The 115343-nt window shown below is 68.6% G+C and carries 79 protein-coding genes, 2 pseudogenes and 2 CRISPR repeat arrays (1 of these 83 only partly in view); of the genes and pseudogenes, 33 read left to right on the top strand and 48 right to left on the bottom strand.

Features of this window, described 5'->3' with window-relative positions; all coding sequences use genetic code 11:
- The 7 genes from ABZX02_RS25550 to ABZX02_RS25520 all read right to left on the bottom strand — a co-directional run.
- Positions 1–24914, bottom strand: the 5' portion of a protein-coding gene (locus tag ABZX02_RS25550; protein WP_355301343.1) for a hypothetical protein. 4396 nt of this gene lie to the left of the window's left edge; only the first 24914 of its 29310 coding nucleotides appear in the window; its start codon is at positions 24912–24914; the stop codon falls past the left edge of the window.
- Between the two features lie 69 nt (positions 24915–24983).
- Positions 24984–26798 carry a hypothetical protein gene (locus ABZX02_RS25545; RefSeq protein ID WP_355301341.1) on the bottom strand — a complete coding sequence of 605 codons (1815 nt, stop codon included), beginning with the start codon at positions 26796–26798 and terminating at the stop codon, positions 24984–24986.
- Positions 26799–26846: 48 nt separating this feature from the next.
- Positions 26847–27359: a YbaB/EbfC family nucleoid-associated protein gene (locus ABZX02_RS25540; RefSeq protein ID WP_355301339.1), complete on the bottom strand. Its 513-nt coding sequence runs from the start codon at positions 27357–27359 to the stop codon at positions 26847–26849.
- Positions 27360–27411: 52 nt separating this feature from the next.
- On the bottom strand, positions 27412–28167 hold the full coding sequence (locus tag ABZX02_RS25535; RefSeq protein WP_355301337.1) for an ESX secretion-associated protein EspG: 756 nt from the start codon (positions 28165–28167) through the stop codon (positions 27412–27414).
- A complete protein-coding gene (locus tag ABZX02_RS25530) occupies positions 28164–29852 on the bottom strand; it encodes a PPE domain-containing protein (RefSeq protein ID WP_355301335.1) in 1689 nt (562 codons plus the stop codon). Before ABZX02_RS25530 ends, ABZX02_RS25535 begins: the two co-directional genes overlap by 4 nt.
- A gap of 43 nt (positions 29853–29895) precedes the next feature.
- On the bottom strand, positions 29896–30276 hold the full coding sequence (locus ABZX02_RS25525; protein ID WP_355301333.1) for a hypothetical protein: 381 nt from the start codon (positions 30274–30276) through the stop codon (positions 29896–29898).
- Between the two features lie 424 nt (positions 30277–30700).
- Positions 30701–31462, bottom strand: a complete 762-nt coding sequence (locus tag ABZX02_RS25520; RefSeq protein ID WP_355301331.1) for an ESX secretion-associated protein EspG — start codon at positions 31460–31462, stop codon at positions 30701–30703.
- 384 nt (positions 31463–31846) lie between these two features.
- On the opposite strand from ABZX02_RS25520, the gene ABZX02_RS25515 reads away from it, so the two are divergent.
- Both ABZX02_RS25515 and ABZX02_RS25510 read left to right on the top strand, forming a co-directional pair.
- Positions 31847–33424, top strand: coding sequence for an MFS transporter (locus ABZX02_RS25515; protein ID WP_355301329.1), 1578 nt, complete (start codon positions 31847–31849; stop codon positions 33422–33424).
- 167 nt (positions 33425–33591) lie between these two features.
- Positions 33592–34935: a collagenase gene (locus ABZX02_RS25510; protein ID WP_355301327.1), complete on the top strand. Its 1344-nt coding sequence runs from the start codon at positions 33592–33594 to the stop codon at positions 34933–34935.
- Positions 34936–34966: 31 nt separating this feature from the next.
- Here the strand turns inward: ABZX02_RS25510 and ABZX02_RS25505 are convergent, their stop codons facing one another.
- The 3 genes from ABZX02_RS25505 to ABZX02_RS25495 are packed head-to-tail and all read right to left on the bottom strand — an operon-like array spanning position 34967 to position 37348.
- Complete coding sequence (locus tag ABZX02_RS25505) at positions 34967–35911, bottom strand: LysR family transcriptional regulator (RefSeq protein ID WP_355301325.1); 945 nt, start codon at positions 35909–35911, stop codon at positions 34967–34969.
- 21 nt (positions 35912–35932) lie between these two features.
- Complete coding sequence (locus ABZX02_RS25500; RefSeq protein ID WP_355301323.1) at positions 35933–36826, bottom strand: hypothetical protein; 894 nt, start codon at positions 36824–36826, stop codon at positions 35933–35935.
- Positions 36827–36829: 3 nt separating this feature from the next.
- Positions 36830–37348, bottom strand: a complete 519-nt coding sequence (locus tag ABZX02_RS25495) for a hypothetical protein (RefSeq protein WP_355301321.1) — start codon at positions 37346–37348, stop codon at positions 36830–36832.
- Between the two features lie 153 nt (positions 37349–37501).
- Here ABZX02_RS25495 and ABZX02_RS25490 point away from each other — a divergent pair, with 153 nt between their 5' ends.
- Complete coding sequence (locus ABZX02_RS25490; protein ID WP_355301320.1) at positions 37502–38899, top strand: aminopeptidase P family protein; 1398 nt, start codon at positions 37502–37504, stop codon at positions 38897–38899.
- Here ABZX02_RS25490 and glpK (ABZX02_RS25485) read toward each other — a convergent pair.
- Positions 38896–40389 (bottom strand): glycerol kinase GlpK, encoded by a 1494-nt coding sequence (gene glpK, locus ABZX02_RS25485; protein WP_355301594.1) that lies wholly within the window; start codon positions 40387–40389, stop codon positions 38896–38898. The two genes, ABZX02_RS25490 and glpK (ABZX02_RS25485), sit on opposite strands and share 4 nt — an antisense overlap.
- Before the next feature lie 25 nt (positions 40390–40414).
- Positions 40415–41179 (bottom strand): IclR family transcriptional regulator, encoded by a 765-nt coding sequence (locus ABZX02_RS25480; protein ID WP_355301318.1) that lies wholly within the window; start codon positions 41177–41179, stop codon positions 40415–40417.
- A 243-nt stretch (positions 41180–41422) separates the two neighbouring features.
- On the opposite strand from ABZX02_RS25480, the gene ABZX02_RS25475 reads away from it, so the two are divergent.
- The 5 genes from ABZX02_RS25475 (at position 41423) to ABZX02_RS25455 (ending at position 46784) form a co-directional block, all read left to right on the top strand.
- On the top strand, positions 41423–42178 hold the full coding sequence (locus ABZX02_RS25475; RefSeq protein WP_355301316.1) for an MIP/aquaporin family protein: 756 nt from the start codon (positions 41423–41425) through the stop codon (positions 42176–42178).
- Between the two features lie 28 nt (positions 42179–42206).
- Positions 42207–43724, top strand: a complete 1518-nt coding sequence (gene glpK / locus ABZX02_RS25470; RefSeq protein WP_355301314.1) for a glycerol kinase GlpK — start codon at positions 42207–42209, stop codon at positions 43722–43724.
- 28 nt (positions 43725–43752) lie between these two features.
- Complete coding sequence (locus ABZX02_RS25465) at positions 43753–45351, top strand: glycerol-3-phosphate dehydrogenase/oxidase (RefSeq protein WP_355301592.1); 1599 nt, start codon at positions 43753–43755, stop codon at positions 45349–45351.
- A gap of 1 nt (position 45352) precedes the next feature.
- Positions 45353–45649: a hypothetical protein gene (locus tag ABZX02_RS25460; RefSeq protein WP_355301312.1), complete on the top strand. Its 297-nt coding sequence runs from the start codon at positions 45353–45355 to the stop codon at positions 45647–45649.
- Positions 45650–45851: 202 nt separating this feature from the next.
- Positions 45852–46784, top strand: a complete 933-nt coding sequence (locus ABZX02_RS25455) for a glycoside hydrolase family 6 protein (protein WP_355301310.1) — start codon at positions 45852–45854, stop codon at positions 46782–46784.
- On the opposite strand, the gene ABZX02_RS25450 is transcribed toward ABZX02_RS25455, so the two are convergent.
- The 4 genes from ABZX02_RS25450 to ABZX02_RS25435 all read right to left on the bottom strand — a co-directional run bounded on the left by ABZX02_RS25450 (position 46778) and on the right by ABZX02_RS25435 (position 49730).
- Positions 46778–47587, bottom strand: coding sequence for a helix-turn-helix transcriptional regulator (locus ABZX02_RS25450; RefSeq protein ID WP_355301308.1), 810 nt, complete (start codon positions 47585–47587; stop codon positions 46778–46780). The two genes, ABZX02_RS25455 and ABZX02_RS25450, sit on opposite strands and share 7 nt — an antisense overlap.
- A gap of 61 nt (positions 47588–47648) precedes the next feature.
- Complete coding sequence (locus ABZX02_RS25445; protein ID WP_355301306.1) at positions 47649–48050, bottom strand: SsgA family sporulation/cell division regulator; 402 nt, start codon at positions 48048–48050, stop codon at positions 47649–47651.
- A 264-nt stretch (positions 48051–48314) separates the two neighbouring features.
- Positions 48315–48677, bottom strand: a complete 363-nt coding sequence (locus ABZX02_RS25440; protein ID WP_355301305.1) for a hypothetical protein — start codon at positions 48675–48677, stop codon at positions 48315–48317.
- 111 nt (positions 48678–48788) lie between these two features.
- A complete protein-coding gene (locus tag ABZX02_RS25435; protein WP_355301303.1) occupies positions 48789–49730 on the bottom strand; it encodes a pirin family protein in 942 nt (313 codons plus the stop codon).
- Positions 49731–49762: 32 nt separating this feature from the next.
- Here ABZX02_RS25435 and zapE point away from each other — a divergent pair, with 32 nt between their 5' ends.
- A complete protein-coding gene (zapE, locus tag ABZX02_RS25430; protein ID WP_355301301.1) occupies positions 49763–50701 on the top strand; it encodes a cell division protein ZapE in 939 nt (312 codons plus the stop codon).
- Between the two features lie 64 nt (positions 50702–50765).
- On the top strand, positions 50766–51539 hold the full coding sequence (locus tag ABZX02_RS25425; protein WP_355301591.1) for an ion transporter: 774 nt from the start codon (positions 50766–50768) through the stop codon (positions 51537–51539).
- Positions 51540–51652: 113 nt separating this feature from the next.
- On the opposite strand, the gene ABZX02_RS25420 is transcribed toward ABZX02_RS25425, so the two are convergent.
- Positions 51653–54490 carry a hypothetical protein gene (locus ABZX02_RS25420; RefSeq protein WP_355301299.1) on the bottom strand — a complete coding sequence of 946 codons (2838 nt, stop codon included), beginning with the start codon at positions 54488–54490 and terminating at the stop codon, positions 51653–51655.
- A 548-nt stretch (positions 54491–55038) separates the two neighbouring features.
- Here ABZX02_RS25420 and ABZX02_RS25415 point away from each other — a divergent pair.
- Both ABZX02_RS25415 and ABZX02_RS25410 read left to right on the top strand, forming a co-directional pair.
- On the top strand, positions 55039–55893 hold the full coding sequence (locus ABZX02_RS25415) for a geranyl diphosphate 2-C-methyltransferase (protein ID WP_355301297.1): 855 nt from the start codon (positions 55039–55041) through the stop codon (positions 55891–55893).
- Between the two features lie 7 nt (positions 55894–55900).
- Entirely contained in the window at positions 55901–56974 is a 1074-nt protein-coding gene (locus ABZX02_RS25410; protein WP_355301295.1) for a family 2 encapsulin nanocompartment cargo protein terpene cyclase, read from the top strand.
- Between the two features lie 90 nt (positions 56975–57064).
- On the opposite strand, the gene ABZX02_RS25405 is transcribed toward ABZX02_RS25410, so the two are convergent.
- From ABZX02_RS25405 to ABZX02_RS25380, 6 genes are read right to left on the bottom strand one after another with little or no spacing between them, the layout of a single operon-like run.
- Complete coding sequence (locus tag ABZX02_RS25405) at positions 57065–57952, bottom strand: alpha/beta hydrolase (RefSeq protein WP_355301293.1); 888 nt, start codon at positions 57950–57952, stop codon at positions 57065–57067.
- Complete coding sequence (locus ABZX02_RS25400; protein WP_355301291.1) at positions 57949–58767, bottom strand: carbohydrate ABC transporter permease; 819 nt, start codon at positions 58765–58767, stop codon at positions 57949–57951. The genes ABZX02_RS25405 and ABZX02_RS25400 overlap by 4 nt, the downstream gene beginning before the upstream one ends.
- Positions 58757–59644, bottom strand: coding sequence for a sugar ABC transporter permease (locus tag ABZX02_RS25395; RefSeq protein ID WP_355301289.1), 888 nt, complete (start codon positions 59642–59644; stop codon positions 58757–58759). Before ABZX02_RS25395 ends, ABZX02_RS25400 begins: the two co-directional genes overlap by 11 nt.
- Positions 59641–60834 carry a sugar ABC transporter substrate-binding protein gene (locus tag ABZX02_RS25390; RefSeq protein WP_355301287.1) on the bottom strand — a complete coding sequence of 398 codons (1194 nt, stop codon included), beginning with the start codon at positions 60832–60834 and terminating at the stop codon, positions 59641–59643. Before ABZX02_RS25390 ends, ABZX02_RS25395 begins: the two co-directional genes overlap by 4 nt.
- Positions 60835–60850: 16 nt before the next feature.
- On the bottom strand, positions 60851–62446 hold the full coding sequence (locus ABZX02_RS25385; protein ID WP_355301285.1) for an FAD-dependent oxidoreductase: 1596 nt from the start codon (positions 62444–62446) through the stop codon (positions 60851–60853).
- 15 nt (positions 62447–62461) lie between these two features.
- A complete protein-coding gene (locus ABZX02_RS25380) occupies positions 62462–63451 on the bottom strand; it encodes a LacI family DNA-binding transcriptional regulator (protein WP_355301283.1) in 990 nt (329 codons plus the stop codon).
- A 135-nt stretch (positions 63452–63586) separates the two neighbouring features.
- Between ABZX02_RS25380 and ABZX02_RS25375 the strand changes: the two genes are divergently transcribed.
- From ABZX02_RS25375 to ABZX02_RS25365, 3 genes are all read left to right on the top strand, one after another.
- Positions 63587–65365, top strand: a complete 1779-nt coding sequence (locus ABZX02_RS25375) for a hypothetical protein (protein WP_355301282.1) — start codon at positions 63587–63589, stop codon at positions 65363–65365.
- A gap of 127 nt (positions 65366–65492) precedes the next feature.
- Complete coding sequence (locus ABZX02_RS25370; RefSeq protein WP_355301280.1) at positions 65493–65669, top strand: hypothetical protein; 177 nt, start codon at positions 65493–65495, stop codon at positions 65667–65669.
- An 80-nt stretch (positions 65670–65749) separates the two neighbouring features.
- Entirely contained in the window at positions 65750–66583 is an 834-nt protein-coding gene (locus ABZX02_RS25365) for a hypothetical protein (protein WP_355301278.1), read from the top strand.
- A gap of 48 nt (positions 66584–66631) precedes the next feature.
- On the opposite strand, the gene ABZX02_RS25360 is transcribed toward ABZX02_RS25365, so the two are convergent.
- A complete protein-coding gene (locus ABZX02_RS25360; protein ID WP_355301276.1) occupies positions 66632–66988 on the bottom strand; it encodes a DUF6401 family natural product biosynthesis protein in 357 nt (118 codons plus the stop codon).
- A gap of 121 nt (positions 66989–67109) precedes the next feature.
- Here ABZX02_RS25360 and ABZX02_RS25355 point away from each other — a divergent pair, with 121 nt between their 5' ends.
- From ABZX02_RS25355 to ABZX02_RS25340, 4 genes are all read left to right on the top strand, one after another.
- Positions 67110–67445 (top strand): hypothetical protein, encoded by a 336-nt coding sequence (locus ABZX02_RS25355; protein WP_355301274.1) that lies wholly within the window; start codon positions 67110–67112, stop codon positions 67443–67445.
- Positions 67446–67502: 57 nt separating this feature from the next.
- Positions 67503–67691 (top strand): DUF3072 domain-containing protein, encoded by a 189-nt coding sequence (locus ABZX02_RS25350; RefSeq protein ID WP_355301272.1) that lies wholly within the window; start codon positions 67503–67505, stop codon positions 67689–67691.
- Between the two features lie 64 nt (positions 67692–67755).
- On the top strand, positions 67756–68199 hold the full coding sequence (locus tag ABZX02_RS25345; RefSeq protein ID WP_355301270.1) for a general stress protein: 444 nt from the start codon (positions 67756–67758) through the stop codon (positions 68197–68199).
- Positions 68199–68699 carry an MSMEG_6728 family protein gene (locus ABZX02_RS25340; protein ID WP_355301268.1) on the top strand — a complete coding sequence of 167 codons (501 nt, stop codon included), beginning with the start codon at positions 68199–68201 and terminating at the stop codon, positions 68697–68699. The genes ABZX02_RS25345 and ABZX02_RS25340 overlap by 1 nt, the downstream gene beginning before the upstream one ends.
- On the opposite strand, the gene ABZX02_RS25335 is transcribed toward ABZX02_RS25340, so the two are convergent.
- Complete coding sequence (locus tag ABZX02_RS25335; RefSeq protein ID WP_355301266.1) at positions 68633–69550, bottom strand: sensor histidine kinase; 918 nt, start codon at positions 69548–69550, stop codon at positions 68633–68635. The two genes, ABZX02_RS25340 and ABZX02_RS25335, sit on opposite strands and share 67 nt — an antisense overlap.
- 174 nt (positions 69551–69724) lie before the next feature.
- Between ABZX02_RS25335 and ABZX02_RS25330 the strand changes: the two genes are divergently transcribed.
- Positions 69725–70099 (top strand): anti-sigma factor antagonist, encoded by a 375-nt coding sequence (locus ABZX02_RS25330; RefSeq protein WP_355301264.1) that lies wholly within the window; start codon positions 69725–69727, stop codon positions 70097–70099.
- On the opposite strand, the gene ABZX02_RS25325 is transcribed toward ABZX02_RS25330, so the two are convergent.
- The 3 genes from ABZX02_RS25325 to ABZX02_RS25315 all read right to left on the bottom strand — a co-directional run bounded on the left by ABZX02_RS25325 (position 70096) and on the right by ABZX02_RS25315 (position 72204).
- The gene (locus tag ABZX02_RS25325) at positions 70096–70467 is read right to left on the bottom strand and encodes a VOC family protein (RefSeq protein ID WP_355301262.1); all 372 of its coding nucleotides are present in this window, start codon (positions 70465–70467) and stop codon (positions 70096–70098) included. The genes ABZX02_RS25330 and ABZX02_RS25325 overlap by 4 nt on opposite strands.
- 211 nt (positions 70468–70678) lie before the next feature.
- Positions 70679–71818, bottom strand: a complete 1140-nt coding sequence (locus tag ABZX02_RS25320; RefSeq protein ID WP_355301260.1) for a site-specific integrase — start codon at positions 71816–71818, stop codon at positions 70679–70681.
- A gap of 80 nt (positions 71819–71898) precedes the next feature.
- Complete coding sequence (locus ABZX02_RS25315) at positions 71899–72204, bottom strand: helix-turn-helix domain-containing protein (protein WP_355301258.1); 306 nt, start codon at positions 72202–72204, stop codon at positions 71899–71901.
- 582 nt (positions 72205–72786) lie between these two features.
- Between ABZX02_RS25315 and ABZX02_RS25310 the strand changes: the two genes are divergently transcribed.
- A complete protein-coding gene (locus ABZX02_RS25310; protein WP_355301256.1) occupies positions 72787–73200 on the top strand; it encodes a hypothetical protein in 414 nt (137 codons plus the stop codon).
- On the opposite strand, the pseudogene ABZX02_RS25305 reads toward ABZX02_RS25310, so the two are convergent.
- Together ABZX02_RS25305 and ABZX02_RS25300 are read right to left on the bottom strand one after the other, a co-directional pair.
- Positions 73193–73908 (bottom strand): annotated as a pseudogene (locus ABZX02_RS25305) (IS5 family transposase). The gene ABZX02_RS25310 and the pseudogene ABZX02_RS25305 overlap by 8 nt on opposite strands.
- A 74-nt stretch (positions 73909–73982) precedes the next feature.
- A complete protein-coding gene (locus ABZX02_RS25300; protein ID WP_355301254.1) occupies positions 73983–75596 on the bottom strand; it encodes a hypothetical protein in 1614 nt (537 codons plus the stop codon).
- A 378-nt stretch (positions 75597–75974) separates the two neighbouring features.
- Between ABZX02_RS25300 and ABZX02_RS25295 the strand changes: the two genes are divergently transcribed.
- Positions 75975–76982 (top strand): hypothetical protein, encoded by a 1008-nt coding sequence (locus tag ABZX02_RS25295; protein ID WP_355301252.1) that lies wholly within the window; start codon positions 75975–75977, stop codon positions 76980–76982.
- Between the two features lie 240 nt (positions 76983–77222).
- Here the strand turns inward: ABZX02_RS25295 and ABZX02_RS25290 are convergent, their stop codons facing one another.
- Positions 77223–78926 carry an ATP-binding protein gene (locus tag ABZX02_RS25290; RefSeq protein WP_355301250.1) on the bottom strand — a complete coding sequence of 568 codons (1704 nt, stop codon included), beginning with the start codon at positions 78924–78926 and terminating at the stop codon, positions 77223–77225.
- A gap of 253 nt (positions 78927–79179) precedes the next feature.
- Here ABZX02_RS25290 and ABZX02_RS25285 point away from each other — a divergent pair, with 253 nt between their 5' ends.
- On the top strand, positions 79180–79323 hold the full coding sequence (locus tag ABZX02_RS25285; protein WP_355301248.1) for a hypothetical protein: 144 nt from the start codon (positions 79180–79182) through the stop codon (positions 79321–79323).
- A 569-nt stretch (positions 79324–79892) separates the two neighbouring features.
- Here the strand turns inward: ABZX02_RS25285 and ABZX02_RS25280 are convergent.
- From ABZX02_RS25280 to ABZX02_RS25270, 3 genes are read right to left on the bottom strand one after another with little or no spacing between them, the layout of a single operon-like run.
- A complete protein-coding gene (locus ABZX02_RS25280) occupies positions 79893–81767 on the bottom strand; it encodes an AAA family ATPase (protein WP_355301247.1) in 1875 nt (624 codons plus the stop codon).
- Complete coding sequence (locus tag ABZX02_RS25275; RefSeq protein WP_355301245.1) at positions 81755–82243, bottom strand: ABC-three component system middle component 2; 489 nt, start codon at positions 82241–82243, stop codon at positions 81755–81757. The genes ABZX02_RS25280 and ABZX02_RS25275 overlap by 13 nt, the downstream gene beginning before the upstream one ends.
- On the bottom strand, positions 82240–83340 hold the full coding sequence (locus ABZX02_RS25270; protein ID WP_355301243.1) for an ABC-three component system protein: 1101 nt from the start codon (positions 83338–83340) through the stop codon (positions 82240–82242). The genes ABZX02_RS25275 and ABZX02_RS25270 overlap by 4 nt, the downstream gene beginning before the upstream one ends.
- A 124-nt stretch (positions 83341–83464) precedes the next feature.
- On the opposite strand from ABZX02_RS25270, the gene ABZX02_RS25265 reads away from it, so the two are divergent.
- From ABZX02_RS25265 to ABZX02_RS25250, 4 genes are all read left to right on the top strand, one after another.
- The gene (locus tag ABZX02_RS25265) at positions 83465–84142 is read left to right on the top strand and encodes an SPASM domain-containing protein (protein ID WP_355301241.1); all 678 of its coding nucleotides are present in this window, start codon (positions 83465–83467) and stop codon (positions 84140–84142) included.
- Between the two features lie 18 nt (positions 84143–84160).
- Positions 84161–84904: an AAA family ATPase gene (locus tag ABZX02_RS25260; RefSeq protein WP_355301240.1), complete on the top strand. Its 744-nt coding sequence runs from the start codon at positions 84161–84163 to the stop codon at positions 84902–84904.
- Between the two features lie 2 nt (positions 84905–84906).
- On the top strand, positions 84907–85731 hold the full coding sequence (locus ABZX02_RS25255; protein WP_355301238.1) for an aminoglycoside phosphotransferase: 825 nt from the start codon (positions 84907–84909) through the stop codon (positions 85729–85731).
- 192 nt (positions 85732–85923) lie between these two features.
- Positions 85924–86847, top strand: a complete 924-nt coding sequence (locus tag ABZX02_RS25250; RefSeq protein ID WP_355301236.1) for a helix-turn-helix transcriptional regulator — start codon at positions 85924–85926, stop codon at positions 86845–86847.
- 148 nt (positions 86848–86995) lie between these two features.
- Positions 86996–89270: direct repeats of the CRISPR family, unit length 21 nt; unit sequence CCCCGCACGCGCGGGGAGAAC.
- Between the two features lie 56 nt (positions 89271–89326).
- On the opposite strand, the gene cas2e is transcribed toward ABZX02_RS25250, so the two are convergent.
- The 10 genes from cas2e to ABZX02_RS25200 form a co-directional block, all read right to left on the bottom strand.
- Complete coding sequence (gene cas2e / locus ABZX02_RS25245) at positions 89327–89686, bottom strand: type I-E CRISPR-associated endoribonuclease Cas2e (protein WP_355301234.1); 360 nt, start codon at positions 89684–89686, stop codon at positions 89327–89329.
- Entirely contained in the window at positions 89683–90645 is a 963-nt protein-coding gene (gene cas1e, locus ABZX02_RS25240; RefSeq protein WP_355301232.1) for a type I-E CRISPR-associated endonuclease Cas1e, read from the bottom strand. Before cas1e ends, cas2e begins: the two co-directional genes overlap by 4 nt.
- The gene (cas6e, locus tag ABZX02_RS25235; protein WP_355301230.1) at positions 90638–91306 is read right to left on the bottom strand and encodes a type I-E CRISPR-associated protein Cas6/Cse3/CasE; all 669 of its coding nucleotides are present in this window, start codon (positions 91304–91306) and stop codon (positions 90638–90640) included. The genes cas1e and cas6e overlap by 8 nt, the downstream gene beginning before the upstream one ends.
- A complete protein-coding gene (cas5e, locus tag ABZX02_RS25230) occupies positions 91306–92028 on the bottom strand; it encodes a type I-E CRISPR-associated protein Cas5/CasD (protein ID WP_355301228.1) in 723 nt (240 codons plus the stop codon). The genes cas6e and cas5e overlap by 1 nt, the downstream gene beginning before the upstream one ends.
- Complete coding sequence (gene cas7e, locus ABZX02_RS25225; RefSeq protein ID WP_355301226.1) at positions 92025–93158, bottom strand: type I-E CRISPR-associated protein Cas7/Cse4/CasC; 1134 nt, start codon at positions 93156–93158, stop codon at positions 92025–92027. The genes cas5e and cas7e overlap by 4 nt, the downstream gene beginning before the upstream one ends.
- 26 nt (positions 93159–93184) lie before the next feature.
- On the bottom strand, positions 93185–93796 hold the full coding sequence (gene casB / locus ABZX02_RS25220; protein ID WP_355301225.1) for a type I-E CRISPR-associated protein Cse2/CasB: 612 nt from the start codon (positions 93794–93796) through the stop codon (positions 93185–93187).
- A 20-nt stretch (positions 93797–93816) separates the two neighbouring features.
- Complete coding sequence (casA, locus tag ABZX02_RS25215; protein ID WP_355301223.1) at positions 93817–95454, bottom strand: type I-E CRISPR-associated protein Cse1/CasA; 1638 nt, start codon at positions 95452–95454, stop codon at positions 93817–93819.
- On the bottom strand, positions 95441–98224 hold the full coding sequence (cas3, locus tag ABZX02_RS25210) for a CRISPR-associated helicase Cas3' (protein ID WP_355301221.1): 2784 nt from the start codon (positions 98222–98224) through the stop codon (positions 95441–95443). Before cas3 ends, casA begins: the two co-directional genes overlap by 14 nt.
- 165 nt (positions 98225–98389) lie before the next feature.
- Complete coding sequence (locus tag ABZX02_RS25205; protein WP_355301219.1) at positions 98390–98668, bottom strand: hypothetical protein; 279 nt, start codon at positions 98666–98668, stop codon at positions 98390–98392.
- Between the two features lie 935 nt (positions 98669–99603).
- Positions 99604–99937: a CRISPR direct-repeat array (repeat unit 28 nt; unit sequence GGACCACCCCCGCGTGCGCGGGGAGAAC).
- A gap of 79 nt (positions 99938–100016) precedes the next feature.
- A complete protein-coding gene (locus ABZX02_RS25200) occupies positions 100017–101246 on the bottom strand; it encodes a hypothetical protein (RefSeq protein WP_355301217.1) in 1230 nt (409 codons plus the stop codon).
- Positions 101247–101818: 572 nt separating this feature from the next.
- Here ABZX02_RS25200 and ABZX02_RS25195 point away from each other — a divergent pair.
- On the top strand, positions 101819–102283 hold the full coding sequence (locus ABZX02_RS25195; RefSeq protein WP_355301215.1) for a hypothetical protein: 465 nt from the start codon (positions 101819–101821) through the stop codon (positions 102281–102283).
- A gap of 3 nt (positions 102284–102286) precedes the next feature.
- Here ABZX02_RS25195 and ABZX02_RS25190 read toward each other — a convergent pair whose 3' ends face one another.
- Complete coding sequence (locus ABZX02_RS25190) at positions 102287–105499, bottom strand: DUF4434 domain-containing protein (RefSeq protein ID WP_355301213.1); 3213 nt, start codon at positions 105497–105499, stop codon at positions 102287–102289.
- A gap of 645 nt (positions 105500–106144) precedes the next feature.
- On the opposite strand from ABZX02_RS25190, the pseudogene ABZX02_RS25185 reads away from it, so the two are divergent.
- A pseudogene (locus tag ABZX02_RS25185) lies at positions 106145–106693 on the top strand (hypothetical protein); the annotation flags it as partial.
- Here ABZX02_RS25185 and ABZX02_RS25180 read toward each other — a convergent pair.
- Positions 106609–110238, bottom strand: a complete 3630-nt coding sequence (locus tag ABZX02_RS25180; RefSeq protein ID WP_355301211.1) for a hypothetical protein — start codon at positions 110236–110238, stop codon at positions 106609–106611. The pseudogene ABZX02_RS25185 and the gene ABZX02_RS25180 sit on opposite strands and share 85 nt — an antisense overlap.
- Before the next feature lie 154 nt (positions 110239–110392).
- Here ABZX02_RS25180 and ABZX02_RS25175 point away from each other — a divergent pair, with 154 nt between their 5' ends.
- Positions 110393–111196 carry a hypothetical protein gene (locus ABZX02_RS25175; protein ID WP_355301209.1) on the top strand — a complete coding sequence of 268 codons (804 nt, stop codon included), beginning with the start codon at positions 110393–110395 and terminating at the stop codon, positions 111194–111196.
- Between the two features lie 31 nt (positions 111197–111227).
- Here ABZX02_RS25175 and ABZX02_RS25170 read toward each other — a convergent pair whose 3' ends face one another.
- Positions 111228–111866: a hypothetical protein gene (locus ABZX02_RS25170; protein ID WP_355301207.1), complete on the bottom strand. Its 639-nt coding sequence runs from the start codon at positions 111864–111866 to the stop codon at positions 111228–111230.
- 684 nt (positions 111867–112550) lie between these two features.
- Here ABZX02_RS25170 and ABZX02_RS25165 point away from each other — a divergent pair.
- Genes ABZX02_RS25165 through ABZX02_RS25155 form a run of 3 tightly spaced genes read left to right on the top strand, consistent with a single transcriptional unit; the run spans position 112551 to position 114447 of the window.
- On the top strand, positions 112551–112823 hold the full coding sequence (locus tag ABZX02_RS25165; protein WP_355301205.1) for a hypothetical protein: 273 nt from the start codon (positions 112551–112553) through the stop codon (positions 112821–112823).
- Positions 112820–113413: a sigma-70 family RNA polymerase sigma factor gene (locus ABZX02_RS25160; RefSeq protein WP_355301203.1), complete on the top strand. Its 594-nt coding sequence runs from the start codon at positions 112820–112822 to the stop codon at positions 113411–113413. The genes ABZX02_RS25165 and ABZX02_RS25160 overlap by 4 nt, the downstream gene beginning before the upstream one ends.
- Entirely contained in the window at positions 113410–114447 is a 1038-nt protein-coding gene (locus ABZX02_RS25155) for a sigma-70 family RNA polymerase sigma factor (protein ID WP_355301202.1), read from the top strand. Before ABZX02_RS25160 ends, ABZX02_RS25155 begins: the two co-directional genes overlap by 4 nt.
- A gap of 439 nt (positions 114448–114886) precedes the next feature.
- On the opposite strand, the gene ABZX02_RS25150 is transcribed toward ABZX02_RS25155, so the two are convergent.
- Positions 114887–115114 (bottom strand): hypothetical protein, encoded by a 228-nt coding sequence (locus ABZX02_RS25150; RefSeq protein ID WP_355301200.1) that lies wholly within the window; start codon positions 115112–115114, stop codon positions 114887–114889.
- Positions 115115–115343 lie beyond the last annotated feature (229 nt).

Here is a 115343-nt window from a genome sequence, read left to right as displayed (position 1 = left end):
GCCGCGACCTCGTCCACGCCGTGCTGCTGGATCAGCGCGGCGACCTCGTCGGTCCTGGTGTCGAGCACGACCGAGGCCTGCAGCAGCTGCAGACCGGCCTTGGACTGCACGAACCTGCCGGGGTCCGCCTTCAGCATCGCCTCGACCGACTTGGCGTGGCCGGAGGCGTTCGCCACGGCGTCCGCGGTGAGGGCTTCGAGCTGCACGTCGGCCTCGGTCCGGACGGCCGGCGTCGTCTCGTCCACAGTGGACGAGACCTCCGAGGTGGACGGCGGGGGCGGCGGCGCCGGACGCGTCCGGACCTCCGACTCCCCGCGCGAGGTCGAGGCGAACGCGGGTGCCGGTCGAGACCTGCTCGACTCGCCGTGCGCGCTCTTCCCGTTGGTCGACGTCTCGACGGGCGGCACGAAGGCCGGTGCCGGCGGCAGCGGCGGCGGGGGAGGCGGCTGGGGCGCGACGACGCGCGTCCCACCTCCCGAGTCGCCGTCCGTGTCGTCGCCGGACGTCGTCGTGGTCGTGGCCGGCGGGGTGTTGAAGTCGGCGATCCGCTGGTCGACGACCGCCTTCTTGTCCCACCACTTCTGCTGCAGGTCGTCGGCCGCGCGCCGGGCGTTGTCGAGCTCGACCTCGGCGGCCAGGACGAGAGCCTCCTGCGCCGCGCGGCCGGCGGCGAGGTCGTCGACGGCCTGGTCGTGCGCCGTCTTCGCGGCCAGGCGGTCGGCCTGGGCCTGCGAGACGACCTGCTGCTGCGCGTCGACCGCGTCCCGGCGGGCGGTGGCCTCCGTGCGGAGACCGCCGATCGCGGCGTTGGCGGCGTCCAGCTCGCGCTGGGCCTGCTGCATCGCGGCCTTCGTGCCCGCGACCTTCTCCTCCGCCTTCACCAGCGCGGCCTCGGCGTCGGCGTGCGCCTGCCGGGCCGTGTCGACCTGGCCCTGCACGCTCGCGTCGCCCGCGGCGAGCTGGCTCTCCAGCCGCTGCAGGGTCCGCGCCTTGGTCTCGACGTCGGACTTCGCGTCGTCCACCTCGAACTGCGCGGTCATCGCCAGCGCGCCGAACCCGCCGACCCGCGGCGACAGCTCGTTGATCGCGTCGAGCGTGCGCGCGGCCTCCAGGCGGGCGTTCTCGGCCCTGGTCTCGAGCTCCGGCAGCTTCGCCTGCTGGTCGAGGTGTGCCTGGATCGCGTCGTTGTACCTGATCTGGACCGGCGTGAACCCGAAGTCGTTCTTCGCGAGCGCCGCGGCCGTCGTGTTGATGACCTGCTGCGCGTCGTGACGACGGGCGTCGACCTCGACCTCGGCGGCGCGCCAGGCGTCCGCCGCGGCCTTGACCTCGGCCTGGGCCGCGGCGAGCTCCGGGCTGAGCGGACGGCCCAGCACGGTCTGCGCGTCCGCGACCGGCATGCGGACCGAGGCCGAGTTCGGCACGGACAGGTCGACGACGGCGGTCTTGCCGCCGATCGTCGCGACCACGCGGTACTCGACCCCGAACTGCACGAGGCCGGTGGTGGCCTTCGGCTTGAGGTTGTTGACCTTGTTGTCGGTCTGGCCGCCCGCGTTGGCCGTCGAGTCCTCGGCGGCGTGCCGCAGCTCGACGCCGCTCACCGCGACCGCGACGTTGTCACCGGGGTCGGTGTTCTGCTTGATGCCCGCGCCACCGGTCGCGAGACCCACCGCCAGGTCACCGGTCTCGGTGACCTTCGAGTCGGTGCTGGTTGCCGTGACCTGCGACTTCGGGTTCTCCAGCGCCACGCCGTCGCTGAGCGCGCCCAGGGTCGGGTCGACCAGCTTCGCGTAGACCTTGACGTCCGCGTCCTGCCCGAACGTCAGCGCGGCCTCGTGCAGGCCCGGCACCGTCAGCGGGCCGGACAGCATGTTCGGCAGGTGCGGCTGCAGGTTCTCCGGGCTGAGCGTGGACAGCAGGCTGTTGAGCGCGCCCGTGCCCTTGCCCGTCAGACCCTTGCCCGCACCGGCTTCCTTCAACGCGTCCAGCGCCGCCGTGCGCAGGTCCTGGGCGCCGCGCAGGTTCTCCACCGACGCACCCGGCGCCAGCGTGGAGGGGCTGCCCGCCGCCTGCCACGTGCTGATGGCGTCCGGCGTGCCCTGGGTGGCTCCGCGCGAGTGCTGCTGCGACGAGTACGGCGCGGCAGCCGGCCCGCTGACCTTCTGGTTGTCCGCGTGCAGGCGGACCACCATCTCCTGCGGCCCGCTCGGCTGGCGGGCGACGACCTTGTCGCCCTTCTCCACCACGAGCTCGAACTCGATCGGCACGGTGTAGCGCGCCGCCGGTCCGCTGCCCGCGCGGAAGTTCGCGAACTGGTCGGTCGTCGAGGTGCTGACCGAGCTGCTCTTGGACTGCCCGATGTTCGCCGCTGCGGCGACACCCGCGGTGCCCGAGACGTTCGGGTTCGCGCTGCCCGGCGCGGCGAGGCCGGGGGCCTTGAGCCCGAGACCCCAGCCGGTGCCGCGGCCCTGGCCGTCGGTCACCTTGTGGGAGCCCGCGATCGTCGACTCCATCTCGACGCCGTCGTTGACGACGTCCTCGAACCGCGGCGTGTCCGCCTTGGCGCGCAGGGTGACCTGGTAGCTGTCCTTGCCGAACGTGCCGGGCTGGTGCACCAGCAGCGGCACGCCGCCGTCCAGCGCGCTGTCGATCATCGCCTTCACGCTCGCGGGCGAGCTGAAGTCGACCAGGCGCTGCAGGTTGCTCATCGAGTCCTTGAGCACCGAGTCCGGCAGCAGCGGGTCGCCGAAGCGTTTCGCCGTCTTCCGGTTGACCTCCGCGGAGAGGTCCGCGACCACGGTCGACAGGTCCGGCACCGACTCCACTGTGGACAGACCGAGCGCGCTGGGCGCGTCCTTCGCCACCGTCGCGGGCGGCGCCATCTTCGGGAAGTCCGGCTTCGGGACGTTCGGCTGCACGTCGGGCAGCAGGCCCATGTCCCGGGCGACGTCCTCGGTCACCCGCACGAACACGGAGTTCGGCAGGTTGATCGTCGCGCCCTCGGCGTGCGGCTTGCCGCCGGACAGAAAGTTCCCCGCCCGGCTCTCGCCGACCACCGTGACGTCCGCGTCGAGCTGCACCAGCACGGTGCGGCCACCCGCGGGCGTCACGCGGTTGCGGTCGTGGCTGCCGCCGACCTCCTTGCCCGTCGACTTCGTGTCCGACCACGGCGTGACCTTGCCGGCCGCCGCGACGCCACCGGCACCGCTGGCGGGCGTGGGCTCACCGGCGGGCGGAGCCGGGTCGTTCGGCTTGATCGGGACGTTGACGCCGGCCGTGACGTCGACCGACCTCGTGGTCGACGACGACTGACCCGCCTTGTAACCACCGGTGCTGGCGTTCTCGGTCGCGGTGTTGTCCGAGATGGACACGATCCGCGGGTTGTTCAGCCCGAACTTCACACCGATCGCGCCGGTGCGGTCGGTGACGCGGCGGTCGTACTTCAGGCCGTGCTCGCCGATGCCGGTCTCGGTCAGCGTGCGCAGGTTCGCCTTGATGTTCTCCGGGGAGAACATCTTGTCGATCTGGGCCCGCGACGCGGTGCCGGGCACGGTCAGCGCCGAGTCACCGCCCGCCGCGCGGTTGAGCGCGTCGATCGCCTGGTCGCGCAGCGCCGTCGTGTTCGCGACGGCCTCCACGTGCAGGAAGTCCGGTGCCTTCTCCTTGGACTTCGTGCTGAGGAGCTCCTTGACCGTCGGCGTGTCCTTGAGCTTGCGGAACTCCGGCGTGCCCGGCTCGAAGCCCTTGCCGGGGTCGCTGTCCAAAGTGGAGCTGTCGGACACCCAGAGGTTGACCTCGCCCTTGATGGGCTCGAGCTTGCCGTCGCCGGTCTTCGCGACCGTCGTCTGCACCGGCGGGTGGTAGCCGGGAGCGCCGGGCACGACCCGCCGCACCCAGGCCCGCGGCCGGGTGAACGTGGTGATCTCGACCTCGAACTCCACGTCGCCGCGGAACACCTGGGCGTTCGGGCTGCCGACGTTGAGCGAGGTGCTGTTCACCGTCGGACCGGCGGTGGTCTTGTCGGTCCAGGCGTGGTTGTACTTGACGCCGACCTGCGGGGTCGGCGTCAGCTTCGCGACCGAGGTCTCGCCCGGGATGATGACCTTGCCCTCGACACCGCCGCTCCAGCCCTTCGTGGTGCTGGACGAGCTGTCGAGCTTCGGCCCCGTGGACGACGCGTCGCGGACGTTGCGCGCGTCGGCCTGCCCGAGGTGCTCGGGGTTGGTGACCTTGGCCTTCACCGTGATGTTGACGTAGGTGTTGGTGGTCTTGCTGCTGTTCTTCAGCTGCACCTGGACGCCGGGACCCATGAGGCTGTCCATGTTGGTCCGCAACGCCGCGGGGGAGAGCTGCGAGGTGATCTTGCGCTGGTTCGCGAGCTGCTCGGCGACGTCGGCGAAGCCCTTGCCCTTGCCGCTGCGCGGGTTCGCGCCGGCCTCGTTCCACTTCGGCAGGAACTTCTCCAGGCCCGGAACGGTCCGCAGCGCGTCCTCGACCTGGGTCTGGACCTCGGAGGCGACCTCGAACTCGCCGACCTTCGCGTTGCCCGCCGCGAGCGCGTCGCTCATGTACGGCGGCGGGAACTTGGTGCCCTTGTTCGACGCGTCGACGATCGAGTTCCGCGTGCCGTCCGGCGTGGGCAGGCCGATCTGGCCCGCCTCGGGCAGACCGACGCGCAGGTACGTCGTGACGGGGACCTTGACGCTGTCCCCGGCGGGCGTGCGGACCTCGACCTCGGCCGTCACCTTGTACAGACCGGTGTCGCCCTTGAGCTGGATGCCGCTCTTGTGCGCGGTGTTGGTGCCCGCGTTGGTGTTCTCCGCGGTGCGCGCGGAGTAGCCGGCGGTCACGCCGACCGCGCCGCCGACGGCGTTCGGCACCGCGACGTTGCCGCCGAACCCGGCCGTGACGTCGCCACCGGACTTGGTCGTCGACGACACACCGCTGCTCTGCGCCGACGACTCGTGCAGCCGGAGCTGGCCCGTGCCGAGCGTGCCGACGAGTTCGGCGGTCTTGAGCTTCGCCGTCATCTGCACCGCCGCGCCCTTGCTGGCGTGCGGGCTGATGAGGTCCGGCGACGTCACGTACGCGCCGCCGAGCATCGCGCCGAGGTTGTTGCGGATCTCGGTGCCGCTCAGGAAGTTCTGCAGCGCCTCGCGGCCGGGCGCGCCGACCTTGACGATCGACGGGTGCAGCTTGCGCGCCACCTCGTCGAACGCCCGGTGCGGGTTGTCGACCGTGACGGCCTCGGGAGCGGGGTGCTCGAGCTTGGTGCCCCACTTCGGGTCCGCCGGGGTGACCTTCGCGGAGGTGTTGCCCGAACCGGTGATCGCCGTCAGGTCGTTCGGGATCTGCAACGTGACGTCGGTGCCGGTGTCGACCGTGCCGACGGGCCGCAGCCCGCCCTTCGGGTCGGTCAGCGTGATGTCGTACGACACCTTGACCACGGCCTGCGTCGAGCCCTCGCCCGCGCGGATGATCCGCTGGTCGGTGAGCGACGTCGACAGGCTCTGCGACTGGGCCGGCGTGGCGAGCTGCGCCTTGCCGCCCAGCGAGCCGTACGGGCCCATCGCGACGCCGGCCGTGACCGAACCGCCGACGTCGTTGGCCGTGGCGACCGCGTGCGTGGCGGACGACGTGTTGCCCGACTGGGCGGTCGCGTCGACCTTCACGCCCGGCGCGTCCACCGGCGCGACGTCGGTCTGCGCCTGCATGGTGGCGCGGACGTTCGCCTCGTACCAGGTGTTGCCGATCTTGACCTGGAAGTTGCGGCCCTTGTCCAGGAACGACTCGAAGTCACCGGTGATCGCCTGCTGGATGCGGGCGGCGTCGGCGGGCTTGAGGTTCTCGATCGCGGCGGTGACGTTCTCGGCACCGCGCACGTTCGTCGGCGCGATGGTGCCCAGCGCCTTGTTGTCCTGGAAGAAGTCCGGCAGCGTCCGCGTGCCCGGCAGGACCGGGCCGACGCCCTGCGGCGCGAGCGTGGTCAGCGGGATGACCGGGTTCGGCGTGGGCGGTGCCGGACGGGTCTGCGCGTCGGACTCGGGTTCCGTCCACGACGGGGTGTCCCGCGGGGACGGCGGCGCGGGCCGCGAGTCGTCGTCGACGTCCATCGCGTCCGGGTCGTGCGGCGCGAAGGTCGACTTGTTGTTGTCGTTCGGCTCGGCCTTCAGGTGCAGCGGGTCCGCGTCCGACTCGCCGGTGAACGGCTGCAGCGTCGTCGGCGCATCGCCGGGGCGGTGGATGACCACCGGCCGGTCGAGCTGGGTGGCGAGCAGGTGACCGGCGAGGTCCTCCGCCGCCCGCGCCTTGACCTTCTCGTCCGCCTTCCAGTCGGCCTGGGCCTGGTCGAACCTGGCCTGCTCCTGCTGGGTCAGGTTCTCGCCGGGCGTCTCGGTGTGGTCGACCCGGACGTCGGACTGCGGAGTCGGCTGGGGGGAGGTGGGTTCGACGAACGCGTTGACCAGGTGGCCGGTCTCCAGGCCGTGCCGCTGCCGGTACTGGGCGATCTTCGTGGTGACCTCGGCCGACGCGGCCGAGCCCTCCTCGATCGTCTGGCGCCGCAGCTCGGCGGACGTCCGGACGTCGCCGTCCGAGGCGAGCGCGCGCTGCGCCGCGTCGAACAGGCCGTTCGGGCGCGGATCCACCGCGTACGGCAGGACGTTGTGCTGCAACGAGCCGAACGTGCGGGTGACGTTGCTGTTGTTGTCCGACAGCGCCAGGCCGACCATCGCGGCCATCTTCTGCTGCTTGGTCGTGGCGTCGATCGGCGGCAGGGCGGCTTCCTTGGCCGCCTTCTCCGCCTTCTTGAGCGCCGCCTGGGCCTTCTTGTCGAGTGTGGGGTCGACGGGCGCCTTGGCCCTGCCCTTGCCCTTCTTGTCGGTCGAGGTGGACGCCTCGCCGTCGGCCTTGGGCTGCTTGGGAGGCAGGCCCGAGTCGATGCCCGCGTGGCCGATGTCCCACTTCATGTCGGTGGAGACGGCCTGGTTGAGGGTGTTCTTGTCCTGCCAGCCGAGCTTGCGCGCGTCCGCGTCGGTCGGCCGCCAGCCGCCGGTCGTGGACTGGAGCTTCTTCCGGCCCGTCTCCGGGTTGTCGACGTAGGTGTGGTGCTTGACCTGGCCGGGCTCGCGCTGGGCGTGCGGCTTGCCCTGGAACTCCTTGCGGATCGTCGCGGGCGAGGTGCCTTCCTTGGCCGCCTTCGCCTCGACGGCGGTGTCACCGCCGAAGAACCGGTTCGGGATGTTGGAGACGTCGACGTGCGACTGCTGCCACCAGGTGCCCTGCGACTTCGCGAAGCTGAGGGCGAGGCGGGACAGGTCGGTGCCGACCGCGCCGGCGACGAAGTCGGTCGAGAAGTTCTCGCCGCGCAGCGGGTTGCCGTTGTTCGCGGCGTCGATCGCGGCACCGGACTTGATGTCCTCGATGCGCGTGCCCGCGTCCTCCTGCACCAGGGACTTCGCGGCGTGGATGTCGAAGATCTCACCGGCCGCGAACTCGTTCATCGACTTGCCGAGCCCGTTGAACTCCGAGTCGTCCTTGCTGAACTTCACGGACGGGTCGACCAGCGGGACCACCGCGTCGACGAACAGGTTCGGCTCGGGGGAGTACGGCAGCAGCGGGTGCACCTCGGCCAGCCGGACCCGCGCGTCCATGTCGTCGCGCATGGCCTGCTCGAAGTTCGCGACGAAGTCGGGGTTCTCCAGCTCGGCCTTCGCCGTCTCGAGGTCGGCGCGCCCGTTGTCGATGTCCTTCTGCCGCTTGTCCAGCGACTTCTTCTTGTCGTCGTACTTCTTCTCGTCGAGCTTGTCCTTGCCCGCCTCGAGCTTCGCGCGGTCGCCGTTCAGCTTCTTCTGGTCGGCCGCGAGCTGTTTCGTCTCCTTGTCGATCCGCGTCTGGACGTCCGGGATGAGGGCGGTGGTGTCGCCGACCCGGTACCCGCCCGCGTACATCAGCGGGCGGATCGGACCGATCTCCGGGTCCTGCATGGACTCGGTGAAGTGGGTGAAGACGTCCTTCTGGTTGCCCGTCACCAGGCGCGAGCCGGTGTCGAAGTCCTGGATCGAGAGGTACGGGTGCGTGCCCTTGCCCAGCATGGCGCCGACGGCGAACTTGTTGGCGTTGCTGTTCATGGTGTCGTTGCGCATGTCCCCGTACGGGAACTTCGCCGACGCGGCCGACGGCGCGTGCGGCAGCTTCACCAGCGCGATCGGCTCGGCACGGCCGGAGATCGCGACGTTGGCGTCCGCGAGCGCCATGTCGAGCGCGGCGTCGTCGGCCTTCTTGCCGTTGACGCCGATCACGAACACCATGTTCTGCTTCAGGTCGCCCGCGTCCCTGGTGATGGACTCGATGACCTTGTCGATGCCGTTGACCGGGTCGTTCAGCTGGCCGTGCCCGACGATCATGTTGACCACGAACGACGGCTGCTTGTTGTCCTTGATGCTCTGGTAGAGGTGCCGGACGTGCTCCTCGCGGGTGGGGATCCGCACGGCGTCGTTCGCGAGCTGCGCGAACGCCTGGTTGTACTGGAAGTCGACCTCGCCGAGCGACAGGGAGTCGAACCGGGAGGCCAGGGCCTCGACGTCGGCGTCGGGGACCGGGCTCGTGTCCCGTACCTTCTTGCCGGCGGACGGTCCGGTCTGCTCGGCGTCGCTGTCGTTGTCGAAGTCCCGCTCGGTGCGCTTGTTGGTCGCCACCGGCCGCGTGTCGCCGTCGACCGGAGCGGGGCCCGAACCCCGTGCCGGAGTGGTGGCGGGGCCAGGGGTGTCGAGCCTGGTGTCGGGCACCATGACCTGGCTGTTGGCGGTGCGTTCGACGAGCCACAGGTGCCGCGGCCGCAGGCCGGGCTCCTTGCCGTGGACGTCGGCGCCCATCATGCCGCCGTCGTTCTGGTGCACGCCCGAGTTGGTGGCGTGCTGCTGGAAGACGCGGCTCGTGTCCTTGTACTCGTCCGGGATGCCCAGGTAGTGCAGCGTCTCGTGGGCGAGGACCTCGGGGCTCGTGGTCGCGTTCCAGTGCGTCTGGTCGACGTTGGGGTTCTTCGGGTCGACCTTGATGCTGGTGTGCGCGTCGGCCTTGTTGTCGACGAACTCCAGGTTGAGGTGGAACTGGTCCCCGCTCGGGAGCCGGTAACCCTGGTTCAGCAACGAGTTCACGCCCTGTGCGGCGTTCGCCTTGACCTCGGCGACGACCTCCGGGTGGACCTTCGCGGCGGGGTCGAGGTGCACCTTGACGGTGTACTCCTGCACGAAGTTGCCCGGCGAGGTCTCGATGCGGCGCAGGTCGTAGTTGATGAGTCCCTTGTAGGACTTCAGGTTCGTCGGCGTGCTGTCCGTGCGGATGTCGTGCACGACCACGTCGACGGTCCGGACGTGCGCGCCGGCCCTGCGGTCGGCCCACGTGCTCGGGTCGGTGGGCTTGTTCGGCGCGAACCAGTCCGCGGTCTTCGCGGGGTCGTGCCGCCACGACTCGTCGGTGAGGACGTCCTTGCCCTGGTGCGACTCCGGCGTCGGCGGCGTCATCTTGGGCGGCGCGCCACCGGCGCGGACGTTCTTCTGCTGCGCGTCGGTGGTCGAGGGAGCGGGACGCGACGAGCTCGGCTCGGCCCCGCTCCTGCTCGACTCCGCCACCGTGGAGTCCTGCGGCGGCAGGGACGGCAGCGGCTTCTGGTTCGCGTCCGGCGTGGTGTTCGTGGCCGCCGACGTGTCGTTCGTCGTCCCGTCGGTCCCGTTGTCCTTGGGCGGCACGGGCGGCGGCGGGTTGTTGAACGAGTCGATCTCGCCGTCGACCTTGGCCTTGGCGTCCCACCACTTCTGCTGCTTGCCGTCCGCCTCGCGGCGGGCGTCGTCGAGCTTCGTCTCCGCGTCCTTGATCGCCTTCTCGGCGGCGGACTGCTCGTCGACGAGCTGCTGCCGCGCGTTCTCGGCGGAGGTGCGGGCGGCGTCGGCCTCGGCGGCGATGTTCTGCTGCGCCTGGAGCTCGGCGCGGGCGTCCGCGGCGGCCTGGCGCTGGGCGTCGAGCTCCGCGCGTGCGTCGGCGACCTGCTGCTGGGCGTCGGTCAGCGCGGTGTGCGCCGCGTCGGCCTCCTGCTCCAGCCGCGCGATCTCGGCCTCGGGCGCGCCCTCGGCCCGTGCGTCGGCGACCGCGTTGTCGGCGGCGATCGCGTCCTCGTTCAGCGACACGACCTGGGCGTTGAGGTCCTGGATCGTGCCGCGGGTGTTCGCCGCGTCCTTGATCGCGCCGTCGAAGGTCGCCTGCAGCGGCACGACCTTGGCCTCGGCGTCGAGGTGCGTGTCGATCGCCGTGTTCGCCTTGACCGACGCGTCACCGAGCGGCTGGTCGGTCCGCGCCATCACGGCGGCGGCCTCGTTGATCTTGTCCTGGGCCGTGTGCCGGGCGTCCTCGACGGCCTTCTCCGCGGTCCGCCAGTCGTCGGCCGCCTTCTTGACCTCGGTCTGGGCGTCCTTCAGCGAGTCGCTGAGCGGCTGGTTCAGCACGGCCTCGACCTCGGCGGCGGGCATCCGCACGCCGGCCGAGCCGGGCACCGTCAGGTCGACGACACCGGTCTTGCCGCCGATCGTCGCCACCACGCGGTACTCGACGTCGAACTGCACGAGACCGCTGCGGGACGCGTCCTTCGGCTTCACGGCGCCGGTCGCGGACTGCGTCGGGTTGCCGGACACCGCGGACGAGACCTCGCCGCCGTGCCGCGCCTCGACACCGCCGGTGCCGAAGTTGACGGTGTCCTTCGGGTCGGTGCCCTGCTTGACCGCCGCGCTGCCCTGCGCGAGACCGACCGACACGTCGGCGGTCGTCGCGGACTTGGCCTCGTTGGAGGTCTCGGTCGACTTGGAGTCGAGCGGCTTCTCGAGCTTCACGTCGTCGCTGAGCGACCCGAGCTGCGGGTTCACCAGCTTCGCGTAGACCTTGACGTCGGCGTCCTGGCCGAACGTCAGCGCCGCCTCCTTGAGGCCCGGTACGTCGAGCGGGCCGGACAGCATGGACGGCAGGTGCGGCTGCAGGTTCTCCGGGCTGAGCGTGGAGAACAGGGCGTTGAGCGAGCCCGTGCCCTTGCCGGTCAGACCCTTGCCCGCACCCGCCTCCGTCATCGCGCGCACCGCGGCGTCGCGCAGGTCCTTGGCACCGCGCAGGTTCTCGACCGACGCGGCGGGCGGCAGCTGCGTGGCACGCGTGTCCTGCTGGAACTGCGCCGTCGCCTCGGGGGTGCCGAAGTCGCTGCTGCGCTTGCTGGCCGCCGACATGTACGGCTGCGGGGCCGCGCCACCGGCGACCTTCTGGTTGTCCGCGTGCGTGCGGACCTTCATCTCCTGCGGGCCGCTCTCGGCCCGCGCGATCTCCTTGGAGCCCTTCTCGACGACGAGCTCGAACTCGACCGGCACGGTGTACTGCGCGGCCGGGCCGCTCGCCGTGCGGTTGTGGCCGAAGCCCTCGGTGGTCGAGTTCGTGACCGAGGTGCCCTTGGTGCCACCGATGTTCACGCCCGCGCTGACGCCGGCGGTGCCGGAGACCTTCGGGTTCGCGCTGCCCGGCGAGGCGAGGCCCGGTGCGCGAAGCCCGGCACCCCAGCCCGTGCCGCGGCCCGAGCCGTCGCTGGTCTTGCTGGAGCCGGCGACGTTGTGCGACATGTCGACGCCGTCGTTCACGACCTGGTCGAACTGCGGCGTGCCGGCCTTGGCGCGCAACGTGACCTGGTAGCTGTCCTTGCCGAACGTGCCCGGCTGGTGCACCAGCAGCGGCACACCGCCGTCCAGCGCGCTGTCGATCATCGCCTTCACGCTGGCCGGCGAGTTGAGGTCGACGATGCGCTGCAGGTTGCTCATCGAGTCCTTGAGGACCGAGTCCGGGATCAGCGGGTCGCTGCCGAACTTCTTGGTCTTCGAGGACAGCTCGGTGGTGAGCTGGTTGACCGCCGCGGAGAGGTCCGGGACCGACTCCACGTTGGACAGACCGAGCGCGCCCGGCTCGTTCGTCGCGACCGTCGCGGGCGGTGCCATCTTCGGGAAGTCGGGCTTCGGCACGCTCGACTCGACCTTGGGCAGCGCGCCGAGCTCGCGTGCGACGTCCTCGGACACCCGCACGAACACCGACTTCGGCATGTCCACCGTGACGCCCTCGGCGTTCGGCGTGCCGCCGTGCAGGAAGTTCCCGGCGCGGCTCTCGCCGACGATGGTGAACTGGGCGTCGATCTGGACCAGCACGGTCCGCGCCTCGCCGGAGGTGGACCTGCCGCGGTCGACGTTGCCGCCGACCTCGTTCGACTGGGTCTTGCTGTCCGACCACGGCGTGAACTTCGCGGTCGCGGCGACACCGCCGGACCCGCTCGGGTTCGTCGGCGTGCCCGCGGGCGGCGGGGTGACGTTCGGGCGCACCGGCACGTTGATGCCGGCGGTGAGGTCGACGGACCGGCTGGTCGTGGACGACTCACCGGCCTTGTAGCCGCCGCTGACCGAGTTGTCCGTGCCGGTGGTGTCCGAGATGGCCACCAGCTTCGCCTCGCCCAGCTTCACGGACATGCCGATGGCGCCGGAGCGGTCGGTGACGCGGCGGTCGTACTTGAGGCCCTGCTCCTGCACACCGGTCTCGATGAGCCGCTGCAGGTTCGCCTTGATGTTCTCCGGGGCGAACATCTTGTCGATCTGCGCGCGGGCCGCGGTGCCCGGCACGGTCAGCGCCGAGTCGCCCTTCGCCGCGCGGTTCAGCGCGTCGATCGCCTGGTCGCGCAACGCGGTCGTGTTCGCGACCGCCTCGACGTTGAGGAACTCCGGCGACTTCGGCCGGGCCTCCTTCGGGTTCAGCAGGTCCTTGATGGACGGTGAGTCGTCGAGCTTGGTGGGCTTCGGGTCACCCGGCTTGAAGCCGTCGCCGGGGTTGTCCTTCAGCGTCGCGCCGTCGGACACCCACAGGTTGACCTTGCCGTCGATCTTGTCGAGGCCGGCGCCGGTCTTGGCGACCGTGGTCACCTCGGGCGACTGGAAGCCGGGGGCACCGGGCGTCAGCGTGCGCACCCACGTGCGCGGCCGTTCGAACGTCGTGATCTCGATCTCGAACTCGACGTCGTTCGAGAACACCTGCGAGTCCGGGCTGCCCGACTGCGACTGCGTGGCCGAGACCGCCGGTCCGGCCGACGTCTTGTCCGTCCACGAGTGGCTGTAGGACACACCGGCCTGCGGCGACGGGTTGAGCGCGGCGACCCCGGTCTTCACCGGGATGTTCGCGCGGCCCTGCACGCCGCCGGTCCAGCCCTTGGTGGTGCTGGTGTTGGCGTCGAGCTTCGGGCCGGTCGTCGTCGAGTCGCTGACCGCGTGCGCGTCGGCCTGGCCGAGGTGCTGCGGGTTGCTGAGCTTCGCCTTGACCGTGACGTTCACGTAGGTGTTCGTCGTGGTGCCGGAGTTCTTCAGCTGCACCGAGACACCGGGGCCGAGCAGGCTGTCCATGTTCGCCTTGAGCGCGGCGGGGGACAGGTTCGCCGTGATCTTGCGCTGGTTCGCCAGCTGCTCGGCGACGTTCGAGTAGCTCTGGCCCTTGCGCGGCTGCGCGTCCGGGTTGTTCCACTGCGGCAGGAACTTGGCGAAGCCGGGGAGGTCCTTGAGCGCGCCCTCGACCTGGCCCTGCACCTTGTTCGCGGGCGTGAACTCGCCGACCTTGGCGTTGCCGGCCGCGAGCGTGTCGGCCACGAACGGCGGCAGGAACTTCGTGCCCGCCGTCGCCGGGTCGGTGACCGTGTTGCGGGTGTCGGGCGGGGTGGGCAGCCCCACGGCGCCGGCCTCGTTGAGGCCCATGCGCATGTGGGTCGTGACCTCCATCTTCACGCTCTCACCGGAGGGCGTGCGGACCTCGACCTCGGCCGTGACCTCGTACATGCCGGTCTCGGACTTCACGCCGATGCCGGACTTGTGGCTGCTGCTCGACCCCGCGTTCACGCCCTCGGCGGTGCGCGAGGAGTAGGTCACGGTCCCACCGACCGTGCCGCCCACCTGGCCGGGCACGCCGATGTTGACGCCCGCACCGGCGGTGACGTCGAACCCGGTCTTGGTGGACGCGGACACGCTGCTGCCCCAGGAAGAGCTGTCCTTCAGGTCGAGCGAGGCGCTGTCGTGCGTGCCGACCAGCTTCGCGTCCTTGAGCGTCGCGGTCATCTGCACCGCGCTGCCCTTGCTCGCGTGCGGGCTCGTCAGGTCGGGCGACATGACGAAGCCGCCGAGCATCGCGGGCAGGTTGTTGCGGATCGAGGTCGGGCTCAGGAAGCTCTGCAGCGCCTCACGACCGGGCGAGCCGATCTTCGTGATCGACGGGTGCAGCTTCGAGGCGACGTCGGTGAACACCTTGCCGGAGTCCTTGACCACCACGGCTTCCGGCACCGCGTGCTCGACCTTGGCGCCCCACTGGGCGTCGGCCGGCGTGACCACGGGGGAGGTCTTGCCGGAGTCGACCATCGTGCTGAGGTCCGCCGGGACCTGCAGCGTGACGGTCGTGCCGGTGTTCACGGTCGTGGACGGCTTCGGGTTTCCGCTCGCGTCCTTGAGCGTGATCTCGTACGAGACCGGGGTCGTGACCTTCTTGGAGCCGTCGTCGGACCCCTTGATCGCCCGCGCCTCGGTGACGGAGTTGCTGGTCGACTGCGACACCGCGGGCGTCGCGAGCGCGGCCTTGCCGCCCAGCGAGCCGTACGGACCGGCCGCGACACCGGCCGTGGCCGACGCGCCGACGTCGTTCGACGTGGAGATGGTGTTCGTGGTGCCCGTCGCCGCACCGGCCTGGTAGCTCTTGTCGACCTTGGTGTCGGCGTCGGCCGTCACCTCGGTCGTGGCGTCCGCGTGCATCTCGGCGCGGATGTTCGCCTCGAACCACTTGCCGCCGATCTGCACCTGGAAGTTGCGACCGGTGTCGAGGAACGTCTCGAAGTCGTTCTCCAGGGCGTTCTTGATGCGCGCCTGGTCGTCCGGCTTGAGGTTCTCGATCTCGGCGACGACGGCGTCGGCGCCCTTGACGTCGGTCGGCGTGATCGAGCCGAGCGCCTTGTTGTCCTGGAAGAAGCTCGGCAGGTTCGTGTCCGGGACCGGGCCGACGGGCTGGGGTGCCGTCGTGGTCATCGGGATGGCCGGGCTCGGCTTCGGCGGCGCCGGACGGGTCTCGACGTCCGCGTCCATGTCGACGTCGGTGTCGGCCGGTGGGGTCTGGTTGCCGGCGTCGCGGCCCGTCGGGCCGTCGCTCATCTCGTTGGGCCGCGGCGTGTTCGCCGGGTCGTGCGGCGTGAACGTCGTCTTGCCGTTGTCGTTGGGCTGCGCGTCGACGTGGACCGCGGTCGCCGGGTCGAACGTCGGCGCCTGCCAGTTCTCGATCTCCAGCAGCTTCTTCTTCGACATGCCCGGCTTGATCTCGGGCTTGGGCTCGAAGAACGGGTCGACGGTCGTGGTCACGCCGTTGGGGCCGTGGATCGTGATCGGGCGGCCGATGTCGGTCGCGAGGAGCTTGGCGGCCAGCACCTCGGCCTGACCCAGCTTGGCGTTCTCGGCCTTCTGCTCGGCCTTGTTCTCGGCGTCGTACTGGGCCTGCTCGGCTTCCGACGGGGGCTGGTGGTTCGGGTCCTCGATGCTGTTGTCGACCTCGACGTCACCGCTGTTCGGGTGCGGCGTCGCGGGGGCGGGCTCGATCAGCGAGCTGACCAGGTGGCCGAACTCGAGGCCGTGCTGCTGGTTGAAGTCCGCGACCTGCTTGACGATCGACGGCTTGGAGGTCCAGCCGGTCTCGACGGCACCGGCGCGCAGGTCGTTCGCCGACTTGACGTCGGCGGCATCGATGTTCGGGTCGGCGTCCATCGCGCCGTGCACAGCGTTGTAGAGGCCGCCCGGCCGCGGGTCAGCCGCGAGCGGCAGCGCGCCGTGCTGCAACATGCCGAACTGGCGCATGGCGTTGCTGGGGTTCGTCGACAGCGCCAGGTTCAGCAGCGCGGCCATCTTCTCCTGCTTGACCGCGGGATCGATGCCGATGTGCCCGTGTCCGGGGACGGGCGTCGAGACGGCAGTGCTCAGCTTGTTCTTGGCGGGTGCCCCGAGCCGTGCCTCGTCCTTCTTCGCCGGGTTCCAGCCGCCGGTGGGCTCGGCGTTCTCCGTGCTGACGCCGGTGTCCGCGTCGTAGTCGTAGCTGTGCGTCGTGACCTGCTGGGCCTCGGCCTTGTCGAACGGCTTCAGCTTCTTGTTCGGCTTGCCGTCCTTGTCGTGCACGCCGAACTCGTCGCGGATGTCGGCGACGGAGACGCCGTCCTTGGCCTTGCGGTCCTCGAACATGCGCGACGTCACCGAGGTGAGCACGTCGTGCGACTGCGGGAGCTTCGCGCCGTTGGAGGTGGCGAAGGTGTGCGCGAGCCGGGACAGGTCGGTGCTGACGGCGCCGTTGACGAAGTCGCTGGTGAAGTTCTCGCCGCGGTAGGGGTTGCGGTTGTTCTGCAGGTCGACCTCGATGCCGGAGTCGACCGTGCTCTGGTTGATGATCTTGTTGACCGCGGCGTCGACCGCGGCCGGGGGCGCCTTGGGGAACTTCGCCTCGAACTCGGCCCGGATCTCGGCGGCCACCTGGTTGACGTGGGCGATCGAGCTGTCGATCGACTCGAGCGTCTTCAGCTGGGCGTCGCTCGCCCCGTTCTCCTGCTTCGCGATGTCCGCTTCCAGCTTCGCCTTGGCGTCCTCGAGCGCCTTGGTCGGGCTCTCCGGGGAGGGCAGCTGGTTCTGGTGGATGTCGACGACCTCGGCGCCCGCGAACTCGTTGATCGTCTCGCTGAGCCCGCCGAACTCGTTGCCGTCCGGGCCGAACTTCACGCCGTGGTCGACGACCGCGACGTTGCCGTCCATGAACAGGTTGGGCTCCGGCGAGTACGGCAGCATCGGAGCGGAGTCCTTCTGCCGCTCGCGCGCGTCCATGTCGTCGCTGATCGCCTTCTGGAACCTGTCGACGAAATCAGGACTGTTGAGGAAGTCCTCGGCCGCCTTGATCGGCTCGAGCTTCTCGGCTTTCTGCTCGTCGGTGAGGAACCCGTTGTCCTCGATCGCCGCGCGGTCCTTGTCGAGGCGCTTCTGGGTGTCCGACTTGAGCTGCGCGGGGTCGCCGACGCGGTAGCCGCCCGAGTACAGCAGCGGGCGGGTCGAGCCCTGCGGCGAGTTCATCGACTCGGCGACGTGGTTGAAGATGTCCTTCGGCGGCGCGCCCTCCGGCGTCTTCACCAGGCGCGAGCCGTTGTCGAAGTCCTGGAACGAGATGTACGGGTGCGCTCCGTTGCCGTTCATCGAGCCGATCGCGAACTCGTTGGCGGAGCTGTGCATCGTCTCGTTGCGCATGGTGCCGAACGGGAAGTCGCCGTCGAACGTCGTCAACGGGACCAGGGCGATCGGCTCGGTGCGGCCCGCGTTCGTGATCGAGTCGTTCGCGGTGTTGATGCTGTTCGTGATGTCGGCTTCGGTGCCCGCAGGACCGTTGACGCCGATGACGAACACGATGTCCTTGGCGCGCGGGCCGGCGTCCTTGGTGATGGCCTCGATGACCGTGTTGACGTTGGTGTTCGGGTCGTTCAGCTGCGCGTGGCTGACGATCATGTTGACCACGAAGGCCGGACGCTTGTCGCCCTCGACGCTCTCCTTGAGCTTGGCGAGGTAGTTGTCCTTGGTGGGGACGTCGAAGCCGCCGTTCGCGAGGTCCCGGAACGCCTGGTTGTAGACGACGTTCTGGTCCGCCATGGCGTTGACCGCGTTGTCGACGGCGGCCTGGGTCTCCGCGTCGGCCGTCGGCTGGTCGACCTCCATCGCGGTGTCCGCGTTGCCGTCCACAGTGGATGGTCCAGCGTCGTTGGGGCCCGCGACGTTGTTCGGGTCGAACTCCGGCCCGTCGTGCTTCGTCCGCTTCGCACCGGGTTCGGCGTCGGCGTTGTTGTCGGCGTTGAGGTCGATGCCGCCGACGTCGCCGAGGTCGCTGTCCTCCGAGTGGGCGCGCTTCATCGGACGGGTGTCGGCGTCGGCGTTCGCCTCGATGTCCGGGTTCGGCGAGGACTTGGCGCCGGTCTCGGGCGCCGGAGTGCCCGTCTTCGGCGTCCAGTCCGCGGGCGGCGGCACGGTCGCCGGCCCGGCCGGGTTGATCGTGGTGTCGGGCACCATGACCTGGCTGTTGGCGGTGCGCTCGATCAGCCACAGGTGGCGCGGCCGGATGCCGGGGTTGTCCAGGTGGACGTCGGCGCCCATCATGCCGCCGTCGTTCTGGTGCACGCCCGAGTTCGTGTCGTGCTGCTGGAAGACGCGGCTCGAGTCCTTGTACTCGTCCGGGATTCCGAGGTAGTGCAGCGTCTCGTGCGCCAGGACCTCGGGGCTCGTGTCGGTGCCCCAGTGCGTCTGGTCCGGGTTGGTGGTGTTCGGGTCGACCTTGACGCTGGTGTGCGCGTCGGCCTTGTTGTCCGTGAACTCGAGGTTCAGGTGGAACTGGTCACCGCTGGGCAGCCGGTGACCCTGGTTGAGGAGGTTGTTGACGCCGTTGGTGGCGTTCTCCTTGACCTGCGCGATCTGCTCGGGCGTCATGTTCGCGGCAGGGTCGATGTGCACCTTGACGGTGTACTCCTGCACGAAGTTGCCGGGGCTCGTCTCGATGCGGCGCAGGTCGTAGTTGATCAGGCCCTGGTAGGACTTGATGTTCGACGGCGTGCTGTCCGTGCGGACGTCGTGCACGACCTGGTCGACCGTGCGGACGTCGGTGTCGTTGCGGCGGTCCGCCCACGTGCTGCGGTCGGCGGGGTTGCTCGGGTTCGACCAGTCCGCGGTCCTGGCGGGGTCGTGGCGCCACGACTCGTCGGTGAGGACGTCCTTGCCCTGGTGCGACTCCGGGGTGGGCGGCGTCGCGGCGGGCGGCGCGCCGACCTTCGGCACGTCCTTGCGGGTGCCGTCGGGGTTCAGGTTCGACTGCGGAGCGGGCGGAGCCGGGGGAGCGGGAGGTGCCGGCGGGGCCGCAGGCGGCGGGGTCGCCGTGGTCGGCGCCGGGCCGTTGTTCTGCGGGCTGGTCTGCGAGGTGGTCTGGGGAGCGTTCCGGGACGGCGTGTCGGTGTCCGCGGACGTGGTCGTTTCGGTGTTCGGCCTGACCTCGGTGCCGGGCGCAGGGGGCGCGCCACGGGTGCCGGGGTTGGACTCGGCGTCGAAGAAGGCGTCGTTGTCGGACTCGACGTCGCTGATGGTGCCGGGATTCGACTCGGCGTCCACGAAAACGTCGCTGTCGGACTCGCTGTCGCTGTCGGAGCGGGCGTTGGCGCCGGTGTTGGTCTCGACGTCGCTGTCGAATCCGAAGAGGCCGCCGCTCATGTCGGGGCCTTCGGACTCGGTGTCGGACTCGACGTCGCTTTCGACGTTGGTTTCGGCGTTGGTGTTGGTGCCGGTGTTGGTTTCGACTTCGCTGTCGAATCCGAAGAGGCCGCCGCTCATGTCGGGGCCTTCGGACTCGGTGTCGGACTCGACGTCGCTCTCGACGTCGCTCTCGGCGTTGGCGCCAGTGTTGGTTTCGACGTCGCTGTCGAACCCGAACAGGCCGCCGCTCATGTCGGGGCCGTCAGACTCGGCATCGCTCTCGACGTCGCTGCCGGTGTTGGTCTCGACGGTGGTGCTGGGGGTCGTGACGACGGGAGGCGCGACCGAAGCAGGGGCCTGCTGGGCCGGGACCTGCTGGGCCGGGGGCGTCGACTCCACCGGCGTCTGCGGACTCGGCACCTCGGCGCCCGGCGGCTGCTGTGCCGGGGCGGGCGGCGGCGGGGTCGGCGGGTCCAGCCGCAGGGTCAGCGCCTGGAGAACCTGGTTGTTCTGCGGTGCGCGAGCGTCCTCGAACACCTGGGCGAAGTACTGGCTCTCGGGACTGTCCTTCTGCGAGAGGTTCTTCAGCAGGTCAGCAAGCTGGGCGACGTCGTTCTGAGCCGAGTTCGGGTCGGCGGGATCGACCGGATCGCCCGGCTTGTTGCTCGGGAAGTCGTTGGCCAGCTGTTGCTGGAGCTCGGGCTTGCGCGACTCGAGCAGGTCGATGATCTGGTCGACCTGCTCCTTGGTGAGGTCGACCGCGTACTCGGTGTCGTCGAGGAACTTGTTCGACGGCTGGCCGCCGTTGATGACGTTCTTGATCTCCTGGGCCGCGTCGTCGGGGAGCCCGGAGAGGATGTTCGTGACCTCCTCGCCCTTGCCGTAGAGCGCGGGCGAGAGCATGGAGGAGATCTGGGAGACGGAGCTGGCTGCCTCGTTGGGGTCGCGGTCCGGCGACACCACGTAGTCCCCGAGCGCCGAGAAGGTCTCGATGGCGGTGGTCACCTTGAACGCCTGCTTCGCAGCCGACGGGCCCGTCTTGGGGTCGGTGCCCGCTTGCAGGTCCGCGTTGACGGCCGCGGTCCACGCGGTGTCCGCGCGCAGACCGTTGCTCGCGTTGTTCAGGTTCGTGGCGGCGGCGTCGGCGCCGGGGACGTTCGGATAAGGGGTCTTGCTGGTGAGAACGGAGATGTTCGGTCGTTCGACGAGGTGCGCGAGGTTCGTGGAGTTCGCGCCCTCGTTGATCGCGGGCAGGGTGCCGAGCTGGAAGACCTGCTGGAACACCGCCTGGGGCATGGACCCGGTGTTCACCACCAGGACGTCGCCCTGCTTCAGGTTGTCGATCTTCTCCTGCAGGTCGGGTGAGGTGATGTCCGTGCGCTGGACCCCGTCCACCTCGGGCTGCGGCACGAACCAGACCGACGAGGGGGTGATCTCCATCATGATCGCGGGCTTCTGGTCCAGCGAGTGCAGAGCCATCGCGAGGTGGTTGGACACACCGGGACGGCTGACGGGGTCGACAGCCACGAGGCCGTAGACCGGCATCAGGTCGGCCTTGCCGCCCAGCACCGCGTCGGCGACCGTCTTGATGCCGTCCGCCTTCGGGTTGCCGGGCATCTCCTGGTCGATGAGGTTGGCCAGCGCCTGCGGATCGGTGATCTTCGGAACGTCGTAGACGTACCTGGCGTCCGGGCTGATGTGCGGGTCCAGATCGGTGATCTTGACCTCGCCGCCGGGGGCGTCGCGCTTGATGAGAAGCCGCTTGCTGCTGTCCCAGGCGTAAGGCTTGAGGACGACAGCTTCGTTCACGTTGTTCTTGTCGAGGTAGTTGGCGGCGGCTTTCGTGTCGTGCGCGTTGAGCGAGTCGTCGCCTGCCGACATCAGCAACGTGTTGCTGTCGGCGGGGTGGTTCGGCGTGCTGCTGACCTCGACCTCGCCCAGCTCCGGCGTGATCAGGAGCTCCATCTTCGGCACGGACTCCGGATCCGTGACAAAGGTGATCTTGTCCTGGTAGCCGCCGTCGCGCAGCGCCTTCACCAGCGTCGTCGCGGCGGCCTGGTGGCCGAGCCCCGCCGCGTTGTCCACCGCGACGATGACGTTGTCGACGTCCGCCAGCAGGTCCTTCACCGTCGGAGCGGCACCGGGGGTCGTGGTCTCCTGCTGGGCATCGGTGGACGAGTCGGAGTCGGACGAACGTCCCGTCTCCGCGTTGGCATTGGGATTCGATCCGGCGGCTGCGGGCGGCAGCACGACGAGATCGGGCGTGGGGTTGGCCGTCGTGCTCGGGTTCGCCGTGGTGTTCGTCGCCGCGCCGGTGGGGGGCGGGGGCGCCGGCCGCGTCTGGACGGCAGGCGCGTCGGTGTTGGGGCTGTTGACCGGCGCGTCGACCTGCGGCGCCGGCCGCGTCTGCGGGGTGGCCGGCGGGACGGTGGTGTTCGGCGCCGGGTTCGGCGTCTGGGCGGGCGGAGCCGAGGTCTCGGACCTCGGTGCGGGGGCCGGGTTCGGGTTCGGCGAGGTGTTCGGCGCCGGGACGTTCGTCTCGGCGCGCGGCGAAGGCACGCCGGCGGGCGGCGGCGTCGCCGTGTTCGGCGGCGGGGTGTTGGCCGGCGGGGTGTTCGGGGTCGGCGTGTTGACGGGCGGCGCGCTCGGCACGTTCGCCGGCGGCGTGTTGGTGTTCGGCGACTGCGTGCTGGGCGGCGGCACGTTCGGTGCGGGAGCCGGGTTCGGCGCAGGCGCGGGTGCGGGCGCCGGGTTGGGCGCGGGTGCCGGGGTCGGCGTGTTGACCGGCGGTGCGGGGGGTGCCGGGCGCGTTTGCGCCGGAGGCGGGGTGTCGGCCTTGGGCTGCGGGGCCGGCGTCGTGTCGGGCCGCGGCGCGGGCGCGGGCGGGGGCGTGTTGACGTTCGCCGCGGGCGCCGGGTTCGGCGGGGGCGTGTTGACGTTGGGCGCAGGCGCCGGGTTTGGCGCGGGTGCCGGGGTCGGCGTGTTGACCGGCGGTGCGGCGGGTGCCGGGCGCGTCTGCGCCGGAGGCGGCGTGTCGGCCCTGGGCGGTGGGGACGACGGCGTCGTCTCCGGCCTGGGCTGCGGGGTGGTGGCCGGCGGCGTGTTCGTCGACGGCGCGTTGCTCGGCGGAACGTTGGCCGCGGGCGTGTTCGCCGGCGGGACGTTCGTCGAGGGCGCGTTGACGGGCGGCGGGGCCGGGCGCGACGACGCCGGGGGCGGCGTGTTCGTGTTCGGCGCGGGCGTGTTGGCCGGAGGCGTGTTGGCTGGCGGTGCTGCGGGTGCGGGGCGCGTCTGCGCCGGAGGCGTGGTCGTGTTCGGGGCCGGGGTACCGGGGGCGTTGACCGGCGGTGCCGCGGGGGCGGGGCGCGTCTGCGCGGGCGGTGCGGTCGACGCGTTGGGCGACGTCGCGCTCGGCGGAGGCGTGTTCGGCGACGACGTGTTCGGCAGCGGGACGTTGGCGTTCGGCTTGGGGGCCGGAGGGGGCGTCGAGGACGACGTTCCGGGGGCCCTGGTGATCGTGTTGTCGGGCGTGGGCGCCTTGGGCGCGTCGAACACGCCCTTCGAGCCGCCGGTGGACGGCACGTACTTGCTGCCGCCTCGTTCGCCGCCGGTCGCGCCGGGGGTTGCTCCCGGTGCCATCGGCGGGGCCATGCCGCCGGGAGCGGCGGAGGCGGGCGGGGTCACGGACGGGGCCGCGCCGCCGCGCGGGCCCGCGCTCTGCGGTGGGGTGCTGACGGCGCTCTGCGAGCCGGGAGTGCTGCTGGGGTCCTTGTAGCCGGGCGCCGTGGGCGTGTACGCCGCGGGCGACTTCGCACCGCCACCGGGGTTCGCGCCGCCACCGGGGTTCGCGCCGCCACCGGGGTTCGCGCCGCCACCGGGGTTCGCGCCGCCACCAGGGTTCGCGCCGCCACCAGGGTTCGAGCCGCCGGGCGTCGAACCACCGGGCGTCGAGCCGCCAGGGGTCGAACCACCGGGGTTCGCGCCGCCGAGGCTGGGATCCTTGTAGCCGGGTGCGGACGGCGTGTACGCCGCCGGGGTCTTCGCACCACCGCCCGGAGTTGCGCCGCCGGGCGTCGAGGTGGGCGGCAGCGGCACGTTGGCGTTGGGCTTGGGGGCCGGAGGAGGCGTCGAGGACGACGTTCCGGGGGCCTTGGTGATGGTGTTGTCGGGCGTGGGTGCCTTGGGCGCGTCGAACACGCCCTTCGAGCCACCGATCGGGACCTTGCTGCCGCCGCGTTCGCCGCCGGCCGCGCCGGGGGTGCCGCCGGCCATCGGCGGGGCCATGGGCGGAGCCATGCCGGGAGGCGTCGCACCGCCGCCGCGCGACGGCGACGTCAGCGGGCTCTGCGGGCCGGGAGTCGTCGACGGCTTGGTGCCGGCCGCGCCACCGGACGTGCTCGGGTCCTTGTAGCCAGGCGCCGACGGGGTGAAGGCGGCAGGGGCCTTGGGGCCACCACCGGCACCCGGCGTCGCGCCGGCACCGGGGGTCGCGCCGCCGCCCTTGCCGCCGGCGTTGGCGGGCGGGGTGTAGCCGGGAGCGGTGGGCGTGAAGGCGGCGGGGGCCTTGGGGCCGCCACCGGGGGTGACTCCGGCGCCGCCCTTGATGTTGGGCGTGGCACCGGCCGCGGGGCCGCCAGGCGTCTTGACGCCGCCGGACGTGCCGCCCTTGCCACCCGCGTTGGCGGGCGGAACGTAACCGGGAGCGGTCGGGGTGAAGGCGGCGGGAGCCTTGGGGCCACCGCCCGGAGTCGCGCCGGTGCCGCCCTTGATGTTCGGCGCGGCACCTGCCGCCGGACCGCCCTGCGTGTTCACGCCGCCGGAGGTGCCGCCCTTGCCGCCCGCGTTGGTGGGGGCGTTGTAGCCGGGAGCGGTCGGGGTGAAGGCAGCGGGGGCCTTGGGGCCACCGCCGGGGTTGGCACCCGCGCCACCCTTGATGTTCGGCCCGGTGCTCACCTGGCCGCCTGTCGAGCCCTTGGGGCCGCCGCTGCCGGAGTTCACGGTGCCCTTGTTGGTGCCCTGGTTGCTCACGGCGCCGCCCTGAGCGCCGGGAGGGGGTGCCGTCCTGCTGTCGACGGTGCCCTTGTTCGTGCCCTGGTTGCTGACCGCGCCGCCCTGGGCGCCGGGAGGGGGCGCCGTCCTGGTGTCGACGTTGCCGCCGGCCAGGTTCTTGGCGTTGTTCTGCGGGTCGAACGACTTGAAGTTGTTCTGGTTCATCGTGTCGACCTGCGTGGCGGTCTGGTGTGTCGCCTTCAGGTTCGACTGGACGTCCGTGAACGCCTTCGCGCCCTTGTCCGCCTGGGACACCGCGTTGTCGTTCGACGCGTTGAGCGCCGGCACGGCGAACAGGCCGATCGGGCCGAGCGCGTTGCCGCTGAAGTTCAGGCCGCGCAGGCCGGACGAGATGCCCGACAGCCGGGACCCCAGGTCACCCGCCTTGTTCTGCAACCCCTGCATGGAGGAGTCGTTCATGGAGAAACCGGTGTTGCCGGTGGGGCCGCCTCCGCCCGTTCCGCTCGTGGGCGGCGCCGAAGGGGGCGGGTTGGCCCCGGGGTTCGACGACGGGTTCGGGTTGACGTTCCCCTTGGCCATGAGCGGCGATTCTCCAGAACTGCGTCAGAACGAGGCGGGATCACGAGGATCCCGGCTGTTGGCTGGGACTTACTCTGTCGGCCGGACGGAACGCTCGTGCGCGATGGTCGGCCGCAGAGGCTCGGCCGCCGCACCGCCGACCGCCTCGTACCCGACGGACGACTCGGTCGCCATGAGCGGGTTGACGGCGTCGTAGGTGGGCTCCGCGGCACGCACGTACGCCTCACGCGGCTGCGACGGCTCCATCGCGTCGTAGGCGTGCGACATCTGCGTGCGCGCGAGAGGCTCGTAACCACCCGAGGCCTGCAACGGCTCGGACGGCGTCTCCGGGCTGATGTACATCTCGCGCGCCTGCATCGGCTGCGCCGCCTCGAAGGACGACCCGCCACCCGACGTCATGCTCACGCCCGACGCCATCGTGGAGTCGGACGCCTCTCCGCGCGAGAACGCCACCGGAGCCTGGAGCGCTTCGGCCCGTTGGAACGCCATCGGGGCCTGGACCGCCTCGGCCCGCTGCATCGGCTGCAGCGGCTCCGCGGCCTCGGCGCGCGAGAACGCCACGGGGGCCTGCAGGGCCTCGGCCCGCTGGAACGCCATGGGGGCCTGGACCGCTTCGGCGCGCTGCATCGGCTGCAGCGGCTCCGCGGCCACCATCGCCGTGCGCTGCAACGGCTGCATGGGCTCGGTCGCGTGCACGGCCATCCGTGCCTGCATGGGCTCGCCGGCGTCCATCGCCTTCAAAGCGTGCATCGGCTGGGCCTGCACGGGCGCGTCCATCGCCTTCAGCGCGTGCATCGGCTCCGCCTGCACCGGCGCGTCCATCGCCCTGACCGCCTGCATCCGCGTGGCCTGCACCGGCTCTGCGTCCATCAGGCGTGCCGCGTTCGGCAGGGTCGCCTGCGCGGTGCCCTCTGCCTGGACGGTGCCCACGCGGGCGTTCGCGAGCGTCGCGGTCGCGGTCGCCGTGCCGGTCGTGTCCGCCGCGGTCTTGCCGTCGGTCGCACCGGGAGGCGTGTTGCCGGTACCGCCGCCACCGCCGCGGTTGGCCATGGCCTCGTCGATCTTGTCGTTGACGCCGTCCTGGGCCTTGTAGCCCTCGTAGGTGATCTCGGCGACGTCCGCGGAGTTCTCGAAGCGCTCCCAGCCCTTCGAGACCTTCTTCATGATGTCGTCGAGGTCGCCGATGCGCTTCATCTGACGGCCGAGGGCCGCGACGACGCGGGCCACGCGGGACGCGATGTTCACGCCCAGCGCGACCGCCTTGCCGACGGCGAAGCCGCAGAAGATCGGGATCGAGGCGCCGAACGTCGGGATCATCATCGCGGCGGCGATGAGGGCGCCACCGATCAGCGAACCGATCAGCTGCGCGATCAGGTCGCGGACGATGTCACGCAGCACCGTGACCAGCATGCCCATGATCGCGACGATCTTGGCCTTGGACTCGACGGCGTTCGCGAGGTCCTCGAGCTCGGAGGTCATGCCCTCCATGGACTTCTGGAACATCTCCGAGGACTGGCCCGTCCAGCCGTCGAACTTGGCGAGGCCGCTCTTGTGGTCCTCGGCCAGCACGCGCAGCTCGGCCGCGCGCGCCTTGTTCGCCTCGACGTTGGCCTGGATCTCCTCCGGGTTGCCCATCACCTGGTTCAGGGCGTCCCGCAGGAAGGAGACGTGCTCGATCAGCCAGCCGACACCGGCGCCGATGATGCTGCCGAGCGGGTCGATCGCGAGCATCACGGTCGCCGACGCGGCACCGATCGCGTTGAACGTGATGTCCAGCGCTTTCTCGGTCTCGCTCTCGGCGTCCTTGCTGATGCCGTCGATCAAGCTGCCGTAGGCCTCGATGAACAGCGAGCCCTTGAGCTTGTTCTCCTCGGTGATGTTCATCCCGGGAGGAGACGGGAGTGGGGTTTCCGGCGCGGTCATCGCTGTTCCTTACCAGGGCTGGTTGTCGTCGTCATCGTCGTCGGCCGCACGGGCTCTGCCGCGCACGGGCGGCGGCTGCGGTGCCGCGGCAGGGCGGCTGACCGGCGGCGGCGCCGGAGCGGGCTCCGGCTCTTCGTCGATCTCGTCGTACGCGTCGCTGGCGTCCTCTTCGACCTCGTCGTCCGGGATCGAGTCCGACACCATCTGGTAGGTCTCGGTGCCCTCGCCGAGAGGCTTGAAGAGCTCCAGGACCTGGGTCGCGGCCTGCTTCTGGGCAGCCCGCGCGGTCTCCAGGATCAGTGCGGTGAGCCGGGGGCCGCCCAGCTCGAGCGCGCGGTGTCCCAGCTGCAGGTTCTGCAGGCCGCCGTTGGGACCGACGGTGACCGTCACCGCGCCGTCCTTGGACACCACCGTGGCGCCCGCCGACGCGAAGCTCTCGGTGAGGTTCTCCGACTTCTGCTTCAGGTCGGCCAGCTTGGCCTCGTACTCCTCGACCCACTGGTACGGGTTCGCTGATGTCACACGTTCCTCCGGCGGCGGCGGTTCAACTGCGGTACTGCGGCAACGCGTCAGTTCACGCGAGCACAGCGTCGATGCGGGTGGCGATGCGGTCGTTGTCGGTCGGCGAGACGCTCATCCAGCCGTCCGAGTTGACCATCAGGTAACGGCCCTGGTGGGTGTCGAACCAGTTGATCACGACACCGGACCGCTGCCGGTCCTGCGTGACGCCGAACTGGCCACCCGCGACGCGGTTAGACGCGAGCTCCTCGAACTGCTTCGCGTCCTGCGCGGACAGACCGGCCTGCTCCAGGGCCTCCCGGTCGTCCACGCCGCCCTCGCCGAACAGGTCGCTCGGGTCGGCGGCGCCTTCGGCCTCCTGGATCGCCACGGCGTCCTGGAGGGACTGGACCCGCACGTTCACCGCCGTGCCCGGTCCGGGCACGGCGTCGGGCAGGACCTTCACGATCTCGCGGGCGATCCCGGTCTCCCGGATGCCCAGCAGGCCGACCCGGTCGCCGTCGATGATCGCCAGCGCGGCGCGCTCGCCGTTCGAGACGGCGAGCGCGCGCACGGTGCGGTCGAGACCGGCCACGGCGTCCACGGAGACCTTGTGGTCGTCGAGCAGCCGCAGGTAGTCCTCGAGACGCTGGTTGTCGACGAGCCCGCGCGAGCGCAGGTCGTCCATCGTCTCGGTGACCAGCACGCGGCGTTCCTGCTCCGTCGCGCCCTCGCTCGGCACGTCCAGCGGGTACGGCACGCTGCCGAGCCGCAGGTCGTTCCACAGCACGTCGAACTCGCGCGGCGAGAGCAGGAACTCGGGCGTGATCACGACGACTCGGTCCCCTTCTGCTTCTTGACCTTCGCGGCGCCGATCACCGACGGGGGCAGGTTCTCACCGGGGACCTCGAACAGGTCGCCGCCCATGATGTAGCTGGCGGAACGGTGTTCCTTGTCCTCCTCGCCGCGGCCACCGGCACCGGGAGCGCCACCCATCGGCGCGCCCGCGCCCATGCCGGCGGCACCGGCCGCGGCCGCGCCACCGGGACCCATGGCCATCGGCATGCCGCCGCGACCCTGGACGCCCGCCGCGCCACCGGCCTGCATGTTCGCGCCACCGGCACCCGCGGTACCACCCGCGCCGCCGCCGAAGGCACCACCGCCACCACCGCCGCCGCCACCGGCACCCATCTGCGGGGTGTACGGCATGGGGCCGCCCTTCATGCCCGCGCCGCCACCGGCACCGCCACCACCGGCGCCACCACCGGCACCGCCGCCCGCGCCGCCGGGACCGTTGTAACCGGGCGCCGTCGGCGAGTAGGGCGCGGGACCGCCCTTGATGTTCTGCGGGGTGTAGCCGGGGTTCTGCGGGTTGTAGTTCGGGTTCGCGACGTCGCGGCCGACGACCGGGACCTTCGGGATGTTCTGGTTCTGCCCGGTGGTGTTCTTGCCGCCGGTGCCCATCTGCGGCGTGTAGCCGCCGGGACCCATCTGCGGGGTGTAGCTGCTGCCGCCACCACCGCTGCCCGAGGTGTAGGTGCTGCCCGTGTTGGCCGCCGGGTTGTAGCCCGGCGCGGTCGGCGTGTAGGCCGCCGCGGTGTTCGTGCTGGTGTTGCCGGTCATCTGCGGGGTGTAGGAGCCACCCGCGCCACCACCGGCACCGCCCGCGGCGGGGTTGTAGCCGGGTGCGGAGGGGGAGTAGGCCGCCGCGGCGGGCTGACCCGCACCGCCGCCCGCGTTGGTGCCCACCCCGGCGACGGCGGCGCCACCCGCGCCGGCCGCACCGGCTCCGGTACCCGTCTGCTGGGTGCCGGGAGGGGCCGCCACCGTGCCCGCGCTCGCCGCCTGCGTGGACATGAGGCCGTCCACCCCGTTGTTGAGCGCGACAGCACCGTCGCGCGCCATCGCCATCACCGGCTCCTCGACCTTGCCGGTGTTCGGGTTGAACGGCGGCTTGAAGGCGGGAGTCGTCGAGTCGATCTGCCGGGAGTTGTTCTCCATGTCGGTCATCACGGTGACCGCCTGGTCGTGCGCGGCGCGCGACGCGGCGTTGGCGATCGCGATGTCGGCGGAGGCCAGCACGAAGGCGGGCGTGCCCGGCTGGGACAGCGCGGCGGCCGCCTTGTTCCAGTCGAACTGGATCGGCTGGGGCATCTGGGCCCGGGCGGTCTCCATGACGCGGCCCTGGTCGGCGACCTTGCCGCCGACCTCGACGGCCGTCTTCGCGGTCTCGTCGACCCAGTCCCCGAGCTTCTTCATCGCGGCACGGGCGGCCTCGGCGGCGTCACCGGTCCACTTCGACTCGGACGAGGTGATGACCGAGTTGATGGTCTTCGACGCCTCGGTGAGCTCGGTGCCGTACTTGCTCCAGTCGGAGCTGATCTGGCCGGCTGCACCGGGGTCGTTGTTGTTGTGCACCGAGGCGTAGAGCTCTTGGTGCGATCGCGAAGCCCAGTTCTGCGGGTCCGTGAGGACCGGCACGTTCTCGACTTCGCTCGGGTCGGTCTCGGGGGGCATGACCGGCTCGCCTCTCACGTCGTTGGATCAGCTGGCCACAAGATCAGCTGTTACCCATGTGCTTCTTCAGTTCGGCCTGCTGGTCCTCGTCGAGCCGCTGGAAGTTCCCGATCGCCTCGACGATCGAGTTCTTCGTCTGCTCGAGGACGGTGCGATACGCGGTCATGACGCTGACGAACGAGTACTGCTCACCCTCGGCGCGATGGGTGAACTTGTCGCGCATCTTGTCGCCGACGGGGTTCGCACCGAGCGGCGCCGGGCGGGCGATGCTCGAAGTGGCGCGTTCGATCCAGGAGTCGACCTGGTCGATCTGGGCCTGGAACTGCTTGCGGAGTTCCTCGCCCGCGTCCGGGTCGATCTGCACCTGACCCGACTTGACGGTGTCGCCGAGTGGGACAGCGTCTTTGTCACCGACGATGTACATGCGGGCAGTATCGGGGGTCTTTTCGCGCATCGCGCGCTTTGAGACGCGCGAGTTACCAATTGAGACCTGTGTTCACAATGCGTTGGCACTGACCGAAACGGGCCACTACCAGGTGAACGTGATGTAACGACGTGATCGTTTGCCCAGGTTGTGGGAGCGCTCTCGGGGTACTGCCCGCTCGGGCTCCCGATCTCTGTTCACATCCCTGGAACAGCCCTTGACTACGGGTCACTGTGACCCAAATCACAGGCAGTCTTATCCGGGATTTAGGGCTCTCTTGAGGTCCGTCACCGACTGGTTCGGCGTTCACCGGATCGGCTGAATCGGTCGACGGTCCGACGAGAACACGGGCGCACTCCGGAGAGTACGCCCGTGTTGCCCGATTTGGATCATTGTTGTGCTGTGCGCCGCACCGCGTTCACCTTCAGGCGAGCACCGAGGCGATGCGCGTGGCGATGCGGTCGTTGTCGGTCGGCGACAGGCTGAGCCAGCCGTCGGAGCGCACCATGAGGTACCGGCCCTGGTGGGTGTCGAACCAGTTGATCACCACGTCGGCGCGGTGCCGTCCGTGCGTGACGCCGAACTGGCCGCCCGCGACCCGGTTCTGCGCCAGCTCGTCCATCTGCCGCGCGTCCTGCGCGGACAGGCCGGCCTTCAGCAGCGCCTCGCGGTCGTCGAGCTCCTCGTCGGCCGCGCCCCACGGGTCCTCGGACTCCTCCTCCTGCTCGGCCTCCTGCAGCGCGACGGCCTGCTGCAGCGTCTCCAGGCGCACGGACAGCGCGCTGCCGGGGCCTGCCACGCCCTCGGGCAACACCCGCACGATCTCGCGGGCGAGCGCGGTGGCCCTGATCTGCGACAGGCCGACCTGCTCGCCGTCGATCACGGCGAGCACGGCCTCGTCCCCGGAGGCCGCGGCGAGTGCCCGCACGGTCCGGTCGAGGCCGGCGACGGCGTCCACAGAGACCTCGTGGTCGCCGAGCACGCGGAACAGGTCCTCCAGGCGCAGGTCGTCGGCGAGGCCGCGGCGCCGCAGCTCGGCGATCGTCTTGTCCTGCAAGGCTTTGACGTCTCGCTCGGTCGCTCCTTCGCTGGGCACGTCGAGCGGGTACGGCATTCTGCCGAGCCGCAGCGTCTGCCACAGCACCTCGAACTCGCGGGTCGACAGCAAGTACTCGGGCGTGATCACGAGTGCTCGGAACCTTTCTGCTGGGCCTGCCTTTGCGCGCAGTATCGAGCAGAATTCGGGCAACCGTTCACCATTGAGCGAATACGTACCCGGTTGAGACGAATGTTCACAATCTGTCGCGTACCCCGGAATCGGGCAGCATCCGGGCACGCCCCGATGGGGAGAACGCTTGTTTCCGCAGGAACCGGGAACGCTTTGAAGACGTGAACAGGGCGAACGCGCCGCGCCCGTTCACACGCCGCCAGGTGGGCGGTCCTCGCGCTGAGTGTGACTCAAATCACTCACGGCTAGATTGGGTGGTGTGATCGATAGCTTCAGTGTCGATCGAAATGAGCTGCTCCGCCGTGCTCGGCGCACGGCACCCGCAGGTGTGAGGATCAGGCGGTGACCGTCTCCCCGTGGGCGCCCCTGCGCCGCAGCGCGTTCCGCGCGTTGTGGCTCGCCCAGTTCGTCTCCAACATCGGTACGTGGGCGCAGACCGTCGGTGCGCAGTGGCTCATGGGCGACCTCGGCGGCAGCGCGCTGCAGGTGGCGCTCGTCCAGACCGCCACGACGCTGCCGGTGTTCCTGCTGGTGGTGCCCTCGGGGGCGTTGGGTGACATCCTCGACCGCCGCCAGGTGCTGATCGCCGGCCAGGCGCTGATGCTCGCGGGCGCGGGCGGTCTCATGCTGCTCGCGGGCACGGACAGGGCGACGCCCGCGAGCCTGCTCGGCCTGCTCGCGCTGATGGCGATCGGCCAGGCGCTGTCGATGCCGTCGTTCCAGGCCGTCCAGCCGGAGCTCGTGACGCGCGAGGAGATCCCGCAGGCCGCGCTGCTCAACGGCGTCAACATGAACGTCGGCCGCGCCATCGGCCCGGCGCTCGGCGGCCTGCTGATCGCGCTGGCGGGCCCCGAGGCGACGTTCGCGTTCAACACGGTGAGCTTCGTCGGCGTGCTGGTCGTGCTCGCGCGCTGGCGCCGCCCGTCCGACCACCGTCCACTCGGGACGGAGCACATCACGACCGCGATGCGCACCGGCGCCCGGTACGTGGCCAGCTCGCCGCTGTTCCGGCGGGTGCTCACCCGGCTCACGCTGTTCATCGTCTTCGGCAGCGGCCTGTGGGCACTCCTGCCGGCGATCGCCCGCGGCCCGCTGGAGCTCGACGCGAGCGGCTACGGCGTGTTGCTCGGCAGCGTCGGCACGGGAGCGATCGGCGGCGCGTTCGTGGTGCCGAAGCTGTTGCAGCGCATGAGCAAGAACCGGATGGTCCTGCTCGCCACGATCGTCTACGCGGCGGCCACCAGCACCGCCGTGCTGACGCGGAGCTTCCCGCTGGTGATCGTCGCCATGCTGCTCACCGGAGCCTGCTGGATCGCGACGCTGTCGACGTTCAACGCCACCGCCCAGGTCCTGCTGCCGGCGTGGACGCGGGCCCGAGCCCTGGCCTACTACCAGCTGATCCTGATGGGCGGCCAGGCGCTCGGCGCGGTCGTGTGGGGCGCGATCGCCGACGCCTACGACCTGAGGGTCGCCATGATCGCGCCCGCCGCGGCGATGGTCGTGCTGGCCCTGGCCGCGACCAGGTGGCTGCCGCTCAACGACCGCCCGCTCGACGTCAGCCCGGCCACGTACTGGCAGGAACCGCCGGAGATCACCGACACGGACGCGGGCCCCGTCCTGGTGACGGTGGAGTGGTCGGTCGCGCCGGAGAACGAGGACGCGTTCATCGAGGCCATGCAACGGGTCGGCAGGGCCCGGCGGCGCACCGGCGCCACGATGTGGGGCCTCTTCCGCGACACCGAGCAGGTCGAGACGTTCCTGGAGACCTTCACCGTGGCGACCTGGCAGGAGCACCTGCGCCAGCACGTGGAGCGCGGCACCGTGGTGGACCAGCAGAACCAGGAGGCCGCGCGGGCGCTGGCCAAGGGGCCGGCGCAGGTGCGGCACCTGCTGTTCGCGGAGCCGCCGAAACCGGAGTAGCCGGGAAGGCGGTGCCCGGACAGCGGTCACGGGCGGTGGAAAGGCGCGCGGCCCAGCGGGTTCGGGGCCGACGGCGCCCATAGCAGCGCGCTATGGGCGGAAGGGATGATCGCGGAGCAACGGGTGGTGTGACGCTCAGGGCACCTCGACCCTGCGGAGGACACCCGATGAGATCACTCGCCCTGGTGCTCGCGCTGTTAGCCGGGCTGCTCGCACCTCTGACGGCTCAGGCCGAGCCCCGCCCAGGCGCTCCCACGAGCCCGTTGCTGCCACCCGAGATCGCCCGCGAGCTGCACCCCGGCACCCCCGACGCGGCCATCCAGACCGCGGCCGCCGCCGACTACCCGGCCGAACTGCGTGCCCTGACCCGCACCCTGGACACCTACACCAGCGCCGACGACGCTGCCGTGCACGCCGGCATGCTCCTGCTCTACCACGGTCACGCCCACCCGGAGTTCGTCGCGGCCGTGCGCGCCGACACCGAGGTGCTGCGGGCGCTGCGCCGGTTCGTCCTGGCACACCTGGACTTCTTCGGCACCGACCGCCAGTACCTCGTCCACAACGCGACCCGCGAACTCGGCCGTTTCCTGCAGTACGACGACATCGCGCTGTACGCCCGCCCGTACCTCGCGGACCTGGCTTCGCGCGGGGACGTCGTCGGCCGCCTCGCGCCGCTGTGGGTGGGCGTCGCGGAAATGGTCGACTGGTACGACAAGGCGAACTGCCGCCGCTACGGCACGTGCGACTTCCGCGCGAAGATCGACCGCCGCGTGCTCACCGTCCGGCACACCTGCAGCGCGACCCTGAAGATCCGCGCCCAGCAGCTCACCCGGACCCAGCTCCGCCAGACCTGCGCCTCGCTCGCCGGGCAGGACGCGGCATTCCACGCGGTCGTGCGCGACCCCGGACCCGTCGCGGGCGACAACAACACCTCGCTCGAAGTCGTCATCTTCAACACCAGCAACGACTACCGGACGTACGCCGGGGTGCTGTTCGACATCTCCACCAACAACGGCGGCATGTACCTCGAGGGCGATCCGGCGCTGAACCAGGCGCGGTTCGTCGCGCACGAGGCCGACTGGCTGCCCACGTTCGCGATCTGGAACCTCAACCACGAGTACACGCACTACCTCGACGGCCGCTTCGACATGTTCGGGGACTTCGAGGAGAACATGACCACGCCGACCGTGTGGTGGATCGAGGGCTTCGCCGAGCACCTGTCCTACAGCTACCGCAACGAGGTCTACGCCGACGCGATCGCCGAGGCGAGGAGGCAGACCTACGCGCTGAGCACGGTGTTCGACACGACCTACGACCACGACGCCAAGCGGGTCTACAACTGGGGGTACCTGGCGGTCCGGTACCTCGTGGAGAAGCACCCGCAGGACGTGGCGGCGGTGCTGGCGGACTACCGGACCGGCGACTGGGCCGGTGCGCGCGACCACCTCACGCGGGTGATCGGCACCCGCTACGACGCGGACTGGTACGCCTGGCTCGGCACGGTGAACTGACGTCAGCCAGCTGAAGGCGGCGCGCCTCGGCTCACTCCGCCGAGGCGAGGGCCGCGCCCCGTTCTTCCCACCAGGGCCGGAACACCGGGCTTGCCACCGCCTGGTCCGCGTAGGCCCCCAGCACCTCGGTGAACACGCGGCTGGCCTGGGTCCAGGTCAGCCGCTCCCGCCGCCACGCGAACACCAGCCTCATCCGCATCGGCGCCCCCGCGAGCGGCCGCACCGCCACCCCCGGCCCGCCCTGCGACGTCGGCTCCACCAGCTGCACGGCCTTGCCCGCCGCGATCAGCTGGCGGCCGGCGCCGCTCGGCATCTCGAACCGGATCCGCGGCACGAACCCGACCGCGCGGCACGCGGCCCGCAGCGCCGTCAGCGACCCGTCCTCGGCGCCCGGCGGGCCCACCCACGACTCCCCGGCGAGGTCGGCGAGGTCGATCTCCGGTCGTGCCGCGAGCCGGTGACCCGCGGGGACGGCGATGTAGACCGGGACCCACGGCACCACGACCCGTTGTGCGACGCCGCGCGGCAGGCCCAGGTCGCCCTCCTCGTCGACGGCGATCACCGCCGCGTCCAGGTGCCCGTTCGCCAGCGCCAGGGCGAGGCCCGTCGAGGAGGGGTCGACCACCAGCGTGATGTCGTCGAGCACCTCCTCCAGGCGCGTGAACAGCGCCGCGACGCACTCCATGTGCACGGACCCGAACCGGACGGTGCCGCCGCGCCCCGCCGCGTCTGAGCCGAACGCCTCCAGCTCCACCAGCAGCAACCGGGCCCGCTGCAGCATCTGCGCGCCCAGTGGCGTGGGGGCGGCTCCGGAGCGGCCGCGGTCGAAGAGGGTGCCGCCGACCATGCGCTCGACCCGCTGCAGCAGGGTGGTGAGCGAGGGCTGGGAGATGCCGAGCTGCGTGGCCGCCCTGGACAGGCTGCCCGCGTCGCCGATGGCGCAGATCGCCCTCAGGTGCCGGATCTCCAGTTCCATAGGGCGAGGCTATACGGAGTCTCAGCACGTCCGGTCGCGGACGGCGCCGACCGGTGAGAACTCCAGCCGCACGTCCGCCGACCGGGGCAGCACCAGGGCGACGCCGTCCCGGGCGTTCCAGCCCTTCGGCAGCAGGAAGCTCTGGCCGCCCGACTGCAGCACGAGGACCAGGCCGTCGTAGCGGAACCGGTAGGCCGAGTCGGGCGCGGCGCACGGTGTCGCGGTGACGTCCGGCGCCCGGATGCCGAGGTCCTTGGTGCTGAACACGACGGTCTCCGGCATCGTGCGGAGCTTGGTCTCGTACTCGTAGCCCCTGGCCTCGCCGACCGCCGCGGAGTAGTCGTTGACCGCCCAGAACAGCCCGATGCTCGCGAGCACGAACGTCAGCGTCCACTGGACCACCGGCACGACGCCGGTGGCCTGCCTGCCCGACAGCGAGGCGTGCAGGTGTTCCGCCACGGGGAACAGGACCACGCCCAGCGCCACGCACAGCCCCGGCAACCCCGCCACCGCGCGGAACACACCGGGCGCCGCCAGGCCGGTGAGTCCGGTCAGCACGAGCACCAGACCGAGTGCCACCAGCAGCGGCACCGCCCGCCGGGCCACCACACGCCACGTCCTCGGCGCCAGCGCTGCGTGCAGGAAGCGGTAGCCCCACAGCACCGCGAGGCCCGCCACGGCCAGCACCGTCAGCGGCACGAACATGCCGTCCGCGCTGCGGATCAGGTAGTCCGCCGCGGTCAGGCCCAGCACCGAGTAGTGCACGCCGAACCACTCGCAGAAGAAGTACGCGTGCCGGGTGCCGAAGAAGAACAGCAGCGCGGTCAGCACGGTGGTCGGCGCGAGGATGGAACCGAAGACCCGCAACGCCTTCGACGGTGCCTCGTCCTTCGGCCTCGCGGCGGGCGCGCGCACGGCTCAGCCCGCGGAGCAGCGGTCGTTGGTGACCCGGAACGTGATCCTGCCGCCCTCGTGCAGCGGGTCGGGCACCGAGATCCCGCCCGGGACCACGAAGCAGTCGTCGGTGAGGCCACTGGTCGGGTCGACGACCAGCACGTGGCCCACGCACAGCACCTGACCGGGGCACACCTCGGCGATCTGCCCCTGGATCTGACCCCAGCTCTCCGGGAAGAACCGCTCGTCCTGCTGCTCGATCGACCCGCGCAGACTCGCCGGCAGCACCCAGCGGTCCGGGGGTTTCGGCGGGGGCGGGGGAGCGGTGGTCGTGGTGGTGCGCTTCGGCTGCGGCCTCGGCGGCACGGACGTCGTGGTCGTGACCACGGGTGCGACGACGACGGTGCTGGTCGTGGTGCGGACCGCCGTGACAGGGGTGGCCGACGTGGAGGTGTCCACCGGCTGCGGAGCGCGGGGCGGTGGCGGCTGACCGCAGGCAGCGAGTGCGGCGGCCAGGAGACAGGTGAGGGTTCGAGGGTTCATGGCGGTGCCTCCTCACGTAGGAAGAGCGCTGCCGCCGTCTGGTGGATACATCCTCCCCGCTTCCATAGCCTGGAGCTATGGCCAGCTGGGATTGGCGGGACCCGCACGAGTGCGGGAAGGGTGGGACGAAGGACCACTCTGAGAGGACGCGAATTGGCTCGGACACGCCGCGACATGGCGAAACTGGTGGACGCGGACGGATTCCGCACCTACATCCGCGACAACTGGGGTGAGTGGGACAGCGCGATCGACCTGCCGCGCGGCACCGCCGAGGCGGCCGCCGCCCACCGCGCCCGGCTCACCGCCGCCCTGCCGGGCAAGCGGATCGCGCTCGCCGCCGGGCGGGCGCACGTCCGGTCCAACGACACCTTCCACGAGTTCCGAGCCGACAGCGACTTCGTGTGGCTGACCGGCTGCCAGGTCGAGGGCGCCGTGCTGGTGCTCACCGACGCCGACGCGACGCTGTTCGTGCCGGTCCCGAGCGAGGTCCACAGCGTCGACTTCTTCGGCGACGCCGACCGCAGCCCGTTCTGGATCGGCGCCGCCGCCGGCCCGAAGGAGTGGGGCGCGGCGCTCGGCATCACCGCCCGGCCGCTCGAGGACCTGGCGAACGCGCTGCGCGGCCGCCATCCCGAGACGCTCGTCGCCAAGGGCGTCGACCCGCTGCTCGACGCGCTCACCGGCAGCCACAGCGACGAGCTGCGCACCACGCTCGCCGAGCTGCGCCGCATCAAGGACGACTGGGAGATCGACCAGCTCCGCCAGGCCGTCGACGCGTCCGTGAAGGGCTTCGCCGACGTCGCCATGGAGCTCGGCCAGGCCGTGCGCGGCGGGGGAGAGCGCTGGCTGCAGGGCACGTTCGACCGCCGCGCCCGCACCGAGGGCAAGGGGCCCGGCTACACGTCGATCGTCGCCGCCGGGCCGCACGCCCCGGTGCTGCACTGGACCCGCTGCGACGGCCGCGTGAACGACGCCGACCTGCTGCTGCTCGACGCGGGCGTGGAGATGAACTCCCTCTACACCGCAGACGTCACCCGCACGTTCCCGGTGAGCGGTGAGTTCAGCGAGCCGCAGCGCCAGGTGTACGACCTCGTGCTGAAGTCGCACGTCGCCGCGCTCGCCGAAGTCCGGCCGGGCAACGACTACAGCGCCTTCCACCACACCGCCATGCGCGTGCTCGCCGAGGGCCTGCACGACTGGGGCCTGCTGCCGGTCAGCGTCGACAAGGCGCTCGACCCGTCCGGCCAGCACCACCGCCGCTACATCGTCTGCGGCACCGGCCACTTCCTCGGTCTCGACGTGCACGACTGCGCCGACGCCCGCCAGGAGACCTACCAGCAGGGCATCCTCGAACGGGGCATGGCGCTCACCGTCGAACCGGGCCTGTACTTCCACCCGAACGACGAGACGCTGCCGCCCGAGCTGCGCGGCATCGGCGTGCGCATCGAGGACGACCTCGTCGTCACGTCGACCGGCGCCGACGTGCTGTCCGACGCGCTGCCGATCGAGACCGACGACGTCGCCGCCTGGGTGCGCAAGCAGCGTTCCTAAGTGGACGGACTGGAGCGGGCCCACGCGAACGTGAGCTCCACGGCCCGCTTCCAGTTCGCGTACTCGGCCTCGCGGTACCCGGCGTCCATCGCCGGGTTCCACCGCGCGGCCAGGTGCCAGTTCCGGCGCAACCCCTCCAGGTCCGGCCAGTACCCGGCGGCCAGGCCCGCGGCGTACGCGGCTCCCAGCGACACGGTCTCCGCCACCAGCGGCCGTTGCACCGGGATGTCGAGCACGTCGGCGAGGAACTGCATCAGGAGGTGGTCGGCGGTCATCCCGCCGTCCACCTTCAGCACCGGCGTCGGCGCGCCCAGGTCGGCGTTCATCGCGTCGACCACCTCGCGCGTCTGCCAGCCCGTGGCCTCCAGCACGGCCCGCGCCAGGTGGCCCTTGTTGATGTACGACGTCAGCCCGACGACCAGCCCGCGCGCCTGCGCGAGCCAGTGCGGCGCGAAGAGCCCGGAGAACGCGGGCACGATGTAGCAGCCGCCGTTGTCCTTCACGGTGCGCGCCAGCGTCTCGATCTCCGGCGCGCTGTGGATCAGCCCGAGGTTGTCGCGGAACCACTGCACGAGCGACCCGGCCACCGCGATCGAGCCCTCCAGCGCGTACGCCGGTTCGCCGCCGATCTGGTAGCCGATCGTCGTCAGCAGCCCGTGCTTCGACCGCACCAGCTCGGTGCCGGTGTTCATCAGCAGGAAGCCGCCGGTGCCGTACGTGCCCTTGATCGACCCCTTCTCGAAGCAGGTCTGCCCGAACAGCGCCGCGTGCTGGTCGCCCAGCGCCGCCGTGATCGAGATGCCCGGCACCACGCGCGTCGTCACGCCGCTGATCTCCGTGGACGGGCGGATCTCCGGCAGCATCGACGACGGCACGCCGAAGAACTCCAGCAGCATCGGATCCCATTGCCGCGTCGAGAGGTTCATCAGCATGGTCCGCGACGCGTTGGTCACGTCGGTGACGTGCAGGCCGCCGTTGACGCCGCCGGTGAGGTTCCAGATCAGCCAGGTGTCCATGGTGCCGAACAGCACGTCGCCGCGGTCGGCCTTGGCGCGCAGCCCGGGGGTGTGGTCGAGCATCCAGCGCAGCGACGGCGCCGAGAAGTAGGTCGCGAGCGGCAGGCCGCAGCGGTCGCGGACCTCCTCGAGGCCGGGCTTCTTCCCCAGCTCCGCAACGAGTTCCTCGGTCCGGATGTCCTCCCAGACGATCGCCCGCGCGATCGGGACACCCGTGTGCCGGTCCCACAGCACGAACGTCTCGCGCTGGTTCGTGATGCCCATCGCGACGACCTGCTCGGCCGTGATCCCCGCCTGCCGCAACGCCTGCGGCACGATCCGGTCGACGTTGCGCCAGATCTCCACGGCGTCCTGCTCCACCCAGCCCGGCCGCGGGTGGTACTGCCGGTGCTCGCGCTGCGCGACCGCGACGAGGCGGGCGTTCTGGTCGAACACGATGCAGCGCGTCGACGTCGTGCCCTGGTCGATCGCCATTACGAACCGTTGCACGGCGAGCCCTTCAGTTCTCGTCGACAAGCGAGGTGGTGACGGATTCCGCGGCCTGCACGACCTGGCGCACCAGCGTCTGGCGCGGCCGTCCGGCGGAGTCGCACAACCGGTCCGCCGAGCCGGAGATGCCGATCGCGCCCACGACGAGCCCACCGGGGATGCGGATCGGCGCGGCGATGCTGGCCTCGCCCGGCATGTACTCCTCGGCCTCGCCCGCCCAGCCCTGCCCGCGCACCTCGGTCAGCACCCGCTCGAGCATCTGGGTGCGCGTGATCGTTCGGCGCGTCAACGACGTCAGCTCGCGCCGGCGTGCGGCCGCCGACAGGTCCGGGTCGTAGGCGAGCAGCACCTTGCCGAGCGCGGTGGCGTGCAGCGGCAGCATCGCGCCGATGCCGAGGGTCTGCACCGAGTCGTCGGGCCGGAACACGTGGTGCACGACGAGCACGGCACCGTCGTGGTGCATGCCGATGCGGACCTCCTGACCGCTGCGCGCGGCCAGCGTGTCCGCCCAGTTGATCGATCTAGAACGCAGTTCGTTCGCGTCCAGGTAGGACGTTCCGAGGTGCAGCAGCGCGGCGCCGAGCCGGTAGCGGCCCGTCGTCTGGTCCTGCTCGACGAACTCGACCCGTTGCAGCGTGCGGAGAATCCCATGCGCGGTGCCGCGCGCGAGACCGAGCGAGTCGGCTATCTCCGTGAGACCGTGGTGGCCGGAGCCACGCGCCAGCAGCCGCAGCACGGCGGCAGCGCGTTCGATCGACTGGATGGGTCCCGGCACGCGAGAAACGTAATTGAGACGACCCGTGTCGGCAATGTCGAACAGCTACGACGCCCGTCACCCCTGGAAACGGGCCTGAAACGCCTTGTCTGCGCGCAGCGTGACCGGTCGGTCACACCTTCGGGGGTGGCGGGTGTCGACATTGTCGAAACGTGCCTGTTGAGCAGGCGTGACGCGGGTCATTACGTTCCGCGGCAGTCACCACGGGGTGATCAGCCGTTCAGAGTCGAATGGGAGGCCAGCGTGGGTCTCGGGTCAGTGTTCCTCAGCGAGGTGCTCGGTACGGCCATCTTGCTGTTGATGGGTGCGGGCGTGGTGGCCAACGTGCTGCTCGCCAAGTCGAAGGGCTTCGACGGCGGTTGGCTGTTGATCAACTTCGGCTGGGGTCTCGGTGTCTTCGCCGGTGTGTACGTCGCCTTCAAGTCGGGCGCGCACCTGAACCCCGCCGTCACGATCGGCATCCTCACCAGCGGCGCGGACGAGTACGCCCCCGGTGTGCCGGTCGGCTTCGGATCGACGCTCGTCTACTTCGCCGGTGAGTTCCTCGGCGCCTTCCTCGGTGCCGTCGTCGCGTGGCTCGCCTACAAGCCGCACTTCGAGGAGACCAACGACCACGGTCTCAAGCTCGCCGTCTTCTCCACCGGTCCGGCGATCCGCAGCTACGCCTGGAACCTGGTGTGCGAGATCATCGGCACGTTCGTCCTCGTCTTCGTGGTCCTCGCGTTCGCCAAGACCCCGTCGCAGCTCGGCCCGCTGGCCGTGGCGATGCTCGTCGTCGGCATCGGCGCCTCCCTCGGCGGCCCGACCGGCTACGCGATCAACCCGGCCCGCGACCTCGGCCCGCGCATCGCCCACGCCCTGCTCCCCATGTCCTACAAGGGCACCGAGGGCGAGGAGATCGGCAAGAAGGACTCCGACTGGGGTTACTCCTGGGTGCCGGTCGTCGGCCCGATCATCGGTGGCGCGCTCGCCGGTGTGATCGCCTCGCTCGCCTTCTGACGCTGACCATCCGGAAAGGACTTCTTCGATGTCGCAGTACGTTCTCGCCGTCGACCAGGGCACGACCAGCACGCGGGCGATCATCTTCGACCACAGCGGCTCCATCGTCGCCGTGGGCCAGAAGGAGCACGAGCAGATCTTCCCGCGCGCCGGCTGGGTCGAGCACAACCCGGTGGAGATCTCCGAGAACACCCGGTTCGTGATCGGCCAGGCGCTCGCCAAGGCCGACCTCAACACCGGTGACCTCGCCGCCGTGGGCATCACCAACCAGCGCGAGACCGCGGTGGTGTGGGACAAGAACACCGGCGAGCCCGTCTACAACGCGATCGTCTGGCAGGACACCCGCACCCAGGCGATCGTCGACGAGCTCGGCGCGCTCGGCGGCGGAGCCGACCGCTATAAGCAGAAGGTCGGCCTGCCGCTCGCGACCTACTTCTCCGGCCCCAAGATCCGCTGGATCCTCGACAACGTCGAGGGCGCCCGCGAGCGCGCCGAGGCCGGCGACCTGCTGTTCGGCAACACCGACACGTGGACGCTGTGGAACCTCACCGGCGGCCCCAACGGCGGTGTGCACGCCACGGACGTCACCAACGCGTCGCGGACCATGCTGATGGACCTCGACACGCTGCAGTGGGACGCCGAGATCGCCGGTGAGATGGGCATCCCGGTGTCCATGCTGCCGGAGATCCGCTCCTCGTCGGAGGTCTACGGCACCGGTGGTCCCGGCGGTGTGCTCAAGGGCGTGCCGATCGCGGGCATCCTCGGCGACCAGCAGGCCGCGACGTTCGGCCAGGCCTGCTACGAGCCCGGCACCGCCAAGAACACCTACGGCACCGGCAACTTCATGTTGCTCAACACCGGCACCGAGAAGGTCGCCTCGAAGAACGGTCTGCTCACGACCGTCTGCTACAAGATCGGCGACGAGGCCCCCGTCTACGCGCTGGAAGGCTCCATCGCCGTCACGGGTTCGCTGGTGCAGTGGCTGCGCGACAACCTCGGCATCATCGGTTCCGCGCCGGAGATCGAGACGCTCGCCCGGTCCGTGGAGGACAACGGCGGCGCGTACTTCGTGCCCGCGTTCTCCGGTCTGTTCGCGCCGTACTGGCGGGCGGACGCGCGCGGCGCGGTCGTCGGCCTCACCCGGTTCGTGAACAAGGGCCACCTGGCGCGCGCCGTGCTGGAGGCGACCGCGTTCCAGACCCGCGAGGTGCTGGACGCGATGAACGCCGACTCCGGCGTGCCGCTGACCGAGCTCAAGGTCGACGGCGGCATGGTCCAGAACGAGCTGCTGATGCAGTTCCAGGCGGACGTGCTCGACGTACCGGTCGTGCGCCCGGTCGTCGCCGAGACCACCGCGCTCGGTGCCGCGTACGCCGCCGGTCTGGCCGTCGGCTACTGGTCCTCGCTCGACGAGCTGCGCGCCAACTGGGCCGAGGACAAGCGCTGGACGCCGGAGCTCGACGGCGACGAGCGCGAGCGCGAGTACCGCAACTGGAAGAAGGCCGTCACCAAGTCGTTCGACTGGGTCGACGCCGACGTTCGCTAGTCCTGAGGAGCTGAAGTTGTTCGCAAGGCTGGATCCGGCTCGGCGCGCCCGCTCTCTGGAAGCGTTGGGCGGCACGGAGTTCGACGTCCTCGTCGTCGGTGGTGGTGTGGTCGGCGCGGGGGCTGCTCTCGACGCGGCGTCGCGCGGCCTGTCCGTCGCCCTGGTCGAGGCCGACGACTGGGCGGCGGGCACGTCGAGCCGGTCCAGCAAGCTCGTCCACGGCGGGCTGCGGTACCTGGAGCAGCTGGAGTTCAAGCTGGTCCGGGAAGCGCTGAAGGAACGCGGCCTGCTGCTGCGCCGGCTCGCACCGCACCTGGTGCGGCCGGTGCCGTTCCTCTTCCCGCTGAAGAAGCAGTGGGAACGCGCGTACGTCGGCGCGGGCGTGCTGTTGTACGACTCGATCGGCGGCGCCGGTGCCGTGCCGATGCACCGGCACCTCTCCCGCCGCAAGATGGCTTCCGTCGGCCCGTCCGTCGACTCCTCGGCGTTCGCCGGCGCGATCCGCTACTACGACGCGCAGATGGACGACGCCCGGCTCGTGTCGACGCTGGTCCGCACCGCCGCGCAGCACGGCGCGACGGTGGTGTCGCGGGCTCGCGTCACCTCGTTGCTGCGAGTGGACGGCCGCGTCGCCGGCGCGTCGGTGCGCGACGAGCTCTCCGGCGTGACGCACGTGGTGCGCGCCCGCCGGGTGATCAGCGCGACCGGCGTGTGGACCGACTCGCTGAACGCGATGTCGCCCGGCGCACCGCCGTTCGAGGTGCGCATGTCCAAGGGCGTGCACGTGCTCGTGGAGCGGTCGAAGATCCAGCTGGACGGCGGCCTGATCACCCAGACCGAGAAGTCGGTGCTGTTCGTGATCCCGTGGGGCGCCTACTGGATCATCGGCACCACGGACACGCCGTACTCCGGCGCCCCGGAGGAGGTCTCGGCGTCCGCGCAGGACGTCGCGTACATCCTCGACCACGTGAACGCCGTGCTGCGGATACCGCTGACCGCCGACGACGTGGTCGGCACGTACGCGGGCCTGCGCCCGCTCCTGGCCGGCGCCTCCAGCGACACCTCGAAGCTGTCGCGCGAACACGCCGTCGCCGAGCGGGAACCCGGCTTCTTCGTGATCGCGGGCGGCAAGTACACGACCTACCGCGTGATGGCCGCGGACGTCGTGAACGCCGCGGTGGCAGGCCTCGGCCGCGCCGTCGCACCTTCCCTGACCGCGCGCCTGCCGTTGTGCGGCGCCGTCGGTTTCCAAGAGCTGTGGGCGGACCGGACTCGCGTCGCTGCGGAGTCCGGCCTGCCCACGTCCACAGTGGAGCGTCTGCTGCGCCGCTACGGCTCGGCCGTGTCGGACGTGCTGGCGCTCGTGGCGCAGGACGCCGCGCTGGCCGCCCCCGTGGCCGGCTACCTGGCGGCGGAGATCGTGTACGCGGTGACCCACGAGGGCGCGCTGGGCCTGGAGGACGTCCTGGCCCGCCGCACCCGGATCGCCATGGAGCACCTGGACTTCGGCGCGTCGGTGGCCGACGAGGTCGCCTCGCTGATCGCCGGCCCGCTGGGGTGGTCGCCGGCCGAACGCGACGCCGCGGTGCAGGCCTACCGGGCCGAGGTGGAGTTGGCGGCGAGATGAGATGGACGGCGCGGAGCTGATCGAGAGGTTGCGGCGGGAGGGCGGCTTCCGGCTGCTCCCGCTGCTGGGGAACACCGGGCAGGTCGCAGGGGTGCACCTGGCCCGGTTCCTCCCCGGCGGGCACCTCGAGGTGATCCAGGCGTGGGACGAGCGGTGGGCGGTGTGGGCGCGGATGCCCGACGCGGTGGACCCGGCCGACCCGTTCGCGGGGCCTGGTGGGGGAGTGGTGCGTGCCGGGTCGTTGGGGAGGGTGGCGGCGCCGTTGCTGCCGTTGCAGGCGGGGGAGTTGAGGCCGTGACGGGGTGGCTGTTGGCGGTGGTGGCGCTGCAGGCGGGAGGGCTCGGGCTCTGACGGTGGGTCCAGCCTGCGGTGGCTGGTGGTGGCCGGTGTTCGGACGTGCGGCGGCTGGTGGTGCCCGCTGTCGCCTGCCGGCGCGGCCGTTCCTCCGCCTTTCCGCCCGACTTACCACCCCTTAAGCGGCCCGCGCGAGCCTCGACGCCATGATCAGAGCACTCGCGCTGGCCCTGCTGGCCGCCCTGGCGACGGCCCCGGCCGCCCACGCCGCCAGCCCCGTCGGCCTGACCGACGGCTTCTACGTCGACCCCGACTCCAACCCCGCCGTCTGGGTGCGCGACCACCCGACCGACGGCCGGCAGGCCGCGATCAAGGCGAACATCTCGACCAAGCCCATCGCCCGCTGGTTCGGGGCGTGGAGCGGCGACATCAGGACCGCCGTGTCGGGCTACGTCGCGAAGACCGGCACCAAGCTGCCGGTGCTGGTGGCCTACAACATCCCCGGCCGCGACGCGTGCGGTGGCCACTCCGGGGGCGGCGCGGGGACTCCCGAGGCCTACCGGGCGTGGATCTCCTCGTTCGCCTCGGCGATCGGCACGCGGCCGGCCGTCGTGGTGATCGAGCCGGACTCGTTGGCGGACTTCAACTGCATGGACGCCGGCAAGGTCGCCGAGCGCACGGCGATGATCAAGTACGCCACCGAGCAGTTCAAGGCCAAGGCGCCCAACACGTGGGCGTACCTCGACGCCGGGAACGCGCAGTGGGTGCCGGCCGCGACCATGGCGGCGCGGCTGGACTCGGCCGGGGTGCGCACTGTGCGCGGGTTCTCGATCAACGTGTCCAACTACCACACCACCACCGCCTCGACGGCGTACGGCGACGCGGTCAGCGGGGCGCTGCCCGGGTACACGAAGCCGTACGTGATCGACACCAGCCGCAACGGCAACGGCCACAACGGCGAGTGGTGCAACCCGGGCGGGCGCAAGCTCGGTGCGCCCGCCCGGACCGGTGGTGGTGCGGAGATGCTGTTGTGGGTCAAGGTGCCCGGCGACTCCGACGGACGGTGCGGCAAGGCGCCCGGCGTGGACGCGGGGACGTTCGACCCGCAGCTCGCGTTCGACCTCGTGTACGGCTACTGAGCCAGGGCGCGCAGCGGTGCGGGCCCGCGGTACTCCGCGAGCTTGCGCCGCGTGCCGGCCTCGTCCAGGGCGATCTCGTCGAGCAACGCGAAGAGCGTCCGGCCGTGCGCGACGGCGGCCTCGCTCTGGACGAACACCCTGGCGAGGCCCGACTCCGCGTGCACCAGCGGTGCCGCCCGCTCGAACTCGAACAGCGCGCACGCCGACCGGAACGCCGCCGAGGTCGCCTCCTCCGGCACGACGCGGACGATCGAGGAGTTCGCCAGCAGCCACACGAGCTGCTCCTGCATCACCTGCGCGCTGCCGAGCCGCATCCGCAGTGCCAGCTCGTGGAGGTAGAAGACGCACTTCGGGCCGTTGGGCCGGCGGATCACCGCCTGCCTGTCCAGGTCTTCGACCGGCTGGCCGGTGGCGGCTTGCAGAGCGCGCGCGTAGCCCGGTGTCTGCAGCAGGCTGTTCACGGACAGGACGTCGTAGGCCGTGATGGAGGTGGCCGCCGCCTCCGTCAGCGCGAGGGTGCGCGTGGTGTCCGGCGTCTGCGCGAGGTACGGGTCGAAGGCGTTGTGGTAGCGGCGGAGGAAGTCCTCGAAGAAGTCGACGTCCTTGCCGCAGACGGTGAGGTACTGCGCCAGGTCGATGTCGGTACCGCGGATCTTGCCGGTCTCGAGGTTGGACACCTTGCTCGGATCCCAGCCGAGCTGCAGCGCCATCGCGCGGCCCCTCAGTCCGGTGAACCTCTGCCTGAGGCGGCGCAGCTCGTCGCCCAGGTCCCTGCTGTACGCGGTGGAAGTCGTCACGGTCACGACTTCGAACGTATGGGTTGGAATTACTCCATGATACGGGCTCGTTCGGGTGAAAACGTGCCTAGTCGAGCAGCTTGCGCAGCTCGGCCTCGAAGTCGACGTGGTCGCTCTCGCACCCCGGCGCCACGACGTCGTAGGTGGAGTTCAGGAACTCCTGCAGCTCGGACGACTGCACGTGGAACACGGCGTGCGACACGTCGGAGCGCAGCTCGAGCACGGCGGTGGTGGAGTTGTGGGGCCGCAGCCGCACGTCACCCGCGCCACTCGTGGTGATCAACCCGTCGGCGAGCAGGTCGCGGCTCACGAGCCACACGGTCTCCTGACGTCCCATGCGGAACGTCATGGTCACGGCGTGCGGGTCGTCGGCGCGGTAGCCGAGTTCGACGTCGACCGGAAGGGGGCGCCCGGACGGGGCGATGAAGGCGAAGGTGGAGTCGGCGCCCACTCGTGTCACGTTCCTCATGCCCCCTTAGACGTCCGGCAGCCTCCGTGGATGCCTCGATCAGGAAAAGCGATCGGAACGTGATTTTCAATGGTCCTCGAGTATGACTTTTGACAAGTGGCTGCGACCATCTGCTGGGATTGATCAGCGCACCTGTGCCGACCAGCGGTTTTCCGATGTTCTCGCTGGTGGTGTTCGGTCATCTGTGGATGGGTTCACCAGCTGAGACGTTGCGCTCGCGATCCGCATCATGGGATGTCGGGACGGCCTTACCTTAAATTCCACTTAAATGTGGAAGCGCCTTCCGTAGCTATTTCGGCACGGAAAGTGATGGCTGCAGGCCGGTGAGCGCGGCCACGAGAGCGGCACCGCCGGAGTGCACCTCTGCCGGCTGCGCGGGGTCGTCCACGAGGCCCCGCACACGGTCGGCGCCTCGTCGCGATCGCGCTGGAACACGCCGACGGTCGCGTCGAGCGCGGCGTGCAGGTGGTCGGACTGGTCGGTGTCGGCGGACGCGAAGGCGGCGCAGACGAGCGAGAGCCCCTCCGCGTAACCGCGGCGCAACAGCGCCTCGGCCGTCTCCTGCACGACGAACGTGTCCCCGTTGTCCAGCACCAGTCCCAGCAACACCGGCCGGGCCGCCGGCACGTCGGCGAAGGAGGGCGCGCCCCGCGTCCGCCCGGTCCCGGAAGTGGGGACCGGCCGCGAGACGGGCCAGCGCCGTCACGGCGGCCGGCCGCGCGTCGTGGTCCGCGGCGCTCACGCCGGGTTCCCGCGCGGCCGCAACCGCCCACCCGGCAGCGGCGGCGCCGGCAGGCGGGCACCGGGATAGCCCTCCACCCGCCCGAACCGGTCGGCCTCCGCCTGCCACTCCTCCCGGAACGCGGCGATCTCGTCGTGCGTGCGCCCCACGAAGTTCCACCACATCACGATCTCCTCGCCGAACGGCACCCCGCCGAGCAGCACGACCCGCGCGCCCCCGGTGGACGACAGGGTCAGCGTCGAGCGGCCAGGGCCGACGTAGCCGAGGGACGCGGGGTCGAGCACGGTCTCGTCGACCGCCACGTCACCGGTGTCGAGCAGGACGCCGTGCTCGAACGACGGCGCCACGTCGAGGGTCAGCGACGCGCCCGCGGGCAGCACGACCTCGGCGCCGAGCAGTTCGGTGAACGTCCGCACCGGGGACGTGGAGCCCGCCAGCGAGCCGAGGAACACGCGGATCGCGCTGCCGTCCACCTCCACGGCCGGCGGGACGTGGTGCTGGAAGTCGCGCGGCGCGTCGCGGTGGGCGTCGGGCAGGGCGAGCCAGAGCTGGACGCCGTGCAGGGTGGTGGACGCGGCGGTGGACTGCTCGGAGTGGCAGATGCCGCTGCCGCCGGTCATCAGGTTCAGCTCGCCGGGGCGGACGAACGCGTGCACGCCGAGGCTGTCGCGGTGCTCGATCTCGCCGGTGAAGAGCCAGCTGACGGTCTGCAGGCCGGTGTGCGGGTGTGGGGCCACGTCCATGCTGACGTCGTCGGGGCCGTAGTGGTCGCAGAAGCACCAGGCCCCGATCAGGGAGCGCTGCTTCTGCGGGAGCGTCCGGCGCACGGACATGGCGCGCGGGCCGCCGAGCGGGACGTCGCGCGGCGTCAGGACTTCCACGCCGCCGGGGGAGGAGGTGCACGTCACTTCTGCGGGCTCGGCCTCGACATTGCTCACGGGGTTGATCGTAAGCTGGCGCGGGGGGAACAGTGGATCTTCGCGCACACGTGTCGAGCAGCGGGTACGTGCTCGACGACGCACAGCTGGACGCCGTGGCGAGGCTCGAGGAGCTCGCCGCCCGGCGCCGGGGCGTCTACCTGCACGGTCCGGTCGGGCGCGGCAAGAGCTTCCTCGCGGACGCGCTGTTCGACGTGCTGCCCGAGCCCAAGAAGCGGGTGCACTTCCACGCGTTCTTCCAGGAGCTGCACCGCCTGATCTCCGCGCGGCTGCGGCAGCGCGGCGCTGTGGCGAAGGCGGTGAAGGAGCTCGTCGGACGGGCGGAGGTGCTGGCGTTCGACGAGCTGCACGTGCACGACGTCGGTGACGCGATGCTGCTGACCAGGCTCTTGGAGGAGCTCCAAGACCGCGCGGTGATGATCATCGCGACCTCGAACTTCCCGCCGGACGGCCTGCTGCCCGACCCGCTGTACCACGACCACTTCCTGCCGGGCATCGCTCTGGTCAAGAAGCTCATGGACCCCGTGGAGCTGAACGGCGCCCAGGACTACCGGCACCTGCACGGCGCGCCCCGGTCGCGGTTCGAGACCGGCCGCATCGTCACCAGGACCGACCTGCCGCGGACCCCGGTGACCCTCGACGTCAACGGCCGCGCGATCACCGCGCTCGGCACCGAGGGCACGACGGTCTGGTTCGGCTTCGGCGACCTCTGCGAGCGGCCGACCTCCACGCAGGACTACCTGGTGCTCGCGCGGCGGTTCGACGACTGGGTGATCACCGGCGTACCGCGGCTCGGCACCTGCCACCGCGAGACTCGGCAGCGGTTCGCGAACGTCGTGGACGTGCTGGTCGACGCCGACGTCAGGCTGACACTCGTGAGTGACCACCCGCTCAGCGACGTCCTCGACGGCGAGGTCCGCGACCTGGTCCGCACCGCCAGCCGGTTGGAGCTGATCAACACGACCGGGTGAACAGTTGGGCCGCCCGCACCGCCGATAGGTAGCACAACCCCTGTCGTAGGAGCAGCAAGTGAAGATGGTGCGCGCCCGCGTCGCCGAGCTCATGGAGAGCAACCGGTTCCAGATGTTCATCGTCGGGGTGATCGTGCTGAACGCGATCACCTTGGGCGCCGAGACGTCGACCGTCCTGCAGGCGAGGTTCGGCCCGGCGCTGACGGTGATCGACCACACCGCGCTGGCGATCTTCACGCTGGAACTGGCCGCGCGGCTCTACGCGTTCGGCTGGAAGTTCTTCAAGGACCCGTGGAACGTCTTCGACTTCGTCATCGTGGCGATCGCGTTGATCCCGACGGCCGGTCCGCTGTCGGTGCTGCGCAGCCTGAGGATCCTGCGCGCGCTGCGGCTCGTCGCGATGGTGCCGAGCATGCGCCGCGTCGTCACGGCGCTCGTGCGGTCGATCCCCGGTCTCGTGTCGCTGTCCGGATTGCTCGTGCTGCTCGTCTACGTCGGCGGCGTGATCGCGAGCAACCTGTTCGGCGACACCGGTGATCCGCGGTTCACCGGCCTCGGGCCGACGTTGCTGACGCTGTTCCAGATCACGACCGGCGACGGGTGGTCGGACGTGATGCGCGACCTGATGGAGCAGAAGCCGTTCGCCTGGATCTTCTTCCTCATCTACCTGATGGTCGGCTCGTTCACGATGCTGAACCTGTTCATCGCCGTCGTGTGCAGTGCGATGCAGGAGGAGATCACGCTGCCGGCACCGAGGTCCGCGAGCCACGACGACCTGCTGCTGCGGGAGGTCCGGGCGCTGCGGGAGGAAGTGCGCGCGATCCGGCAGGACGCGTAGCGAACAGCGAGGCCCGCGCCCGGAACCGGGAAGCGGGCCTCGCCGCCTGCAACCAGGGTTCCCGGCCGGCGACGCCGCCGTACACCGGCCGGGAACCCTGCGACCCCCGCCTTCTACGGGGTGACCGGGATGTTCGAGACGCCCTTCTTGGCCTTGGTGACCGTGTTCGAGGCGTGCACGACATTCGGGTAGGCCTTGCACTTCGAGGTCGACGACACGTACACCGCGTACTCGCCGACGTTGCCGAGGTCGGACCTGTTGCCACGCCACACGTTCCCGCAGCCGTTCGCGAACGACGGCGTGGTGCCCGGGTTGTGCGTCTCGTAGCCGTTCTTGAACGTGCCGGGCGAGGCGAAGGTGCCGGTGTTGTTCTCGATCCGGTAGCCGAAGCCCTTCACGTCGACCCACGAGTCGGCGGAGTTGGCGCCGGAGATGCCGGTGCCGTTGAACGTGTTGCCGCTGATCAGGCCGCCTTGGGTGCCTTCCTTGACGTCGATGTGCTCTGCGGAGACACCGGGGCCGATCCTGTTGTTCAGCACCTGCACGCGGTCGGACCTGTCGACGCCGCCGGAGTTGCCGTGGCACTTCCAGTTGGAGTTCGCGGAGCCGATGTACACGCCCTCGCCGTAGTCCTTCGTCACGACGCCGGCCTCGGTGATCGTCGAGTTCCAGATGACGCCGTCGGCGGAGGAGCGCCGGAAGTGCACGCCTTCCTCGTCGGTCCGGCGCACGGTCACGCCGTCGATCGTGACGTGGTGGGAGTTGTCGAGGATGATGCCCTTCTTCGACTCCGCGACCGTGATGCCCTTGATGTTCCAGTACGGCGCGTTGTGCAGCCACAGGCCGTAACCCGGGTCCCAGCCGGCCGTCGGCACGGGGCAGGCTGGTGCCGTGCCTGAGGGGCCGTCGTTGATCAGGACCGCGGACGACGGGCCGGTGATCGTGATCGGGTTGCTCGACGTGCCGGCCTTCTGCGTGACGAACGCGCCGCGGTACGTGCCCGCCGCGAGCTGGATCGTGTCGCCCGGCTTGGCGTTGAGCAACGCGGTCTTGAGCTGGTCGGCGTTCGACACCGGGATGGTCGCCCGCGCGCCGAAGTTGTCCTCTGTGGACCCTGCGGCGAAGTTCGCCGGGATGTTCTTGAGGAACAACGACTTGGCCGAGTCGGTCCTCGTCGCGTCGACGCCGTGGCCGCCGGTGTAGTCGCGCTGCTCGTTCTTCGCCCAGTCCGCGATGGCGGTGCCGCCGACGTCCAGGTGCTTGTAGGCGCTGCCGTTCCAGCCGAACTGGTAGATCCGGCCCTTCTCGCTGTAGAACGGGTCGTAGGCGCCACCGGTCGACAGCTGCTTCGTCATGCCGTTGTTGAAGAACACGTTGCGCGGACCCGAGGCCCCCGACCACTTGACCGCCTTCTTGCCGGCACCCCACCAGATCGGGAACCAGTTCGAGTCGTCGGGACCGCCGCCGCCCTCCTCACCGCAGTTCGCGCGGCAGTTGCCGGAGCGGTGCGCGTAGGAGACCTTCACGCTGTTGTTCTCGAACAGGTTGTTGCGCTCCCACCCGCCGTGCAGGTTCAGGTCCGAGTCGAAGTCGTTGCCCACCACGACGTTGCCCGACGCGGACCACTGGAACGTGAAGTGCCGCAGGTTGCGGGACGTGTTCCCGGCGTAGAGCGAGTCCCACACCCGCGAACCGCGGAAGTAGCCGTTGCCGCCCTTGCCCTTGTTCCACGACCCGTCGAGGAAGTTGTCGACGATCTGCAGGTTCTTGGCCTCCTCGGTGACGATCGGGTGCGAGCCCGTCATCTCCGCGCGGACGCCCTTCACCCACGAGTTGGCCGCCCACTTGAAGACGATGCCGTGCATCTCGTCCGCGGGCGCCATGTTGCCGTAGTTGTTGGTGGCCTCGGCGGGGTTGAGGTTCGGCATCGCCTGCGTGAAGCCGAAGTTCTCGAACCCGACGCCGAGGACCGGGTCCACCAGCGGCGACACCTTCGAGTCGTACGTCGCGCCGCCGATCGCCGGTGACCCGTCCGAGGTGGAGTTGACCGGGACGTCGAACTCCAGCGGCTTGTCGAGCGTCACCGTGGTGCCCGAGACCGAGGCGACGGTGAAGATCTGCTGCCGCATGTGCATGTTGAGCATCGGGTACGGCGTGCCCGTCGCGAACTGCTGCTCGTAGAACTTGACCGAGTTGGCGGCGCGGACGTTGACGAGCATCCCCGGCTTGATCGCACCGGCCGAGGCGACCTTGACCGCGCGGTCACCGGCCTTGGCGGCGGCGCTCACCTTCGCGCCCGCCTTCCAGTGCACGTTGACCGTGCCCTCGAAGATGTCCTTGCGGTTCTCCGGCGCGGCCGCGTAGTCGCTCGCGTAGGCGGAGTGCACGCCGCGCGACTGGACCCGGAACAGGCCGCGGCCCGGCCACAGCCAGCCGCCCTTGCCCTGCCCGGACGTCATGCCGTCTTCGTCCCAGTCCGACCCGTCCGGGGTGAGGGCGTCGTAGCGGGTGGTCGCGTCGGGCGTGTAGACGATCTTCGTGGCGGTCGCGCCGGCTCCCCTGATGACCAGGTAGTCGGCGTCGACGTGGAGCTCCTTCGAGACCCTGAGCTGACCCGCCGGGAGCGTGATGGTGCTGAGCTTCGTGTAGCTCGCGCCGGGGGAGCACTGCGTCCTGATCGCGTCGATCGCGGCCTGCAGCCCCGCCGTGTCGTCGGCCGCGTCATCCGGCCGGACGGCGAACTGGGAAGCGAGTTCCGCCGCGGTGATCTGACAGGTCGCGCTCGGGTTCACCTCATTGTTCCCGGGCAGCACGCCGGTGCCGCGATATCCCGCTTTCGACCAGTCGTACAGGCCGGAAACGGGCGCGCGTCGATTTCCCGGCGAGACGTCCAGGCCTGTCAGTGCTGGTGCGGCGATCGCGGTGGCGGCGGGGACGGTCAGCGATCCCATTAGGAGCAGGGACAGTATCGGCAGGGAGGTTTTCATCGTTGATAACCCTCGTTTGGCAGGGCGGGGCCATTTCTTTGTAGCAAGAGGTTTAGATGAGTGTCAAATATTCAGGTACCTGAAATAGGGAATTCTGCAATGCTTTTCAATGACGAATATTGCCCGATCGAACAGTTTCCGAGGCAGCTCACGCGTCTGAATCGTGAGAGCGCGTCGGGCTGCGTGTGGTCCGAACGGGTGTGGAAGCGCCTCGAGCCGGTGTGCCGGGATTCGTGCCGGGACCCGGCGCGGCTCCGGTGATCGGGTGACGACGATTTCGATCGGCGTGGAATATCAGGTGTCGATGTCATTCGGTTGGGCGCCAGGAACCCACGAAAGTGGGGCTGCCACCCGTCTTGCGCGGGTTATGGCGCCTACCGAGATGCAGTATCGGCCACACCCGTTCGTGTCCGAACCAAGCCTGAACGGCGGATCGCGGGTTGGGCCGTCGGCTGCAAAGGTCAGTTGCTGTTCGGCAGATTGCGTTCCAACGAACAGGAGCCCCTCAGGTCATGGCGAGCCCCACTGTGAAGCCGGTTCTGCGCACCGACTACCAGCGTTCCGTCGCGGACTACTGGAACAAGGAGAAGGACCCGGTCAACATCAAGCTCGGTGAGGTGGACGGCCTCTACCACCACCACTACGGGCTCGGGCAGTACGACCCGGCCGTGCTGGAGGCACCGGCCGCGGTGCGCGACCAGGCGATGATCGCCGAGATGCACCGGCTGGAGACGGCGCAGGCGGACGTGCTGCTCGACGCGTTCGGCGACCTGCCGGCGAACCCCCACCTGATGGACGGCGGATCCGGGCGGGGCGGCACGAGCTTCATGGCCAACGCGCGGTTCGGCGCGCGCATCGACGGCGTCAGCATCTCCGAGGAGCAGGTGGCGTTCGCCAACAACCAGGCCAGGGAACGCGGCATCGCGGACCAGGTGCGGTTCCACTTCAAGAACATGCTCGACACCGGGTTCGAGACCGGCTCGTTCAACGGCATCTGGACCAACGAGACCACGATGTACGTGGACCTCCAGCAGCTGTACGGCGAGTTCGCGCGGCTCATCGCGCCCGGCGGCCGCTACGTCTGCATCACCGGCTGCTCCAACGACCTGACGGGCCTGCGGTCGCGCGCGGTCAGCCAGATCGACCAGCACTACATCTGCAACATCCACCCGCGCAGCGAGTACTTCCGGGCGCTGGCCGACAACGGCTTCGTGCCGATCAGCGTGGTCGACCTGACGCCGGACACCATCCCGTACTGGGAGCTGCGCGCGCAGTCGTCCGTCGCGACGGGTGTCGAGGACCCGTTCCTCACCGCCTACAAGGAAGGGTCCTTCCACTACCTGCTGATCGTCGCCGACAGGATCTGATGCGGCCGTGTCTGACTTGAGGGATCTCCTCACCGGGCCGTCCGGGCTGGGCACCTCCGCTGCCCGGCTCGGGCGGCCCGAGGTCGTCGCGCTGCCGGCGGAACCGGGCTACGCCGAACGCCCGTGGGGCGACGGCACCGCGCCGCCGCTGTACGTGCCGGTGCTCGAACGCGAGGACGCGCTGCTCGCGGCCGCGGTGGACCAGCGCCTGGTCGCGTGGGCCGAGGAGTGCGGTTTCGAGGAGCCGGAACGGTTCCTCGGCGGCATGTTCGGCCGCCTCGCGGTGCTCACCCACGTGGACACCGACGACGTCGACCAGCTGCTGATCGCGGCCCGGCTCAACGCGGCGTGGTGGGCGGCCGACGACCTCTACGCCGACGACACCGAGATGGGCGCGATCCCCGCGGAACTGCCGCCGCGGCTGGCGCTCGCGATGGCCGCGATGGACCCGGTGGCGCCTGCCGCCGAGTTCACCGCCGACCTGGAGGAGCGGATCGCGTCCGACCCGGTCCTCGTCGGGCTGCGGTCGGGCATCGCGCACCTCACGTCCCGCAGCACGGCCACCGTCGTGCAACGCGTCTGCTACTCGACGTTCGCGATGTTCGTGTCGTGGAGCGCCTACGCGGCGTGGCGCCACACGGGCAACTACCCGCCAGCGTGGCAGTACCTGGCGACGAGGCAGCACGACACCTTCTACACGTCGATGACGCTCATCGACGCCGTCGGAGGCTACGAACTGCCCGCGCCGCTGTACTACGACCCGCGCGTGCGGCAGCTCCTCACGGCCGCGGGCACGGCGTCGGTCATCGTGAACGACCTGGTGTCGGTGGAGAAGGACGCCGCCGACGAGAAGCCGGTCTGCAACATGGTGCTGCAGATCGCCGCGGACCGTGAGTGCTCGATCGCCGAGGCGACCGCACGGACCGTGGAGCTGCACAACCAGTTGGTGCGCGACTTCGAAGCAGGGCACAAGGAGCTGCTCGCGGTGCCGTCGGTGGAGCTGCACCGGTTCCTGAAGGGCACCAAGGCCTGGATGGGCGGCGGCTTCGAATGGCACACCACGCACCCGCGTTACCAGTAGAACGTCCGCCCGAGCCGTGCGGACCGCGTGGCTCGGGCGCGAGACCTCCTCGCGCGCGGTGACCTCTCCCTCCCCACCGCCGCGAGGACCTCAGCCAAGCACCCGCCGCAGCCACGCGACGCGGGTCGCACGAGCGCGCCGTGACAACGCCGCCTCCGGCACGAGCTGGTCGAAGCCGTGGCAGCCACCCGGCCACACGTGCAGCTCGGCATCGCCGCCCGCCCGCCAGATCCGCGACGCGTAGTCGACCGCCTCGTCCCGGAACACGTCCACCGAACCGACGTCCACGTACGTCGGCGGCAGGCCCGCGAGGTCGGATGCCCGCGCGGGCGCCGCGTACGGCGACACGTCCGGGCCGCCCCGCGCGTCGCCCAGCAATGCTGTCCAGCCGGTCAGGTTCGACGTGCGGACCCAGGAGGTGCCGGACAGGAACTGGTGGCTCGACGGGGTCTCGCACCGGTCGTCGAGCATCGGGCACATCAGCAGCTGGCCCCGCACGGCCGGGCCGCCGAGGTCGCGCGCCATCAGCGTCACCGCCGCCGCCACCCCTCCGCCGGCCGACGTTCCCGCGACGACCGGGTTCGCGAAACCGTTGCGCGCCATCCACTCCAGCGTCCGGTAGCAGTCCTCGACGGGCGCCGGGTGCGGGTGCTCGGGTGCCAGCCGGTACTCGGGGGAGACCAGCGTGACGCCGAGCTCGGCCACCCACTCCGCCAGCACCTGCAGATCCGACCGGCGGGTGCCCGCGACCATGCCGCCGCCGTGCACGTGCAGCACGGGCGGGCCGTCCGAACCGCTGGGGCGCAACACGAGCACGGGCACGCCGTCCGCGTCCTCCTCGGTGAACGTGACCGCGCCGCCGCGCGTGAGGTCGGCGTCGGTGACGACCCGGCCGTTCGCCCGCCGCCACCCGATCCGGTCCGGGGTGAGGGGCGGCGGCGGGAAGCCGGGCGCCGCCGCGAACTCGGGATCGATCACCCCTTCACGCCCGTGTGCGCGAGGCCCTCGATGAACTGCCGCTGCGCCACCACGAACACCACCAGGATCGGCACGGCCGTCATCGTCGCCGCCGCCAGCTGCACGTTCCACATCGGGCCACCGTAGATGTCCACGAACTGGGTCAGCGCCTGCGGCAGCGTGAACATGTCCGGGGTCGACAGGTACACGATCGGCTCCAGGTACAGGTTCCACGAGTGCAGGAACGTGAAGATCGCGACCGCGCCCAGCGCCGGCCGGGACAGCGGCAGGGCGATCCGGTAGAAGATGCCCGCGCGGCCCAGGCCGTCCATCCGCGCGGCCTCCTCGAGCTCCGGCGGCAGCGCGATGAAGAACTGGCGCATGATGAAGATCGCCAGCACGCACGGGGCGCCGAAGATCGGCACGATGATCAGCGGCCAGTGCGTGTTCGTCAGCCCGAGCGTCTGGAAGAGCTGGAACAACGGGACGATCGTGACCTCGCTCGGGATCAGCAGGCCGGTCAGCACGACCACGAACAGAGCGTTCTGGCCGGGGAACCGGATGCGCGCGAACGCGTAGCCGGCAAGCGCCGCGACCGCCATCGTGCCGATCGTGACGACCACCGCGATGTAGAGGCTGTTCCAGTACTGCTGCCCGAACGGCTGCATCTTGAACACGGTCTCGTACGTCGAGAACGTCCACTCGCGCGGCAGCAGCGACTCGGAGAAGATCTCGCCGATCGGCTTCATCGACGAGGTGACCATCCACCACGTCGGGAAGACGAAAGGCACGCACAGCAGGCACAACAGGCCGTAGAGCCAGACCTTACGACTCATGGAGCACCCACTTCCGGCGCATCCGCCACTGCAGCAGCGTCAGCGCGGCGACGATGACGAACAGCAGCACCGAGATCGTCGCGCCGTAGCCGAAGTGGTGGAACTGGAACGCCTGCTGGTACAGGTAGTAGATCAACACCGTCGTGGACGTGCCCGGACCGCCCTGGGTGAGCACGGCGATCTGCGCGAACACCTGCAGCGAGCCGACGATGGTGATGATCGACGTGAGCAGGATCGTCGGGCTGATCAACGGGATCGTGATCCGCCGGAACCGGGTCCACGCGCCGGCCCCGTCGATCTTCGCCGCCTCGTACAGCGGCGCCGGAACCCCCTGCAGGGCGGCGAGGAACAGCACCATGTTCAGCCCGACGTTCTTGATCACCTGCACGACGATCACCGAGATCATCGCGGTCGACTCGCCCCGCAGCCAATTCGGCCCGTCCACGCCGAAGACGCCCAGCAGCCCGTTCACGCTGCCCTCGGGCTGCAGCATGAGCTGCCACACGAGCGTCCACGCGACCAGCGACACCAGCACGGGGGAGAAGAACAGCGTGCGGAACAACGTGGTGCCGCGCAGCTTCTGGTTGAGCAGCACCGCGAGCAGCAACGCGAGCGACAGGTTCAGCACCACGAGCCCGGCGGCGAACCAGGCCGTGGCGACGAGCGAGTCGCGCAGCTTCTCGTCGGCGACGAGCCGTGCGTAGTTCTCGCCGCCGATGAACTCGAACGTCCCGCCGAGCACGTTCCACTCGTTGAGGCTGTACCAGCCGACCGTCCCCAGCGGGATGAGCACGAACGCGAGGCTGCCGAGCAGAGCAGGCGCGACGAACAGGTACCCGACGAGGTTGTCGCGCCTGCGGTAGGTCCAGAACGTCACGGGCGCTCCAGCAGCGGCTTGATCTTCGCGCACACGCCGTCGAGCACCTGACCGACGTTCGCGTCCGGCTTCCACAGCGGGTCGAGCGCCGCGCGGATCGTCTGGTTGAGCTCCTCCTGGCCCTGGTGGCTCGGCTTCACGACGCCCTTGCTGATGCCGTCGATCACGACCGACTGCAGTTGCTCCGGCTTGATCAGCGGGTTGCTCTTCGCGAGGGTCTCCGCGTTGAGCAGCGACTGCCGGACCGGCGGGAAGAACTGGGCGAGCTTCGCGGAGTTGGCCGCATTGGTGAAGAAGCCCAGGAAGTCCGCGGCGGCCTCGGCGTTCTTCGACCGCTTGAGCACGCCCACACCGGCCTGCCCGATCACCGCGTAGTCGCCCTTGGGGCCCTGCGGCAGCGGCAGCAGCGTCCAGCCGAACTTGGCGTCCTTCAACGCACCCGCCCGCGAGATCTGGCTGACGGCCATCGCGGCGTTGCCCGCGAAGAAGTCCACGGTCGTGCCGGGGCCGGGGATCGCCTTGTCGGTGAAGATCGCCTTGTGGACGAAGGTCATGGCGTCCTTCATCTCCGGGCTCGCGAACCCGCACTGCCGGCCGTCCTCGCTCCAGGCCTGCGCGCCCCAGCCGCGCCAGATCGCCGAGAGCACGGCCCAGTTCTGGTACTTGAAGTCCGGCAGCACGAGGTTCTTGCCGGCCGACGCCGCCACCGCCTGCTCCCAGGTCTTCGGCAGGTCCTTCACCAGGTCGGTGTTGACGAACAGCCCGAACGGCGAGGTGGAGAACGGGTAGGCGTACAGCTCGCCGTCCTTCTCCCACAGCTTGATGGCGGACGGCACGAGCTCGTCGGCCTTCTCGACCTTGCCCTTGATCGGGGCGAGCGCGCCGGAGGACACGAAGTCCGGCGCCGACTCCTCCAGGATCCACGCGAGGTCCGGCGCGTTGCCGCCGGCGATCTGGGTGGTGAGCGTGGTGGTGTAGCCGTCGGCCGGGATCGAGTCGAACTTGATCTCGGTGACGTCCGGGTGGGACGCCCTGTACTCGGCGGCGATCTCGTTGAGCAGCTTGAGATGCGCCTCGTTGGCGGTCCACACGGTCATGCGCAGCGACTTCGGCCCCGACTGCGCCGACGACCCGCTGCAGGCGGTGAGGGCGATCAGGGCTGTGCAGATCAACGCCAGAAGCCTGGACATCATTGTCTCCTCGGGCTTAGTAACCGGACACGTCCGGCCAGCGGAGCTCGACCCCGTCGCGTTCCAGCCGGTGCTGGAAGTCCGCGAGCAGGCCGGGGGTGTTGCGCACCGCGCGAGGGGTGACTCGGTGCGCCAGGCAGAAGTCCGCGAGCGCGCCCGCGACCTCGCCGACGTTCCACTCGACCGGGTGCAGCCGGTGGGAACCGTTGGTGATGTGGGTGGTGCCGATGTTCTTGCCCGCGGGCAGGAGGTTCTCCACCCGCTGGGGGATGAGCGCGCCGAGCGGGATCTCGAACGGGCAGCTCGCGACGTCGAGGTAGTTGTCGCCGCCGGTCGACGGGTGCAGGTCGATGCGGTACATGCCCACGCCCACGGCGTCGGCGTGCTGCACGGCGCCCTTGTCGCCGCGCACGGCGAGCGACAGGTCCTGCTCGACGATCGTGTACTCGGTCCGCATCCGCCGCGATTCGCGGATGTACGGGGCCTGCGCGAGGCCGTCGGCGCCGCCGGTGACGTCGCCGCGCAACCGCAGGCCGGGGAAGCCGGTGCCGCCGTCCGGGCGCGGAGCCTCGGTCTGCAGCCAGTAGAGGACGGACTTCGACAGCTCGCGCGCCGCGGCGATGTGCGCGTCCGCGTCCGGCACGTCGATCACCGGCGACTCGAAGTAGTCGATCATCGGCCAGTTGACCAGGCAGATGTCGCTGTCGTAGGCGCCGTCGACGAAGTTGCGGCGGGCGGCGATGCGCCGGAACGTCCACAGGTTGCTGTCGCCCGCGCTCAGCCGCTGGTCCGACAGCACCGACAGCGGGTCGTCGTCCGGGTTCGGTGTGAACGTGCGCTCCGCGGTGCTGAGCGTGCGCGGGTCGGGGGAGCGGAACGACAGCATCCGGTCGCCCCAGTAGCTCGGCTGGTATTCGCGCCAGAAGTCGTACCGCGCCGGCCGGTCGATCGTGTGGTCGCCGTCGACGTGGTCGATCGCGAAGCACACCGACATCGCCTGCATGTTCGCGGGCTGCGCGACCTCGGGCGCGCTGGGCTCGCCGGTGTCCAACGTGGACTCGAAACCGGTCACGTACTCGGTGCCGGACAACGGCAGCAGCTCGCCGGTCTCGGTCGCGTCGAGGATGTACGGCGCGGTGAGCTCGACCTCGGACCCGTTGTGCTCCACGGTGACCGACACGATCCGGTCGCCGTCGGTGCGCGCCGAGACCGGCCGCGCGGGCTGCAGGACGGTGAGCCGGCCACTGCCCCGGTACGGCGCCAGCATCTCGTCGATGACGGCCACGGCGACGCGCGGCTCGTGGCAGAGCCTGCTCACGTTGCCCGCGCCGGGGTTGAGCTCCCGCCACGCCCGCGCCCTCGGCGTGAGCGGGTAGTTGCGGCGGTAGTGGTCGCGGATGCCGTCGCGCAGCGCGCGGTAGCTCGCGGTGACGCCGAAGCGCTCGACCCAGCTGTGCTCGTCCGGCGGCACGGCCTGGCTGGTCAGCTGCCCGCCGAGCCAGTCGAACTCCTCGGTGAGCACGACCCGGCGCCCGGCGCGCAACAGCGCGAGCGCGGCGGCGACTCCGCCCAGCCCGCCGCCCACGACGACGACATCAGTGTTGTGCGGCAACAGATTCCTCCAGGATCAGCCGAGCGTGGTGCCTTCGACGAACTCACAGGCGAGCAGCTCCCGCGGGGTGGTGCCGTGTTCGAGCACCTCGGTCAGCGCCTGCACGGCCCGCCGCCCCATCTCGCGCCGGGGGATGCGGAACCCGGTGAGCACCACGTCGTCCGGCGCGGGCCGGGTCGCGGCACCGAGCGACAGGACGGACAGGTCGCCGGGCACCGACAGGCCGCGCTCACGGGCGGCGAGGACGAGCGCGGCACCGTCGGAGACCTCCTCGGCGAGCACGCACGTGACGCCCGCGCCGAGCAGCTGGTCGAGCCCGGCGAACGAGACGTGCGTGCCCTGGACACCGTGCGCCGCAACGGCCTGCTTGAACCCGCGCAGCCGGTCGGCCGACGACTCCGCACCCGTTCCAGCGCCCACGTACGCGAACTCGCGGTGCCCCAGGGCCACCGCGCGGTCCACGAGGTTCCGCACGGCCGAGACGTAGTCGGCGCCGACGTGCGGCACCGGCCCGCCCGCGTCGTCGCGGCGGCCGATCGAGACGAACGGGATCGCCTCGGCCACGAGCTGCGCGAGGTCGTCGCGGTCGATCGAGCGGCCGAGCAGCACGCAGCCGTCCGCGAGCCGGATCCTGCTGTCGTCGCTGAAGATCCGCCGCTTGCCCTCGGTCGCCTTGGCGCTCGTGAACAGCAGCAGGTCGCAGCCCACCTCCTCCGCCTGCTCCTCGATGCCCTCGAGGAACGGCTGGTAGAAGTCCGCGCGGGTGCTCGGGAAGACGGCCTCGTAGGTGAAGACGCCGAGGATGCGGTTGCGCTGGTCGTGCAGCCGGCGCGCGATCGGGTTCGCGACGTAGCCGGTCCGCCGGATCACCTCCAGCACACGGGCTCGCGTCTCGTCCGCGATCCGGACGCCGCTGTCGGTCCGGTTGTTGAGCACCAGCGACACCGTGGCCTGGCTGACGCCGGCCATCCGGGCGATGTCCTGCTGGGTGAGCCTCTTGGCCATGACCACCTGCCAATTCGAATTGGCACGGAGTCTGCGCCAGCACCCGCGCTGCCGTCAACCCAGTAATAATTCGAATTAGCATCTTGACGGCGCGGGCCGGCCGGAGCGAGGGTGCTCCGCCAAGGAGGTAGGCCCGTGAACGCATTCAGCCGTCGCAGCCTGATCACCGGTGCGACCGCCGCAGGACTTCTCGCCGCACTGCCGTCGCCCGCGCGCGCCTTGCCCGCGCCCCCGCCCGCCACACCGGACCGCCGCGCCTTCGCGCCGGACGAACAACGGTTCGCGCAGTACCTGATGCTCGTCGCGCCGATGGTCGCCGACATGAACTCCGGCGGGTTCTTCGGCGGAGGCTGGTGGCGCAGCCCCAACGTCGAGTACAACGCCCGCGTCCAGGAGCACGTGCACACGCTGGCCTGGTTCGCGACCCAGTCCCGCCCGTGGAACCTGTACCGCGGCAACGCCCGGGTGCTCGCCGCGCTCGACGCCGGGCTCGGGCACTACCTCGGGCTGCAGCACGCCGACGGCTCGTGGCCCGAGTACTCGCCCGACCAGCACTCCCTCGCCGCGACCGGGTTCGCGATGGGCTACCTCAGCAAGACGAACGCGCTGCTCCGGCGGGCGAGGGTGCTGCCGGCGAGGCAGGCCCAGCTGACCGCGGCGCTGCGGCGGGCGATGACGTGGTTCCTCGACCCGGCCACCGGCACCGTCTGGCAGAAGCCGCTGACCTGGGCGAACCAGACGGCCTCCGGTCTCGCGGGGGCGGCGCTCGCGCTGAACCAGGACCCCGACCCGGCCCTGCGCCGCCGGCTCACCGAGGCGTTCGCCCGGCTCGCGACGGTCGGCCAGAGTCCCGCCGGCTACTTCTACGAGGAGTCCGGCGCGGACACCAACTACAACGTCGAGGTCATGCTGCCCGAACTGGCCGACGCGTGGCGGCAGTCCGGCGACCCGCACCTCGTCGCCATGACGCGCAGGTACACCGACTGGCTCGGCTACAACCTCCTGCGCGAACCCGACGGTTCCGGCTGGTTCGCCAACATCGCCACCAACTCGCGGACGTCGTCGCGGTTCTACGCCGACACCCGGCCCGATCCCGAACGCACCGCGCTCAACGCCCAGTTCGTGCCAGAGGTGCCCGCGCTCGCCGCGTTCGTGTCGAGCCGCGAGGACCTCGCTGCCGCACGCCGGGAGTGGGCGGCCTCCCCGGCGCCGGTGCCCGCTCTGGTCAAGCCCGACACCTCGCCGCGCATCCTCACGCACGCGCTCTACGGCGAGCGCTACCCGAGCCGTGCCGAACGGACGGCGGCCATCGCGCGGCTGCCGTACCGCCGCGCGCACTTCACCGAGCTGCGCAGCGATCAGGGACAGGACTTCCTCTTTGTGCGGCGGCCACGCTGGTATGTCGGCGGCTACTTCGGTGCGCGCCGTGCGACGTCGTTGGCACGTACGGGTTTGACGTTCCTGTGGCACCCGGCGGCGGGCACGCTCGTGCAGTCCCAGAACAACAACGACCACGCGTGCTGGGGCACCGTGTTCCCCGGCCAGGTGGTCGACTCGGACGGCGCGCAGCAGGCGGAGTTCCTCGGCGGCGAGCCCTACCGGCTCCGCTACCGCACGCCGTCCGGCTCGGTGGTGACCGAGGTGACCGTGGGCGAGCGGATCACGAGATCGGTGCGCGCCACGAGTGCGGCCACCGAGCAGATCCCCTTGGTGGTCCGGGATTCCGACACCGTCGCACTCGACGGACGCGGCCTGACGCTCACCCGCGGCCGGACCGTGATCCGCTTCGACTGGGCCGAGCAGCGGGAGCCGCGGCTGCGCCCCGCGACGACGATCACCTACCCCGGCCGGCGGATGCACGTGCTCACCGTGCCGCACAACGGGATCTTCGACCTGGTGGTGTCCGTGCGTTAGTCCACAGTGGACAATCAGTTCACTCTGATGTCGCAATGCCGGGGCGCATGTCCGCGCTGCTCACGGGGTATTCGAGGTGCCCAAACCCATTTGGTACCACCGGAACCACCGCGAGGGAGTGGTTGTGATGGCTCACGTGCGTCGTCTGGTCGACATCCACACCGGAGATGAGTTCGACCAACCCGTTCCCTTCGGACTGGTGTACCCGGTGTGCACCGCGGACGGTGAGGCGCCGCCGAGCCAGCGTGGCCGGACCTGGGAGCACCTCGTCGCGAGCGACCGCGAACTGCGCCAGGTCTCGTGAGCTCTGTGTGAAAAACGCCCGCACCGGGTAGGCCAGGTGCGGGTGACCCGGCCGGGCTGCCCGTGCGAAGGGAGCTCGAGATGGACTTCGGACAAGGGCTGACCGACGCCTGGCGCGCGGTCGCCACGTTCGTGCCCAAGCTGGCGGCGTTCCTGCTGATCCTCCTGATCGGCTGGTTCGTCGCCAAAGCCGTGGCGAAACTCGTCGACAAGGTCCTCGAACGGGTCGGCTTCGACCGGCTCGTCGAACGCGGTGGCATCCGCCGCATGCTCGCGAACAGCAAGTACGACGCCTCCGACCTCCTCGCGAAGCTCGTCTACTACGCGCTGCTGCTGATCACCCTGCAGATCGCGTTCGGCGTCTGGGGCCCGAACCCCGTCTCCGAGCTGCTCACCGGCATCGTGTCGTGGCTGCCCAAGGCCGCGGTCGCGATCATCATCGTCGTGGTGGCCGGCGCGGTCGCCAGCGCGGTGAAGGACTTCATCGGTGGGGCGCTGGGCGGCCTGTCCTACGGCCGGATCCTCGCGAACATCGCGTCGGTCTTCATCTGGGCGCTCGGCATCATCGCCGCGCTCAACCAGATCGGGGTCGCCACCACCGTCACCACGCCGGTGCTGATCGCCGTGCTCGCCACGGCCGGCGGCATCCTCGTCGTCGGTGTCGGCGGCGGTCTGGTCCGCCCGATGCAGCAGCGCTGGGAGGGCTGGCTCGGCCGCGCCGAGCAGGAACTGCCGCAGGCCCAGGCTCAGGCGCAGGCGTACCAGCGCGGTCGTGAGGACGCCGTCCGCACGGGCACCCCGGCCGCTCCCGCCGCCACCGCCGAGCCGATGACCGAGCCGATGCCGGTCGCCGCCACGCGCCCGGCGCCGGCGGAGGACCCGGTGCTCGGCGAGCGCCGGCCCGACCGGCCCTGATCGAGCTCCACGAGACGAGGCGCATCCCCACCGGGGGTGCGCCTCGTGTCATGCCAGCTTCGGGAGAGCCGCCACGTCGTCGGTCAGTGGCTTCACGTCGTGCGCGTGCGCGAGCTGGCAGACGGCCATCAGGCGGACACCGAGCCACGACGTGTGCGTCCACTCGGAGTCGAGCGCGTGGTCGAGCAGCCCGCGCCCGTAGGCGGCGAGCAGGACCACCGCGCCCACCGTGCCGGCGCCCTCGACGCCCAGCAGCAGGATGTCCCGGACCGCGGCACCGTGCTGATCCACCTCGGCGGCCAGAGCAGGGGTGATGGCGAGTGCCGCCCACCCGGCCACGCCGATGCGGTCGGACAACTCGGAGATCCACTGTCGCGCGTTCTTCTCGCGCCAGGTCGCACGCATTCCGACACCGTAGCCGCGTCCGGTGAAGTACCGGTTTGAGGGCGCTCGAACCGGGTATTCACGCGCGGGTGCGTCAAGCAGTCGGCGCGACGATTCCGGCTGTGAAGGCAGGCGAGCCAGCATGAGCACCGAACTCGACCGACCGTCCTCGCGACAGCAGCGCGCGACCGCCTTGGAGAAGCTCGACAACGCGGTCTGCACCGCGCTCGCGGGCGTCGAGGAGGACGAGGCCCGCAGAGGCCTCAAGACGGCCCTCGCCACGTGCGCGGACGCCGACGCGGCGGTGTCGCCGCAGGTCATGGGCTGTGTCGAGGCGGCGGACGAGCACCTGCGCTACGGCGAACGGATGGAGGCGCGGATGCTGCTGACCGTCGCGCACCGCCTGCTCTCCCGCGCGTCGCGCGCCACGGTCGTCCCGCCGCCCACGACTCCCGGTGACGTCGTGCTCGGCCGGTGATTGAGGAGCCGTCCCCCAGGGTATCTCGAACGCACGTTCGAGTGGAAGGGGATCGCGGTGAACCGCACTCCGGAGAAGGACCCGCAGGACTGGACCACCGGTGACGAGCCGATGACCGGTCCGCAGGAGTCGTACCTGCACACGCTCGCCCAGGAAGCGGGCGAGGACGTGCCGGCCGAACTCACCAAGGTGGAGGCGTCGCAGCTGATCGACCGCCTCCAGGAGAAGACCGGCCGGGGTGGTTGATCGTGTGGAACGCGCTGACGGCGGGTAACCGGACGTCGTGGACATCAAGCACGAAGTGACGCAGATGGAATCGTCCAGGACCGAGTCGGCCCTGCTGGCCACCTTCCCGGACTACCTCGAGGCCCAGCGGCTCGTCGACCGGATGTCCGACGACGGGTTCCCGGTGGAGAGCGTCCGGATCATCGGCGACGGGGTCCGGACGGTCGAGCAGGTGACCGGGCGCATGACGCGGGCACGTGCCGCGGCGACGGGCGCGGCCAGCGGTGCCTGGTTCGGTGTGTTCATCGGCCTGCTCTTCGGGCTGTTCACCGCCGGGCAGACCTGGGCCTGGTTCATCTTCATCAGCCTCGCGGTCGGTGCGTTCTGGGGCGCGGTCTTCGGGTTCGTCGCGCACTGGACCACCCGCGGCCGCCGTGACTTCGCGAGCGTCATGACGCTGCAGGCCCGCCGCTACGAGGTCCACGTGGACGCCGACCGCGCCGCGGAAGCGGCCAAGTACGTGCGCTGATGCAGACCTTCCTGCCGTACCCGGACTTCGCGGCCACCGCGCGCGTGCTGGACCGGAGCAGGCTCGGCAAGCAACGCGTCGAGACGCTCCAGATCCAGCGCGCGCTGGTGGTGCCGGGCCACGGCTGGCGCCACCACCCGGCCGTGAAGATGTGGGCCGGGTACGAGGAGGCGCTCGTGCGGTACGGCCTGGAGATGGTGGCGCACTGGTGCTCGCTGGGGTTCAGGGACACCTGCGCCGCGACGATGCTGACCGACCTCGCCCGCGCCAGGGACGTGCGGGTCGTGCGCACCCAGGAGGAGCTGGCCGCCGCGGACGAGCTGCCGCCGTGGCTGGGCGACCCCGAGGTGCACCTCAGCCACCAGTCCGCCCTGGTTCGCAAGGACCCGGCGCACTACCGCCGGTTCTTCCCGGCCGTGCCGGACGACCTGCCCTACGTCTGGCCGCCGACGCTCACCCGCACGGTGAACCCGTCGGCGTCGCGGCCCATGGACACGTAGTCGCACGTGCGGTGCAGGATCCACAGCCCGAGCCCGGCCGAGCGGGTCTCGGTGGTCGGCACCAGTCCCGCCAGCGGGTCCGTCGGACCGGGCCCGCGGTCGCTCACGGCCACCACGACGCGCGACCCGTGCGCCCACAACCGGAACCGGACCGGCGCGACACCGTGCGTCAGGCCGTTCGTCACGACCTCGCTGGCCGCGTAGACCGCGTCGTGCGCGGCGTCCTCGCTCAGCTCCAGACCGCTGATCGCGGCACCCACGGCCTCGCGGACCGCGCTCGCCGTCGGGGCGACCAGATCGACCAGCGGCGGCTTCTCCTCCAGCTCGTCCGGCAGCTGCGGCGAACCGGCGAGCCCCTCGCGGTAGCCGGGGTTCACCTCGTGCGTGCCGGGGGCGGCGGCGATGTTGGGGTGCGTGCGCACCACGTCGGCCAGCACCTCGGCGGGCGTCGTCCTCGTGTCGTACGGGCACAGGCCCCACACCGGGAACTCCGCGTAGGCCTGGTTCACCGCCGCCTCGTACCGCGCCCACCAGTCCCAGCTGGCCCCCGTGCCGGGGTGGGGCACGTCGCCGACCACGCGCATCTGCCGCGCGCCGTCGTCGGTGTGCTCGCGGAAGAGGTCGCGGTAGGTCGCGATCGCGTCGCACGGGCGCGAGTACTGGTCGGCGCCCGGCCGGTAGAGCACCGTGGAGCGGCCCAGCGCACCGCGCAGCAGAGCCGTGTTGTACTCCGTGCACGCCACCACCGACGGCTCTCCTGCGCGCAGGCCGTCCTCCAGGAACGGCACGGCGTGCGCGAGGAAGTCGTCGTCGGTGCCGTAGAAGGCGGTCTCGTGGAAGAAACCGGTCACGAGGACCGATGCTACGCCCGCTTCGGGTGCGCCATCCGAGCGAACCTGTCCTACCGGCGGTAGCCGGCACACCGCCGAACCGCGTACACACGTGGACTGCGCTACCGTCGGTGGTGGGTTGAGCAGCCAGCCCGTTAGACGGCCGTGCGTGCCGTCACAACTGGAGGTTGCCGCGTGCTCACCGACGGTCAAGTCCCCTTCCGCACCGCCCGCGAGAGCGTGGGCGCCGCCGTCCTCGTGCACATCGCCGGCGAAATCGACGTCACCACCGCCGCCGACCTCTCCGAGACACTCACGGAGGCGGTCAAGGCAGTCGTGCCGCCCGCCCCCGTCGTCGCCGACCTGAGCGGCGTGGGGTTCCTCGGCGCCCAGGGCATCGGACTGCTGCTCGACCACCAGGACCTGTGCCTGCGCCGGGGCAGCGCGCTCGTCGTGGTGGCGAACACCGCGGCGGTGCTGCGGCCGTTGCAGGCGCTGGAGCTGATGACGGTGCTGGGCGTGCGCTCGTCGGTGCTCGACGCGCTCGCACCCCCCGAGGTCCGGGCTTAGGAACGTTCGGCCGCGCTGCGCAACACGCAGAACTCGTTGCCCTCGGGATCGGCGAGGACCGCCCACCCGGAGCCGTCGGGGTTGCGGTGGTCGCCCACGAAGGTGGCGCCGAGCCCCAGCAGGCGCTCCACCTCCTCGTCGCGGGTAGAATCCGGGCGCAGGCAGAGGTGTAGCCGGTTCTTGGTGGTCTTGGGCTCCGGCACCTCGTTGAAGTACAGCACCGGCCCCTCGGCCAGCAGCACCTCGGTCTCCAGGTCGCCCGGCTTGTCGTCGGGGTGCAGCGGGCGCCCGGTCACCTTGCTCCAGAACAACGCCAGCTCGTAGGCGTTCGCGCAGTCGATGGCCACGTTCTGCAACACGGATGTCATGCGCGTCAGCCTAAACCGTCCATAGAGGACTAAAGCATCGGCGGCATCATCCGGTAGCTCTCCGCGTAGTGTTCCCCGACTTCGGCTCATCGGCGGACCAGTCCGTATGGGCTGGTCAGATGGCTTGTCGACAGCGTTCGCGTCGAGGTGTTGGTGCTGCTTGGGAGCAATGTGGGAGCGCAGGTGCTGACTCCCTTGCAAAGCAACGTGTTCACCTGACTTCGTCGTGTTCTTCCAAGTTCCAGGACCAACCGCCGTCTACTTCCCAGCGGTGCTGGAGCTGCTCGAGCATCCTGCTGATCATCGACTCGGTCACGTGCGAATACCGGTCATCTGTGGAACTGCGCTTGTGTCCCAACCGCTCCAGCCGGAGCACGCGTGGCACCTCGTCTTCGATGAGCCAAGTCTCCTGCGTGTGCCGGAGATCGTGGAAGACCATGCCCTCCTTCAGTGGAGCCCAGCCGAGCCCTTGGTTGCCGGAGACGGCCGGCAACCAAGCGCGAACCCGGAAGTTGGCGCGACGTTGAAGCAGACCCCGTCTCGTGGGGAACACGAATCGCGAGTCGGGATTGCGTTCACGATGCGCGAGCAGTTCGTTCACGAGGAACGGCGGTAGGTGTACGTCGCGGGCACTGGTCTGCGTCTTGGGCGGACCGAGAGTGGGCTTGCGTCCTCCAATTTCGTGCAGTGCGCCGAACTCGGGGTCGACGGTGATGCGCGGATTCGAGTTCAGGTGCGTCCTCGTCCACTGAAGGCCGGTCAGTTCGCCCCATCGCAGGCCGGTGTAGGCGGCCGTGATCACCAGCAAGCCATCATCGGGATGCATTCGTGCTGCGAGCGCGTCCACTTCGTCCGTGGTGGCGTGAGGTCGCTCTGGTGAGTCGGCGAAGACGATCCGCAGCTTCCGGCACGGGTTCGAGCCGATCAGCTTCTCGTCGACCGCCTCGCCGATGATCAGTGCGAAGAGCTTGAAAACGTCCCGCGCACTTCTGTCGGCGAGCTTCGACCGCAGCGTCTTGTTCACCCAGCCCTTCACCTCGATTCGCTCGATGTCGCCGAGCGCGGTACCGGACCAGAAAGGCAGGATGTGGGTGCGCAGGTGCGAGTCGTACTTCGACCACGTGGTCGGCCTTACGTTGTGCGCAGAAGACCACTTCCGAATCCACTCGTCGATCGTCGTTTTCTCGAGGCGTGGGTCAACGAACTGTTTCCGTCGTTGGTCGGACTCCACGTCTAGTGCGCGTCTTCCTGCCGCTGTCTCGGTCGTGTAGCCGTTCTCGGAGTGGATGGTCCCGTCTCCCAAACGGTAGCGAACGCGCCAGCCGCTGCCATGGTTCTCTATCCAAGCCATTTCTTCTCCTTTGAAGCGCCTTTCAAATGTGTCAAAATGAGCACATGTAGATGAACGCTCGTTTCAGGGAGAAGGGCAACCTAAATGTGTTCATTGCGCGCCCGCTGTTTGCTATTAGTGCGACGGTGTAGAGGGTCTTTGGTGCTCGTCAAGTTCGGAGCCTGTGCTGCCGCTGCCACAATTTTCTTTATGTCGTCATGAGAGAAGCGCAGGTGTTTCCCCAGGAACGTGCACGGTATTGCTCGGCGGGCAGCTCGCCGGCGCAGCCAGGACTCTCGTACCTGCAGCTGCTCTGCTGCTTGGGCAGGGGTGAACAGGGCCTGTGTCGAGGCGACCGTGAGCTGGACCGTTGCCGCGTGTTCTTCGGTGGCGGCGGGGGTCTCCATGACTGCAGACCCGGAACGGGTCGACACTCGCGATCCTGGAGATGACCATCGGGCTGACGGAGTCATCGGGAGCGCCCCTTTCTGGCGGGCGCACTCGGTTGGATGGAGAGCGCCGTTGGTACCTCTTAACTCCAGAGAGGCAGCCTCTTCGGGACGGCTAGCTCAAAGTTTGTGGATTTCTGTGCTTCGGAGTCCTGGTTCATGAGTCGGTTGTGGTACTCCGCGAAGGTAGGCATCGGGGACACCACCGAGTTGAACAGGTCTTCGGCAGTCACGCCCACGCGGTCGAGAAGCAGGCAGGCGGCATCTAGCTCGGCTTGGGTTGCGCGCCGGGTCATGTGTCTTCGCCACCCGGATGTACTGGCAGCAGCAGTCCGTTCAGGGAGATAGAAGGGAACGCGTCACCGACCGGCGGTCGACGTGAGCCGTCAGCAGCACCCAGTCCTCGAACATCAGGCCAATTACCTCGGCGAGAGGCAATTGGTCATCTTTGTGGCCGCTGACCCGCCCAGGTGCCGGCTGCATGTTGCGCCACCCGCCGTTTAAGAGTCCTCGGGTGTGCCTCGGCGGAGGTGTCGGCTGATGTCGGCGGGTGCCGTTTCCACACTTCAGGTGCAGGATCTCGAAGCATCGTCTGCTGGCCGGTGTCAGTCTGTGTCGTCGCAGATCAGGCTTCTCGGGCCCTTCCCGGGCTCGCAAACGGGCGTCCTGCGGGATGTGTCGCGTGCGGTGACGGTGATCATCGCGGCGGTCGTGGGCCTTACGTTTTTCTTTGGGTTCGGCAACGTTCTGAGTCTTGCGCTGCTGCTGGGAGTGCCGGCGTGGGTGGCCCCGCTCATCGCGCCAGCTGTCGACCTGTCGATCCTTGGACTACTCCTGGCGACGCGGCACCTAGCACTGCACGGTGCGTCGGCGGAGGATCTCCGGCCGCTGCGCAGGTTCACTCTGTTCGTCAGCGCGGTCTCACTAGGTCGTGTCCTGCGGATCTTCACCTGAGGTGGAGGACGATGCAGGCCAGGATGATCTCGGCGCGGTGGTAGGCGGCTCGTTTCGTGAACCTGGTTGCCAGGCCGCGGAATTGCTTGAGGCGGTTGAAGCAGCGTTCGACGACGTTGCGTGCCTTGTAGAGGTCGGGGTCGAAGGCCGGTGGCCTGCCACCGGCAGAGCCCTTGTACCTGCGTCGGTCGATCTGGTCGACACGTTCGGGAATGGTCGCCTTGATCCGCCGCTGTCGTAACGCCGCGCGGGTACTCGGGTGGGCATAGGCCTTGTCCGCGATCACCCGCCCGACCCGCACCCGCTGCCCGTCGATCGCGAGGTCCTCGATCCAGTCCGCGCAGCCCCCGTTTTCCGGGCTCCGGCCGCGTGCTGGTGCGCTCGGACAGTGGTGGAGTCGACGCTGATCACGAACGCGAGGTTGTCTGCCAGGGTTCCGAGTGAGTCGTCTTTGACGATCACGTGCTCCAGGATCCTGTCCCAGGTGCCATCGGCGGTCCACTTCCGCAGCCGCTCGTGCGCGGTCTTCCACGGCCCGTACCGTTCCGGCAGGTCACGCCACGGCGCACCGGTGCGTTCCTTCCACAGGATCGCGTTGATCACCTGCCGGTGGCTGCGCCTCCTGCCACCGCGCTGCCCGTTCTGCGCGGGCAGCAACGGCGCGATCTTTGCCGAGGCCTTGTCCGTCAGCTCACCACGTCCGACCACACGCCATCATCTGCACACGATCATGAGAAAGATCCGCAGGACACGCCCTAGTCGCTGAAGGGTATGAGCACTTGCTAAAACCGGGTGTCCTTCGGGTCTATGCCGGTAAGGGCCCATGGTTGGCTTCGCGGTCGGCCCTCACTATCAAGGGTTGGATTGGATGAGCTGAACCATGCATGCCACCGTGTGCCTTGGGGGATGGTCGCGGTGAAGGTTCGTGCTTCGGGTCCTGCTTCGGGGGCTGGTCCTTGGTTGTTCCAAGTGACCTCTGGGTGCCAAAGCACTATCTCCTGCATCTGCAGCTGAAGGCCGGCGATGCTGAGCGTTGGTGTCGCTGTCTTGATGATCTGGGGTACGTCGCCCAGAGGTGACACCACTTGAGGCAGGGTGAGATCCCACTCGACGGTCCGGCCTTCCCACAGCATGCGTGCTTGCCTCAGGCGTACCCGCTCGAACTGGTTGAGCGACTGAGTACCGAGATCCAGCGGTTGCCCGGTGAGATCTTCGAGCACCACGAGGTCGCCCAGCAGCTCAGCGGTCTGCTTCAGACGCTTCAGGTTATCTGCGTTAAGACCTTCCAGCTCCCAACGGAGCAAGTCCTCGTCGGGCATGCGCAAGGTCAAAGTATGCGCGTTGTGCATCGCCAATTTGAACATGGCCGTCGTGAGGCTGATCTGGTTTGTTCGTCCTACGGCGTTCACAGCCATCGAACCAGGCACCAGACCGTCTTCATTCAAAGTGAACTCTGCGCGAATCGTGAAGCTGTCGGCGACAAGTACTTGCAGTCTAACGATGTTGCCATCTCGTCTGTTGTGGACGATCGCTCCGTCATGTGCAGAGATGATGCTTTCGCTGGCGTCCGCAAGCTCCAGGCGAACCTGGTTGGATTCGGTGGCACGTAGTTGATCTGTTATGCCGAGCTGGGTCCAGGAGCCGCCTGGCTGGGCGAAAGGTTGGTTGATGTCGGGCATCTGCGTTCCTGGCGCTGCGACGTAGGCGGTGGCTCCCTCGTAGACGAACTCTTTTGCCCCGACAACGACGTCGGCGTCCCAGAGCTGTGTATCGATCTCCAAGGTGCCCACTCGGTCCAACTCCTCAACCAGCCGCAGCGTGGTCACGGTAAGCGCCGCGATCCGGCTGAACACACCAACTGCGGCGAGATAGCGCTCCGTCAGGGAGAAGGCTTGAGCCTTCCGTTTCCAGCCTGTGGCATCGACGTGCACCAGGTCTGTGTACAACCAGCCGGCCGCTAGTTCGGTGTCGGAGACCAAGTCGGTCGGATCAGTACCGTCAAGGTTCCCCATCTGCAACGCATATGCTTGAACTTGCTGTCCTACGGCAGTCGCAGTCCATGCTGTACCGAGTTCGTCAAGCCGATCGCGCTGCTCTGAGGTCACCTCGGTCGAGGTGCCGACCAACCGTCCGAGCGCTGCCAGAACCTTCTGGTAGAAGACGGATTCAGACGCGAGGACGAGTGGTCTCACACGTGCGGCAAGTGACTCGAAGATCTCTTCGTCTGCTGGCAACTTGCGGACCAGGGCGGCCGAGCCGTCGAAAGCCATCCTGAGGATCATCGTCTCTTGCAGGAACTCAGCAAGGGTCTCGTGATCCTGCACCAGCGAGTGGGCTTCGACTCTCCGTGCACGCAGCACGAAACGACTGATGGTGTCTGCATCCGTGATGGCCATGGCTGACCATGGTGCCGTGGTTCACGGCCCACAGCATCTGGGTTTCGCATCGATTCGCAGCTCTAAAAGAAGCGAGAGGATCCGCAGGTCTCGGCTCGAGGTCCGCGGAGCTGCGTTCAGAAGTCCGAGATGCTGGCGAGGAGGCGTGGGCAGGGCGGCACGCTTACATGCCCGACACCAGTTGCAGTCAGGGACGTGTGGTGAGGGTTTGCGTGCTTGTGGGACCAGGGCCACTGCCGGGTGGATCTGCCAATTGGTTAGTGATCGCGGGATTGCAGTGGCTACGCTCTGGCGGTGTTTACCGAGGTATGGCCACCTGACTATGTTCCGATCTGGCCGCCGAGATGGTCCCCGAATGAACGGCCACGCCCGTTGGTGGTGTATCTGGACCAGTGGTGCTTCGCAGACAAGCTTGTTCGTGATCGTGCCGGACAGTTGAACGACGGTGACGCCGGAAGCTACAAGTTCCTGCGATCAGCTGCACTGGACGGTTCGGTGATCTTCCCGCTGTCGCAGGTCCATTACAGGGAGACTTGGAAGCGGGACCACGCTGATGCCGTCTGGGACACGGCTGTGGTGATGGGCGAGCTGAGTGGGTTTCAGACGTTCAGCTTCTCGGGCCTCGCGGAGTGGGAGGCGCTGAAGGCGGTCGCTGCGCTTGTGGGTTCGGTGAGGGAGATCTCGACTCCCGAACCTATCGGGTGGGGTCTTGCGCATTGCCTCCGCGGCCGCGAGGGGGCTGCGCATCTTGTTGATGTCCGCACCGGGCAGCCAGCGCGCTGGGATGACCTCCCTGAGAAGCTTCGGTACACGGTGGCTAATCTTGAACGAGATGCTGCGTCTTTGTTCGAGCTGTCGATGCTGGCTAGGCGTGCCGCTCCGGGACTGGCCGTAGATCTGCCGATGTTCGCGCCTGTTCCTGATGATGCGGGAACTAGGTTTCTCGGACACGAAGCGAGTATTGCTGCGGCTATCACGACGTCGGGGCGGTCTGCCGCGAAGGTCCGCAATATGCTCACCCTGCTGGCATATCGCGATTCTTGGCAGCTGCTGGCATCAGCGGCATTGAGCCTCGGCCTGGACCCGGAGGTGATCGTCATCGACGACATCACCAAAGTAGATGCCCTCGTGAAGGCGATGCCGATCCAGCAGACCTTCACAGCGTTGCGTACCCAGACGCATCTGAAAGGCAACTGGAAGGGTTCGCCCTCGGATCTGCTGGACTTCTTAGCGCTAGCAACGGTCGTGCCGTTTGCCGACTACTACGTTGCGGACAAGAAGACCTACAACCTGGCCCGGGACGCAGATCTCGGCCAGGCAGAAGGCTGTCACATCGTCCACCGCCTTTCCGATCTCTGTGATCTTCTGCGGCAGCGTCTGAGCTGACAGCGGTGAGCAGCCTTTGGGGTGCCAACTCCGCAGTACCTCAAACAGGTCGCAGATAGCCGGGCGATGGCGACGCCGGTCCTACCAGCGCGTGACACGCGACGTGTGCCTCGGTGGACTCATCCCTTGACTGGCCGCTTCAACTGCGAGGCCATCGCAACTGTCTTTGTCCGGCAGGGAGAAAGAGCCTGCCGGACAACAGCCCCTCAGCCACAGACGCCTGACCTAAGCAGTGACGCACTACCCGAGGGTGCCATCAACAACGGGAATGTCGTTGGCCTCAGCCCACTTGCCTACGGGACCCTGTAGCCCGTGGCTCCAGTATCGGCGCCGGACTTGACCTTCGGTGGTCAACTGCCCCATTTCCGCTATGCCGTAAAACTGGCCAAGCTCGTCTGCCACGCGGCAAGCAACTGCGATCAAGGCGGGCCCAGCGTCGGCGAGGTCGTCGATCGTGGCGGATGTCTCGGCAGGGTTCGGTGCGTTGGTGGTCGAGTACGGACTACGAGTCTCGGTGAAGTTGCGGGTGGTACCGATCTCAGTAGGGTGGTCCGTCGACACAGGATGAAGTTGTGCCCGCGCAAGAACGCTGCCGCCCGCAGCCGTGCGGTCGCGTGCATGCTGAGCCAACGCTAGGAGCCCCGAGAGGATTCCGATGACGATCCATTCGTCGTCGATCAGTTGCACGGCTAGGGCTTCGCTGTCGGGTGGAGTTCCGATCCAATTGCGCTGCTGGCGTTTGGTCAGGTCCTCTAGAGCCCGTCCGTAGACACCCGAGCCGTCTGTGTGCAGGTCGAGTGCCGCCCATCGCGCAAGCGGGTTGTTGCCGCTCGCGCCGTCGGCGAGTAGCCGGCGTCGTCCGGTCCGTGTTCGCAGGAACGTGCTGGCGGCGAAGAGTCCGATCTTCTTGTCGGCCATCTCCTGCTGGAAATCGCGGTAGATCTTCTGTGAGATTGTCGATTCGCCGGGGACGTCCGGGACCAGCGAGACGACTATCCACGGCTGGTCGGACGTGTCTAGGCGGGCGAGACAGTCTCGCTCGATCTCGTTGACCCGCGTTGCCTGAGCAGCTTGCCCAGCGAGGCGATCACGGTAGGCGGATGCGATCTCCGGTTCGGAAAGGTATCGAGTGGTTGACCCGTTGCGTTTTGGAAATCGAAGTGCATCGTTGACCAGGGCGGCGTGCGGTGCTTGAGGGCTTTTTGGTACGGCGATCGCGATGAACCCCAGGTCGGTATCCGCTTGATCACCGGCTGCCTCGCTCGCTGACGTGTTATGACGCAGGGCGAGAACATCGAATGCAGGAACCGGTGCGACCAAGCTCGCCACCACTTGCCGGATGCGGCCTGCTTCGGCATCGCTGACTTCGACTCCGGGGGCGGCAGATGCGCAGGCGTGGTCGTCTTCGTCGATCCCAAGAATAATCAGGCCTCCCGCGGTGTTCGCTAGGGCGGCGACGTCCCCAGCGAGCTTACGGCGCTCGCTGTCACCTCGACCGTAAAGATCGCGTTTGAAGTCCAGGTCAAACGATTCTTGGGTTGCGGATGCAACGAGTGACTCAAGATGATGTGCCTGCAGACGGTCTAGCGGCACGCCGAACAACGTCTCCTTGATGCCGCGCTCGGCCAGTCGCATGACTACGGCGTCAAGCAGCGCGATGGCCTGCTCGTGTGTGGCGGGTCGGAGTTCGCGTGCGTTGCGGCAGGTCATCTCCAGGGCGATGACGGCGAGGCGGTCAACCCACTCGCTGGCGGCGGAGAAGACGGACATGTCGACGCCGTGCTGGTCCGCAGTGACGCACCAGGCTTGGAGCAGTCCGCCTGCTGCGTCGAGTACGGGCGCGGTGGCTTGCCAGGACGACATGTAACACCGGCCTACTCGATAGACGGCGTTGCGGGCCAGCGGCATGGCGTTGGGAGGGGTAGTCACAGGCGTGGTGGTCACGGTGTTCTGGCTCCTGTGGGTCGGCGGGCGCACGGCTCCGAACCAGCCGCGATGACCTTCCTTGCTTCGCTTTCAAGATCATCAAGAGTGCTCGCCCCGGAAACCACTTCCTCGATGAAGCCGAGGTCGTTCAGGCACTGCAGCAGGGACTCGCTCGGCCGTCCACCTAGCCGTTTCCCTAGCGCCGTGATCAGCCGCTCGTGGTCTTGCATCAACCGAAAGTACTCTAAAAGTGATGCATCACCCTGGACTCATGAACGAACCGGAGCGGTTTCCACGCCTGACCTCGGCGCTGCGCATCCTCGCGGCAACCAGGCGCGTTATCGTCGAGATCACGGCATTGCTGGTTGCTGTGACAGCGCTAGTTGCCACGGCGGTGAACGTGTGGCCTTGGTAGTCGAAGGCCCCTCAGTAGGCCGCTGCTTCTCCGTGAGGAAGAGGCGGCCAATCTGGCTCTTGGGGAACCGCGAGAGCTCCTCAACTGATGGAGGGCGAGGGCCGCGACGCCGGTCAGGGCGGCGGCGCAGTAGTACGTTGGCAGCCTCGCCCTGACTGCAAGTCCCACGCTGTACGCCGCCGCGGGTACGTCGGATACCTTCACGTCGATCAGCGACCGGACAAGCCATCGACATTCGAACAGTGTTCTGGTGTGAACGGAGTGGACTTCGAAGGCGTGCGCACGAGCACCGGGATCTGCTCGACTGTGGCCGACCCGCATGCGGTGGAAGCACAGCTCGCTGACAGCACGCTCGGCTTCCAGCGAAGTTATGTGCGACCAATCTCCGCAGACACACTTCGTACGGAACTTGGTGTTGGCATGGATCGTGCACGTGACTTGGTCATGTCGCTCCGTGCAGAAGTTGCTGCGGCAGTTTCTGCCCGAGCTGGGGGAACACAGGGCGAGACCGCTGACGAGGCGTGACTACGACGGCCTACGTCAGCTGCTCGGAAGGTCCGTTGGCAAGATCATGTCTCTGGGTCTGGTTCCACCGGCTGCCTGTGGGGGAACAAGCCGTAACGGCCATGCTTTGCGTTCTTGGTGAAGATGATGTCCCGGGTGGCGGGGTCAAGGGCATCCGGCGGGTCCTCGTTCTCCAGAACGATGATCTGACCGGAGAAGTTTGCCTGTACGTCGGCGAAGAACCGACCAGCGAGGCTGGCTGTATCGAGGATCTGCCCGCTGTCGTCAGGCTCGGCGTTCGGTGTCGGCGGGCGGTAGACGACCAAGGGCGAGTCGAGCACGACGAAGCCAGGGTGAGGAAGGTCGTTGTCGAAGCAGTACTGGGCAAGCGAGATCGTGAACGCGGCGTGGAGGACTGCTCGAACACCCTTGCCGTGCGCGGACCGCAGCTGGTTGCCAGAGACGATGTCTTGGGCGTCGAAGCTGTAACTGGTGTGGTCAGCCTCGGGGTAACCCCAGTTCCGCAATCGTGCCGCGATCATCTGGGACAGGTCTGTGACGGCGCTGCGTTGCAAGCCGGCCGTGGGCGCCATCGGCTCCGGCTTTGGCTCGGTCCCGATCTCGGTGCGTAGGGCTTCGAGCCTCTGGATTCTCCGGATGGTCTCGGCGTCGCGTTGGAGCTGGGATGACGTGGTGAGCAGCTCGCGCAGCTCCAGTTGGTGTGGACTGAGCACGCCGTCGAGCCGAGCAATCTCTCGTTGTGCCAACGAGACTTGGCTGGCATAGGACTCTAGTCGTTGAGTCTTCTCGTCGCGTTCGACGCGGAGTCCGGCGATAGCGTTGAGCAGGTCTTCGCGGAGCGCGGTCGTCTTGCGCTGTTCCTCGCGGACAGACTCCGCGAAGGCGGTCGTGTCGTCGGCACAGTCCTCGTTGAGGTGCTGGTGTTCGGGTTCAGCACCACAGAACACGCAGCGCCCTGGCGTGAAGTACCCGAGTAGCGTGCCGGCCTCGGCGACCGCTTCCAGTCGGTTCAGGTCGGTGGTGTATTTATCGTGCAGCAGCGCGAAGCGGGCGTCGAGGGTGTCCAACTCGGCTACGCTGCGCCGGGCCGCGGCGACTAGCCGCTCACCATTGGACAGGTTGCGCCCCCATTGCTGCCTCGCGGCTGCAGCTTGCTCGATGCTCCCCGTCGACTCGGTAATCGCCGTCTGCAAACGCTCCAGACGTTTGTCGACTTGATCAAGTGTCTCTTCTGTCTGGAGCTGCTCATGCAGCTCGGCCAGCAGCGTGTCGATGACGTCGTCTTTGGCCGCCTTGGACTTCCGGCGGTCGGTCTCCGACTCGATCGGCTCTATTGCGGAGTCGTCCTGCCCCTGCAGGATCAGGCGAAAGATCGAAATCTCCGCGGTCCGCGTTGTGTGCTGCCCCGTCATGATCGGTGGGGTCTTGGCCTGAATCTTGGTCTCGCCCACTAGGAAAAGCGGGGCCAGCGTGCGCAGGCTCAACGAGTGGGTGTTGCCTCCACCGTCCTTGCGAATGAGCTTCCCGCCCAGGCGGATCTTGTCCAGCAAGAAGTGCGAGAGGTTCTTGAGACTCTTGGCACTGTGCGTCGCGGACAAGGAGGTGCCGTCGGCGGGCGGTGGGTAGGAACGGTGGTCGCCTCGGAAGAGGCGGAAGGGGCCGCCCTGCGTGCTTCGAGCCAACGTGACGGGTTCCCCGTCGGGCATTCTGATGCCCAGCAGCACCAACTCGTAGCCGTCTCGCTCAGGGGTGTCCTCCAGGGTTGAGCCGCCGAGCATGAAGTCGATGGTGTCGGCGATGTAGGACTTTCCCGTGTCCGACGGCCCGCGAACCAGCGTGAGCTTGGGGCCGAACTCCACGATGGCAGGCTCGACGGACGGACCGACGAAGGTCAGGTGCAGCAGGCTCAACCGTTCCATGCGCCCGTGCCCTCCTCTCGGTCGTTGTCGTCGTTCTCGCTCGGTCGCAACCCGAAGATCGCCGCGGTCCGTTGCCGGACCTCCTCCTGCGACATCCTGCCGAACAGCTCGACAACCCACTGGCTGCGGTCCCTCAATTCGGTGATGTAGCTGGCTTCGAGGGAGCTCACGAAGCTATGAGCCTCATCTCCGGCTTGGTAGCGGATGCCGGCGCTCGACGCACGCATGTCGACCAGTCCAGCGCGCAGCATCACCTGCAAGCCCTCCTCGACGCTCGCACGTCGCACGCCCAACTCGCCCGCGTGCAGAGGAACGGAGGGGTGGATGCTGGGGGGACCGCCGAGTTCGGCGGTGTGCAACACGCTGTGGTCGAGGAGGACGAGGTGATTGATGTCCAGTTGCTCCGGGTAGGCCTCGGTCAACATCACCAGGACGCGCACCCCGTACTCAAGGGGGCTGTTGAGGGGACTTCTCATTCCTCCTCCACCCAGGTCAGCCGGTCGTCGTTGGCGAGCTGGTGGCAGATGCCCTTGCGGTCGTCGATGTCCGTGTAGTTGATGAGCTTGTGCCGGTTGAGGTCGAGGCTGCCGACATGTGCCAGCACCTGGCCCAGCCTCGCATATCCGTCGGGATGGTCGGCCTCGGCGATGTCGATCACGCCAGAGTGGATGTCGTCCTGGAGTCTCTCGAAGGTGCCAGGGGGTACGGCTCCGGCGGAGTAGGCCTTGAGCGACTCCGCTCGAAAGAAGTTCACTCGTTGCTGCTGCAGGTGTTTCCGCAGCCGTGGCACGTCGGCCACGGACTCGAGCGTGGTGATCTTGTCTGGCCAGCGCTCGGCGTACACGGCCAGGAGCTGCTGGAGGTAGCGCGTTTCGTCCGGCGTGTAATCGTCTGGAGGGGTTTCGCTATCACCACGTGCAGGAAGCGAGGTGCCGAAGCGGGCTGCGTGCCACCTGGTTCGGCGGTGGGTGGTCAGTGCGTCCAACAGCTCCACAGACTTGAACATGGAGAAGTCGGTTGCCGCCGCCAACGTCCGTACTGCGTCGAGGGTGGCTTCGTGCAGACCTTCCACCAACTTGTCACCTTTGACCAGTCGGTCCAGGAAGTTCTTGCGCAAGGTGGTCGGGTTGCTGACCATCATGTTGAACGGGGTTGACAGCGCCCTGGGGGCCAGGAAGTGGTAGCTGTCGGGCAGGGTGTACGCCCCCTCGACCACCGACGTGAAGAGCTTGAGGATCTCGGCGGCGGCGACGGAGAAGCTGAGTGGTTTTTCGTAATGTTTGGCCTGGAAGCAATCCCACGGCCCCTCGAACTGCTGGTCGGTCTTGAACGCGGCGATGTCCGCGCCCTTGTCGCCCGCTCCGCCGAGCTTCTTGATCTGGACGTAGGTCTCGTCCAACGCGGTGGCCCACTCGCGAATGAAGTCTTCCCACTCGTCGGGGGAGTACATCCGGATGCGCGCCACCGGCGACACAGGCGGTCCGTCCAGGGCCACCGATGGGGTGGAGGCGCTAGGCCTGGGCATGGCACAGAGGGGCATGTGCCCGTCGGCCTTCTGCTCTTCCGCAGTCACTCCGTGCCCTGACCCTGCCTACTCGGTTGGTTGTCCATCGTAGATTGGGGCTGGGGCGACGAGGATCAATTCACACGGTTGGGCGTCACGAGGCCCACCGCCCAGTGGCGCGAGCGATCTTGCTGTGCTCGTCGGCCACGCCCTTGACCGCGGGTTGGCGGTCGAGGTGTTCACGAACCTCGTGCACGTGAGCCCGGACTTGTGGGAGGTCTTCTCCCAGCCCGGCGTGCGGCTCGCCACCAGCTACTACTCCGATGTTGCTGAGCAGCACGAGCGGATCACGCGAGGCCGGCGAAGCTACGAGCGAACGAAGGCGAACCTCATCGAGGCTGTCCGGCGGTCAGTCCCGGTGCGCGTGGGCGTGATCGGCATCGAGGACGGACAGCGGGTACAGGAGGCGGTGTCGCAGCTGCGGAGCCTTGGGGTCGGGGGCGAGGTGCGGGTCGATCGTCTGCGCCAGGTGGGTCGCGGCGTCCGGAATGGTGGCCCTGAGCTGGGTGAACTGTGCGGTCAGTGTGGTGACGGTAGGGTCGCGATCGCACCGGACGGGTCGGTGTGGCCGTGCGTTTTCGCCCGATGGTTGCCGGTGGGCAACGTGCGGGAAGAGTCGCTCGTCGACATTCTGACAGGACCGCGGATGACGCAGACCGCATCACAGCTCGCGACAGAGTTCGCGCGGCGACCGCTGAATCCGTGCGTGCCGAACATGTGTGATCCGCAGTGCGGGCCGAGCTGCAGCCCGGCGTGTCGACCAGCTGGTAACTGCACACCTACGGGAGCCTGCGCTCCGGACTACCACTGACCGAAGGATTTGCCGCTCATGCTCGCCCGCCGCGCCTACATCCCCGACGAGTCACTGCCCCGTGGCTCACGGCGGCAATGGCCGCTCGACGTCCCGTGCGTCGCCCAGTTGGCGGACGAGGACATGACGTTCGAGCGGCCGGTTACCTTCCTCGTGGGGGAGAACGGCTCCGGAAAGTCCACCCTGGTCGAAGCGTTCGCCGAGGCATGGGGACTGGACGCGCACGGCGGGCGAGCTGGGCGGAAGTACGTCAATAACAGGCCCAAGTCAGAGCTGGGCGAGATGGTCCGGTTCGAGACCACCGCTCTCGGCTCGCGGCATCGCATCGGTCCGCGGACGAAACGCAAGGGCTACTTCCTTCGAGCGGAGACCGCGTTCGGGTTCATGAACGCGGTGAGCGGCATGAACGGGTATTGGGACGAGGACACCAGCGAGATGAGCCACGGCGAGGGCTTCCTCACCGTGTTCGCCGCGATGTTCCGCGAGCCGGGCTTCTACCTGATGGACGAGCCAGAAGCCGCGCTGTCATTCCAGTCCTGCCTTCGCCTGATGCACCTGATGTACGAACTCGGCAAGTCAGGCGCACAGATCATCTGCGCGACCCACTCACCGATCCTGGCGTCCACACCGGACGCCGACATCATCGAAGTGGGGGAGCACGGCTTCCAGCGGTCGAAGTGGGAAGACCTCGCCCTGGTCCACCACTGGCGCCGCTACATGGCGACACCCGAGGCCTACCTGCGCTACGTCACCGAGGACTAACGATGGCCGGGGACCTCACTGACGCCGACGCCCAGTTCCGCGAGTGGATGCTTGAGAACCTCCAACGAGCCGCTACGCACTTCGGTCTCGTCCTGGCCGGCGAGCCGCGGCTCGGCTGGATGGATCGTTCGATCGGCGCGCTCGCGCACCGTGGCGAGGAACAGTTCTGGCTGCGCGTGGTGTCTGAGAACAAGCAGTGGGTCGACGGCGACTTCTGGACCGGCAACCTCGACGCCAATGTGCTCACCGGCCTGGCCAAACCGCGCGTGCTCGACGTCTACGAGTGGGAGGAGCACCGGCAGCAGCGCGCCGAGGTCCTCACGCTGTTGCCAGGCTCGCCATGCTCGCGCACCGACGTACTCCGCGAGTCGCTCGAACTGAGTGACGCGTGGTGGACGGAACTCCGCCGCACCGTCGATGTGATCGCATCCACCTCGACCGATCGCGTCAACGCGGACCAGGAGTTGGTCAGCAGCCGGATCCGGCAGAGGTTCGGGGATTCGGCTGATCCCGTCGTTCCTGTCTGGGAGACGGTGCACGGCGACCTGCACTGGGCCAACCTCATGCGGCCGGACTTCGGCCTGCTCGACTGGGAGGGATGGGGGCGCGGCCCTGCGGGTACGGACGCTGCGACCTTGCTGAGCTACAGCCTCCTGGTCCCGGAGATGGTCGAACGCGTGCGCTCTGTCTTCGGTGATGTGTTGGAGTCGGAGTCTGGCCGGGTGGCTCAGCTCTACGTCGCTTCGAGGCTCTTGCGTCGGATCGATAAGGGCGACCACCCGGACCTCACTGCCGCGCTCGCGGCCAACGCGGAAGCGCTCCTCTGAGCTGCTTGGCGTTGGTGCAACCACCCCATCGGGCTACCGCGTCCCCGGTATGACGTTTCTGCAGCTGAGCCGTGGTGGTTGCGGGATCTGTGCTGGGTCGCTGCGCGATTGATGAGCTGGTCCGGGCTGTGCTGGGGCAGTTGGCTGATTGTGCCTGGCACAACAGATCCCAGCTACAGCAAGGAATTCTCCATGCCACAGAGAAGCTCCACGGCTCGTGGTCGCGAGTTCGGCGCAGGCGTACGTGCAGCGATCAAGGCCTCCGGGATGCCCGCGCGCCGAGTGGCTGAACTCGTCGGCTGGCAGGAGGCGAAGCTGTCGGACTTCCTCAACGGCAAGATCGGCTGCACCGAGACGGAGCTGGCCCTGTTGCTGGGCGTATGCCGGACGCCCGTCGAGGAACGAGACCATCTTTTGGATCTGCGGCCCGTGGCGCACGTTAGAGGCTGGTGGCAGAAGCACGCCCTCTGCCCACCCGCCCGACTCCGGACTCTCGTCGAGAACGTCGAAGCGGCGAAGACGTTGACCATGTGGCACCCGCACGGGCTGCCGGTCTATTTGCAGACACCGGACTACATGCGTGAGGTGATCGCGGCCTCTCCGAACCTGCCGGACGACGAGACAGTCCAGCGTCTGAGGGCCGCACAGGAGCTACAGGGGTTGCTTTCGCGCCGTGATCTGCACTGCACGTTCTATGTTCACGAGCAGGCGCTGCATCTTCCCGTGGGCGGCCATGAAACTCACGTCAGCCAGGTTCACCAAGTGCTGCTGACGGCGGTACGCACGAACGTGACGATCAGGATCGTGCCAACGGCGATCGGCGCGCACGCGGGCCTTTCCGGTGCGTTCACCCGGTTGACCTTCCCCACGTACGAACCGTTGGTCTTCCTGGAGCAGGAAGGCTCCGTTCTCATCGAGGAGCAGAGCGAAGCGGTCAAGCTTTACCAGGAGATCGTTCATTCACTTTCACGCGTGAGCCTGAACGAGGAGCAGTCCAAAGCGGTCCTGATCCACGTGTGTGAGCAGCTGGCTGTTGCTGATAGCTCGGAGAGGGGTCATGTGCTTCCCAGCGCCCTGGCTGCAGGCGTGCCGCTCCTCGGCAGTGATAGATCATGATCGGGGTTGCCTACTTGCTGCATGGTAGGCAGGCAACCCTGCTCCGGTTAGCTGCGCGGCGAGCGGGTGGTGTTCACCGGTGAGGGTGGCGCTAGTGCGGGAAGGGTTGTCAGCCGTGGTTACATACCAGCTGAGTGACTGTCCGCCTGGGCGACCCCCGCACGCGCGGGGAGAACGCCGGCTTGACCCACTTCACCTGCACCTGGGCCGGACCACCCCCGCACGCGCGGGGAGAACCCTCAGACCGTGGCACCGAACCCCTGTGGAGCGGGACCACCCCCGCACGCGCGGGGGAGAACCGGACCACGGGCGGGTCCTCACGCACCAAGACCGGACCACCTCCGCACGCGCGGGGAAACGGGTTCGCTCGGAGGTCGGTTCCTGGGCCTGGGACCACCCACATACACACGGGGAGAACGAGGGACGGCACTGGCCGGACCTGGGCGGCGCGGGACCACCCCCGCACGCGGGGAGAACCCGGCACCACCCAGGGTGTCCATGAGCGTCACGGGACCACCCCGCACGCGCGGGGAGAACGTGTATCCGGCGGTGGTGATCGTGCTGGAGGGCGGACCATCCCCGCACGCGCGGGGAGAACGCGGTTCCGAGCGGGGCGAGCCAGTACTCGCCCGGACCACCCCCGCGCGCGGGGAGAACCCTGAAGGAGTTCCCGTACCCGATCGCGGGACCACCTCCGCACGCGCGGGGAGAACACCAACACCTCAACGGCTGCGCCGGTCCGTGCCGGACCACCCCCGCACGCGCGGGGAGAACGCGCGCAGCGTCGGCGTGCCGTACGTCGTCGACGGACCGCCCCCGCACGCGCGGGGAGAACGTGGGGTGATCGCGTGGCACCGACGAAGACCGCGGACCACCCCCGCACGCGCGGGGAGAACGAGGAAGACGGTTCCGGCGGGCTGTCGCGGCCGGGACCACCCCCGCACGCGCGGGGACAACCTCGGCTCGGGGTCCAACGGCATCGCCACGTCGGGACCACCCCCGCACGCGCGGGGAGAACCGCTTCAGCTCATCCCCGTTGCGGCGCCGCCCGGGACCACCCCCGCACGCGCGGGGAGAACCAGCACGGCTGTAGCCCTCCAAATCAGTACAGGGGACCACCCCCGCACGCGCGGGGAGAACTGACGTCAAGACCGACACCACCGTCTGGAACGAGGAACCATCCCCGCACGCGCGGGGAGAACTCCACGCGACGGTGCGTAGCGACAAGGCAACCCCGGATCACCCCCGCACACGCGAGGAGAACGTCGGGCCGGGTGATGCGGACCCAACCCGCGGTGGACCACCCCCGCACGCGCGGGAAGAACCCGCCCAGGGTCTTGTCTGCCTCGATCGCGGCCGGACTATCCCCGCACGCGCGGGGAGAACAGCTGAACGGTCTTCTCGTCGAACCCGCCGTAGGGACCACCCCGCACGCGCGTGGAGAACCGGTGACGACGGCCGCCGTGCGCGACGTACCAGGGACCACCCCCGCACGCGCGGGGGAGAACAAGGTCATCCCGCCAGGAGGTCGGTAGGCGTGGGGACCACCCCCGCACGCGCGGGGAGAACTGCATAACTGAAAAGAGGTGACGGCGGTGGCGCGGACCACCCCCGCACGCGCGGGGAGAACGCCGTCAAGGAGAACGCCGCCGTCGTCAACGCGGGACCACCCCCGCACGCGCGGGGAGAACCGGATGCGGCAGCGCATCAAGAACTCCAAGCCGGGACCACCCCGCACGCGCGGGGAGAACCTGGGCGTCCTTCGCGATCCGGTCCTTGACCCAGGACCACCCCCGCACGCGCGGGGAGAACGACATTCCCGGCGGCACGACCGCCTTCCTGCTGGGACCACCCCCGCACGCGCGGGGAGAACCATCGGCGTCGTGCGCACCTTCGTGCCGTACGCGGGACCACCCCCGCACGCGCGGGGAGAACGCCGCGACGTTCGCCGGCGCCTCGGTCGCCGGGGGACCACCCCCGCACGCGCGGGGAGAACATCGCGCGCCTCATGCCGGGGGTGCAGGGCCGCGGACCATCCCCGCACGCGCGGGGAGAACCACGACACGCTCGTGCGGGTGATGCCCGACGCGGGACCATCCCCGTACGCGCGGGGAGAACGCTGAGCTGTACACCTCCGACGCCCTGCACGAGGGACCATCCCCGCACGCGCGGGGAGAACCCCTACGTGTGGGGCGGTCACTCGCCCGCGGGGGGACCATCCCCGCACGCGCGGGGAGAACCGTACCCAGGTGAGACTGCCCGGCATCGCGTCGGGACCATCCCCGCACGCGCGGGGAGAACAGGCCTGACCAGATGTCGAGGTACTCCTGCCACGGACCATCCCCGCACGCGCGGGGAGAACGCTTTCAGCATGATGGAGCACATCACGCTGGGCGGACCATCCCCGCACGCGCGGGGAGAACACGTCGTGACCAGCATGTTTGTCTGGGTTGAGTGCGTTTTTGATTCAGTTGGTAGGTCAACGACGTCCGTAACGCCTGCGTTTGCTGGCGTTGCTCCATCCATGCCGGCGTGGCTCTGCTGGCTCGTCGTCGGTTTCCGTGTCGGAGGTCGGCCGTAACATGAGCGTGAGCCCTTCGAAGTCCACCGGTTCCCAGTTGTGGTCGTGGACCTGGAACGCGAGTCCTTGCTCGTTGTCGGCTGCGTGGACCATGATCGCTCGTCCGGTGCTGATCATCTCGACTACGCGAATCCACATGAGGGTCCGGACTCGCGCGGTCACTTTGCCGACGAAGACTCCAGGTGAGATTTCGAGCAGCCATCGCGTGAGGTGTCCGCGTAGGCCCACGGGGCAGGCGGCGACCACGATGACGGTCATTCGTCGTCATCTCCGTAGGACGTGCCGCCGGCGACTGTCCGTCCTTTGGTGTCCCAGAGCTTGACCACATCGATGTCGTCGAAAGCTTCCGGCCCATACTCGATGAGTTCTTCGTCGTCTTCGCGCAGGAGTGTGCGGATGTCGCGGACGCAGGTGTCGAGGAACGCACCTCCGCGCATGTGGTCGCGGACTGCTCGGCGGGTCTCGGCGCCGATGTCGGCGACGTGACGGGCGGCGATGTCGAAGGCGATCGGGATGCTGATGTCGGCCTTGTAGAGGTCGGCGACGTCGTAGACGAACGACTTGACATGGCCTGTGTGGACGAATCCGAGGCCGGGCGCGCAGCCGAGAGCGACGATGACGGCGTGCACGACGCCGTACAGGCTGGTGTTCGCGGCGGACAGCGCCTGGTTGACCGGCGTACCGCCGGCGAAGTCGCTGGGATCGTAGTCCCGGCGCTCCCAGCTGATACCGGTTCGCTTGGCGTGCAATCGGTACAGCCTGCGCACGCGGGCGCCTTCCCGGCCGCGGAGTTGCTGCATCGTCAGGCCGCTGGTGTCCTCGTCGGGGAACCTCATCGCGTACATCTCTCTGGCGACGCGCAGCCGGGTCTTCTGGTTCGACACCAACGACGCCTGGGCCTCCAGCAGCCGTGACGAGGTCGCCAGCGAACGGCCGTGCGCGTAGTAGCGCACACCGTGTTCGCCGACCCAGACCGCCGTCGAGCCGCTCTCGGCGAGCAGGAGCATCGCCTGCTGACTGACGGTCGTACCCGGTCCCAGCAGTAGCGCGCCCAAGGTCGCCGCCGGGATGTGCACGACGCCCTTGGCGTCGCGGGCGGTGATGGCGTTGGCGTCGCGGTGCACTACGCAGTGCTCCAGGTACAGAAACGTCAACCGGTCCTGTGCGCGGACGAGCTGCGATAGCGGGACCGGTCGTGCGCCGGGGATGTCAGGCACGTTTCACCGGCGCGAGGGTGAGCAGCCCGCAGCCGTATCCCTTCGCCGGGCCGATTCCGTGGGTGAGGCTGTGCCGCAGCAGGGCTGGGTCGGTGATGTGGAGGCGTCCTTCGAACACCGCGGTGGTGAGGGTGACGGTGCGGCTCTGGCGCTGGAACTTGAGGTGTTCGCGGCCGCGGACGGCGACATCGGGTTCCTTGTGCTCGCCGTGAGGGACGCTGAAGCCGTGGCGTTCGGTGCGGGCGAGCAGCCACTCGGTCTGCTGGGCGACGGTGACGTGCCCGAATCGCTGGCTCCGTGTGGCGTCGGCGGTCTTGCGGCGGTTGCTCACGGGGTTGGCTTTGAGCCGGAACATCCATTCGTCGCCGGACTTGAGCCGGTCGAGCAGTGGTGTGTAGTCGCGGGTGTCCCAGCCTTGTGTGGTGGGCCAGCCGACGTTTTCCACGAGGTGGGTGAGGTCGGGCTTGTGCGGGCTGACGATGTAGAGCAGGACTTGGTGGTCGCGCTGGTCGAGCCGCCACAGCACGCGCCCGTCCTGCGTCTGCGCGGTGGTCAGGGTGGGGAAGCCGGCGAGGACGGCGGCGTGCAGCTTCTGCGGGGAGGCCAGCAGGCTGCGGGCGTCGCGGCGGGCGGGGTTGATCTCGAATCTGGTCAGGTGCATCAGGAGATCTCCTCGAACGCCGCCATCGGGTCGTGGAGGTCGGCGACAGGGGCCGCGGGCGCCGGGCGGTGAGCGGGGTTGGGGATGGTGACTCGGCCGTGGCGCACGGACCGCCAGCCGAAGCGTCGTTCGCGGGGGTCGAAGCTCAGCGGCTCGTCACGGACGAGTTCGCTGCCGGGTTCACCGTCGACACAGTCGGTCACGGTGTCGAGCACGACCTGGGCTGTGCGGCTCTGCTTCTGCACCCAGGCGGAGGCCAGCCACGGTTCCGCGCCCAGGACGGTGTCGATGTCGCCGTCGCGCAGGCCGTGCACCAGCTTGCCCGCGGGCGGGCAGGAACGGCGTCCGAGGTAGAGCGGGAAAACCGGACGCAGCAACGCTTCCTGCAAGCCCTCGAGCAACGTCTGGTCGCCGTGGATGGCGACCAGGAACACGGCGTCGGCGAGGTAGAACCGGTAGGACAGCGGCATCGCGGCGGAACCGTCGCTACTGCGGGCGGTCTGGAAGTCCCGTTCGAGCTTGCCGGGTTGCTCGACCCGGACCCCGATTCGCAGGTCGAGCAGGTCTTCCAGCGGGTCGGTGCGACGCCGGCCCTGGGCGGCGGCGAGCAGGCCGAGGACGCCGCTCTTGCTCGGTGCCCGGTCGGTGTTGCGGCGGACGAACCGGCTCGAGGTGCCCCAGGACTGCAACGGTGCGCCCATCCGCAGCAGCAGGCTGGTCACGGCTGTGCCGCCAGGCGCCCGGCGACGAGCGCGCCGACCTCGGTCACCGTGGTGTCGAAGGTGCTGCGCTGCGCGAGTTCGGCCAGGGGCGCGATCTTCTTGTCGCCGACGCCGAAGACCCAGGCGGCGACGGGCTGTTCGTCGAAGGCCTGGTGCAGATCGCGGGTGTGCTCGGTGAGGCGCTGGATCGTCTCGGCGATGCGGCCGGTCTGGGTCTCGATGGCGTCCTCGAACGCGCCGACGAGGTTGATCGACTGGGTCTCGCGGGCCACGACGAGGACCGCGTCGGGCAGGGTGCGGTTGGCGAAGGTGTTCTGCTTGCCGGTGGGCATGCTGGCCACGAACGCGCGGACGAACGCCTCGGCCGCGCGGCGGGTCGCCTCGGCGTCGCCGAGGTTGTCCTGCAGACGGTCCACGTCGACGGTGGCGAAGCGGTACAGGGTGGAGGAGTTGAACTCCACGGTGCCGATCATGCCGGCGCCGGCGTCTTCGTTGTCGTCCGCGTTCTTGTGGTCGTCGACGGCGGTGAAGTAGTCGTACTCGTTGTCCACCGCGTGCACGCTGAGCGCGTGGGCGACCTGGGCGGCGGCGTCGACGTTGAGGTCGGTGGCGTTGGCGACCATGCGACCGAACAGCGACACGTCCACGGAGTGCTCGCGGTCAGCGCGTGCCCGTGCTTCCTTCTTGTCGACCGCGACCTTGCCCTCACCTGCATCACGGGCGGTGGTGACGGCGAGCTCGGCCAGGTTCTGGACCTGACGGCGGCTCAGGAACAGCAGGAACTCCGCTTCCTGCAGGGCGTCGGCCTTGCGGGCCGCTTTGACCGTGATACCCGCGGCGGTGAGCACGTCGGTCGCGAGGTCGACGGCACGCTCACCGAGCGCAGCGTCCTGCGCGGCGATCTCGTCGGCGAGCAGCTCGACCACGCGCTTGGTACGCACGCCCAGTTCGGACGGGTCGAGGATGTGCTCGAACGCTTGGCGGGTGGCGCGTTTCCAGGCCTGGCTGGACACCCTGGCCCGCCGTTGTCCGCCATAGATCGCGGTCTTGGGGCTGCCGGTGTCGTCGCGGTTGAGGTTGCTCGGCGGCACGGTCTGGATGACGTGGATGTCGAGGATCGTGCGGGTCATAAGGATTTCCTTCAGCGCGAGGGAGATCAGGACTCGGAGTCGGGCTTCGGTGCGCGGTAGAACTCGCGGCCCCAGCGGAGCCGGACGCCCGCGGCGCCGCGTGGGCGTTGCCACCAGACGAGTTCGTCGGCCAGCAGGGCGTAGTCGAGCGGGATGGCTTTGGCCCGCAGGAGCTGGACCATGCCTCGCGTGTGGTGGACCAGTTCGCCGAGGCTGTCCGCGGTGCCGAGGGTTTGGAAGCGGCGTACCACCGGCGTGAGCGTGGGGCCGGGTTCGTCGGGGTGTAGGCGCCGCACGGCCCGGCCCAGGCCGTGACCGCGCTGGTGCATCCGCGTGCGCTGGGATTGCTGGTGCACCGCCCACAACGTCAGGACGATGTGCGCGGCGTTCTCCTCGAACGTCGGCTCATCCCCGGCGCCGGAGTGGACGAACTCCTCCGAGAGGGTGTGCTCGAGGATGTCATGCAGGCTTCCCGCGGGTTTGCCGGCACCGCGGCGCAGCCGGGCCAGAGCGGCGACTTCAGCAGACCTGTTGGCCAGCACGCCTTCCTGCAGGACCTGGATCCGCTGGTGCACCACGGTGCCAACGGTGTGCAGGTCGCGCCATTTCGGGTTGGCTTTCGCGGGTGCCGTGGGCATCGCGTCTCCTTTCACCTCGGTCATGACGCGACCGGGGCCGGTGCGGGGTAGGCGAGGGGCAGCGCCTTGCGCAGCTCCTGGTGGAACCACTTGTCGGCGTGCAGGGTCGTGATGCGTCGCTTGTCGACCACCCGGCCGCCCCATGCTTTCGCCGGTGCACGGTTGATGAGGTCCGAGCCAAGGTCGCGGATGATCGCGTTGACCGTGGTGTGCCACGCGATCTGGGTCTCGGTGAAGTCGGTATCGGCCGCCAGTGCGGCGATCCACGTGCGGAACCGGGGATCGAGTTCTGCGAAGGCAAGCTCGATCGCCCGCGTGCGCGGGCCCTCTCGTTCGTCACGGCCACACCCCGCCGCCGCGGCGAGGTCGGAGGCGAGCGCGCCGAGGGCTTTCGCGGCCCGTTCGGCGACGGTCACGCACGAGACCGCGACGCCGGCGAGATCCACCGCGTCCTGGTGCAGCAGGACCGCGTGCAGAGACAGGGCGTCGTCGATGATGTCCATGGTGGTGGAGCTCTGGTTGCCGTAGACCATCGAGATAGTGCGCAGCCGGACCGGCAGGTCCAGGCCGATCTCGTCGTCGACGCGGCCGACCCACCGCAATACGGGTGGCGTCAGGAACGGCGGGGCGTCGGTGCCCTGCGCGGTGTGCGCCGCGGGCAGCAGGGACTGCAGCCCACGCCAGATCGCCCGCTCGGGTTCGTGTTCACGGGGCATGTAGACCGGCGACCGGCCGAGCTTCTTCTCCTGGGGCTTGCTGCGACGCCACGCGGTATGAGGCTCGGCGTTGTGCATGTTCTGTGGCGTGGCCCTCTCGCCGTTGCAGATCAGCACCCGGACCACGCGGTCGCCGTCGTGGACCAGCCGGATACGACGGCTCTGCCACGTGTACAGGTCGACCGGACCCGTCGGTGCACGCCCACCTGGTTCCTCCTCCGCGGGGCCTACCGCCGGCCGTTCCCACACCGGCAGGTCGTCGTCCGGCCGTCTCGCGAGCGAGTCGTAGTCGCGGGGGATCAGGTTGAGCAGCAAGGTGTCCTTGAGCGTGCGGCCCTCGGGCAGCACGCCGCCGAGCAGTCCGCTCCAGCCGACGCCGATCGGATAGCCCTTGCCGCCCTTGACGCGGTCGTCGCCGGCCGCGCCCGACTTGATGCCCGAGGGATCGAACGCCTGCGCGTGGGCGACCCACCGTGCCGCTTCGGCGAACGACAGCGACAACGCGCCACCGAGGCGGCTGGTGAAGAACGGGTGACCGTTGGGCACATCGGCGATGAGCTTGCTCAACTCCGACGTCTCGTCCTTCAGCGTCCTGAGCCCGGCGACCTGGAAGAACGGCGTGTCCGGATGGAACAAGTCGAACCGTTCGCGGTGGCGCTCCAGGTAGAGCTCGATCGTCTCGGCGGGCAGCGTGCCGGCGTTCCACAGCGCCTCCCACTCGTCGATGTCACGCGGTCCGGCGGTCGCGCCGTGCAGGACGCCGAGCAGGAGCCGGGTCAGCGCGAAGACCTGCGTGGGCACGTCACCGAGTAGCCCGGTCAGTTCGTGCGCCCGCCGGAAAACGTCCACAAGAGACAGTTGTTCGGTTGTGCCCGTGACGCTGCGGGCGAGCAGCCACGGCTGGTGGGTCAGATCAAAGGACAAGCGGTCAGACTCGCTCATGCATCAGTCCTCGACGCGGGTCGTAGGTAACGCGGAAGTGGGCCTTGCCATGCCGTAGGACGGCGCTGCGGCCGGTGTCGAGGACGAGCACGAGCTGTCCTTTCAACAAGGGGGTCTGCCAGAAGCTGGTGAATCGGTTGTGCTCCAGCGCCGCGATCACGTCATCGATGATCCCGGGATGGCACAACGCCAGCGGAAGCCGCACGCCACACGCGGCGATCACCCGCGCCTGCTTCGGCTCCACCACGCTGTCCAGCGGCACAGCTTCGCCGCCGCCTCGTTCGATCCACTCCGGCGTCACCAACCCGCCATCGCGATCCTGTTGCACCACAAGGACTTCCAGCGACTCCTCGCCGTCGCGAACCTGCGCCGCACCCCGATGCTCGTCATCGACGTCGCCGACCCCGGCGTGCACCCAGTTGATCAGTGTCTGGGCGCGGGGACCCACCGGATCCAGCAAGAACGTGCCAGCGGTTTCCGCGCGCCTGCGCGACAAAGCGTCGGCGGCGGCACGTGCGGCATCCATTGCGGGCTGCCAGGCCTGCGGGCCCACACGGTCATCGCCGTAGGCCAGCTGAACCAGCTCCGAAATGTTCCCCGGCAACATGATCGACTCACGCGCGTCGCGCTGCAGCAGCGCGGCCGCACGCAACAGCGTGTGCTCGCCATAGACGCGACGAGACCCCCGCACAGCTCGCGCAGGCTCCGACTGCCAGTCCTCGACGCCGGTCAGCGCGCACCGAGCGGTCCGAAGCCGTGAGGGACGATGCCGATCGTGGCGGTGCAGGCGTCCGAGGCGTTGCAGCACAAGGTCGACCGGCGCGAGATCGGTCACCATCAGATCGAAGTCCACGTCCAGCGACTGCTCCACCACCTGCGAGGCCACCACGATGTGCAGCTCCGGGCGCTGACCGCGAGGCCCGAACCGCCGCAACAGTTCCTGATCGGTGCGGGCGCGGTCACAGCTGAGGAACCGGGAGTGGTTCACCGTGACGTGCTTGCTGCCGAACTCGGCTTCCAGCCTGGCGGCGGTCTCCTGCACCCGCGTGACCGTGTTGCGCACCACCACCGCGCATCCCCCGCCGGCCAGGTGCAGGCGCAGATACGCCACCAGGGCGTCGAGATCGTCATCGAGATGGTCGAGCTGCACCACCGTCTGCGTGCCGGACTGCGGCACCCTCCGCGACTCGGTGCCCGAGCTCAGCACGACCGGGTAGCCAGGATCGGGATCGTCGACGTGCTCCGACGTGATTCCGGCGCCACTGTTATAGGCGGTCATCAACTCGGCACGGCGGTCCGCTGGCAACGTCGCCGACAGCAACACCACCGGCACGCCGTACGCCCCCAGCCAATGCAGCACCCGGCGCAGGTACTGCGACATGTACACGTCGTAGGCGTGCACCTCGTCGATGATCACGACCTTGCCCGCCAACGCGAGGTGCCGCAGCATCAAGTGTCGGCTTTTCAAGCCCGCGAACAGGACCTGGTCGATCGTGCCGACCACAAAGGACGCCAGCACACCCTTCTTGCGTCCGCTGAGCCACTGGTGCGCGACCAGGCCCGCGTCGCCGGCGTCTCCGACTCCGCGGAACCGGCCTTCCCGAACCAGCCCGGCGAACTCGTCGTTGAGCGAGGCCTTGCCGTGAGCCAGCATCACGCTGACCACACCGTCGCGACCCGGAAGCCGCTCCAGCCAAGCACGTACCCGCTCGAACATCGCGTTCGTGGTCGCTTGAGTCGGCAGTGCGACGAAGCAGCCCTCCGCGCCCGAGGCCGCGGCCAGCACTTCGGCGGCAAGCAGCGCCGCCTCCGTTTTGCCTGTGCCCATCGGCGCCTCGACGATCATCAGCCCCGGCGTCGTCTGCGCCAAGGCCACCTCGACCGCGGCGGCCTGCACCGGCCGAGCACCTACAACCCAGCTGTCGAACCGGTCACGGAACAGCTGATCAACGTCGACGCCGATGCGCTGGGCTGCCCATCGTGACGGCAGTTCGAGTCGGGTCCACGCGGCCCGCAGACGCTGTTCCATCTCCAGTGTGGTCAGTTCGATCGGCGCCTCGTCGGCAGTGGCGATCGGATACAGCGGGAACAGATCGGCGTTGGAGGCGATCCAATCCGCGATGATCACGACGGCGGTCAGCAACACCTGACTGGGCAGGCTGAGCTCGACATCGCGATACCGCTGCAGCTCGATCCCACGCGACGCGCGCTCCAGGAAGAACCACCGAGCCTGCTCCCATGCACCGGTCCCACACAGATCAGAACGGCCACGCACGGCCTGCAGTTGGCCGTCGTCAGGGCTCACCCCATGGTGACTGCCGACAATGGCACCGAGTTGATTCGCCATTCCCCGGCGAGAGAAGCCATGGACACGGCTAAGCCAGTCCCGCACGGCGACGTGGCCGACCAACGCGTGGCTCACCGCACTTCGGCCAGGATCGCGAGCCAACACCGGATGCGCGACCAAACCGCGCTCGCGCATCCGATCAGCCAGGACCTCCACCTGCACGGCGAACGCCGGACTCGCCTTACCGACGTCATGGACCGCCGCGAGCCAGCACACCAAACCGCGCACACCTTCCACGCCGTCCGGGAGCTCACGAGCGATCCGGTTCAACACCTGCAACGGCAGCCAGCGATCAACCAGCAGACCCGCGACCGCGGCCGAATCGTCGAGATGCTGGTGCAGAGGCAGCCAATGCGTCACGCGTCGCTGATCGTCACGCACCGACTTCGCCCAGGCAGACAGCCAGTTGACTTCGTTGAGCATGATCCTCTCGCAAGCCGGCCGGGGAAGTTGCTGGCGTATCTCTTACCGGACCGAACGATCACGTTTGACACTTCGAACGCATGTTCGCCTGATTGGCCTAGTGATGCGGTCGGTCGATTGGTCTCGTGGATGGTCGGCCGGTGAGACGCGTCGGGTGCTGACGGGTCACTGGACCAGCCGGTGCAGCACGTCGATTGCCTTGAGGAAGGTCAATGTCGCCGCTGGTAAGCCAGCGGCCGCCGCCCCGAGGATGCGTGCCGCAGGGCCTGCAAGACCGTTTGTTCCGAAGTAGACGAGCGCAGCCATGCTGACGCCGACGATCAGGCTGAAGACCGCGGCGGCCAAGACGATCAGCAAGGTGCGTCCAGCTACGAGTCTCTGGTCTTCGCTGTTGTCGGGATCGCGCGACGCACGACGTAACATGGGGATGCTGCCTTCCTGCATGCGTGGGTGAGGGAGTAAGGACGGCCCCCGTTGCACCGGGGGCCGTTCGCTTTTGGGTGAACAGCGATGCCGTCCCTTGACTTGGTGGCTATCCACCTGAATTGCGCCCCGCCACGGCGGGGAGGAGCGTGACTTGCGTCAAGACCTCCGGAACACCTCCGGCGAGCCGGAGATTTCGATCGGTTTGATTGTTTGCATCTCGTGTGGGAGGAGGCTACTTGGGTCAAGACCTCCTTGCAATAACTCGCCGCGTGTCAGAGTAGGTGCGGATGGCCGGCGAGGTTGCGGTTGCAGTGGCGTAGTGACGTCACTTGTCGACGCGTTTCTCCTGCGTAAGTGCAGTTAGCGCTGTAGCATGAACCATGTCGATCTTGAGCCTGCCGGGCTAGTTTGCGCGCTGCTGCGGGCTCAATAATTCTGCATTGATTGGAATCTTTGCCGCTTCATGACTGGGTCCCGCGGCCATATTCCTTGCGCTTGCGGCTGGCGTCGGCAAGATTCGCGGTTGCGCAGAATAGTGTCGTCATGAAGGGGAATATTTGTATGGGAGGGCATACTTACGTGCGACGTAGTCTGCACATGGGAGATCCTTCGAGAAAGCCAGGAGCTAGCCAGGCTCAGCGGCTAGGTGGCGAAGCAGGGGACCCCTGCGTGCGCGAGGAGAACGAGTCCTGGACGACCAGCAGCGCAAGGTCCGACGGGACCCACTCCGTGACGGGAGAATTGTGCCGACCAGGACCCGGTCTGGCTTGCTCGTCTGGCCACCCTGCACGCGTGGTTAGAACGAGTGCCAGTCGGTGAGCGAGAGTGAGCTGTCGGGATCACCACGGCTGTCCGGGGAGAACATCGACGGCCTGCTTGGGCTGCACCAAGGCGGGGGGAACCGGCGTGCACAGGGAGAACGGCGCTTGTGTCGGGAAGTGAGGCCGTGGCCTGGACCACCCCCGCGTGCGTGGGGAGAACGGGCTGCCGGTGCGTACGACCCACTCCAGCGTCGGACCACCCCAGCGTACGTGGGGATGACCTGCCCGAGGGTCCGCATACGTGGCAGAACTGGGACCACCCCCGCGTGCGCGGGGAGAACCCCCAGGTACGGGCTGCCGGTGCGCACCACCCAGGACCACCCCCGCGTGCGCGGGGAGAACAGCCACGCCAGGCCCCACGCGAGCAGGGGAGTCGGACCACCCCCGCGTGCGCGGGGAGAACGATTTCGGGGGTTCCGCCAGCCGCGTGCGTTCCGGGACCACCCCCGCGTGCGCGGGGAGAACACTTCTTGACCAGGACAATTGCGCAGCCTGACGCCGAAACAGCATCAGGTTGTACTTGTCGTCATCGCAGCGGTCCAAATCTAGCCGCATGGTGGCGGCGGGATCCTCCAGGTAGCTGCGGTGGCCCCGCCTGGATCGAGGCCGTAGGTCTCCAGGTCGTCCGCTTCGTCCGCACGCCCCTGCCTGCGCAGGAAGGCCGCCAGTTCGGTCGTGCTGCCCCAGAGGGCACCACGTTCGAGACGATTCCGCATTCGGGCTTCGGCCTCGGAGGCCTGGCCGATCTCGGGCAGCAGCGCGACGAGGTCGGCTTCCGACTGGGCGTCGTGGTCCGCGCTGGGGCGCAGCAGCTCGACGGCCTGCCTGATCTCTCCTGCCTGGCGGTGGACCTCGGCCAGCCTTGTGGCAATGAATCCGTGTCCGGCCAGTGCGGCCCGTCGGTCCCAGACGCCTGCGGCGTCGAGATCGCCCTTGTCGCGCAACAGCATGCCGAGTTTCATCATGCAGGTGCGGTTGGTCGCCCGTTCCTCGAGCCACGCGATCGCCTCGCCGGATCTTCCGAGCTGTTCGAGAATCTCGATGTAGTGCAGGATCGGCACGTGCTCGCCGGCCTCGGCGCCAGCCACCCACAACTCTAAGGCTTCCTCGGCACGATCGGTTCGCCGTAGCAGCGCGGACAGCTTGGCTCGCGCGCCGATCGCACCGTCATCGAGCAGTGCGCGCAGCCGGGCTTCGCTCAGCTCGGAGGTCTTCTGCTCCTCACGCCGGGGCGCGACCAGCTCGCTCGTCGGCTGCCACTTCTGAGCTTCGTGCTCGTTACCGCTCTTGGCGTACAACTGAGCCAAGCGCCAGGCAGCTCCTCTGTCGCCCTCTGCGGCGATCGGAAGCATCAGCTCGACGGCCTCGCTGTACCCCTCCGCGGTGCACAGCAGCAACGTCATCGCGTGCACGGCGTTCGAGTCACCTGACCGTGCTCGCGGGCGCAGCCACTCGATCGCCTCGTCGACGAGCCCGTGCTGCTGCAGCTCACCCACCTGGTCCTGCATCCATCCGCCGTTGTTCGCTTCCAGCAGCCGGCGCCACCACCAGACGAGTTCTTTGCGGTCGGCGCGTTCGGCGGCAAGTCGCGCGAGGACCCACATCGCCTCGGCATCGCCCAGGCGCGCACCGAACCTGAGCCAAGCCTCCCAGTCGGGATGCGATCGGCGCCAGTGCGCGCCGAGGACCCGGCTCCACGCCATCTTGACCACGTCCGCGTCGGTGGCGATCGGCAACAGGGCGCTCATGGCGATGCGCCGGTATCCGTATCGCATCGCAGATCATCTTGACTCAGCACGAAGACAACCGCAGACGATTGCGCGTCATGGCGGTGTGCTGGGATGCGGGGTTAGCTATCGGCGCGTTCATGGCCCGATTGAACACGCGGTCCGCCCACGGTCTCGGTGCGAACGGTGATCGGTCGCCGACCTTGCCCTGGACGTCGGCTTCGGCGTCACGCCAGATGGTGCCCAGCCAGAACGGTCTGGTGGTTCAGCATGGCCAGTGAGGCGTTGCTGATCTGCGTCAGGGTGAGATTGACGTTCGGCAGCGAACTGTCTTCTTGGAACTGTGGGGACGGCAGCGCGGGCGGGCTACTTGCCGAAGACCACACGGCCGATTGTGGCGAGGTCGTCCACCACCGGCTCGGCGGGGTACGGACGGGGCACAGTGCACAGCCTCTCGAACAGGCCGCCAGTTAGCCACCAACTCTGGAACCCATCCAGTAGGGCAGGTCAAGTTGTCACCTTTACGTACAGCAGACCCAACCTGCAGCGGCTTGACCCGCAGGTCAGGTACGTTGAGCGATATTTGGCGCCTTACAGCACCTGACCGCTACGCTGCGACCGTGACGACGATGACAGCGGCGCTCGAAGCCGAGGTCGGGATGGGCAACCGCCACTGTTACGTCGAGGACGTCGCGGTGGAGGAGCCGGTAGATGCGCTCGACTTCGCCGACCGCACTCGGTGGCTGCTCGCAATGACGAACCGTTTGGTGCTGTTGAGCGAGGCCCACAGTTACCACTACGCGTCGGTCCGGGTCGAGGCTTGGACCGCGGAACCGCCGACACAGGATGGTTGGGGAGTGCCGCAGGAGGTCGCGTTGCGGCTGGACGAGGGCTCGGTCGAGCTTTGGGAGCTCGGCGCGGGCCACGCAACCGCCGGGCCGCTGGTGCTGGGGTTTGACGGTGACGTGCGTGCTCGTGGTTACCGGCGGGGCGGGCGGGAGGTCGACGCGCAGGCGGGGATCGCTCACGGGGTGGAGAGCTTCCTGGTGCGGTTCTGGCCGGACGACCAGCCAGAACCGCGGTGAACGTCAGGACTGGCCGCGGATCTCGACCTCGTCGATCAAGGTCCACGCCGTGCCGCTGTCGATCTCGATCTTGACGTACTGGCCGGACACATTGGCAAGGTTGATGGCCCGGTAGCGCTTGGTCTGCATCCTTGCGCTGACTGCGGGGATGTCGATGGACGAGACCTGCCGGAAGTTCACGCCGTCATCCGAGACGTGGTACTTCACGTTCGGCGGCAGGAACGCGTAGTCCTCGCGCACCTGGAACCAGTTTGTATTGATCTCGGTGATGTCCTTTCTCGACCCGAGGTTCACGATGAAGTTGTAGCCGCCGACCGCGTTTCGGCCCTGCCAGGCGGCGCTGTAGAGCGGCGGGCCGAACTTGCCGTCGGTGAGTGACCTGCCGACGTCCGCGTAGAGCGGGTCAGCAGGCACGTCCGTCGTGTAGGTGCAGCCGGGTTGACCGTCTGCGGCACCACACCGCGCATGGTTCACCGGCGAGTTGGGCAATGCCGGTGTCGTGGCGGTCGCGGGGTTGCTTGCGTCAGACTCCTGACCGGAGCCGTCGAACGCCTTGACCTGGTAGACGTTCACCGAAGAGCCATCGAGCTGGCGGTCCACAAAGCCGGACGCGCTGGAAAGCTTGTCGGCGACGAGCTCCCCGTTGCGGTAGATGTGGTAGCCGGCCACGCCGCTTTGAGCGTCGCTGGACGCTCCCCAGGACAACGTGATCGTCTGCGGGTCGTTCACCACCGCCGTGAGGCTGGTAGGCCTCGATGGCCGGTCGCCGTCCAAACCGGACGTTCGCACGGCGTCCTGCTGAAGCCAGTTCTGGTATGCGCGCTGGTAGACATCCGTGCCGAACGGCGAGCGCGGGGACTGGTAGTGGTTGTATGAAAACGACCAGTACGCGGCCACGTGGCCCTTGACCGCCTTCATGGACGAGACGATCTCGTTGACCAGCATGGGTTGCAGGCCCGAGGCGCCGATCTTGAACGTCTCGGTGTCGGCGATCAGCACGGTCCTCGCGCGGGCGAGCATGATGGCGTTGCGCATCGCGGCGAACCACGGCTCGATCGTCGCCGGCGTGCCGTGACCCGCGCCGACACCGTCCTGCAGCGCCAGCACGTCGATCTGCACCTGTTCGAGGATGCTCTGCCACATGTCCGCGTACTCGCCCTCATCCTGCCAGCCCGGCAGCCGGTTGTTCACCGCGTTGAAGAACGGCGCGATCAACGTCGGCCTCGGGCCACCCGGCATCGTCTTCAACCCCTCGGTCACCTTGCGGTAGAACGAGATCATCCGCTGCTGGGCGATGTCGGAGCTGAAGTGGACGTTGTCGAGCTCGAAGGACAGGTACCAGCCGCGGAACGACGAATGGCCGCCGTAACGGGTCGCGAGCTCGCGAGCAAAGGCCAGAGCGGTGTCGGCCTCCCGGTCAAGCCAGTACGGATCGCCCGCGTAGACCCTCCACCAGTCGTCGTTGACCTGCAGGCCGACCCACACGCCGACGCCGGTGGCGTCCGCAGCGTTCAGTGTCCTGCTGACGACGTCGGTGTTCGTGATCTGTCGATAGCCGGGTTGGGAGGTCGGGAAGACCGCGGTCTGCGCGCCGCGTTCGCGCTTGTCGTGGCTGTTGGCCGACCATTGCAGCACGAGCTGGGACATGTACTGCGACTTCATGGTCGAGAACTCGTCGGTCAGCTGGCTGTTCGACCAGCGGTCGACGAGGTCGGGCTGAATGAACGAACCGCTCAGCCGTCCTTTCGCGGCCGGGTCCATCGGGAATGGGGGCGCGCCAGGGCCAGGGGGAGCACCTCCGCCCGTGCACGAACCGCAGTTCACGACGTTGATGTAGAAACCGTGGTCCAAGTCGCGGTACAGGATGCGGTCACGCCAGACGTACCCGGTAGAGCCGTTGAGCAGACCACCAGCCCGGGAGTTTTCACCGGAGGGCACCGCTTTGACGGAGAAGTTTCCGTCCCCCTTGCCGGCGCCCTCTGCGGTCATTGCCATCGGGTATTCGTCGCACTCCTGCTCGTCCGTGTCGATCTCGGGCAGCCCTGTATTCGCATATGGGGGTTTCCGTCGGCACGCCGCATCGACCGCCGCACGATTCGCGCGGTAGTCGGCGGTGTCGTCGGCCGTGCCGGTCGTGGGGATCCTGCGCAGGGACCCGGAATTACCGTTGTACTTTCCAGGGATGGATTTGGGGATGCCGTAGTTCGGGTAGGTCTGCTCCGGGTGATCCTGTGCGTTCTTGATGTGCGCGGCCACGCCATCCACGCCGTCGCCGATCAGCGAGTACTGGAAGAACGGGTCCACATCGTCGAAGATGCACGCCTTGGGCCTGTTTCGAAAGTAGGTTGCCGAGTCGCAGCGCAGCATGTGCAGCTGGCCCTCACCGCCGACCGTCGTGTTTCCCTGTGCGTCAACGGCCTGCCCGACGAGCTTCCAGAAGAACCGCGCCATCTTGTCCGGCAAGCTGTTCACCGAGTCGCCCTCGTTGGACCTGATGATCCACGAGAACCACTCTGTCGGCCCCCAGGCGTCCTCGCCCCATTCGCTGAGCGGGCGCTCCACCTGACCGCCGACCACCTCACACCCGCTGACGTCCAAGTGGCACACGGGACCCATGCGGGCACTGCCACCACCACGGAAGGTACCCGTGGTGTCGACGTCCTCACCGCGCAGGAACAACTTGACGTTGCGGTCGGTGTTGTTGCCGTAGGCGATGGCCGTGTAGGTAATGGTGACGGTGCCGACCACCAAGCCGGTCTGGGCGTTGATGATCTCGCCGTAGGAGTCGTGGCGCTGGCACCACAGAAAGCGGTTCCAGGTGCGTCCGTCCTCGTTGTTGGAGTTGGCGTCCGCGACGCACGCGTCGACATCCTGCTGCTTGGGCTGGTCCGGAACGCCGGCTGCAGCCTGGACTCCCATCTCTGCCTTGTTCTGCGGCGACTCGCCGTTGTCGGGGATGTCAGACGCCTTGATCACCGACAACGACCCCGTGCGGCGGGCGAACGCGGCCGCGTCTTCAGCGGTTGGTCGTCGTTCTGCGGGCTTGGAACCGCCGATCTTGCCCGGTTTGATCGCGTCCCTCTCGAGCAGGGACATCGAGCCGGACGGCTTCTTCGACCATTTGTCCGGTGCGGCGCTGGACGGCGTGACTAACGCGAAAACGGACATAAACGCGATCGCGACCGCGAGCGCGGCTCTGCTTCTTTTGGGCAGCACAAATCCCCCAGCTGGCAAGATAGAGCGTGAGCGCACGTGCGCACACGTGTGACGCCGGACTGACGCCCGGCGAAGAAGAGGAGACCTCAGTTACTGGTTATTTTGATGCAAACACTTTCGGACCCCCAGGTCATTTATCGGCTACGGCAGATGCTCGCACATGTCTGCTCGTTGTTGTAGCCCGTAACTGTCGGCTGGTTGCCGCTGCGGCTAACGGTCACGCCCCCACAACCGGATAGACTGGCCGCGCGTCGGTAAGGTGCGCGAAGCCTTCAGCAGAGTCTCCCAGCTGGTCGAGCCCTTTCAGGAACCGGACCGGGGTGCCTGGAGGTCTTCGTGGTAGGGGTGGCCGATGACGCGCTCGCGGCCGCGTTCTACCTGCTCGCACATGGGACCGGCGGCGTGCGGGACACCCCGGACGAAAGGCAGGCCGCACGGCGTCGAGCCGTGCACGTGTTCCGGCGGGCCGGTCCCGCGCTCTCGAGGTCCGGCACGCCGCGCTGTGGTTGCACTTCGCGGAACTAGCCGCCGCGGCCAGCGCGGACCAGCTGGTCGTCAGCGTTCCTCAGGTCAGCCAGGTGCTCCGGCGCTTCCCGCCGGCGATGAAGAGGTGGGTGTGGGACCCCCGACCACCACCGGGATCCCAAGCGGTGGGGGGTCAACGCGGAGCGCGAAGTGCAAGCGATCCTGTGGGTCATGCTCCGAGCCGTCTTCGACGACGTGGTCGACGAGGAGAACCTGCCGAAGCTCGGGCGTAGCGCCTATCGCGCGGACTTCGCGCTTCCCGACCTCGGGTTGCTCGTAGAGATCAAGTACGTGCGCACCAAGCACCACTTCAAGGAAGTGGAACAGGAGGTGATGGTCGACACGATCGGCTACCTCAAGGACAGCGAGCGCTACCGCGAGATTGTCGTCTTTCATCTACGACGACTCGTGCTCCACCGAACACCACGACGAAATTCGGCGGGCGCTGGCCGACCTGCCGGAAACGCCGACGTGATCATCGTGTCGTGTCCCGGAGCGATTCCCCCGGCAGATGAGCGCAGAGCTGCTGTGGCTTCGGGGCCCGCCTGTGCCGTGAGCGGCGGGCCGCGGAACCAGCGTCCGGACTACTCGTCGTGGTCGTCCTCGGCCTGCTTGTCCCAGTACTTCCCCTCTGCGCGAAGGAACTCGGCGTGGTCGCGGAGGACCTGAGCGGTGAACGGCCACTCGTTCTGGATCTGGTCTGCCCAGTCCGAGTACTGCTGGGCGGTCGCCCGTTCTCGCGGTCCTCCCTCGTACGGGTCCCTGGTCGAGAACGTGGTGTTGTTGGCAAGACCGAGGCCGAACCCGTCTCGTAGTTCGTAGGCGTCCGGCAGCTCCAGGACGTCCCGGACCGGCTCGCACGGCCAGGCTCCGTCCTGTCCCGGCGGACCGGCGGAGATAAGCGTGCCGATGGCTCGGTCACCCTTACGCCGCAGCTCGGAGTCGTGCAGCGCGTCTCGGACGTTCCGAACCCAGCTGAGCAGGCGCTCGCGGTCCACCTGGTCGCCGATCTGGCCTGGTACGCACCGCAGCTGCTCGGCTTTCAGGTAGAACCGGAAAGCCTTGGGGTTGAGCTTCCCGGTCGGCAGGTAGCGGAACCGGTGCAGCTCGACGAACGCGGCGGGATCGGCGGCGATGGCCTCGAGCAACGCGGTCGGTGTGCGGTCGTGGAACAGGTCGAAGAAGGCGAGTTCCCACCTCGCGACCGCCCGCAGGTCGTGCCCCGAGCTGTGGAGGTAGCTGATGAGCCTTCCCACCTCCCACGCGGTGTGGGTGCCGATCCGTCCTGGCGAGTTCAACAGTGCGTCGAAAGCGGCTTCGATCAACTCAGCGGAAGGTCGCCAGGGCTTGTCGTTTCCGTGCAACGCCATGGACAGGGCGTCGACGACGGCTTCCGGCCGACCACGCCGAAGGATCTCCGCCAGGTACTCCTGAGGTCGTTCTGCGGGGAAGGGGAACGCCGGAGTCAGCAACCAGAAGCCGTCGCTCACCTCCCGGCTCTCCGCCGAGACCAGCTCGGCTGCCAGGCCAACCGGTAGCGCGATCAGGAAAGCGGTCCGCGCGCCCGTTTCCTCCGACAGGGTTGCTGCCGCGTCGGCCACCCACTGCCGGCCGCTTTCAGCCGCCCGGCGCCAAACCCATTCCTTCGCGAACGGGGTCCCCAGGTAGCCCAACACCTCCTCCCGCACCGAGTCTCCCGCTACCTGCGCGAGCATCATGCCGACGAGGTCTCCCCGCTTGCTTGCCGCGGCCAGCCGCGCGACTCCGTCGACACCGTGCCGTTCCAGCTCTTCGGCGACGACCTCGCGCCGCAACTCCTCGAGTTTGGTCCGGTGGTGCTCGAGGTCTGCCGAGGCGATCCCGGGGAGATGCGGATGCCAGCCGAACAGCCAGGCGTGCCTGGCCGGATCGGACTCCGGCTCGATCCGATCCAGGAAGGCGCCCAGGCGGTCGGTGTGTTCGGGCGAGAGGTGCCGAGACCCGTCTGTAGCCGCCAGCTCACGGCGCACGACCTCGTCACCCGCCTCCCACAGTTCGCGCGTCACCTGTGCGCCCAGGACACTCGTGTCGACCACGTCGAGGGCGGAGAGCAGCGGATCACGCCAGCTCTGCGGAAGCCAGCTGATGCGCGGCAGGAACTCCACCCAGCGCCGGGGAACCGCGGCCAGATCGGCGAGCACCGCGTCGAGCACCTCGTCCAGGTAGGCCTGGGCCGTCTCCGAGGGGTGCTGTTCGACGCCCGTCCAGTCGATGCGCACCTTCGGCCGTGCCGGGTACATCAGGAAGGGATGCGGCTCGATCAGATCCAGCAGCAGTTGCCATCCCACCTCTGGGTGACGCACCCGTACCTGCTTGATGAGCGCCGGGCGGTGGTCGAGCGGCACGGGGCTCACCGGAAGGTGGATGAGCGCGTCCACGAGCGACCGGGCCGGACGGTTGGCCCACTTTCCGCCGGGATCGATCTCTGCCAGACGGGCCATCAGCAGGACCGCGCGCGTGCTGTGCTCTGGAGCCCATGTCAGTGTCTCGAGCGCCCACAGCAGCCCGGTGTGCGCCGGGTGCCGGAACATCGACCGTTCCTCGGAATCGTCGAACATTGTGCGCAGCACCGGACTGTCGCCGCGCATCGCCTGGTCCACAGCGTCGGCGAACACCTGCGGGCAGGCCTCGGCGAGCAACGGGAGCACGTCGCTGAGCGACCGCCACAGCAGGCCGGTGCGGTCCTCGTTCGCTTTCCTCAACAGCTGAACGACAACCCTTGCCGCGTGGGTCTTCGCCTCGTCGCCTGCCACGGTCGTCGTTCCGGAGTCGCCGAGGCGCGCCAGACCGTGAGCGATTCCCTCGCGCAGCTCGTCGGAAAAGGTGCGGGCGATACCTCTGACGGCCGCCGACATGACCTCCGGCCCGGCAAGGGAGAGCACCGGATCGACCTCGCTCAGAACGTCGAGGGCCGCCGCGCTGAACCGCTGGACGTCGGTGGCGCTCACCTGCGTCCTCAGCTGGGTCCACGCGTCGTGCGGGTCGGCAAGCTGCCAACGTGAGCCGCTACGGTGCACCAACGGATCGCCGGAGGTCGAGGAGGACGTCACAAAGCGGTCGACGTCGGCGTAGTCCTGACCGGTGATCCGAGCGAGCACGGCGTGGTCGGACGCGTTGGACGCGGACCACCGGCTGACCAACGTCAACGGTGCCGCGATCGCCGACGCGGGTGCTTGCGTCCACGGCGGCTGCGGCTCGTTCGGGTGCAGCCTGCGGGTCACCGCACGGAGACTGCGCCGGACGAGGCCCGCGTAGTCGTGCGCCTCGTGCAGGGGCAGGCCCCGGCGGAGGAAGGCGTCACGTGCCTGGTCGCGAGGTATTCGAGGCAGGACAAGACTTTCGGGGCGGCCCTCGAGTCCGTCGCGTGCGATGATCACATGTCGGGTGTCTTGCGTCTGCCGGACCGGAACGCTGTCGCTCATCACCACGGCGGGGAACGACGGTGGAATCCTCGCGGCGTGCTCCCATCCCTTCTCGGAGGTGAGCAGCATCGCGCGGTGGTGCGGGTCGTGCTGGTCCAGGACGGCCGCGCAGAACGCGGCCACCTCGTCCGTGGTCTGCCCGTGGACGACCAGGTTCCCCGGTGGACCTGCCAGCCAGGACCGCAGCTGCTCCGCGACGGCCTCCCGTCCGAGCAACACCAGGTCCGCCGGCAGTTCAGGCCCGGCGAACACGGACCGTTCGCGGGCCCACGTCGCCAGATCGCTGATCCCGTCCCTGACGCCGATCGCGAGCTCCGGCACGTCGTCGATCAACCGGTCGACCAGTCCGGGTATCGAGTGCGGTTCGCGCGAGGTCAACCGTACATACTGGCACTTGGCCAGTCCCGCGAGGTCCTCGGGCAACTCGTCCGCCGCGAGCTTCTTGCCGCCAAGCCCCAGAACGGGGATCACGGGCTTGCCCGCGGCCAGCACCGTCGCGATCTCTCCGCGGACGACGTCGTCCGGCTCGAACAGCCGCTCCTTGAAGTCGGACAGCCACCTCTCGCCGATCACGGCGATCATCGCGGAGCAGTTCTCGACCGCGCTCCACATGATCGGTTCGTAGTCGCGCCCGAGAGCGATGGACTTGCTCGAGCGGAATACCCGCTCGTCGCCGAAGATCGTGCTGAGCGCCGAGTCCAGCCAGGCGGCCTTGTCCTCGCCGTCACCGTTTCGGAAGTTGATGAACAGCATGGCGTCCAGGGTGCTCCGGTCCTCCAGCCGGGCACCACCCGTTTCCCGTCTCCTTCCCACGGCCTTACAAGGAGACGATCTGTCCACAGAGGACTGTGGTGGCGTTTTCTGGAGTCCTGACCAGGTTGTCTGGGCTGGGTGAGAACCTGGTGCGGTGACGTTTCATGACGACGACGAAGACCTCGATCTCGTGCTCGGCCAGGCGCACGAACTGCTCGGCGACGCGGACGACCTGTTCGCGCAACGCCTCGTGCAGGCGTCGCGCCTGCACCTGCGCCGTGACGGCGGCTTCTTCCACCCGATTCCTGGCGACAACTGGAGGAGTGACACCTACGAGGCCGTCCTTGAGGTACCGCAGGCACTCGTGCCCGAGTTCACCAGCGAGGTGACAGACCGGATCTGGACCAAGTTGCAGGCGGTGCTGCACCGGCACAACCGAGAGGACGTCTTCGGCGTCGTGGTGGAACCGGCGCTTCCACCGCTGCCCGAGGTAGCGCCTGACTGGCGCGAACGAGCCGCGTTCCAGGCACCTGCCGAGCGGCCCATCAACCAGGCCCGCCGGGAACGGGCGGCAGCCGGTTACCCCACGCGGGACGGGATGACGTTCACCAGCGTGGAGGAGACAGCGGTGTACGACCTGCTCGTGGAGCTGCAGAAGGAGAGCTCGCGGCACCGGACCTTCTCGGTGATGCCGCTGCCCGGGGTCAAGCTCCGGGACGTCGGCGTACGAACGCCCGACTTCGTGGTGCTGGGCAACGGTCGCGCGCTCGTCATCGAGGTGGATGGCCCGCACCACTACGGCCTCACGCGCAAGGCCGACGACGCGGACCGCGATCGTCACTGGGACCGGTGCGGGGTCCACACCGTCCGGATCGGCGCACACCACACCGCCGACCCCGCTTCACTCAAGGACCTGTTGAAGGAGGAGCTGGGACGGCGGTTGTTCCAGGTGAGCTGAGGCTGGACAGGCAACGTGTCCGCGAAGCTGGTCAACGCCGGCCGGGGTGCCGCATCGGGCGCGCCAAGTCGTCCTCGGTGATGTGATCGCGCCAGATCGTCGACATCATCCGCGTCCATGGCTTCAGCGGCGACGAGTTCATCGTTCTGTACTTGGCTGGGCGGTCAGCGAAGTAGTGCGGACGCGGCAGCTCTGACTTCTCGTCTTCGGTGAAGGAACGCCATCCTCCGGAGTAGGCGATCCGCTGCGGGTTGGCGATGATGGACTGCGCCGTTGAACGGATGCGTGCATCGACCACTCCGATGTCGACCAGGTGGCACAGGGCGGCGATGCGGGCAGGAAGACAGTCGGCCAGTGCCGGAGGCTGCGACAGCTCGGCGAGAACAGCTGCTGCTTCAGCTGGATCGCCAGTGACCCGCCACAAGGCGTGAGCCGCCTCGGCCTGCATCCATAGGTCAGCGGAGCGGGTCAAGGCCCGCAGGGCGTCGGCACACGCGGCTGCGTCGGGGCCGAGGTCGGCTACCAACGCGATGGTGGTGTGTCGGGGCTCCGGTCGGGCCAGGTGGCGGGTCAACGCGGTGAGACCGAGGTCAGGGTCGGCGCCGGTGCGCCACAGCGCCCACGCCACAGCTTGCTCGCAACGCCCGAGGCGGGTGATTTCGTCCACCACCTGGACTACCTCGTTGAACGAGGTAGTCCAGCGACTGCTCGCGGCGCTCCAGGGCGGCGCGCTCTTCGACGGATTCACCGCAGCCTATGACGACGGTGAACTGCGCTGACTACTGCCGCACAAGAACTCCGCTGGAGCATACGACTTGGGCTATCCCTACTCGGACCACCTATAAATAGCGGCTTGGCGCTGCTGCGAGAGAGGGACGGCTACGTGCTGCCGGGCGGCTTGGCCGCTGGGCGTCCGCGCCCAGCGAGGACCGCAACGGTCCGGTGACCTTGGCCGGCGAACTCCGACAGCACGGGTAGCGCCGGGCGTCCGCACTCAGCAAGGATCGCAACTCCATGCAGATCCATAGCTTGGAGTTGTGACCGATGGGCAGCGCTCGGCGTCCGGTCTCGGCGAGCTTCGCAACTCCGACGTCGGTGACCTCGGCGGGTGAGCGACCAGTGCTGCGGGGGTGACGTCGGCCGCGAGAATGATGGGCTAAGCAAGGCACGAGCGTGGGCTGATCGAGCCGACTTTCCGGCTGCTGTGGGGGCTTTAGGACCGGTCCTGCCGCCCGATGAGAGCCGAAGTTCGACATGTGACCGTCGACACAATCTCTTGTTGATCTTTCTCGTCCGACCCCGTCTGAAGGTTTGACTATTACAAGCCGCGACGTCGCATCCGAGGAGGATTCTCATGGCGCTCGAACATCTGGCCGTCGTGCCGGACGAGGGACTGGTGATCGCCCCGCCACCTCGCCTGGCCGGGCTGCTGAGTGCAGCGATTCGGGTTCGCGGCGAGGTGACTCTCGCGATGGAGCGAGGTGCCACGATGTCTGAACTCGCTTCGACGCTCGCTAAGCAAGACCGTCCAGCCACCGTTACTGCGACGGAAGCCAACGGCACAAGTTGGACTATCAGCTTCGGCGCGGTGGAAGCGGCCGATGCCACGGAGGTCGCACCACAGTGACAGACGTCCAAGATGATCCGCCTGAGCAACGTGAGTGCGAGGTTGACTCGCAGGAGATTCTGCGCGATGCCTACCGGCTCATCCTCGCGTTCTTCCGAAGGCGGGTCCCAACGAAGGCAATCGCGTACGAGTTGAGTCACGACACCTTTGTTCGCTTGGTGGTCTGGCGGAGTCGCAACAACTGTCGTCTGCCGGACGACCTGATGGGGTTCCTGTACCGGCACGCCGAATGGGTCCGCTGCGACTACTTCAAGAAGTTGGCCAAGATCGGCGAGGCTGAAGCGCTGACTGGAGACTGCATGGATCTTGCAGCGCTAGCCAACGGCAAACTCCTCGCGTCAGTGACGCTGCCAGAAGCGCTGATCGACGTCGCAAGTACCGTCGACCTGGAGAGAGCGGTCGCAGCCTTACCGGAACGGACACGCCTGGCACTGGTACTCCGGTTCGTCGACGACCTCCCGACACCTCGGATCGCCAACGTCCTTGGTATCTCGCCACAAGCCGTCAACGAGAAGATCAGGAAAGGCGTTGCTGAACTGAGCGAGTCTCAGCACCTGGCCGGCTATGCACCGAGGGGAGGCCATCGATGAACATCGAGGCGTCAAACGACGCTATCGGTCCATGTCGTGAACTGTCCGACGACGAGATCGACGGATGCTTGGACCGAGTGAATGCGACATTCGGCGCGCTCAGCTCGGGCAGCTACGACGACATCTGTAAGTCGGTGGTAGCTGTCGAGACGGCCTGGGCGGCTGAACCGGCACGAAAGAGTAGGACGCCCGAGCTGAAATCGCGATTCAGTGATCTGGGCACCTCGCGGAAGTTGCCGTTCGGACTACGCCGTCGGTCGGATTCGGATGCCGACCTGATTGAATCCGTTCGCGCCGGATGCGTTGAAGCATTTGGTCGTCTCTTCGAGCGTCACGTTCGGTCTGCTCAACGACTGGCGTACCAGCTCTGCTCCGCAGAGACAGACGCTGACGACCTTGTCGCTGACGCGTTCGCCAAGGTGTTGGCGGCGATTAAGGCAGGCGGCGGACCGATCGCGGCGTTCCGGCCATACCTGCTCACGGCGGTCCGTCATGTCGCGTACGACAAGAGCCGCAAGGAACCAAAGCCCGGTAAGAGCCTCCCAGAGGCTGAGGTTGCTGAACTGGATCAAGCCTTGGCGGCTACCGCCTTTGCAAGCCTGCCCGAGCGGTGGCAGACCGTGCTGTGGCACACCGCTATCGAGGAACAAAGCCCAGGCGAGATCGCACCGCTGCTTGGGCTCACTGCGATTGAGGTGTCGGTGATGGCTCAACGCGCACGTGAGGCGCTTCGGGAGGCTTTCGTCGATGCTCACGTCGACAAGGAACCGTCAGACGACTGCCGTCTCGCGGTCACGAGACTGGGCGCTTGGACCCGCGGTGGGTTGCTGGGAAGACAAGCCGCAGACGTGAGCAGGCACTTGGAAGGCTGCGTCAGCTGTCAAGCACTCGCCGCTGAACTGACGGATCTTCACGGGCCACTTGCTGACGTGACTGGCGCTGTACGACGACTTGTCGCCCCCGTGGTGCTTGGCGCAGACACGGACGGGTATCTCGCCAATCGGCCGGACTTCACACGGAGTGCTATGACATAACCACGAGTAAACGCACGCCGCAATTGTGCATCGGTTTGACTGACAACGATCAGTCACGATGGAACAAGTGAAACCCTTGTGGCCGCGTAGTGCAGAGCGGAACGATTCCAAGGGAATCAACGGTCGTCGCTCAGGCTTCGTCTAGCCTCGGCGGCAACCTTCGGGAGCAATCGGGGAGCAGAACCGTGCGTTGAACGTGTCAGTACGGTTCTCAACGAACTTGAACAGACCCGCGCTGACCTGCGGAAGTCCTATTTCCGCAGGTCAGCGCAGTTCAGGTTCGATAACTGTCCGCGTAGTGTTCGCAGATTGAGGCTGATCAGCGGACCAGTCCGTATGCGCTGGTCAGATGGCTTGTGGACAACGCTCGCGTCGAGGTGTTGGTGCTGACTGGAGCAATCTGGGAGCGCACGTGCTGAACCCTTGCAAAGCAACGTGTTCACTCGACTTTGTCGGGTACTTCCGAGATCCAAGACCAACCGCCTTCGAGCTCCTGGCGGTGCTGGAGCTGTCCGAGCATCCTGCTGATCATTGACTCGGTCACGTGTGAATACCGGTCATCGGTGGGATTGCGTTTGTGTCTCAACCGCTCCAGCCGGAGCACGCGCGGCACATCATCCTCGATGAGCGAAGTCTTCTGCGTCTGCTGGTGATCGTGGAAGACCATGCCCTCCTTCAGCGGAGCCCGGTCGAGCCCTTGGTTGCCGGAGACGGTCGGCAACCAACGGTGTACGTCGCGGGCACTGGTCGACGTCTTGGGCGGAGTTGGGTCTGTGTCGCTGCTCGGTAGACGGACGGCTCGCAGGTGTCACCGGCCTGCGAGCAGATCCGGCGTCGATCGACGCACGACCGAGTCTGGGGCGCGGGCTGGTTCCCCCGCGCCCCACAAGGCCGGC

The sequence above is a fragment of the Lentzea sp. NPDC003310 genome (assembly GCF_040610935.1).
In the GTDB taxonomy this organism is placed as follows: domain Bacteria; phylum Actinomycetota; class Actinomycetes; order Mycobacteriales; family Pseudonocardiaceae; genus Lentzea.
Note: the sequence above shows the minus strand (reverse complement) of the source record. Positions and strands in the feature narration are given on the sequence as shown.

Coding starts and splice junctions, on each gene's coding strand:
- ABZX02_RS25545 (WP_355301341.1), bottom strand. CDS start 26,798: ATGAACATCACCGAGGAGAACAAGCTCAAGGGCTCGCTGTTCATCGAG.
- ABZX02_RS25530 (WP_355301335.1), bottom strand. CDS start 29,852: ATGCCCCCCGAGACCGACCCGAGCGAAGTCGAGAACGTGCCGGTCCTC.
- ABZX02_RS25525 (WP_355301333.1), bottom strand. CDS start 30,276: ATGTACATCGTCGGTGACAAAGACGCTGTCCCACTCGGCGACACCGTC.
- ABZX02_RS25510 (WP_355301327.1), top strand. CDS start 33,592: ATGAGATCACTCGCCCTGGTGCTCGCGCTGTTAGCCGGGCTGCTCGCA.
- ABZX02_RS25505 (WP_355301325.1), bottom strand. CDS start 35,911: ATGGAACTGGAGATCCGGCACCTGAGGGCGATCTGCGCCATCGGCGAC.
- ABZX02_RS25495 (WP_355301321.1), bottom strand. CDS start 37,348: ATGAACCCTCGAACCCTCACCTGTCTCCTGGCCGCCGCACTCGCTGCC.
- glpK (WP_355301594.1), bottom strand. CDS start 40,389: ATGGCGATCGACCAGGGCACGACGTCGACGCGCTGCATCGTGTTCGAC.
- glpK (WP_355301314.1), top strand. CDS start 42,207: ATGTCGCAGTACGTTCTCGCCGTCGACCAGGGCACGACCAGCACGCGG.
- ABZX02_RS25460 (WP_355301312.1), top strand. CDS start 45,353: ATGGACGGCGCGGAGCTGATCGAGAGGTTGCGGCGGGAGGGCGGCTTC.
- ABZX02_RS25455 (WP_355301310.1), top strand. CDS start 45,852: ATGATCAGAGCACTCGCGCTGGCCCTGCTGGCCGCCCTGGCGACGGCC.
- ABZX02_RS25445 (WP_355301306.1), bottom strand. CDS start 48,050: ATGAGGAACGTGACACGAGTGGGCGCCGACTCCACCTTCGCCTTCATC.
- ABZX02_RS25425 (WP_355301591.1), top strand. CDS start 50,766: ATGGTGCGCGCCCGCGTCGCCGAGCTCATGGAGAGCAACCGGTTCCAG.
- ABZX02_RS25420 (WP_355301299.1), bottom strand. CDS start 54,490: ATGGGATCGCTGACCGTCCCCGCCGCCACCGCGATCGCCGCACCAGCA.
- ABZX02_RS25415 (WP_355301297.1), top strand. CDS start 55,039: ATGGCGAGCCCCACTGTGAAGCCGGTTCTGCGCACCGACTACCAGCGT.
- ABZX02_RS25400 (WP_355301291.1), bottom strand. CDS start 58,767: ATGAGTCGTAAGGTCTGGCTCTACGGCCTGTTGTGCCTGCTGTGCGTG.
- ABZX02_RS25390 (WP_355301287.1), bottom strand. CDS start 60,834: ATGTCCAGGCTTCTGGCGTTGATCTGCACAGCCCTGATCGCCCTCACC.
- ABZX02_RS25380 (WP_355301283.1), bottom strand. CDS start 63,451: ATGGCCAAGAGGCTCACCCAGCAGGACATCGCCCGGATGGCCGGCGTC.
- ABZX02_RS25370 (WP_355301280.1), top strand. CDS start 65,493: ATGGCTCACGTGCGTCGTCTGGTCGACATCCACACCGGAGATGAGTTC.
- ABZX02_RS25365 (WP_355301278.1), top strand. CDS start 65,750: ATGGACTTCGGACAAGGGCTGACCGACGCCTGGCGCGCGGTCGCCACG.
- ABZX02_RS25360 (WP_355301276.1), bottom strand. CDS start 66,988: ATGCGTGCGACCTGGCGCGAGAAGAACGCGCGACAGTGGATCTCCGAG.
- ABZX02_RS25355 (WP_355301274.1), top strand. CDS start 67,110: ATGAGCACCGAACTCGACCGACCGTCCTCGCGACAGCAGCGCGCGACC.
- ABZX02_RS25345 (WP_355301270.1), top strand. CDS start 67,756: ATGGAATCGTCCAGGACCGAGTCGGCCCTGCTGGCCACCTTCCCGGAC.
- ABZX02_RS25340 (WP_355301268.1), top strand. CDS start 68,199: ATGCAGACCTTCCTGCCGTACCCGGACTTCGCGGCCACCGCGCGCGTG.
- ABZX02_RS25325 (WP_355301262.1), bottom strand. CDS start 70,467: ATGACATCCGTGTTGCAGAACGTGGCCATCGACTGCGCGAACGCCTAC.
- ABZX02_RS25320 (WP_355301260.1), bottom strand. CDS start 71,818: ATGGCTTGGATAGAGAACCATGGCAGCGGCTGGCGCGTTCGCTACCGT.
- ABZX02_RS25315 (WP_355301258.1), bottom strand. CDS start 72,204: ATGGAGACCCCCGCCGCCACCGAAGAACACGCGGCAACGGTCCAGCTC.
- ABZX02_RS25310 (WP_355301256.1), top strand. CDS start 72,787: ATGTCGGCGGGTGCCGTTTCCACACTTCAGGTGCAGGATCTCGAAGCA.
- ABZX02_RS25300 (WP_355301254.1), bottom strand. CDS start 75,596: ATGGCCATCACGGATGCAGACACCATCAGTCGTTTCGTGCTGCGTGCA.
- ABZX02_RS25285 (WP_355301248.1), top strand. CDS start 79,180: ATGAACGAACCGGAGCGGTTTCCACGCCTGACCTCGGCGCTGCGCATC.
- ABZX02_RS25280 (WP_355301247.1), bottom strand. CDS start 81,767: ATGGAACGGTTGAGCCTGCTGCACCTGACCTTCGTCGGTCCGTCCGTC.
- ABZX02_RS25275 (WP_355301245.1), bottom strand. CDS start 82,243: ATGAGAAGTCCCCTCAACAGCCCCCTTGAGTACGGGGTGCGCGTCCTG.
- ABZX02_RS25260 (WP_355301240.1), top strand. CDS start 84,161: ATGCTCGCCCGCCGCGCCTACATCCCCGACGAGTCACTGCCCCGTGGC.
- ABZX02_RS25255 (WP_355301238.1), top strand. CDS start 84,907: ATGGCCGGGGACCTCACTGACGCCGACGCCCAGTTCCGCGAGTGGATG.
- ABZX02_RS25250 (WP_355301236.1), top strand. CDS start 85,924: ATGCCACAGAGAAGCTCCACGGCTCGTGGTCGCGAGTTCGGCGCAGGC.
- cas2e (WP_355301234.1), bottom strand. CDS start 89,686: ATGACCGTCATCGTGGTCGCCGCCTGCCCCGTGGGCCTACGCGGACAC.
- cas6e (WP_355301230.1), bottom strand. CDS start 91,306: ATGCACCTGACCAGATTCGAGATCAACCCCGCCCGCCGCGACGCCCGC.
- cas7e (WP_355301226.1), bottom strand. CDS start 93,158: ATGACCCGCACGATCCTCGACATCCACGTCATCCAGACCGTGCCGCCG.
- casB (WP_355301225.1), bottom strand. CDS start 93,796: ATGCCCACGGCACCCGCGAAAGCCAACCCGAAATGGCGCGACCTGCAC.
- casA (WP_355301223.1), bottom strand. CDS start 95,454: ATGAGCGAGTCTGACCGCTTGTCCTTTGATCTGACCCACCAGCCGTGG.
- cas3 (WP_355301221.1), bottom strand. CDS start 98,224: ATGCTCAACGAAGTCAACTGGCTGTCTGCCTGGGCGAAGTCGGTGCGT.
- ABZX02_RS25205 (WP_355301219.1), bottom strand. CDS start 98,668: ATGCAGGAAGGCAGCATCCCCATGTTACGTCGTGCGTCGCGCGATCCC.
- ABZX02_RS25200 (WP_355301217.1), bottom strand. CDS start 101,246: ATGCGATACGGATACCGGCGCATCGCCATGAGCGCCCTGTTGCCGATC.
- ABZX02_RS25180 (WP_355301211.1), bottom strand. CDS start 110,238: ATGCTGTTCATCAACTTCCGAAACGGTGACGGCGAGGACAAGGCCGCC.
- ABZX02_RS25165 (WP_355301205.1), top strand. CDS start 112,551: ATGGCGCTCGAACATCTGGCCGTCGTGCCGGACGAGGGACTGGTGATC.
- ABZX02_RS25155 (WP_355301202.1), top strand. CDS start 113,410: ATGAACATCGAGGCGTCAAACGACGCTATCGGTCCATGTCGTGAACTG.
- ABZX02_RS25150 (WP_355301200.1), bottom strand. CDS start 115,114: ATGGTCTTCCACGATCACCAGCAGACGCAGAAGACTTCGCTCATCGAG.